Annotated in this window: 115 protein-coding genes and 1 tRNA gene (1 of these 116 running past the window's edge); 62 read left to right on the top strand and 54 right to left on the bottom strand. The window is 58.0% G+C overall.

All coding sequences use genetic code 11. The annotated features are described in order from the left end of the window. From Q669_RS00575 to Q669_RS00555, 5 genes are all read left to right on the top strand, one after another. Nucleotides 1-205: the 3' portion of a cbb3-type cytochrome c oxidase subunit I gene (locus Q669_RS00575; RefSeq protein ID WP_011786557.1), read on the top strand. The gene continues 1,211 nt to the left of window position 1, outside the view; the window shows 205 of its 1,416 coding nt (coding positions 1,212-1,416); its start codon lies off the left edge, out of view; its stop codon occupies nt 203-205. Nucleotides 206-266: 61 nt separating this feature from the next. After that, on the top strand, nt 267-1,217 hold the full coding sequence (locus tag Q669_RS00570; RefSeq protein WP_022990831.1) for a 4Fe-4S binding protein: 951 nt from the start codon (nt 267-269) through the stop codon (nt 1,215-1,217). Nucleotides 1,218-1,233: 16 nt separating this feature from the next. Beyond that, nucleotides 1,234-3,057, top strand: a complete 1,824-nt coding sequence (locus Q669_RS00565; protein ID WP_022990830.1) for a nitric oxide reductase activation protein NorD — start codon at nt 1,234-1,236, stop codon at nt 3,055-3,057. A gap of 11 nt (nt 3,058-3,068) precedes the next feature. Next, on the top strand, nt 3,069-3,644 hold the full coding sequence (locus Q669_RS00560; protein WP_022990829.1) for a cytochrome c oxidase subunit 3: 576 nt from the start codon (nt 3,069-3,071) through the stop codon (nt 3,642-3,644). Between the two features lie 10 nt (nt 3,645-3,654). Then, the gene (locus tag Q669_RS00555) at nt 3,655-3,894 is read left to right on the top strand and encodes a cytochrome C oxidase subunit IV family protein (protein ID WP_022990828.1); all 240 of its coding nucleotides are present in this window, start codon (nt 3,655-3,657) and stop codon (nt 3,892-3,894) included. Between the two features lie 254 nt (nt 3,895-4,148). Here the strand turns inward: Q669_RS00555 and Q669_RS00550 are convergent, their stop codons facing one another. Genes Q669_RS00550 through Q669_RS00530 form a run of 5 tightly spaced genes read right to left on the bottom strand, consistent with a single transcriptional unit; the run spans nt 4,149 to nt 7,606 of the window. Continuing rightward, nucleotides 4,149-4,523: a hypothetical protein gene (locus Q669_RS00550; protein WP_022990827.1), complete on the bottom strand. Its 375-nt coding sequence runs from the start codon at nt 4,521-4,523 to the stop codon at nt 4,149-4,151. Further along, a complete protein-coding gene (locus Q669_RS00545; protein ID WP_022990826.1) occupies nt 4,495-5,277 on the bottom strand; it encodes a CbbQ/NirQ/NorQ/GpvN family protein in 783 nt (260 codons plus the stop codon). Before Q669_RS00545 ends, Q669_RS00550 begins: the two co-directional genes overlap by 29 nt. Before the next feature lie 13 nt (nt 5,278-5,290). Next, nucleotides 5,291-6,022, bottom strand: a complete 732-nt coding sequence (locus Q669_RS00540; RefSeq protein ID WP_022990825.1) for a hypothetical protein — start codon at nt 6,020-6,022, stop codon at nt 5,291-5,293. 1 nt (nt 6,023) lies between these two features. Further along, nucleotides 6,024-7,226, bottom strand: coding sequence for a cytochrome D1 domain-containing protein (locus Q669_RS00535; protein WP_022990824.1), 1,203 nt, complete (start codon nt 7,224-7,226; stop codon nt 6,024-6,026). A gap of 14 nt (nt 7,227-7,240) precedes the next feature. After that, the gene (locus Q669_RS00530) at nt 7,241-7,606 is read right to left on the bottom strand and encodes a c-type cytochrome (protein WP_022990823.1); all 366 of its coding nucleotides are present in this window, start codon (nt 7,604-7,606) and stop codon (nt 7,241-7,243) included. 223 nt (nt 7,607-7,829) lie between these two features. On the opposite strand from Q669_RS00530, the gene Q669_RS00525 reads away from it, so the two are divergent. The 9 genes from Q669_RS00525 to Q669_RS00485 all read left to right on the top strand — a co-directional run bounded on the left by Q669_RS00525 (nt 7,830) and on the right by Q669_RS00485 (nt 16,134). Next, a complete protein-coding gene (locus Q669_RS00525; protein WP_022990822.1) occupies nt 7,830-9,554 on the top strand; it encodes a nitrite reductase in 1,725 nt (574 codons plus the stop codon). A gap of 29 nt (nt 9,555-9,583) precedes the next feature. After that, the gene (locus tag Q669_RS00520; RefSeq protein ID WP_022990821.1) at nt 9,584-10,048 is read left to right on the top strand and encodes an AsnC family transcriptional regulator; all 465 of its coding nucleotides are present in this window, start codon (nt 9,584-9,586) and stop codon (nt 10,046-10,048) included. Next, nucleotides 10,045-10,581 (top strand): Lrp/AsnC family transcriptional regulator, encoded by a 537-nt coding sequence (locus tag Q669_RS00515; protein WP_022990820.1) that lies wholly within the window; start codon nt 10,045-10,047, stop codon nt 10,579-10,581. The genes Q669_RS00520 and Q669_RS00515 overlap by 4 nt, the downstream gene beginning before the upstream one ends. A 22-nt stretch (nt 10,582-10,603) precedes the next feature. After that, on the top strand, nt 10,604-11,065 hold the full coding sequence (locus Q669_RS00510; RefSeq protein WP_036148106.1) for an Lrp/AsnC family transcriptional regulator: 462 nt from the start codon (nt 10,604-10,606) through the stop codon (nt 11,063-11,065). Then, entirely contained in the window at nt 11,040-11,561 is a 522-nt protein-coding gene (locus tag Q669_RS00505) for an Lrp/AsnC family transcriptional regulator (protein ID WP_022990818.1), read from the top strand. The genes Q669_RS00510 and Q669_RS00505 overlap by 26 nt, the downstream gene beginning before the upstream one ends. A gap of 133 nt (nt 11,562-11,694) precedes the next feature. Next, entirely contained in the window at nt 11,695-12,894 is a 1,200-nt protein-coding gene (nirJ, locus tag Q669_RS00500) for a heme d1 biosynthesis radical SAM protein NirJ (RefSeq protein ID WP_022990817.1), read from the top strand. 10 nt (nt 12,895-12,904) lie between these two features. Beyond that, entirely contained in the window at nt 12,905-13,765 is an 861-nt protein-coding gene (gene cobA, locus Q669_RS00495) for a uroporphyrinogen-III C-methyltransferase (protein ID WP_022990816.1), read from the top strand. A 38-nt stretch (nt 13,766-13,803) separates the two neighbouring features. After that, complete coding sequence (locus Q669_RS00490; RefSeq protein ID WP_022990815.1) at nt 13,804-15,318, top strand: cytochrome D1 domain-containing protein; 1,515 nt, start codon at nt 13,804-13,806, stop codon at nt 15,316-15,318. 102 nt (nt 15,319-15,420) lie between these two features. Beyond that, nucleotides 15,421-16,134: a Crp/Fnr family transcriptional regulator gene (locus Q669_RS00485; protein ID WP_022990814.1), complete on the top strand. Its 714-nt coding sequence runs from the start codon at nt 15,421-15,423 to the stop codon at nt 16,132-16,134. A 54-nt stretch (nt 16,135-16,188) separates the two neighbouring features. Here the strand turns inward: Q669_RS00485 and wrbA are convergent, their stop codons facing one another. Further along, complete coding sequence (gene wrbA, locus Q669_RS00480) at nt 16,189-16,788, bottom strand: NAD(P)H:quinone oxidoreductase (RefSeq protein WP_011786576.1); 600 nt, start codon at nt 16,786-16,788, stop codon at nt 16,189-16,191. Nucleotides 16,789-16,996: 208 nt separating this feature from the next. Here wrbA and trhA point away from each other — a divergent pair, with 208 nt between their 5' ends. The 3 genes from trhA to Q669_RS00465 all read left to right on the top strand — a co-directional run bounded on the left by trhA (nt 16,997) and on the right by Q669_RS00465 (nt 20,752). Next, entirely contained in the window at nt 16,997-17,656 is a 660-nt protein-coding gene (trhA, locus tag Q669_RS00475; protein WP_011786577.1) for a PAQR family membrane homeostasis protein TrhA, read from the top strand. A gap of 95 nt (nt 17,657-17,751) precedes the next feature. Next, nucleotides 17,752-18,903: an NnrS family protein gene (locus Q669_RS00470; RefSeq protein WP_227499618.1), complete on the top strand. Its 1,152-nt coding sequence runs from the start codon at nt 17,752-17,754 to the stop codon at nt 18,901-18,903. A 256-nt stretch (nt 18,904-19,159) separates the two neighbouring features. Continuing rightward, nucleotides 19,160-20,752: an antiporter gene (locus tag Q669_RS00465; RefSeq protein ID WP_011786579.1), complete on the top strand. Its 1,593-nt coding sequence runs from the start codon at nt 19,160-19,162 to the stop codon at nt 20,750-20,752. Between the two features lie 82 nt (nt 20,753-20,834). On the opposite strand, the gene Q669_RS00460 is transcribed toward Q669_RS00465, so the two are convergent. The 3 genes from Q669_RS00460 to Q669_RS00450 all read right to left on the bottom strand — a co-directional run bounded on the left by Q669_RS00460 (nt 20,835) and on the right by Q669_RS00450 (nt 23,577). Further along, nucleotides 20,835-21,461 carry an ankyrin repeat domain-containing protein gene (locus Q669_RS00460; protein ID WP_011786580.1) on the bottom strand — a complete coding sequence of 209 codons (627 nt, stop codon included), beginning with the start codon at nt 21,459-21,461 and terminating at the stop codon, nt 20,835-20,837. Between the two features lie 102 nt (nt 21,462-21,563). Further along, the gene (locus Q669_RS00455; protein ID WP_011786581.1) at nt 21,564-23,069 is read right to left on the bottom strand and encodes an MFS transporter; all 1,506 of its coding nucleotides are present in this window, start codon (nt 23,067-23,069) and stop codon (nt 21,564-21,566) included. A gap of 46 nt (nt 23,070-23,115) precedes the next feature. Further along, entirely contained in the window at nt 23,116-23,577 is a 462-nt protein-coding gene (locus Q669_RS00450) for a universal stress protein (protein ID WP_014422501.1), read from the bottom strand. A gap of 272 nt (nt 23,578-23,849) precedes the next feature. Here Q669_RS00450 and Q669_RS00445 point away from each other — a divergent pair, with 272 nt between their 5' ends. The 3 genes from Q669_RS00445 (at nt 23,850) to Q669_RS00435 (ending at nt 26,654) form a co-directional block, all read left to right on the top strand. Beyond that, the gene (locus tag Q669_RS00445; protein WP_022990813.1) at nt 23,850-25,208 is read left to right on the top strand and encodes an MFS transporter; all 1,359 of its coding nucleotides are present in this window, start codon (nt 23,850-23,852) and stop codon (nt 25,206-25,208) included. An 88-nt stretch (nt 25,209-25,296) separates the two neighbouring features. Continuing rightward, nucleotides 25,297-25,755, top strand: coding sequence for an EVE domain-containing protein (locus tag Q669_RS00440; RefSeq protein ID WP_022990812.1), 459 nt, complete (start codon nt 25,297-25,299; stop codon nt 25,753-25,755). A 77-nt stretch (nt 25,756-25,832) separates the two neighbouring features. Continuing rightward, on the top strand, nt 25,833-26,654 hold the full coding sequence (locus tag Q669_RS00435; protein ID WP_022990811.1) for an ion transporter: 822 nt from the start codon (nt 25,833-25,835) through the stop codon (nt 26,652-26,654). 1 nt (nt 26,655) lies between these two features. Here the strand turns inward: Q669_RS00435 and Q669_RS00430 are convergent, their stop codons facing one another. Continuing rightward, nucleotides 26,656-27,027 carry a SirB2 family protein gene (locus Q669_RS00430; RefSeq protein WP_014422505.1) on the bottom strand — a complete coding sequence of 124 codons (372 nt, stop codon included), beginning with the start codon at nt 27,025-27,027 and terminating at the stop codon, nt 26,656-26,658. Between the two features lie 123 nt (nt 27,028-27,150). On the opposite strand from Q669_RS00430, the gene Q669_RS00425 reads away from it, so the two are divergent. Continuing rightward, nucleotides 27,151-28,335 (top strand): NnrS family protein, encoded by a 1,185-nt coding sequence (locus Q669_RS00425; RefSeq protein WP_022990810.1) that lies wholly within the window; start codon nt 27,151-27,153, stop codon nt 28,333-28,335. A gap of 72 nt (nt 28,336-28,407) precedes the next feature. Here the strand turns inward: Q669_RS00425 and Q669_RS00420 are convergent, their stop codons facing one another. Further along, nucleotides 28,408-28,923 (bottom strand): SRPBCC family protein, encoded by a 516-nt coding sequence (locus Q669_RS00420; protein ID WP_011786588.1) that lies wholly within the window; start codon nt 28,921-28,923, stop codon nt 28,408-28,410. A 202-nt stretch (nt 28,924-29,125) separates the two neighbouring features. Between Q669_RS00420 and fabA the strand changes: the two genes are divergently transcribed. Together fabA and fabB are read left to right on the top strand one after the other, a co-directional pair. Continuing rightward, entirely contained in the window at nt 29,126-29,635 is a 510-nt protein-coding gene (gene fabA / locus Q669_RS00415; protein ID WP_011786589.1) for a bifunctional 3-hydroxydecanoyl-ACP dehydratase/trans-2-decenoyl-ACP isomerase, read from the top strand. 11 nt (nt 29,636-29,646) lie between these two features. Beyond that, nucleotides 29,647-30,858 (top strand): beta-ketoacyl-ACP synthase I, encoded by a 1,212-nt coding sequence (gene fabB, locus Q669_RS00410; RefSeq protein ID WP_011786590.1) that lies wholly within the window; start codon nt 29,647-29,649, stop codon nt 30,856-30,858. Here the strand turns inward: fabB and Q669_RS00405 are convergent, their stop codons facing one another. Continuing rightward, nucleotides 30,859-31,215 (bottom strand): helix-turn-helix transcriptional regulator, encoded by a 357-nt coding sequence (locus Q669_RS00405; protein WP_011786591.1) that lies wholly within the window; start codon nt 31,213-31,215, stop codon nt 30,859-30,861. A gap of 188 nt (nt 31,216-31,403) precedes the next feature. Here Q669_RS00405 and yegQ point away from each other — a divergent pair, with 188 nt between their 5' ends. From yegQ to Q669_RS00365, 8 genes are all read left to right on the top strand, one after another. Beyond that, on the top strand, nt 31,404-32,726 hold the full coding sequence (yegQ, locus tag Q669_RS00400) for a tRNA 5-hydroxyuridine modification protein YegQ (protein WP_022990809.1): 1,323 nt from the start codon (nt 31,404-31,406) through the stop codon (nt 32,724-32,726). Between the two features lie 503 nt (nt 32,727-33,229). Next, nucleotides 33,230-34,678, top strand: coding sequence for a Fe-S cluster assembly protein SufB (gene sufB / locus Q669_RS00395; RefSeq protein ID WP_011786593.1), 1,449 nt, complete (start codon nt 33,230-33,232; stop codon nt 34,676-34,678). A gap of 208 nt (nt 34,679-34,886) precedes the next feature. After that, nucleotides 34,887-35,648 (top strand): Fe-S cluster assembly ATPase SufC, encoded by a 762-nt coding sequence (sufC, locus tag Q669_RS00390; protein WP_011786594.1) that lies wholly within the window; start codon nt 34,887-34,889, stop codon nt 35,646-35,648. A gap of 15 nt (nt 35,649-35,663) precedes the next feature. Beyond that, a complete protein-coding gene (gene sufD, locus Q669_RS00385; RefSeq protein WP_011786595.1) occupies nt 35,664-36,950 on the top strand; it encodes a Fe-S cluster assembly protein SufD in 1,287 nt (428 codons plus the stop codon). A gap of 5 nt (nt 36,951-36,955) precedes the next feature. Then, entirely contained in the window at nt 36,956-38,209 is a 1,254-nt protein-coding gene (locus Q669_RS00380) for an aminotransferase class V-fold PLP-dependent enzyme (protein ID WP_011786596.1), read from the top strand. A gap of 12 nt (nt 38,210-38,221) precedes the next feature. Continuing rightward, nucleotides 38,222-38,578: a HesB/IscA family protein gene (locus Q669_RS00375; RefSeq protein WP_011786597.1), complete on the top strand. Its 357-nt coding sequence runs from the start codon at nt 38,222-38,224 to the stop codon at nt 38,576-38,578. A 25-nt stretch (nt 38,579-38,603) separates the two neighbouring features. Further along, complete coding sequence (gene sufT, locus Q669_RS00370) at nt 38,604-39,146, top strand: putative Fe-S cluster assembly protein SufT (protein WP_022990808.1); 543 nt, start codon at nt 38,604-38,606, stop codon at nt 39,144-39,146. Next, nucleotides 39,143-39,601, top strand: a complete 459-nt coding sequence (locus Q669_RS00365) for a SufE family protein (RefSeq protein WP_022990807.1) — start codon at nt 39,143-39,145, stop codon at nt 39,599-39,601. The genes sufT and Q669_RS00365 overlap by 4 nt, the downstream gene beginning before the upstream one ends. A 3-nt stretch (nt 39,602-39,604) precedes the next feature. Here the strand turns inward: Q669_RS00365 and Q669_RS00360 are convergent, their stop codons facing one another. Next, on the bottom strand, nt 39,605-40,816 hold the full coding sequence (locus tag Q669_RS00360) for a flagellar assembly protein T N-terminal domain-containing protein (RefSeq protein WP_036148040.1): 1,212 nt from the start codon (nt 40,814-40,816) through the stop codon (nt 39,605-39,607). A gap of 55 nt (nt 40,817-40,871) precedes the next feature. Then, complete coding sequence (locus tag Q669_RS00355; RefSeq protein WP_022990805.1) at nt 40,872-41,408, bottom strand: LPP20 family lipoprotein; 537 nt, start codon at nt 41,406-41,408, stop codon at nt 40,872-40,874. Nucleotides 41,409-41,680: 272 nt separating this feature from the next. Between Q669_RS00355 and Q669_RS00350 the strand changes: the two genes are divergently transcribed. The 4 genes from Q669_RS00350 to trmL all read left to right on the top strand — a co-directional run bounded on the left by Q669_RS00350 (nt 41,681) and on the right by trmL (nt 45,324). Next, on the top strand, nt 41,681-42,802 hold the full coding sequence (locus Q669_RS00350; protein WP_022990804.1) for a CCA tRNA nucleotidyltransferase: 1,122 nt from the start codon (nt 41,681-41,683) through the stop codon (nt 42,800-42,802). Between the two features lie 13 nt (nt 42,803-42,815). Beyond that, complete coding sequence (locus Q669_RS00345) at nt 42,816-43,556, top strand: pteridine reductase (protein WP_022990803.1); 741 nt, start codon at nt 42,816-42,818, stop codon at nt 43,554-43,556. Between the two features lie 125 nt (nt 43,557-43,681). Next, nucleotides 43,682-44,860, top strand: a complete 1,179-nt coding sequence (locus Q669_RS00340) for an acetyl-CoA C-acetyltransferase (protein ID WP_014422522.1) — start codon at nt 43,682-43,684, stop codon at nt 44,858-44,860. Then, nucleotides 44,860-45,324, top strand: coding sequence for a tRNA (uridine(34)/cytosine(34)/5-carboxymethylaminomethyluridine(34)-2'-O)-methyltransferase TrmL (trmL, locus tag Q669_RS00335; protein ID WP_022990802.1), 465 nt, complete (start codon nt 44,860-44,862; stop codon nt 45,322-45,324). Before Q669_RS00340 ends, trmL begins: the two co-directional genes overlap by 1 nt. A 66-nt stretch (nt 45,325-45,390) precedes the next feature. Here trmL and secB read toward each other — a convergent pair whose 3' ends face one another. Together secB and Q669_RS00325 are read right to left on the bottom strand one after the other, a co-directional pair. Continuing rightward, nucleotides 45,391-45,888, bottom strand: a complete 498-nt coding sequence (gene secB / locus Q669_RS00330) for a protein-export chaperone SecB (protein ID WP_011786606.1) — start codon at nt 45,886-45,888, stop codon at nt 45,391-45,393. Between the two features lie 129 nt (nt 45,889-46,017). Then, a complete protein-coding gene (locus Q669_RS00325; RefSeq protein WP_014422524.1) occupies nt 46,018-46,434 on the bottom strand; it encodes a rhodanese-like domain-containing protein in 417 nt (138 codons plus the stop codon). 200 nt (nt 46,435-46,634) lie between these two features. On the opposite strand from Q669_RS00325, the gene gpmM reads away from it, so the two are divergent. The 4 genes from gpmM to Q669_RS00305 all read left to right on the top strand — a co-directional run bounded on the left by gpmM (nt 46,635) and on the right by Q669_RS00305 (nt 51,645). After that, a complete protein-coding gene (gene gpmM, locus Q669_RS00320) occupies nt 46,635-48,182 on the top strand; it encodes a 2,3-bisphosphoglycerate-independent phosphoglycerate mutase (protein WP_022990801.1) in 1,548 nt (515 codons plus the stop codon). 56 nt (nt 48,183-48,238) lie between these two features. After that, nucleotides 48,239-49,339, top strand: a complete 1,101-nt coding sequence (locus Q669_RS00315) for a peptidoglycan DD-metalloendopeptidase family protein (RefSeq protein WP_081698891.1) — start codon at nt 48,239-48,241, stop codon at nt 49,337-49,339. Between the two features lie 84 nt (nt 49,340-49,423). Next, nucleotides 49,424-50,830: a S41 family peptidase gene (locus tag Q669_RS00310; RefSeq protein WP_022990799.1), complete on the top strand. Its 1,407-nt coding sequence runs from the start codon at nt 49,424-49,426 to the stop codon at nt 50,828-50,830. Continuing rightward, nucleotides 50,827-51,645: a divergent polysaccharide deacetylase family protein gene (locus Q669_RS00305; protein ID WP_022990798.1), complete on the top strand. Its 819-nt coding sequence runs from the start codon at nt 50,827-50,829 to the stop codon at nt 51,643-51,645. The genes Q669_RS00310 and Q669_RS00305 overlap by 4 nt, the downstream gene beginning before the upstream one ends. Here Q669_RS00305 and hisF read toward each other — a convergent pair. The 5 genes from hisF to Q669_RS00280 all read right to left on the bottom strand — a co-directional run bounded on the left by hisF (nt 51,642) and on the right by Q669_RS00280 (nt 54,982). Next, entirely contained in the window at nt 51,642-52,415 is a 774-nt protein-coding gene (gene hisF / locus Q669_RS00300; RefSeq protein WP_011786612.1) for an imidazole glycerol phosphate synthase subunit HisF, read from the bottom strand. The two genes, Q669_RS00305 and hisF, sit on opposite strands and share 4 nt — an antisense overlap. Nucleotides 52,416-52,424: 9 nt before the next feature. Further along, entirely contained in the window at nt 52,425-53,162 is a 738-nt protein-coding gene (hisA, locus tag Q669_RS00295; protein ID WP_011786613.1) for a 1-(5-phosphoribosyl)-5-[(5-phosphoribosylamino)methylideneamino]imidazole-4-carboxamide isomerase, read from the bottom strand. Continuing rightward, on the bottom strand, nt 53,156-53,797 hold the full coding sequence (hisH, locus tag Q669_RS00290; RefSeq protein WP_022990797.1) for an imidazole glycerol phosphate synthase subunit HisH: 642 nt from the start codon (nt 53,795-53,797) through the stop codon (nt 53,156-53,158). Before hisH ends, hisA begins: the two co-directional genes overlap by 7 nt. A gap of 27 nt (nt 53,798-53,824) precedes the next feature. Next, complete coding sequence (hisB, locus tag Q669_RS00285) at nt 53,825-54,418, bottom strand: imidazoleglycerol-phosphate dehydratase HisB (RefSeq protein ID WP_022990796.1); 594 nt, start codon at nt 54,416-54,418, stop codon at nt 53,825-53,827. A 102-nt stretch (nt 54,419-54,520) separates the two neighbouring features. After that, a complete protein-coding gene (locus tag Q669_RS00280) occupies nt 54,521-54,982 on the bottom strand; it encodes an SRPBCC family protein (RefSeq protein WP_022990795.1) in 462 nt (153 codons plus the stop codon). 196 nt (nt 54,983-55,178) lie between these two features. Between Q669_RS00280 and Q669_RS00275 the strand changes: the two genes are divergently transcribed. The 4 genes from Q669_RS00275 (at nt 55,179) to Q669_RS00260 (ending at nt 59,000) form a co-directional block, all read left to right on the top strand. Then, a complete protein-coding gene (locus Q669_RS00275; protein WP_022990794.1) occupies nt 55,179-57,404 on the top strand; it encodes an AsmA family protein in 2,226 nt (741 codons plus the stop codon). Continuing rightward, complete coding sequence (gene mutY, locus Q669_RS00270) at nt 57,404-58,468, top strand: A/G-specific adenine glycosylase (RefSeq protein WP_022990793.1); 1,065 nt, start codon at nt 57,404-57,406, stop codon at nt 58,466-58,468. The genes Q669_RS00275 and mutY overlap by 1 nt, the downstream gene beginning before the upstream one ends. A gap of 64 nt (nt 58,469-58,532) precedes the next feature. Further along, nucleotides 58,533-58,805 (top strand): oxidative damage protection protein, encoded by a 273-nt coding sequence (locus Q669_RS00265; RefSeq protein ID WP_014422534.1) that lies wholly within the window; start codon nt 58,533-58,535, stop codon nt 58,803-58,805. Between the two features lie 119 nt (nt 58,806-58,924). Further along, nucleotides 58,925-59,000, top strand: a tRNA-Phe gene (locus Q669_RS00260). A gap of 71 nt (nt 59,001-59,071) precedes the next feature. Here Q669_RS00260 and Q669_RS19045 read toward each other — a convergent pair. From Q669_RS19045 to Q669_RS00225, 6 genes are all read right to left on the bottom strand, one after another. Continuing rightward, entirely contained in the window at nt 59,072-59,617 is a 546-nt protein-coding gene (locus Q669_RS19045) for a hypothetical protein (protein WP_022990792.1), read from the bottom strand. A 79-nt stretch (nt 59,618-59,696) separates the two neighbouring features. Next, nucleotides 59,697-60,245 (bottom strand): hypothetical protein, encoded by a 549-nt coding sequence (locus Q669_RS00250; protein ID WP_147232525.1) that lies wholly within the window; start codon nt 60,243-60,245, stop codon nt 59,697-59,699. 535 nt (nt 60,246-60,780) lie between these two features. After that, on the bottom strand, nt 60,781-61,563 hold the full coding sequence (locus Q669_RS00240; RefSeq protein WP_022990789.1) for a hypothetical protein: 783 nt from the start codon (nt 61,561-61,563) through the stop codon (nt 60,781-60,783). Next, nucleotides 61,560-61,745, bottom strand: a complete 186-nt coding sequence (locus Q669_RS00235) for a hypothetical protein (protein ID WP_022990788.1) — start codon at nt 61,743-61,745, stop codon at nt 61,560-61,562. The genes Q669_RS00240 and Q669_RS00235 overlap by 4 nt, the downstream gene beginning before the upstream one ends. A 268-nt stretch (nt 61,746-62,013) precedes the next feature. Continuing rightward, nucleotides 62,014-62,556, bottom strand: coding sequence for a hypothetical protein (locus Q669_RS00230; protein ID WP_022990787.1), 543 nt, complete (start codon nt 62,554-62,556; stop codon nt 62,014-62,016). A gap of 2 nt (nt 62,557-62,558) precedes the next feature. Beyond that, nucleotides 62,559-64,811: a hypothetical protein gene (locus tag Q669_RS00225; protein WP_022990786.1), complete on the bottom strand. Its 2,253-nt coding sequence runs from the start codon at nt 64,809-64,811 to the stop codon at nt 62,559-62,561. A gap of 200 nt (nt 64,812-65,011) precedes the next feature. On the opposite strand from Q669_RS00225, the gene hsdR reads away from it, so the two are divergent. From hsdR to Q669_RS00200, 5 genes are read left to right on the top strand one after another with little or no spacing between them, the layout of a single operon-like run. Continuing rightward, nucleotides 65,012-67,435 (top strand): EcoAI/FtnUII family type I restriction enzme subunit R, encoded by a 2,424-nt coding sequence (gene hsdR, locus Q669_RS00220; RefSeq protein ID WP_022990785.1) that lies wholly within the window; start codon nt 65,012-65,014, stop codon nt 67,433-67,435. Between the two features lie 48 nt (nt 67,436-67,483). After that, nucleotides 67,484-68,980, top strand: a complete 1,497-nt coding sequence (locus Q669_RS00215) for a type I restriction-modification system subunit M (protein WP_022990784.1) — start codon at nt 67,484-67,486, stop codon at nt 68,978-68,980. Beyond that, complete coding sequence (locus tag Q669_RS00210; RefSeq protein WP_022990783.1) at nt 68,977-70,746, top strand: restriction endonuclease subunit S; 1,770 nt, start codon at nt 68,977-68,979, stop codon at nt 70,744-70,746. The genes Q669_RS00215 and Q669_RS00210 overlap by 4 nt, the downstream gene beginning before the upstream one ends. Beyond that, nucleotides 70,743-71,444, top strand: a complete 702-nt coding sequence (locus Q669_RS00205) for a DUF3800 domain-containing protein (protein ID WP_022990782.1) — start codon at nt 70,743-70,745, stop codon at nt 71,442-71,444. Before Q669_RS00210 ends, Q669_RS00205 begins: the two co-directional genes overlap by 4 nt. A 2-nt stretch (nt 71,445-71,446) precedes the next feature. Continuing rightward, nucleotides 71,447-71,935, top strand: coding sequence for a hypothetical protein (locus Q669_RS00200; protein ID WP_022990781.1), 489 nt, complete (start codon nt 71,447-71,449; stop codon nt 71,933-71,935). A gap of 312 nt (nt 71,936-72,247) precedes the next feature. On the opposite strand, the gene Q669_RS00195 is transcribed toward Q669_RS00200, so the two are convergent. The 5 genes from Q669_RS00195 to Q669_RS00180 form a co-directional block, all read right to left on the bottom strand. Then, nucleotides 72,248-73,585, bottom strand: coding sequence for a serine hydrolase domain-containing protein (locus tag Q669_RS00195; RefSeq protein WP_022990780.1), 1,338 nt, complete (start codon nt 73,583-73,585; stop codon nt 72,248-72,250). A 14-nt stretch (nt 73,586-73,599) separates the two neighbouring features. Further along, entirely contained in the window at nt 73,600-75,117 is a 1,518-nt protein-coding gene (locus tag Q669_RS00190; protein WP_036148089.1) for a phospholipase D family protein, read from the bottom strand. Between the two features lie 208 nt (nt 75,118-75,325). Then, nucleotides 75,326-75,496 carry a hypothetical protein gene (locus Q669_RS19610; protein ID WP_022990778.1) on the bottom strand — a complete coding sequence of 57 codons (171 nt, stop codon included), beginning with the start codon at nt 75,494-75,496 and terminating at the stop codon, nt 75,326-75,328. A 120-nt stretch (nt 75,497-75,616) separates the two neighbouring features. Beyond that, nucleotides 75,617-76,180 (bottom strand): NADPH-dependent FMN reductase, encoded by a 564-nt coding sequence (locus tag Q669_RS00185; RefSeq protein WP_022990777.1) that lies wholly within the window; start codon nt 76,178-76,180, stop codon nt 75,617-75,619. A 142-nt stretch (nt 76,181-76,322) separates the two neighbouring features. Beyond that, entirely contained in the window at nt 76,323-76,571 is a 249-nt protein-coding gene (locus Q669_RS00180; protein WP_022990776.1) for a hypothetical protein, read from the bottom strand. Between the two features lie 196 nt (nt 76,572-76,767). Here Q669_RS00180 and Q669_RS00175 point away from each other — a divergent pair, with 196 nt between their 5' ends. Further along, complete coding sequence (locus Q669_RS00175) at nt 76,768-77,412, top strand: hypothetical protein (protein ID WP_022990775.1); 645 nt, start codon at nt 76,768-76,770, stop codon at nt 77,410-77,412. A gap of 27 nt (nt 77,413-77,439) precedes the next feature. On the opposite strand, the gene Q669_RS00170 is transcribed toward Q669_RS00175, so the two are convergent. The 3 genes from Q669_RS00170 to Q669_RS19685 all read right to left on the bottom strand — a co-directional run bounded on the left by Q669_RS00170 (nt 77,440) and on the right by Q669_RS19685 (nt 79,218). Beyond that, on the bottom strand, nt 77,440-78,108 hold the full coding sequence (locus Q669_RS00170; protein WP_022990774.1) for an alpha/beta hydrolase: 669 nt from the start codon (nt 78,106-78,108) through the stop codon (nt 77,440-77,442). Between the two features lie 50 nt (nt 78,109-78,158). Beyond that, nucleotides 78,159-78,908 (bottom strand): ParA family protein, encoded by a 750-nt coding sequence (locus Q669_RS00165; RefSeq protein WP_022990773.1) that lies wholly within the window; start codon nt 78,906-78,908, stop codon nt 78,159-78,161. A gap of 154 nt (nt 78,909-79,062) precedes the next feature. Then, complete coding sequence (locus Q669_RS19685; protein WP_022990772.1) at nt 79,063-79,218, bottom strand: hypothetical protein; 156 nt, start codon at nt 79,216-79,218, stop codon at nt 79,063-79,065. A gap of 75 nt (nt 79,219-79,293) precedes the next feature. On the opposite strand from Q669_RS19685, the gene rhtB reads away from it, so the two are divergent. Both rhtB and Q669_RS00155 read left to right on the top strand, forming a co-directional pair. Beyond that, on the top strand, nt 79,294-79,914 hold the full coding sequence (gene rhtB, locus Q669_RS00160) for a homoserine/homoserine lactone efflux protein (RefSeq protein ID WP_011786702.1): 621 nt from the start codon (nt 79,294-79,296) through the stop codon (nt 79,912-79,914). Between the two features lie 90 nt (nt 79,915-80,004). Next, nucleotides 80,005-80,970, top strand: coding sequence for a calcium/sodium antiporter (locus Q669_RS00155; RefSeq protein ID WP_022990771.1), 966 nt, complete (start codon nt 80,005-80,007; stop codon nt 80,968-80,970). Here Q669_RS00155 and Q669_RS00150 read toward each other — a convergent pair. The 4 genes from Q669_RS00150 to Q669_RS00135 all read right to left on the bottom strand — a co-directional run bounded on the left by Q669_RS00150 (nt 80,967) and on the right by Q669_RS00135 (nt 85,865). Further along, nucleotides 80,967-81,821, bottom strand: a complete 855-nt coding sequence (locus tag Q669_RS00150; RefSeq protein WP_022990770.1) for a hypothetical protein — start codon at nt 81,819-81,821, stop codon at nt 80,967-80,969. The genes Q669_RS00155 and Q669_RS00150 overlap by 4 nt on opposite strands. 86 nt (nt 81,822-81,907) lie before the next feature. Further along, nucleotides 81,908-82,774, bottom strand: a complete 867-nt coding sequence (locus Q669_RS00145; protein ID WP_036148011.1) for an ABC transporter substrate-binding protein — start codon at nt 82,772-82,774, stop codon at nt 81,908-81,910. 11 nt (nt 82,775-82,785) lie between these two features. Beyond that, nucleotides 82,786-84,717, bottom strand: coding sequence for a TonB-dependent receptor domain-containing protein (locus Q669_RS00140; RefSeq protein ID WP_022990768.1), 1,932 nt, complete (start codon nt 84,715-84,717; stop codon nt 82,786-82,788). A 194-nt stretch (nt 84,718-84,911) separates the two neighbouring features. After that, entirely contained in the window at nt 84,912-85,865 is a 954-nt protein-coding gene (locus Q669_RS00135; RefSeq protein ID WP_022990767.1) for a LysR family transcriptional regulator, read from the bottom strand. Nucleotides 85,866-85,994: 129 nt separating this feature from the next. On the opposite strand from Q669_RS00135, the gene Q669_RS00130 reads away from it, so the two are divergent. The 4 genes from Q669_RS00130 to Q669_RS00115 are packed head-to-tail and all read left to right on the top strand — an operon-like array spanning nt 85,995 to nt 89,786. Continuing rightward, the gene (locus Q669_RS00130) at nt 85,995-86,954 is read left to right on the top strand and encodes an iron-siderophore ABC transporter substrate-binding protein (RefSeq protein ID WP_022990766.1); all 960 of its coding nucleotides are present in this window, start codon (nt 85,995-85,997) and stop codon (nt 86,952-86,954) included. A gap of 8 nt (nt 86,955-86,962) precedes the next feature. Further along, complete coding sequence (locus Q669_RS00125) at nt 86,963-87,988, top strand: FecCD family ABC transporter permease (RefSeq protein WP_031211049.1); 1,026 nt, start codon at nt 86,963-86,965, stop codon at nt 87,986-87,988. A gap of 14 nt (nt 87,989-88,002) precedes the next feature. Then, complete coding sequence (locus Q669_RS00120) at nt 88,003-88,992, top strand: FecCD family ABC transporter permease (protein WP_031211051.1); 990 nt, start codon at nt 88,003-88,005, stop codon at nt 88,990-88,992. Then, the gene (locus Q669_RS00115; RefSeq protein WP_022990763.1) at nt 88,989-89,786 is read left to right on the top strand and encodes an ABC transporter ATP-binding protein; all 798 of its coding nucleotides are present in this window, start codon (nt 88,989-88,991) and stop codon (nt 89,784-89,786) included. Before Q669_RS00120 ends, Q669_RS00115 begins: the two co-directional genes overlap by 4 nt. 6 nt (nt 89,787-89,792) lie before the next feature. Here the strand turns inward: Q669_RS00115 and Q669_RS00110 are convergent, their stop codons facing one another. The 9 genes from Q669_RS00110 to dctP form a co-directional block, all read right to left on the bottom strand. After that, the gene (locus Q669_RS00110; protein WP_022990762.1) at nt 89,793-90,995 is read right to left on the bottom strand and encodes a multidrug effflux MFS transporter; all 1,203 of its coding nucleotides are present in this window, start codon (nt 90,993-90,995) and stop codon (nt 89,793-89,795) included. A gap of 83 nt (nt 90,996-91,078) precedes the next feature. After that, complete coding sequence (locus Q669_RS00105; protein ID WP_022990761.1) at nt 91,079-91,516, bottom strand: DUF4124 domain-containing protein; 438 nt, start codon at nt 91,514-91,516, stop codon at nt 91,079-91,081. Between the two features lie 106 nt (nt 91,517-91,622). Continuing rightward, nucleotides 91,623-92,831: a glycolate oxidase subunit GlcF gene (gene glcF / locus Q669_RS00100; RefSeq protein ID WP_022990760.1), complete on the bottom strand. Its 1,209-nt coding sequence runs from the start codon at nt 92,829-92,831 to the stop codon at nt 91,623-91,625. A gap of 2 nt (nt 92,832-92,833) precedes the next feature. Further along, nucleotides 92,834-93,901 (bottom strand): glycolate oxidase subunit GlcE, encoded by a 1,068-nt coding sequence (glcE, locus tag Q669_RS00095; RefSeq protein WP_022990759.1) that lies wholly within the window; start codon nt 93,899-93,901, stop codon nt 92,834-92,836. After that, a complete protein-coding gene (locus Q669_RS00090) occupies nt 93,894-95,366 on the bottom strand; it encodes an FAD-linked oxidase C-terminal domain-containing protein (protein WP_022990758.1) in 1,473 nt (490 codons plus the stop codon). Before Q669_RS00090 ends, glcE begins: the two co-directional genes overlap by 8 nt. Before the next feature lie 12 nt (nt 95,367-95,378). Further along, on the bottom strand, nt 95,379-95,804 hold the full coding sequence (locus tag Q669_RS00085; protein ID WP_022990757.1) for a GlcG/HbpS family heme-binding protein: 426 nt from the start codon (nt 95,802-95,804) through the stop codon (nt 95,379-95,381). A gap of 19 nt (nt 95,805-95,823) precedes the next feature. Continuing rightward, nucleotides 95,824-97,362 (bottom strand): TRAP transporter large permease, encoded by a 1,539-nt coding sequence (locus tag Q669_RS00080; protein ID WP_022990756.1) that lies wholly within the window; start codon nt 97,360-97,362, stop codon nt 95,824-95,826. Continuing rightward, entirely contained in the window at nt 97,359-98,069 is a 711-nt protein-coding gene (locus tag Q669_RS00075; protein WP_014422555.1) for a TRAP transporter small permease subunit, read from the bottom strand. The genes Q669_RS00080 and Q669_RS00075 overlap by 4 nt, the downstream gene beginning before the upstream one ends. A gap of 102 nt (nt 98,070-98,171) precedes the next feature. Next, on the bottom strand, nt 98,172-99,230 hold the full coding sequence (gene dctP, locus Q669_RS00070) for a TRAP transporter substrate-binding protein DctP (RefSeq protein WP_200861779.1): 1,059 nt from the start codon (nt 99,228-99,230) through the stop codon (nt 98,172-98,174). Between the two features lie 337 nt (nt 99,231-99,567). On the opposite strand from dctP, the gene Q669_RS00065 reads away from it, so the two are divergent. From Q669_RS00065 to astE, 6 genes are all read left to right on the top strand, one after another. Continuing rightward, a complete protein-coding gene (locus Q669_RS00065; protein ID WP_014422557.1) occupies nt 99,568-100,326 on the top strand; it encodes an FCD domain-containing protein in 759 nt (252 codons plus the stop codon). 59 nt (nt 100,327-100,385) lie between these two features. After that, entirely contained in the window at nt 100,386-101,156 is a 771-nt protein-coding gene (locus tag Q669_RS00060) for an ABC transporter ATP-binding protein (protein ID WP_022990754.1), read from the top strand. 106 nt (nt 101,157-101,262) lie between these two features. Then, nucleotides 101,263-102,015, top strand: a complete 753-nt coding sequence (locus Q669_RS00055; RefSeq protein ID WP_014422559.1) for a transporter substrate-binding domain-containing protein — start codon at nt 101,263-101,265, stop codon at nt 102,013-102,015. 47 nt (nt 102,016-102,062) lie between these two features. After that, the gene (locus tag Q669_RS00050) at nt 102,063-102,767 is read left to right on the top strand and encodes an ABC transporter permease (protein ID WP_014422560.1); all 705 of its coding nucleotides are present in this window, start codon (nt 102,063-102,065) and stop codon (nt 102,765-102,767) included. A 3-nt stretch (nt 102,768-102,770) separates the two neighbouring features. Next, nucleotides 102,771-103,493 (top strand): ABC transporter permease, encoded by a 723-nt coding sequence (locus Q669_RS00045; protein WP_022990753.1) that lies wholly within the window; start codon nt 102,771-102,773, stop codon nt 103,491-103,493. A 160-nt stretch (nt 103,494-103,653) separates the two neighbouring features. After that, entirely contained in the window at nt 103,654-104,724 is a 1,071-nt protein-coding gene (astE, locus tag Q669_RS00040; RefSeq protein ID WP_022990752.1) for a succinylglutamate desuccinylase, read from the top strand. Nucleotides 104,725-104,732: 8 nt separating this feature from the next. On the opposite strand, the gene Q669_RS00035 is transcribed toward astE, so the two are convergent. Next, on the bottom strand, nt 104,733-107,759 hold the full coding sequence (locus Q669_RS00035; protein WP_022990751.1) for an efflux RND transporter permease subunit: 3,027 nt from the start codon (nt 107,757-107,759) through the stop codon (nt 104,733-104,735). Further along, entirely contained in the window at nt 107,759-108,850 is a 1,092-nt protein-coding gene (locus Q669_RS00030) for an efflux RND transporter periplasmic adaptor subunit (RefSeq protein ID WP_022990750.1), read from the bottom strand. Before Q669_RS00030 ends, Q669_RS00035 begins: the two co-directional genes overlap by 1 nt. Before the next feature lie 163 nt (nt 108,851-109,013). Between Q669_RS00030 and Q669_RS00025 the strand changes: the two genes are divergently transcribed. Continuing rightward, nucleotides 109,014-109,658 carry a TetR/AcrR family transcriptional regulator gene (locus Q669_RS00025; RefSeq protein ID WP_022990749.1) on the top strand — a complete coding sequence of 215 codons (645 nt, stop codon included), beginning with the start codon at nt 109,014-109,016 and terminating at the stop codon, nt 109,656-109,658. A gap of 11 nt (nt 109,659-109,669) precedes the next feature. On the opposite strand, the gene astB is transcribed toward Q669_RS00025, so the two are convergent. Genes astB through Q669_RS00005 form a run of 4 tightly spaced genes read right to left on the bottom strand, consistent with a single transcriptional unit; the run spans nt 109,670 to nt 114,629 of the window. Then, nucleotides 109,670-111,010, bottom strand: coding sequence for an N-succinylarginine dihydrolase (astB, locus tag Q669_RS00020; RefSeq protein WP_022990748.1), 1,341 nt, complete (start codon nt 111,008-111,010; stop codon nt 109,670-109,672). A 14-nt stretch (nt 111,011-111,024) separates the two neighbouring features. Then, nucleotides 111,025-112,500: a succinylglutamate-semialdehyde dehydrogenase gene (gene astD / locus Q669_RS00015; RefSeq protein WP_014422567.1), complete on the bottom strand. Its 1,476-nt coding sequence runs from the start codon at nt 112,498-112,500 to the stop codon at nt 111,025-111,027. After that, nucleotides 112,488-113,585, bottom strand: coding sequence for an arginine N-succinyltransferase (gene astA, locus Q669_RS00010; RefSeq protein WP_014422568.1), 1,098 nt, complete (start codon nt 113,583-113,585; stop codon nt 112,488-112,490). Before astA ends, astD begins: the two co-directional genes overlap by 13 nt. A gap of 27 nt (nt 113,586-113,612) precedes the next feature. Then, on the bottom strand, nt 113,613-114,629 hold the full coding sequence (locus Q669_RS00005; protein ID WP_022990747.1) for an arginine N-succinyltransferase: 1,017 nt from the start codon (nt 114,627-114,629) through the stop codon (nt 113,613-113,615). Between the last annotated feature and the right edge of the window lie 141 nt (nt 114,630-114,770).

The following is a 114,770-nucleotide window of genomic DNA, read 5'->3' as shown; positions in this document are numbered from 1 at the left end:
GGTTTGGCTGCAGCGTATTCCGGAAAGCGGTGAAGCGCTGTCCTTCATGGCAGGCCAGGATCAGATCGCCCTGTTCTACTGGATGCGATTTGTCGCCGGTGCCTTCTTCATGGCCGGCCTGGTGGTGTACTTCGGTAGCTTCTTTATCAAGGGCGAAGCGAGCCCGGCTGAGGAAGTCCGGGGGCCTGCCACGGCAGACGCCTGATAAAGCCTGATCGCCGGGGCCTTCGGGCCCCGGCACATTCCCAAAATCCTGGACAACCTCTGTGCATGCGCAAACCGTCAACCCGAAAGACACCCTTCAGCAGAAGCGCCTGATTACCCGCAGCGCTTTCTTCCTGCTGTTTTTGTTTGCGCCCGTACTCAATATTTTTCGTTATGACCTGACCGAAACCCGATTCATTCTGTTGGGTTTTCCCCTGTCGTTTAACCTTAATCTGGACTGGGTCGCCCAGAGCACCCCGGCCGAGGTGGCTGGCCAGATTCTGTTCTGGTTTGTATTGCCCATCCTCGTGCTGGTGCCACTGGTGCTCTGGATTGCCTTCAAGTGGGGCCGGCTGTATTGCGGCTGGCTGTGCCCGCATTTCTCCGTGGTGGAAGCCATCAACGACGTGATGACCCGCATAACCGGCCGCCCAACCCTCTGGGAAGCCCTGAAAAAAGGCAGCACGGGCAAAGCCATTCACTGGGCCGGCCTGACCCTGGCATGCGCGCTCATTGGTTTTTCCTGGGCCCTGGCACTACTTTCATACCTGCTGCCACCCATGCCCCTGTATACCGACCTGGTGACCGGCCAGATTGGCCTGTACCCGGGCATTTTCCTGGCGGTAGCCACCGCGATGTTCACCTTTGATTTCCTGTTTGCCCGGCACCTCTTCTGCAAATACGGCTGCGCAGTGGGACTGGTACAAAGCATTGCCTGGATGACCAACGGCAAGGGCCGGGTAGTGACTTTCGACACCAAGCGCGCTGCCGCCTGCCGGGATTGCACCAAGGCCTGCGACGAGGCCTGCCCCATGCGACTGCCCACCCGCAGCCATAAGCGGGCGAAATTCAGCTGTACCCAGTGCCTGCAGTGCGTGAGCGCCTGCCGGGAAGTACAGAAAGACAACCCCGAAGGCTCCCTGCTGACCTGGGAGCCCGGCGAACCTGGCAAACAGACCGTACTGATTCCTGTGCGCCAGGTGGAATCCACCCCGCGACAATCACGGGCCTGAACGACGAGGACACGAGATGGAAGAGTGGGTCGGACTGAAATGGCACGACTACGTAACCCGCCAGGCCATGGGCGAATTCCCCGAGTATGCCGTGCATCTGAAAGACGAAGCCCGCACACTCGGTGTCATGTTCCGGGCCATGGGCGGAGACCCTGCGCTGAGTCTGGTGACTGCTGAGCCCCGGCATTTCCAGATTCGCCGGCGATTCCTGCAAAAGCTGGCCGGCACCCACCGCAAATTTGAACTGGCCTGGCGCGATGAAGAAAGCCTGCGCCTGCCAGACAGACTGGCCCTGTTCCCGTCCCGCAAAGTGAACCGGGAGCTGTACCTGTGGCTGGCGGCTCTGGCTTCACTCGGCGAAATCCACCATCACAGCTGGCTGCACGGCAATCAGGCCATGGTGCAGGAACTGCTGAGCCGCTGGCCGGGCCTGGAGCCCATGTACCAGCGGCTGGTAAAACACACGCTGCAGTGGCGCCCAGAACCAGACAGCCTGCGTGGCAACGAAGCCAAGCGCGAGGCGGCCATTCGTCAGGCCCTGATTCACCCGGGCAGCGTAGACGACCTGCCAGAAGCCCTGACCGACCCCTGGCCGGTGGTACTCTGGCTCTACCCGGTGCTGGGCCGGGGCAAACTCAAAGGCCAGATCATTGGCGACGACAACACCATGTCCAAATCCGGTGGCCTGGCTAAAAAACGGAAACGCAGACGTGCCGAACGCGTGGACGCGTTCGACAAGGATCAGGGGCTGATGCTGTTTCGACTGGAAAGCCTGTTTTCCTGGTCTGAATTCATTCCCATCGACCGCGCCGGCGATGACAGCGAAGAAGAAGACGCCGACGCCGTGGCCGACGACATGGACATGATTTCCGTCTCCCAGGACCGTCGCGAAGCCTTTTCCGCCATTAAGTTCGACCTGGACCTGCCCTCGGAAGAAAACGACGACCTGCACCTGGGACCGGGCATTCATCTGCCGGAATGGGACTGGCGCCGCCAGGATTACCGGGCAAAATTCTGCTGCCTGCAGCCACTGCTCAGCAAAGAAGCCACGCCCTCGCCGCTGCCAGCGCACCTGAATCGCTCCGCCCGGACCCTGCGCCGCCAGTTCAGCGCGCTGAAACCTCTGCGCCAGTGGGAACGCCGGCAGCTGGAAGGGGAAGAGCTGGACCTGGACGCATGCCTGGAACGCATGGTGCAGCACAAACGCGGCATTGGCGAAGTGGATCAGAAGCTGTTCCGCCAGTGCAAGCAGAACCAGCGGGACCTCGCCTGCCTGGTGCTTACGGATATTTCGCTGTCGACCGATACCTACATCAATAACCACCAGCGGGTGATCGACATTGCCCGGGATGGCCTGCAACTGCTGAGCGAAGCTCTCACCGCCAGCCGTGATCCGTTTGCCCTGTTTGCCTTCTCCTCCAGACGGCGGGACCACATTCGCTTCCACCACATCAAGAGTTTCGACGAGCCTTACAACGACACCACAAGAGGCCGTATCCAGGCCCTGGAACCGGGCTACTACACCCGTATGGGCGCCGCCATCCGTCAGTCCATAAAACTGCTACAGACCCGGCCAGAGCACCAGAAAATCCTGCTGCTGCTCACCGACGGCAAACCCAACGACCTGGACCTGTACGAAGGCCGCTATGGCGTGGAAGACACCCGCATGGCCGTACAGGAGGCCCACAAGGCCGGGCTGACACCGTTCTGCGTAACCATCGACGAAGAAGCCAACGAATACCTGCCCTACGTGTTCGGCAGCAGTAACTTCGTGGTGATCAAAGACCCGACCCAGCTGCCCGGTCAACTACCCAAGCTATACATGAACCTGACCCGTTAACGGAGAACGCAATGGCTGATGCTCACGCCGCCCACAGGCGGCATCTGCCCGGTGATATCGCGGTATGGTTTTTCATCTTCGCGGAACTGGCCGTGTTCGGCATCCTGTTCATCGGCTACGGCGTGGCCCGAAGCATGGACCCGGCCACCTTCTCCGCCGGCAAGGACGCCCTGCACCCCTGGACCGGACTGATCAACACCGTTGGCCTGATCACCGCCAGCTACCTGGTCGCCCTGTCCGTTCATCGCCTGCGCAACCGAAAACCCGGCACAACCGCCCTGCTCTGGGCCGCTATCGCGGCGTCGTCTGTTTACACCTTCGGCAAGCTCTACGAATACGCGGACCTCTACGCCAACGGCTACAACCTGGGCACCGACACTTTTTTCATGTTTTATTTCTTCCTGACGTTCTTCCACTTCATGCACGTGGTGCTGGGCCAGATCATCCTCGTCGTGCTGGCGGTAAAGGTGAAAAAAGGCGACTACAACGGCGACGACATGAACGGCATGGAATCCGGCGCCTCCTACTGGCACATGGTCGACCTGGTGTGGCTGGTGCTGTTCCCGATGCTCTATGTCCTGGCCTGAGGAGGCTGATATGTTAGCGGTTTATGTGGCCTTGATGATCTGCACCATGGCTCCTGTTGTGGCTATGCAGGCTGGCGCGGATATGTCGGTTCTCATTTGGCTGGTTTTTGGACTGGTGATTGTGAAAGCAGTCCTGCTGGTAGATCACTTCATGGAAATGAAGCATGCCCCCTGGGGCTGGAGAATGGCGGCGCAAGGATGGGCTGTTGTCGTTGTCTCGGTACTGGCAGGAATTCACCTGGTCGGCTGACACCTGAGCCGGACGCAACGGTAGCCTTCCAGGCTGGAGCTTGCACCATGGCGGGGGTAGGCCTTCCAAAAACCGCTCCTTACGGCACCCGCAAGCGGGTCCAGCCAGCAGTCATAGATTGCTGTCGTTCGTCTGCGTGCGAAGCTTCGCTTCTAATTCACTTGTCTCACCCATGTGGCGCTTCTGCTCCGCCATCCATGGCTCCGCACATTTTTGGAAGGCCTACCCCCGCCACGGCGCCCTGACTCTGGTGGTTACAGCAACTTCTTCGGAAATGTCGGCGGCTTGTTGCCGATTGCCTGAGCCAGGGAAATCATTCCCCAGAGTACGAACGACGTGTGCAGCACCACTGCCCAGACGATCGCGTAAGTCCAGAACAATCCGGTGTTGCCATAAATGAGCCAGCAAACGGCAACACCGCCGCTGATCAGCACAGCCCCCAATATCGACATATAAACCGCCGCCTTGCTATGAGCCCGCCGCAACGCGTGGGCATCACCGGATTTCATGGCAATCGTCAGCAACACAATGAAGCCGATAATCGGCAACGCCAACAGGTTCAGCAAGTACCAGATAACCGGGGCAATCGCCCCGGGCGGTTCAGTCTTCGGACTGCCCGAATACGGCATACACCACCTCCATCAGTGCATTCACAGTCACCGCATCATCCGACAGCGGCTCAATCATCCCGGCCCGGCAGGCCTCGATGTGGGGCATACCGGATGCGATCAGGTATGCGGTGTGAATCAGCAGGCGAGTAGACGCTGCTTCTTCCAGATCGTGGTCTTTCAGCTTACGCAACGAGGTTGCCAGCCCCACCAGCTGCTTCGCCAGGTCGGCATCGCAACCGGACTCCTCCTGCACGATGGTCTGCTCCACATCCGGCGTCGGGTAATCGAAGCTCATGGAGACGAACCGCTGCCGGGTGCTGGGCTTCATGCCCTTCAGCAGGCTCTGGTAACCCGGATTGTAGGACACCACCAGCATGAATCCAGGGGCGGCTTTCAGCAGCTCTCCGGTGCGCTCGATGGGTAACTCCCGGCGGTCGTCCGCCAGCGGGTGCAGTACCACCGTGGTATCCTTTCGTGCTTCCACCACCTCATCAAGGTAGCAGATTCCGCCTTCCCGCACCGCCCGGGTCAGCGGGCCATCCTGCCAATAGGTGCCGTCCGGACCGATCAGGTGCCGACCAACCAGATCAGAGGCGGTAAGGTCATCGTGGCAGGCAACGGTATAGACCGGTCGACCAAGCTTCTCCGCCATGTAACGGACGAAGCGGGTTTTACCACAACCGGTGGGGCCTTTGATCAGTACCGGCAGACCGTTTTCGGCGGCGGCGGTGAACAGTTCGACTTCATTGCCGGCGGGTTGGTAGAAGGTCATAAACAGCTTCCTTTTATGGCTGGGAATCGGGCGTGGCAAAGCCGTGCACCCATTCCGGAAAAAGATTGAATATCTGGCGATCGTCGCTGCGCTTCAGCTGCAGCAATGCCTTCAGACACGGCTGCAATTCAGGATTCGCGCTGTCTGTTTTAGCGTTGGTATACCAGCCAGCACCACGGACCGGCTCGCCCTGCCAGGTGATGGCCAAGCCCTGGGATTCCAGAAACGGCGTGACCAGCCCAAGTTCAGAGACCGACGCATGGGTGTTGTTGTGCAGCAACAAACCCAGGGCTGAGTTGAAATCCCCCGCTTCGTATCGCTGGCCCGGTTTCGGGGTTACACCCACAGAGGCCAAAGCTCGCAAAGCCAGACGACCGGATACCGGATCGCTTCCAGCGACCACAGACACATCCCGGCCGTCCAGTTCTTCCAGCGACCGCACCCCAGCCGTTTTACGGGTTACCCAGACCGGAACGGGGTAGTTGCCAAAGGCATTGACGGCGTCCAGCACACGCCGGTTATCAGAACCATCGGGACGGTAAACCAGGTCACTGTCGCCGGCCCGATTGAACAGCAACTCGGCCTCACAGTCCCGGGCCTCGAGATATCGCTGCAACCGATAACTGGCGACCGTGGTTGAGCGCGCCTCCGTCATCACCTCAACCCGCACGGAACCGTACTCCTGAGCCGCGCCTGCGTTACTGGCCAGCATCAGAAACAGCCAGGTGCCGATCGCTGGTTTCATCTCAAAGACCCAGCTGATGCGCCCGGTTAGTAAAGAAGATTCCGGATGGCTTCCGCGCCGGCAGGGTAGCCACCTCTTCAAGAGTACGGGTGTTATAGACGGTCACCCGATCACTGTCCCGGGAAGAGACCCATACTTCCTCACCACGCGGGGTGAATTCCATGTGCAGCACGGACTTGCCCGGCTCCAGGGTGCGAATGATTTCCCGGGTGCGGGAATCAATCACCTGCACCACATCGTTCTTCGGGTGGGCAAAGCTGACCCAGATCTGGCGGTTGTCCGGACTGGCCATCACAAACACCGGCTGGCCCTGCACCGGAATGCGTTGCACCATGCGCCAGTCTTCCATCTCCGCCACCAGTACTTCGTGGCGACCGACGGCCGGTACAAAGGCATAACCGTCGGCGATGGCCCAGCCTTCCAGATGCGGCATCTTGTACACAGGCAGGCGCTGCTCACCCTTGCCGTAATCCGGCAGAATGGTCTGTGCGCCCTGTGCCGGCTCCCACAGATCCACCATCGACAAGCCGTCTTCCCCGAACAGGCCGGCAATGTAGAAGCGGCCATCGGGAGTGATAAGGGCGTCGTAGGGTTCTTTGCCGGCCTCATGGCGGGATACGCCGGGCGGATTACTGTGCATATCCACGGTCCAGATTTCACCGGCCTCGAACAGGCTGAACACAAACTGGTTGCCCGGGGCATCCACCAGGCCCACCGTCTTGGACTGATCCTGCTCGCCCTGGGCGTTGGTGTAAAACGCCGGAATTTCCGCCACGGTATCCAGGGTCTCACTGTCGAAAATGTTCACGCCGCCGGGCTCGTAATTGGATACCGCCACGTAACGGCCGTCCTGCGAAATAGCCCCGCCGATGCTGTTACCGGACTGGATCACCCGGTCAGTCACCGTGCGGGTGAGCAGGTCGACTTTGGTGAGCCCGCCATCACGACCAAAGACATAACCGTATCGGGCATCCCGCGAGTACACCACTGAGGCGTGAGACAAATCGCCCAGCCCTTCTACCCGGCCCAGGATTTCGTGTTCGGAGTGGTCAACCACCAATACCGAGCCTGTGGCCCGTTCGATGATCAAACCGAGGTCACCTGTGCCGCGAAGCTCAACAGTCGGAGGTGCCGACAGGGATTGGCAGCCGGTGGTTACGGTGGCGGCGATGATCAGTGCAATCGGTGCAAACAGACGTTTCATCGTGGGTCCTTCGGTTATCGGCTTCGGGAAGAATCGGCTTCGGGGGCAATCAAGGCGCCGGATTTCAGCTGCCGGCTGATCCAGGCAATTTCCCGGTCGGTCAGCAGGGCTTTCCAGGGCGGCATGGCCGTACCGGGAACGCCCTCCCGGATGATGGCCGCAACGGCTGTCTCTGGCAGGGCTTCGATATCCTCAGGCCGTAAGGGCGGGCCAAGGCCGCCTTTCAGTTTCAGACCATGACAGGAGCCACAATCCTGAATGACAAAATTGGCCAACTCATCCTCGGTTTCCGGTGCCCCGGCAACAGCGCCTGCCGACAGCATCAGGGCGGTAGCCAATACACCCACTTGCCAGCAAACGCCCAGTGCGGACCGTTTCATCAGCGCTCTCCTGAAGGATCACAGCCATGCTGCAATCCCAACAATTTCATGGCCTTGATATTGATTAAATTTTTGGCAGGTATCCAGTGATCTTTAGGCATACGCCATCTACCACCTGCGAGGTACTCTCTTGAAAACCAGCATCTTTCTGACATTAATCAAGGTTCATAAGCCATAACAAGAGAAACCTAGGAGTACTCTTGAACCCCAAGGAGAGAACCTGATGAGAGTAACCAAACTGATGATCAAGCCGCTGGCAATGGCCGTGGCCATTACGTCGTTGGGCGTAATGAACGCACAGGCAGCCCCGAAAGACCCTGACAAGTCCACCATGGCCTATGAAGGCACCCCCAGTGCAGTAGATGCGGAATCTGCCAAAATTGTTCGCTCCCCCGGTGCGCCGGATCTGACCGATGCAGAATTCGAGAAAGCGAAGCAGATCTACTTCCAGCGCTGCGCCGGCTGTCACGGCGTACTGCGTAAAGGCGCCACTGGTAAACCGCTGACTCCGGACATCACCCAGGAGCGCGGTATCGACTACCTCAAGGCGTTTATCAGTTACGGCTCCCCGGCCGGTATGCCGAACTGGCTGACCTCCGGTGACTTCGATGAAGAAACCGTGGAACTGATGGCCAAGTACATCATGCACGAGCCTCCCATGCCTCCCGAATTCAGCCTGGCTGATATGAAGGACACCTGGGAAGTGATCGTTCCGCCGGAAGACCGGCCGACCAAGCAAATGAACGACCTGGACCTGGAAAACCTGTTCAGTGTCACCCTGCGTGATGCCGGCCAGATCGCCCTGATCGACGGTGATTCCAAGGAGGTCGTGAAGATCATCGATACCGGCTACGCGGTACACATCTCCCGGATGTCTGCCTCCGGCCGCTACGTGATGGTTATCGGTCGTGACGCCCTGATCAACATGATCGACCTGTGGATGGAAGAGCCTAAAACCGTCGCCAAGATCAAGGTCGGTATGGAAGCACGCTCTGTCGAAACCTCCAAGTACAAGGGCTGGGAAGACAAGCTCGCCATTGCCGGCACCTACTGGCCACCACAGTTCGTGATCATGGACGGCGACACCCTGGAGCCCAAGAAGATTGTGAGCACCCGGGGCATGACCGTAGGCGACCAGGAATACCATCCTGAGCCACGGGTAGCTGCCATTGTCGCGTCCCACGCCCATCCGGAATTCATCGTCAACGTGAAGGAAACCGGCAAAATCATGCTGGTGAACTACGAAGACATGGAGAACATGAACATCACCTCCATTGATGCAGCAAAATTCCTGCACGATGGCGGCTGGGATGCCAGCATGCGTTACTTCCTGACAGCGGCCAACAACTCCAACAAGATTGCGGTTGTGGATGCTCAGGATCGTAACCTGGAGGCGATTGTTGATGTTGGCAAAATTCCGCACCCCGGTCGTGGCGCCAACTTCGTTGACCCCGAGCATGGTCCTGTCTGGGCGACTTCTCACCTGGGTGATCAGACCATCCAGATGATCGGTACCGACCCGGAAGGCCACCCGGACAAAGCCTGGAAGGTGGTTCGCACCGTGGACGGCCAGGGTGGTGGCTCACTGTTCGTGAAGACCCATCCGGAGTCTACCAACCTTTACGTTGACACGGCCCTGAACCCAGCGGAAGCCGTCAGCCAGAGCGTCGCCGTCTTCGACATCAACAATTTTGATGCCGGCTATGAGGTGCTGCCAATTGCCGACTGGGCTGATCTGGGCGAGGGTCCCAAGCGCGTGGTGCAGCCGGAATACAACAAGGCGGGCGATGAAGTGTGGTTCTCTGTCTGGAACACCCAGGACAAGAAATCCGCCATCGTTGTGGTCGACGACAAGACACGCAAGCTGAAGAAGGTGATCAAGGGCGACTACATGGTCACCCCGACCGGTAAGTTCAACACTTACAACACCCAGCACGACGTGTACTGATCCCGGCCCCGGCCCGGAGGAGCAACCTGATGAGACTGGATGCGGCAGACAGACAACTGATCGACAGTTACCAGCGTAACCTGCCGATCTGCGAACGCCCCTACGAGGAAATGGCCCGGACACTGGGCCTGACCGAGGAAGAGGTTATCCAGAGACTGTCTGCCCTGCAGGAACAGCAGGTGCTCAGCCGGGTCGGCCCGGTGTTTGAACACAGTCAGGCGGGCGCCAGCCTGCTGGCTGCCGTGGCCGCGCCAGAAGAACAAATGGATCTGGTGGCGGCCCGAATCAACCGTGCCCCGGGCGTGAATCATAACTACGCCCGGGAGCACACCTACAACCTCTGGTTCGTGATGACCGCTCCGGATGAAGACACTCTGGAGGAACGGCTGGACGAGCTGGAACACCAGTTGAAGCTGCCGATGCTGAGACTGCCAATGGTCGAGGGTTACCATATCGACCTGGGCTTTGACATCGACTGGGAGGCATTACCATGAACCTGCCAGCCACCGGCCCGAACTACAGTTATCTGTTTGATACCGAATCCATGAGTGCCTGGGGCCTGCTGAGGTTGCGCGAGCAGCTTGAAAACGGCCTGCCCCTGACACCTCGCCCCTATCAGACCCTGGCCGAGCGCACCGGGCTGTCCGAACAACAGGTTATGAACGCGGTCAGCCAGTGGCAGCAGCAGGGGCTAATCAAACGCCTGGGGCTGGTGGTCAAGCACCGCACCCTGGGTTATCGCGCCAATGCCATGGTGGTCTGGAACGTGCCGGACGACCGGGTTTCAACACTGGGCGAGGCCATGGCAGCCGCCGCCTGTGTCACCCTCTGTTATCAGCGCCCAAGGCGCCTGCCAGACTGGCCCTACAACCTGTTCTGCATGATCCATGGTGTCAGTCGCGAACGGGTTCTGAATCAGCTCGCCGATCTGATTGAGCAACACGAGTTGAGCAATGTGGATCACGCCATCCTGTTCAGCAACAAAGCCTACCTGCAGCGCGGAGGCCGTTATGTCAGCAATTGCTGAGCGTTCAAAGCCATCAGACCACATGCCTGTACTACCCGAATTCACGCCCCTGGAGCGTGCAATTATCAACCGCCTGCAATACGGCCTGCCACTTACGCGAACCCCCTACAAAGACGTGGCCGATGAATTGGGCGTATCAGAAGTAACTCTGCTGAAGCACCTCCAGGCATTGCTGGACAACGGGACCCTGACTCGTTTTGGCCCCATGTTTCATGCTGGCGAAATGGGCGGCGGCCTGACGCTCGCGGCCATGCGCATTCCGGAACAAGATTTTGCCAATGTGACCGAGCAGGTGAACAGCTTCCCCGAGGTAGCCCACAACTACCGCCGCGAGCATGAGTTGAACATGTGGTTTGTTCTGGCCACGGAAACACCGGAAGGCATTGACGAAACCATCCAGCGGATTGAGTCACTTACGGGCTACCCGGTCTACAACATGCCCAAGGAGCAGGAGTTTCATGTCCACCTTCACTTTGAAGTCTGACCCGGTGCTGAGTAACCGGGATCGTGAACTCATCGTTGCCACCCAATCCGGATTACCGCTGGTTTCCGACCCTTGGGCCGAACTGGGAAAACAGCTCGACATGCCCGCAGACGAGGTGCTGTCGCGTTTTCAACGAATGCAGGAAGCCGGGGTCATCCGGAGAGTCGCGGCGGTACCGGATCACTACAAACTCGGGTACCGGTTCAATGGCATGACCGTGTGGGATGTCCGGGATGATGCAATCGCCCAACTCGGCGAGAAAGTCGGCTGCCTGCCCTTTGTCAGCCACTGCTACCGCCGACCAAGACACCTGCCCTACTGGAGCTTCAACCTCTTTGCCATGGTGCATGGTATCAGCCGCGAGGAAGTCGAGGACAAGGCAGCCCAAATCCGCGAGGTGCTCGGCGACGCCTGCACCGGACACACCATCCTGTACAGTTCCGCCATCCTGAAAAAAACAGGATTACGACTGAAAAAACAAACAGATAAGCAGTAGCACGTACCTCCTGAAGTACTCCATCAAAGGTATGGATACCCAGCGCCCGCAGGGGGATAGTTAGAAGGGCAGAGAGCCGGTAAAGGCCCGCCCGGAGAGGCAAGAAAGCCACTCCCGATGAGAGAGAAAAACTATGTTTCGCATGACCCGCTACATCAAGAGCCTGATGAACCCGGCACCGGTGCGCCCGGTCCCCAAACCCAGCGGCCCGGTGGTGATCTGGAACCTGATTCGCCGTTGCAACCTCACCTGCAAACACTGCTATTCGATTTCAGCGGACATCGACTTCAAAGGCGAACTCACCACCCAGGAAGTCTACAAGGTAATGGACGACCTCAAAGCCTTCGGCGTGCCGGTACTCATCCTCTCCGGCGGCGAGCCACTGATGCGACCCGACATCTTTGATATTTCCCACCGGGCCAAAGCCATGGGTTTCTACGTGGGCCTGTCCACCAATGGCACCCTGATTACCGAAGACAACATCAGCAAAATCGCCGAGGTGGGCTACGACTACGTGGGCATCAGTATCGACGGCCTGGAAACCACCCACGACGAATTCCGCCAGAAAAAAGGCGCCTTCAAAGAGTCCATGCACGCCGTAGCCCTGTGCAAGCAAGCTGGCATCAAGGTGGGCCTGCGCTTCACCCTGACCCAGGATAACTACCCGGAACTGCCGGCCATGCTGGAGATGCTGGACGAGCATCAGATCGACAAGTTCTACCTGTCGCACCTGAACTACTCCGGCCGGGGCGGCCGCAACAAGAAGCGGGATGCCTGGTACGACATGACCCGCGATGCCATGAACCTGCTGTTCAACCACTGCCACGACGAACTCAAGCGCGGTATCGAGCGGGAGTACGTCACCGGCAACAACGATGCTGATGGTCCCTTCCTGATTGAGTGGGCCAAAGAGCATTACCCGGACCAGGTCGACGCCCTCACCCAGCGGCTGACCAACTGGGGCGGCAACTCCTCTGGCGTAAATATCTCCAATATCGACAACCTCGGCGTGGTGCATCCGGACACCTTCTGGTGGGATCACAACCTGGGCAACGTGCGGGAAACCCCGTTTTCGAAGATCTGGTCGGAAACCACCGATCCGCTGATGCAGGGCTTCCGCCAGCATCCGCGCCCGGTAAAAGGGCGCTGCGCGGACTGCAAATACCTGAATATCTGCAACGGCAACACCCGGGTACGGGCTTACAACGTGTCTGGCGACTTCTGGGAGGAAGATCCGGGCTGCTATCTCACCAACGAGGAAATCGGGGTAGTTGATAACACCCCCCGACGGGTCGCCGCTCCGGTGATCGAAATCCCGGTTCACAATCTTTAAGGAACGCGCCATGACCACAAACCCGCGAAAAAAATGCCTGGTGGAGTTCCAGCTTGCGGAACAACCTCTGCGGCCGGGAGAAGTTGCTATTGTCGGTGCCGGGCCGGGTGACCCCGGGTTACTCACGCTGCGCGCGCTGATGCTGATTCAGCAGGCCGATGCCGTTGTTTATGATCGCCTGGTTTCCCCGCAAATCATGGAACTGGTGAACCCCCGTGCTGAACGCATTCATGTGGGCAAGGCCAGCGGGTGCCACTACGTACCCCAGGAAGAAACCAACGAACTGCTGGTGCAACTGGCCATGAAACAGCGGCGGGTAGTGCGCCTGAAAGGCGGCGATCCATATATTTTTGGCCGCGGCGGAGAAGAAGCCGAGTTCCTGGTGGACAATGACATCGATTTCCAGGTGGTGCCTGGCATTACCTCTGCTGCGGGCTGCGCCTCTTACTGCGGCATTCCGCTGACCCACCGGGATTATTCCCAGAGCGTGACCTTCGTCACCGGTCACCGTAAGGCTGACCAGACTCTGGAACTCAACTGGCCGGTACTGGCCGCACCAGGGCAGACCCGGGTGTTCTACATGGGCCTGCACAATGCACCGACCATTGTTCGCGAACTGACGGCCCACGGCCTTTCAGAAAACTGCCCGGTGGCTCTGGTGGAACGCGGCACCACACCACTGCAACACATGACGGTCACCACCCTGAAAGACCTGGTAGACACCATTGATCGGGAAGACTTCCAGCCACCCACCCTGATTATTGTGGGCGAGGTGGTGCAACTGGCGGACAAGCTGGCCCGCCCGGCCCAGGCAGGATGGAACAGCGCCCTGACCGAGCCTGCCGTCACCGCCGGCCAACGGCCCGCCTGAACGCAAAACGTTATCTGACCAACCGGGAGCTGTAGCTGGTGAACCTGAACCAAGCCCGAGCAAACCTGAACACCATCCTGCTGATCGCTGGCGCCCTGATCACAGGCCCGGCCCTGGCCGAACAGGCCAACAACCAGAACACAGAGACCCTCTACCTGCAGCAATGCGCGGCCTGCCACGGCCCAGACAGACTCGGTGGTATGGGCCCTGCGCTGCTGCCGGAGAACCTGGGCCGGCTGAAAAAAGCCGAGGCCGAGCAGGTCATCCGGGAGGGACGACCGGCCACTCAGATGGCTGGCTATAAAACCATCCTCAACGACCAGCAGATCGCGGCGCTGACCGACTTCATCTATCAGCCCCCGAGCCATGAGCTGAAATGGGGCGAGGCGGAAATCCGCAGCAGCCGGGAGGTCAGCCACCCCCAGGGCTCACTGCCGGATGAGCCAGTGTTTGAGGCGGACCTGATGAACCTGTTCCTGGTGGTGGAAATCGGCGACCACCATGTCACACTGCTCGATGGCGACAAAATGGAGCCCATCCACCGCTTCCCAAGCCGCTTCGCCCTGCACGGCGGCCCCAAATACAGCCCTGACGGCCGTTATGTGTACTTTGGCTCCCGGGATGGCTGGATCACCAAGTACGACATCTACAATCTGAAAGTCGTGGCCGAAGTTCGCGCCGGCATCAATATGCGCAACATCGCGGTTTCCGCTGACGGCAACTATGTGCTGGCAGCCAATTACCTGCCCCACTCTATGGTGCTGTTCGATGCCGCCGACCTGGAAATGCTGGATATCATCCCGGTCGAAAACGATGCTGGTGAAAGCTCCCGGGTAAGTGCCGTCTACGCCGCACCGCCCAGAGACAGCTTTATCGCAGCCCTTAAAGACATCCCCGAAGCCTGGGAGGTCACCGTCGAAAACCGTGAAGCGAAGGTGCGCCGGATGACCACCGACACCCTGCTGGACGACTTCTTTTTCGACCCCGGATACCAGCACCTGATCGGTGCTGCCCGGGATGGCAAACACGGCGTGGTGATCGACCTGGATACCGGCAAAACCACGGCTGAACTGCCGCTGCCCGGCATGCCCCACCTCGGTTCCGGCATTACCTGGGAGCATGAGGGCCGCCGGGTAATGGCCACCCCCCACTTCCGGGCCGGCGCCATCTCCATTATCGACATGGACACCTGGGAAGTGATCAAGACTCTGAAAACCGAAGGTCCCGGTTTTTTCATGCGCAGTCACGAAAATTCCCGTTACGCCTGGGCAGATGTGTTCTTCGGCCCCAACGCTGACAAGGTGCACATTATCGACAAGCAGACCCTGGAGATCGTCAAAACTCTTCAGCCGGAGCCGGGAAAAGTGGCCGCGCACGTGGAATTCGACCGCCATGGCGAGAAGCTGCTGCTGAGCATCTGGGATGATGATGGCGCCATCATTGTCTATGACGCAGACACCCTGGAAGAGGAAAAACGCATTCCGATGAACAAGCCGTCCGGCAAGTACAACGTCTGGAACAAGATCAACTACGAGGAAGGCACCAGCCACTGACCCTTATCGACTGAGTAACATAGGCTTAATGGTTTAAGTCATTTCGAATGTAGCTTTCATGGTAGGATAATTGACCTAAGCTAATGCAGCCGGGGTCAAGATATGAACAGCAGTTTCAGGCCGCCCGTGGCCTCCGCACCATGCCTGCTGGGTAGCGACAGTGATGATCTGATGCACTACAGTGTCGCACCCGCCGAAGTGGCACTCCTGAATGGCCTGAGCCACGCCTTCGGAATCTGCCTGAACGAAAACCAGGACAATCCGGAGGCCCGGTTTCTCAGTCATCTCGCCAGCCTGTTTCAGCAACAACGGGTTGATCCGGAAACCCCGCTGGAAAAACACGACCGTCCCTGGGGCAATGTCTATCTGGTTCAGTACGGCATCCTCCGATTGTTCCGGGAATCCCCGGCCGGCAAGGTCGCCGTCCACCATTTCTTTTCCGAAGGTGACCTGATCTGGCCAGTCTTTGGTCGCAGCCGTACCGTTCGAAACACCTTATGCCTGACCAGCGTTCTGCCTGCCACCCTGTGGGTGGCCGATTTTGCGGCTTTTCGCTCGGCCATCCAAAGCTACGGCGATGGCCAATGGCACAAGTTTGCCCTGGTACTGACAGAGGAAATCGCAGAACTGACCAGCATGCGGGAATACCGAAAACACACCATGTCGGCCCGGGAACGCTACCAGCTGCTGCTGGAGGAATATCCGGAGTTGGTCAAGCGGGTACCGGACAACCAGCTCGCTTCCTGGCTGGGTGTGGTGCCAGCCACTTTCTCCCGCCTGAAAACCGCCTTTGCCAATCAGAATAAAACCCCATAAAAAAGCGGCGGAACTTCGTCCGCCGCCAAAACCTGAGTTAGCTCCCTGGTGCAATTATCCGTGCAGCTTGATCGCCAGCTCAGCCACGTGCTTGCCCTGGAAACGGGCAATGGCCAGCTCTTTTTCGCTTGGCTGCCGGCTGCCGTCACCGCCCGCAATGGTCGAGGCGCCATAGGGCGTACCGCCATTCACTTCTGAAATATCGAAAAACTCCGGTATGCCGTAACCCAGCGGCACCAACACCATGCCGTGATGAGCAAGAGTGGTCCAGAACGAGGTAATCGTCTGTTCCTGACCACCGCCGGTGCCGGTAGAAGTGAAGACACTGCCGACCTTGCCATGCAGCTTGCCCTCAGCCCAGAGGCCGCCGGTCTGATCCAGGAATGTACGCATCTGGCCCGCCATGTTGCCGAAGCGGGTCGGGGTACCAAAGATAATAGCGTCGTAGTCCGCCAGTTCTTTCGGGTCTGCCACCGGGGCGCCCTGATCGGCCTTGCCACCGGCATTCAGAAAGGCTTCATCGGCCATGGTCTCCGGAACACGCTTAACAACGACATCGGCCCCGTCAACACCGCGAGCGCCTTCGGCCACGGTATTGGCCATGGTCTCAATGTGACCGTACATGGAGTAATAAAGAACAAGAACTTTCGCCATCGCAACAATCTCCTGTGTGTGCGTTCAATAATTCAAAGCCTAACGGCTCTGACCGCAAGACAAAAACGGAAGATTTCCGGCAGGTCTTTCAGTTTTTCTGAACGAAGTCACAGAATGTTCATGGGCCACGATTTGCGTACACTTGTACGCTGAAATACCCTATACTTTCGTTGAATCGCAATTTCCCCATAAGGCAATTATCCAAACCATGACGCACAGCCAGCCAGATTCCGTTCATCACAGGATAGAAGAGTGGATTAACAGCGCCACCCACGGTATTGGAGCCCTGCTGAGTGTGGTAGGGGCGGTCGCCCTGATCGCAGGCGCCAGCCAACTGGGGGATGTCTGGAAGATTGTCAGTTTCAGCATATTCGGTGCCTCACTGATTCTGTTGTACATGGCGTCCGCGCTCTACCACGGCGCCCGCCATCCGCGCCTGAAAACGGCCTTCAAGACTCTCGATCACTGCGCCATTTTCCTGCTGATTGCCGGTACCTACACACCCTTTCTGCTGGTCAACATGCGCGGCACCACCGGCTGGACCCTGTTTGCCGTCATCTGGTCCCTGGCCCTGACCGGCGTGGTATTCAAGGTGATTTTCAAAAACCGTTTCAAGCTGGCACGGGTAGGCATCTACATCGCGATGGGCTGGCTGATCACCTTCGCGTCATCCGACCTGGTGGCCAACCTCAGTGAGACGGCTCTGCAACTGACCATCGCTGGCGGCATTGTCTATACCGCCGGTGTAGCCTTTTACCTGGCCGATCGCATCCCTTACATGCACGCGGTGTGGCACCTGTTCGTCATTGGCGGTAGTGCCTGCCATTTCAGCGCTATCTATTACGGGGTTCTTCCTCATTCCGTCTGAATGCGTGGCCGTCACGCACCGTTCGCAAAGCATTGACCACAACCCATCCAACGTTGACACTCCGACTCAGTCGACTCATTACTCCGGATGACATTGTGGCACGCTCAACACAACCCAATATGCACAGCTTTTGGCTGTTTTTCCCGGCGGCCTCACTCTGGGCCGCTACGGTGGTTCCATTGTCCATCTACGCAGCGCTATCCGGCTATGGGTGGCCCCCGGGGCTGATTGGTGCTGGCCATGGCCATGAGCTGATTTTTGGTTTCGCACTGGCATTGATCGCCGGTTACACACTCGGGCCGCAACCCCGGCGCGCCCTCGTTCTGCTCTTTGGGCTCTGGTTAGCGGCCCGGCTTGCCTGGCTGCTGGCACCCGAAACACTCTTCGCACAGTCACTCAGCCCGGCTTTTGCACTGCTGCTGGCATGGTATGTGGTGCCACGGTTTCAGGCGGCCAAGAAATGGCGCAACAAAATTGCCGGCCCGCTGATTCTCGTGCTCTGCCTGATGGCTTTGATCTACTTTCTGACAGAAACCGGCCTGCCGTTGCCGGACACCCGCCGACTGCTACAAACCACCATCCTGGGCCTGCTATTACTGATGACTTTTATGGGCGGAAGGATTATTGCGCCGGCCGTGGCCGGCACGCTGGAAAAGCGGGGCATCCCCCTGGAAGCTCGGGTACAACCCCACATAGAAGGAGCGCTGCTGGTCGTCCTGCCAATCGCCATGGCATTGATGCTGTTCAGTGCCACGGAACAACTGGCCGGCGCTCTTCTTCTCGCCGCCAGCGCACTTGTCGTTACCCGGATTGTCCGCTGGAAGCTCTGGCACTGCAGTAACCGGCCCGACCTGCTGGTGCTGGCCCTTGGCTATCTGTGGCTGGCCATCGGCTCGGCGTTCGCAGGCACTCACCTGCTGACCGAACGGCCGGTTCTTCCCGCGCTGCACCTGATTGTTGTCGGAGCGCTGGGGACACTCTCGGGGAGCGTGATGCTTCGACTGGCCTGGCAGCGGGCACGCCGGACATTTCCGCCAGCATGGCAGGTTACCGCCATCGCGATACTGGTGGCAGCCGCCACCATAAGCCGCTACCTGGCGGGGGCCATGCCCTACTCCCAACCTGAACTTCTATGGCTCTCTTCCGGCTGCTGGGCTCTGACCTTTGCAGGCGTCGCCGGTCAGGTCATGGCCCTATATCCGCTTGCGCAAAAACCCGGCACGGCCCGCCATAGCCACCGGAAATGATTGGCTACCTCTACTGCGCCAACTCGAAAAGCAGCTACTACCTACGGCATACCACCAACATAACTTTATGTTTTAAAAGGTTTTTAAAAGCGACCAAGCCTTTCAGAAAAAGAGCCGAATTGCGAGATCACCTTACCGACAACCTTCCTTGATATTTATCAGGATTGAAATACCCGCCTCGTTTGCAAAATGACTCCAACGCCGTGACAGCCACTGATTCCGGTGGCTCCGGGTCAAAGAAACGAGGAGCTTAACCATGGCAAAAACCAACGCCGACATTGAACACTGGGATGTCGAAAGTGAGGAGTTCTGGGAGCGGGAGGGCAAGAAAGTCGCCTCCCGCAACCTGTGGATTTCCATCCCCAGCCTGCTGATGGGATTCGCCATCTGGCTGATGTGGGGAATGATCACCACCCAGATGAAAAACCTGGGGTTTTCTTTCACCGTTGAACAGCTGTTCACACTTACGGCCATTGCCGGCCTGTCCGGTGCAACCCTGCGAATTCCGGCCTCGTTCATGATCAAGATTGCCGGCGGTCGCAATACCGTTTTTCTGACCACCGCATTGCTGATGATCCCGGCGTTCGGCACCGGTGTCGCCCTGATGAATCCAGACACACCGTTCATCGTGTTCCAGGCGCTGGCGCTGCTGTCCGGTATTGGCGGCGGTAACTTTGCCTGCTCCATGAGCAACATAAGCGCGTTTTATCCCAAGAGTAAACAGGGTTACGGGCTGGGCATGAACGCCGGCCTGGGCAACTTCGGCGTGACCACCATGCAGATTCTGATCCCTCTGGTGATGACCGTCGGAGTGTTCGGCGCCCTTGCCGGCGACCCCATGCAGCTGCAAAGCCCAAGTGGCACTCTGATTGGGCGCATTGAGGCCGGCACCGACACCTGGATCCAGAATGCAGGCTTCATCTGGTTGGTGTTTCTGATTCCGCTGGCCTTCGCGGGCTGGTTCGGCATGAACAACCTCAAGGTGGTGACTCCCAACCCTGGCAGCCCGATATCTGCCTTCGGTAAGATTCTTGGTCTCTATGGCGTTGGCCTGCTGACCTCTATTGCCGGCGTCTGGGCCCTGTCAGTCATGAATATGTGGCTGGCCCTGCCCATCACCATCGTGCTGACCGTGGCGCTGCTCAGACTGATCCCAGGTGACATCAAGCCCAACATAAAGAACCAGTTTGCCATCTTCAGCAACAAGCACACCTGGTCCATGACCGTGCTTTACATCCTGACTTTCGGTTCTTTCATCGGCTTTTCTGCCGCCCTGCCGCTGTCCATCAGCGTCATCTTCGGCAACATGATGGAAGTCGGAGCGGATGGCGCCATGACCCGTGTAGTCAACCCGGATGCACCCAGCGCTCTGACCTGGGCCTGGATGGGACCATTCGTCGGCGCTCTGATTCGTCCGGTCGGAGGCTGGATTTCCGACAAGATGGGCGGTTCCATCGTTACCCAGATCATCTCGGTGGTGATGGTTGTCGCTTCGGTCGCCACCGGCTACGTGATGATGCTGGCCTACAACTCAACTGATCCGAACAGCTACTTTGCCCTGTTCCTGATCCTGTTCATTGTGATGTTCGCCGCCAGCGGTATTGGCAATGGCTCCACCTTCCGCAGCATTGGTTTCATCTTCAACCAGCAGCAGAAGGGCCCGGTACTTGGCTGGACCTCAGCAATCGCCGCCTACGGCGCGTTCATCGCTCCTCGGGTGATGGGCCAGGAAATCCAGGCCGGCACCCCGGAAGTGGCCATGTACGGGTTCGCAGTGTTCTATGCGGTGTGTCTGGTGGTTAACTGGTGGTTCTACCTGCGCAAGAACGCCTACATCAAGAATCCGTAACAGCAAGAATCCAAGCGTTAGACCTCTGCTTGCCGGCCCCACAAGGGCCGGCTTTTTTATGGCGGCAGGGAACGACCAATGATCAGCGTTTCTCCGCGGCTTCGGGCTCACAACCCAGAGCAGTGAGCACCTGCTGCATGGGCTCCCCCTCCCCGGCACTTGCCTCCAGCGCCAGATCCCTGGCGCTCTTGCCCGATTTATTAACCAGCTCCGGATCTGCCCCGGCAGAGAGCAGCAACCGAACCAGTTCCGGATTGCGGTTGCGCACAGCCATCATCAGCGCAGTCTGCCCGTTTTCGTATTCCCGGATGTCAGGATCGGCACCTCTGGTCAGTAGCAGGCGTGCAGCCTCCGGACGGCTGGCAATCACCGCCCCCATCAGAGCCGTATAGCCGGTTTTTTCCGTATGGTTTATATCCGCGCCATGATCCAGCAAGAAGGCAAGAATATCCGTATGACCACGGGAGGCAGCCCTCATCATGGCCGTCCACTTGCAGTCGTCCCCTGCGTCAACCCGGGCCCCACGCTCGACCAGCTCGGCAACCCGGTCAGTCTCGCCCTCTTCCGCCGCCACAATCAGGGGAGTTCTACCCCTGCTGTCACGGGCTTCCAGATCCTCGCCTTCGCCCAGGAGCTGCCAGAATCCGAGTAACAGGGCCAGCGCCAACATCGCCCCCATCAGCCCGGACCAGCGTTCCCAGAACCCCATGACCTCTCTCCTGTTGCGACCACTTTCCTCCGAGCATACAAAAAACCCGCCGGGATTGCTCCGCGGCGGGTTGTCACAGCTCCCGTTGTAAAGGGAACGTTTTTACCGTGCTGTCTGGCCCGCCAACCGTTGGCGCTCCTCTTCTTCGATCTGCAGATCGACAGAAGACACGTGGTATTCCTCAGAGAAGCCGCTCTCGGGTTCCTTCAGCCACATAATGCACAGTATCCAGCTAACAAAGGCTCCAGCGGCGATGATGAAGAAGAACTGGGTCGGGGTAACGAAGGTGAAGATGGTCAGGTAGACCACCGCACCGACGTTGCCATAAGCCCCTGCCATACCGGATATCTGACCGGTTAACCGGCGCTTGATAGACGGGATGATGCCAAAGGTGGCGCCTTCTGCCCCCTGTACGAAGAAGGATGTGAACACAGTGATTGCCACAGCCACGATCAGCGGCCAGTTGGAATCCAGCAGGCCCATCAGTCCGAAGCCTACGGCAATACCGAACATGTAGCTGAGCATCACGAAGCGGCGGTTCCCCATGCGGTCAGATACCAGGCCGCCCATCGGACGCGCCATCAAGTTCACGAAGGCGAAAGAGGCCGCAATCAGCCCCGCTGCCGTTGCGCTCAGGCTCCAGGTCTCTTCGAAAAACATCGGCAGCATGGAGACCACGGCGAGTTCCGCGCCAAAGTTAGCGAAGTAGGTGCTGTTCAGGGCAGCCACACTGTTGAACGGGTATTTGTCGTCCTCAGGCACGCCTTTCTTCAGGATGGGTACGTTTACCCGCAGTATCTGAACAATCTGATAGCAGACAATGGCGAAGATCACCGCGTAACAGATAGCAGCCCCGGTGGCAGACAGGTACCCCATGTTCTGGATACGCCACACCAGAATAGCCAATACCCCGACCAAAGGAATGGTCCACAGGATCAGCTTGACCATATCACCCCAGGTGCTGACTTCCAGTGCCACGGCCTTACGGGGTTTACGATGCACGGTACCAGCAGGGCCGTCGGTAATCGCGAACCAGTAGTAGACGCCGTATGCCGCCATCACGATGGCGCTCTGGGCGATGGCCCAACGCCAGCCGTCTTCACCGCCGTACATGGTAATGGCAATGGTTGGCAGTGACATGGCCGCCGCCGCAGAACCAAAGTTGCCCCAGCCCGCATAAAAGCCCTCTGCAAAGCCTATGTCCTTCGGCTTGAACCACATGGCCGTCATATGGATACCAACCACAAAGCTGGCACCGATGGAGCTCAGCACCAGGCGACTGACCAGCAACTGAGACATGGTGTTACCGAAAGCAAACACCAGTGCCGGTATGGCCATCACCACCATCAGCACCGAAAATACCCGCCGCGGTCCGAAGCGGTCCAGCGCCATACCCACGATGATGCGGGCAGGAATCGTCAGCGCCACGTTACAGATGGCAAATAGGCGCAGGTCGTCCTTGGTCAACCAGTCCACGCTTTTGAGCATGCTGGACGCCAGTGGCGCCATGTTGAACCAGACATAGAATGTAATAAAGAAGGCAATCCAGGTCAGGTGTAGTGCCCTGATTTCAGGATTGCGGACGCGGAATACGTCAGCGACTTTCATTTCAGCCTCCCGGGGCTAAGACAATGGAAACAGGTAATCCCGGCCATCAACGGCTGGGCAGAATCAGAAGTGGGCACTGGATCCGGCGAGCCAGGAAGGAGCTGACGCTGCCAAACGTCATGTAATCCAGTTCGTCCACGAAATAGGTCAATGATCGGGCAATGAAGCCGCCGTCAGGCTCATGACTGTGACGAGCGATGACCAGCATGTCTGGCCGTACCTTCTTCTCTGCGGCAAACAGCAGGCTCTTTCGGGCGTCACCCTCCAGCATCAGGGTCTCAGCGCTTACCTGCTCGCTTTCACACAGTTCCAGCGCTTCCTGCAGGTGCTGTTTCAGCTCGCCCACTTCTTCCTGAAACAGGTCTTCATTACCGGAGGTGATGTCGCGTGGGTTTTCTGCCACCGCAACCAGCGTGATTTTTGGCTCCAGCCGCCGAAACATGGTGATGGTCTGGGCCAGCGCCAGTTTCGCGTTTCGGGAACCGTCGTAGGCAATCATGATGTTCATGGGGTTCTCCCGGTATCACACCCCCCAAAACGGAGGCATTCGAGTTGATATCAGTCAGCATTACCCCATAGCACCCAGCTGCCATAATTGATCTTGATCAAGCCTGAACTCGCGTACCCCACCAGAGAAAGCCCCGGAATATCACCTTTCCCGGGATAGTGACCATTGACCTACCCCCTTTGCACCCAGCAGGAGGTACCTCTAATGCCTCGGCCCAGAAATCCGGCTTTTTGGTATGGTTTCAGAGGAGAGTTATCTGGCCAGGAGAGACCATGACGAGCACGCCCGCAAAAGCTCAGCAATATCGGGCATTGGGCCTTTCTACCTTTGCCTTCACCCTTTGTTTCGCCGTCTGGACCATCTTTTCCATCATCGGCATTCGCATCAGTGAAGAGCTGGCGCTGTCCGACACCCAGCTGGGATTGCTGATGGCCACGCCGATTCTTACCGGCTCCATCAGTCGTTTATTCCTGGGCATCTGGACCGACCGTTACGGCGGGCGCTGGGTGTTCGGTATTCTGATGCTGACCACGGCGGCCTGCGTGTATCTGCTGACCTTTGCCACCACCTACGCCATGATGCTGGTCGGGGCCCTCGGGGTGGGCCTGGCCGGCGGCGCTTTCATTGTCGGGGTGGCCTATACTGCGGCCTGGTTTGAACCGGCTAAACAGGGTACAGCACTGGGCATTTTCGGCGCCGGCAACGTCGGTTCTGCCGTGACCAACTTCGGTGCCCCGTTTCTGCTGGTAGCCTTCGGCTGGGAGAAAACCGCGCAGATATACGCAACGGTGCTGGCCATTATGGGCATCGCCTTCCTGCTACTGGCAAAAACCGACCCGCTGGCCGAACAACGCCGAAACGCCGAACAGAAATCGTTTGCCGAACAGATGGCGCCGCTCCGGGACCTTCGGGTGTGGCGCTTTGCCCTGTACTATTTTTTTGTGTTCGGCGCCTTTGTTGCCCTGGCTCTCTGGCTTCCCCATTACCTGATCGGCGTTTATGGTCTGGACATCAAGGCCGCCGGCATGATCGCCGCGCTCTATACCATCCCCGCTTCCCTGTTCCGCATCCTCGGGGGCTGGCTGTCGGACCGCTACGGCGCCAGACGCGTGATGTACTGGACGTTTATTGCCTCGGCAGTCTGTACCTTCCTGCTCAGTTATCCACCAACCCGCTATGTGGTGCATGGCATCGAAGGGGATATCCATTTCACCCTGGCCATGAGCCTGCCCATGTTCGTGGTGCTCACCTTTATACTCGGTTTTTTCATGTCGCTCGGTAAGGCGGCCGTCTACAAACACATTCCGGTGTACTACCCGATGCATGTGGGTGCGGTCGGCGGCGTGGTAGGAATGATCGGGGGCATAGGTGGTTTCGTTCTGCCGCTTACCTTCGGCGTGCTGAACGACATAACCGGCATCTGGCAAAGCTGCTTCATGCTGATGTTCGCCATTGTGGCGGCAGCCCTGGCCTGGATGCACTACGCCATCCGCAAGGCGGAACGGGTGGAATGGGCGGCCCAGACCGAGCAGACCGATCTGCCGGAACTGGCCTCCCCGCAGTTGTTCTATCCCATGAACCGTCGTCCGGCAGCAGATGCCGCCATGCGGAACTCCGACCAACACGGGTAAATGCCCCGGACACCGTTTCGTGCTTTATGCCCCGCCTTCGGGGCTTTTTTGTATACTGGCCCAACAATGATCGAGTGGAGTCCCGCTGGTGGCAAAATGGCTGGTTAAAACCGAACCCTCTGAATGCGGCATTGATGATTTTGCCCGTCAGCCTGAGGGTGTTATTCCCTGGGATGGTGTGCGCAATTACCAGGCCCGCAACTTCCTGGCGCAGATGCGGGAGGGAGATCTCGTCTTTATCTATCACTCCAGCTGCAAGCGCATAGGCATTGCCGGTATTGTTCGCGTAGTGAAATCCGCCTACCCGGACCCAAGCCAGTTCAACCCGGAGTCTCCCTACTACGACCCGAAAAGCACTGCAGAAAAACCTCGCTGGCAAGCGGTCGACCTGCAGTTTGAACGGAAATTGCCGGCGTTGATCCCACTGGACTCACTCAAAGCCATGCCGGAGCTCAGTGAACTGGCTCTGGTACGCAGAGGCAGCCGACTCTCGGTCATGCCGGTCAGCGATGCCGAGTGGCAGCAAATCCTCCACCTGGTCGATTAAACTCAGATCACAGGCCTACCACCACCGGCTCCGTAGCTTTAGAATTGCCGCGTTTCAATTCTCCCGGAGCCGTCGAGATGTCCATGGACATGAATCCCGCCAGCAGCTTTGCCCAGCTCAAGCGCATTGAATCGAGCAAGGTGTTCCAGACTGTTGTTATCGCCATCATCATTCTGTCTGCCCTGACCATCGGCGCCAAAACCTATGATCTGCCACCATTGGTGGAACAGAGCCTGTCGGTGATGGACAACGCCATCACCCTGTTCTTTCTGGTGGAAATCCTGTTCCGGTTCGCCGCCTGCCCACTCAAACGCCGCTTTCTCATGGATGGCTGGAACCTGTTCGACACCATCGTGGTGATCGGCAGCCTGATCCCTCTGGACAATTCCGAGGCGGTATTGCTGGGCCGGTTACTGCGCGTATTCCGGGTGCTTCGACTGGTATCAGTGGTGCCCGAGCTGCGCTTTCTGATCAACTCGTTACTGAAAGCTATTCCGCGCATGGGCTACATTGCCCTGCTGATGTTCATCATCTTCTACATCTACGCTGCCATGGGCTCCATGTTCTTCGCCACCGTTGACGAAACACTCTGGGGCGATGTCGCCATCGCCATGCTCACACTGTTCCGGGTTGCAACCTTTGAGGACTGGACCGACGTGATGTATGCCACCATGGAAGACTATCCCATGAGCTGGTTGTACTACCTGACCTTTATCTTCCTGACGGCCTTTGTGTTCCTGAACATGATGATCGGGGCGATACTGGAGGTAATGAGCGAGGAGCAGAACGCCAAACAGGCCCAGAAGGCCCACGATGAGCGGGATGAGATTGCCCGTCAGCTCCGGGCTGTACAGGAACAGCTGCAGGAACTGACGAAGCAGGTCAGCGAGAAACGCTGATTCAGAATGGCTTGGCCATGGCCAGATGGAAAATAGCCGTCACCTGCACCAGGGCAAGTACCGCCGCCACAATGCGTGCGGGCTTGCCCACAGTGGTTTTCAGCGCAAACACCCCGGCAATGATGTAACCGAACAACAACACGATCTTGGTGATCAGCCAACCGGGCATGGCAGAGGCATAACCGGCCACAAACACCAGCGCAATGGCCGCGACCAGAAGGATGGTGTCATTGATGTGGGGAATGAACCGTAGCGGCGTCTGGCGCCAGCCTGGTCGCCCGACCGCATCAAGCAGTAGCCGCAGGGCAAACAGCGTAATGGTGAGGTAGGCGGTGGTCATGTGCAGGTGCTTCAGGATCATGTACGAGGTCATGGAAGTTCCTTTGTTAACAAACGATTTGCGGCCATTGTACGCAAACTACCCCCAAGCAGGTATGGTTAATACTGGCATGAAGGTTTAACATATACCCAGAATACATGTATATGGGAGACATCTATGCAGGCCATACCGACTTCCCCTGAACGGGCGTCTGCCAGCCTCAGCCAACTCTTTTCCTATCCTTTCCGGATTTTTTTCCTGTCCATGACGGTACTGGCCATTGTTGCCATCCCGCTTTGGGTTCTGGAAGTCACCGGCATGGTTCAGTTGCCACTGGCTCTGCCCGCCCTGTTCTGGCATCAGCACGAAATGCTGTTCGGCTTTCTCTCTGCTGCCATCGCAGGCTTTCTGCTCACCGCTGTCTGCGTCTGGACCCAGACCAACCGAACCCATGGTGCACTGCTCGCAGGACTCTGGGGCGTGTGGCTGGCCGGTCGCCTGTTACTGGCCTTTGGCGGCAACCTGCCGGACTGGCTGGTACAGGGCGTGAATCTGGCTTTTCTGCCCCTGGTGATGATTGATGCCGGCTGGCGCGTGTGGAAGGCCCGCCAGAAACGACAGCTGATGATCCTGGTGGTGCTCGGGTTACTTTGGTTGATGCAGATCGGCTTTGTCACCCGCCTGGACATGGCGTTCAGCTATGGTGCGCTGATCATGGCCATGGCACTGATCAGCATCATCGGAGGCCGGATTACCCCGGCATTTTCGGCTGGATGGCTGCGCCAGCGTGGCGGCAATGCAGAGGCGGTCAAGATGATTCCGGCACTGGATATGGCGGCACTGTTCTCCATGATCCTGCTGATGGCATCCCTGGTGACGGGCTGGCAAACCGTCACCGCCGTCATTGCGGTGGTTGCTGCATCGTTGATGCTGGTGCGCCTGTATAACTGGAAAGGCTGGCTGGTGCGCAAAGATCCCTTGCTCTGGATTCTGCACCTGTCCATTCTCTGGGTGCCGGTTGCACTGATTCTGCTGGCAGGCGCTCTGGTGGCCGGTTGGCCAACCAATGCCTGGAGCCATGCCGCCGGCACTGGCGCCATCGGCTGCCTGATTCTGGGGGTGATTGCTCGAGTGTCACTGGGCCATACCGGCCGGCCGCTGGTGTTGCCGAAGGGCATGGTTCTGGCGTTTGTGGCCATCCAGCTCGCTGCGGTTGTTAGGGTGTTGACCGCATTCAATCTGATTCCCTGGCACCCCGGCATTGGCACCAGCACCCTGCTGTGGATGCTGGCCTATGGCCTGTTCCTGGTGCGTTATACCGTCATTCTGGCCAGCCCCCGGCCAGACGGGCGCGAAGGCTGATCCAGTGCCAGATACGAAAAGGCCGGCTCGGGGCGTAACCGAGCCGGCCTTTCTGTTTTCGGCGGCAGGACTTCAGGCCGCCATTTTCTCTTTCAGCAGCTTTTCAAAATGGGATCGGGCCGCACGGAACCGGGCTGCCGGAAAGTGAATGCTGATGCCCTCCAGTGCTGCCATCAGCATTTCCAGATGGGCATCCCAACCGGCGCAGGCAATAGGCACCACCTCATCGTCCGGCAACGACAGCGTCAGGCAAAGCCGGGTACAGACTCCTTCCCGCAGTATTTCCCAGGTCAGCGGCCGCTCAGGGGCATCTCCGGAACTCCAGGAGTAGGACAACAGCCGGTGAGGCCGGCAGGCGGTAATGGTACAGTCGATGGGCATGCCACTGTTGCCAAAATCCAGCTGAACCCGGCCACCTTCACGAGCCTCCAGAGACCCGGCAGCCAACCAGTTGGCCAAATGCACCGAATCGGTCAGCATATTCCAGACAGCCTCTGGAGGATGATCCAGCAACCGTTCCAGGTGTACCAATACCCGGCCCGTCTCGAACCGGATTTGTCCATCGATGAATTCCTCATCTGCAGACATAGGCCCTCCCAAATATGGCGAACTTCACAGATTCGACGAAAGTATCAAACCGGACAAAAATTAGCCTTGATGACCATCAACCGGCTCTGGATGCGGCTTTCGGGGAACTTATCGGCGGTAATCATCCACTAAAGGTCAATAGCCGTTCACAGAACAGGCGCTAAAGTAGAAGAAATCATTTTGCAACAGAGACACAGGCAACATGTATCCTGATCACTTTGACAAAGAAGACCTGATCCGCTGCGGCCACGGCCAGCTGTTCCCCGGCGCCATGCGCCTGCCCATCGACGAAATGCTGATGGTCGACCGTATTACCCACATCGGAGCCGATGACGGCGAATATGGCAAAGGCAGCCTGGTGGCCGAACTGGACATCAACCCGGATCTCTGGTTTTTCAAAGTGCATTTTGAGGGCGACCCGGTGATGCCTGGATGCCTGGGCCTGGATGCCATGTGGCAGTTGGTCGGCTTCTTCCTGGCCTGGAGCGGCGGTGAAGGTAAGGGTCGTGCCCTGGGGGCCGGAGAGGTGAAGTTTTTCGGACAGGTTTTGCCGGAAAACAAAAAGGTCACCTACTATCTGGATATCAAGCGGTTGATTCGCCGCAAACTGACCATGGCCATTGCGGATGCCCGCATGGAAGTGGACGGGCGGGAAATCTACACCGCCAAAGACCTTCGGGTCGGCCTGTTCACATCGACTGATGACTTTTAGGAGTTAGCACAATGCGTCGCGTTGTAGTTACCGGCATGGGGATTGTCTCCAGCCTTGGAACCAACCAGAAAGAAGTGGCCCAGTCGCTTCGCGAATCCCGCTCCGGCATTGCCTTCAGCGAAGAAGCCCGGGATAACGGCCTGCGCAGCCACGTTGCAGGCAAGATCGACCTGAACCTGTCAGAACTGATCGACCGCAAGATCTGGCGCTTTATGAGCCCGGCCGCCGGCTACTGCTACCTGGCCGCCAAAGAGGCCATTGAGCAGGCTGGCCTGACCGACGAACAGCTGCGTGCAAACACCACCGGCGCCGTATTTGGTACTGGTGGTGCTTCCACCGTCGAACTGCTGGATGCCATCGACACTCACCGCGACAAAGGCCTTCGCCGGGTGGGCCCGTACCGGGTACCCCGCACCATGGGTAGCGCCATCAACGCCTCCATCACCACCGCCTTTGGTATCACCGGTATCAACTACGGCATCACCTCTGCCTGCGCCACCAGCGCCCACTGCATCGGCCACGCGGCTGACCAGATCGCCCTGGGCCGCCAGGACGTGATGCTGGCCGGTGGCGGCGAAGACATCCACTGGACCCTGAGCCTGATGTTCGATGCCATGGGGGCGCTGTCCACCAAGTACAACGACACGCCGGAACAGGCCTCGCGCACCTACGATGCAGACCGTGACGGTTTCGTGATTTCCGGTGGCGGCGGCACGCTGATACTGGAATCCCTGGAACACGCCGAAGCCCGCGGTGCCACCATCCTGGCCGAACTGGTCGGCTTTGGCGCCACCTCCGACGGTGCCGACATGGTGGCTCCCAGCGGTGAAGGTGCCATTCGCTGCATGAAACAGGCCATGGCCAACATCGACGGCGAAATCAGCTACATCAACACCCACGGCACCAGCACGCCGGCAGGTGATGTAACCGAGCTGAAAGCGCTCAAGGAAACCTTCGGCGACAAGATCCCGCCGCTGAGTTCCACCAAACCCCTGTGTGGCCACGCACTGGGTGCGGCGGGCGTACACGAGGCCATCTACAGCCTGATCATGCAGCGGGAGAACTTTATTGCCCCGTCAGCCAACATCCAGACCCTGGACGAAGGCGCCGAAGGCTACCCGATTGTGCGTGAACGCATGGACAACCAGAATCTGAACCTGGTAATGAGCAACAGCTTCGGCTTTGGCGGCACCAACGCCACCCTGATCTTCAAGAAGGTCTGATCAGGACAGCCGAAGCGAGCGATATTCAGCCGGCGGCGTCCCCATCCAGCGCTTGAATGCCCGGCTGAATGCGCTTAATTCCGAAAATCCGAGCTGCTCGGCAATTTCCACCAGCGGCTTGGATTTATCTTTCATATAGGTGATCGCCTGCTCCCGACGAACCTGCTCCAGCAGAGCCGCAAACGTCAGCCCCTCCTGGCGCAACTTCTTGTGCAACGTATACCGGCTCATATTCAACTGCCCGGCCACCGCCTCGACACCGACTTTCCCTCGCTCCAACTGAATCCGGATCAGCTTGCTGACCCGCATACTCAGCGAACGCTTTGAATTTTCAGGCCTTAATGGCTCTGATGCCATGCTGGTTCCTCCTGCCTATCGTCCTGGCCCAAACTGCCAACTCCATCAGCGTACACATGTTAGCCGAAATCAATCAATACGACCTTTGAGCAAGATCAATGGCGCATCGGATTATTTGCGGCACAATGCTCGCTTTCAGAATGCCCTACCTGCATCCATCCGCTTTTCAGTTAATACCCGGAGATACCATGACCACCCCGGAACTGCTTGCTCCCGCCGGCACCCCCGAACATCTAGAAACCGCCTTCGCCTATGGCGCAGATGCCGTCTATGCCGGCCAGCCGAGATATTCGCTGAGAGTAAGGAACAACAGTTTCAAAGACGTTGCAGCCCTGGGCGCCGGCATTGAACGAGCGCACGAACTGGGCAAACAGTTCTACCTGGTCTCCAACATTGCACCCCACAACAACAAGGTGCGCAGCTACCTGAGAGACCTGGCACCAGTCATAGAACAGAAACCCGACGCCCTGATCATGTCTGACCCCGGCCTGATCATGCTGGTAAGGGAGAAGTGGCCGGATCAACCCATCCACCTGTCGGTGCAGGCCAACGCTGTCAACTGGGCCACCGTGGAATTCTGGCGCCGCCAGGGCATCAGCCGCGTGATCCTGTCCCGGGAACTGGGCCTGGAAGAAATCCGCGAAATCCGCGAAAAGGTTCCGGCGATGGAACTGGAAGTGTTTGTACACGGCGCCCTGTGCATGGCCTACTCCGGCCGCTGCCTGCTGTCCGGCTACATGAACCACCGCGACGCCAACCAGGGCGCTTGCACCAACGCCTGCCGCTGGAACTATAAAGAAGTCCAGCACAGCCATGACCAGACTGGCGACCTGATCGCCACCTCTGCAGATGCGGTAGAAACCTGCGAGCCCAAAGAAATCCTGCTGGAAGAACCCAACCGCCCCGGCGGCTTCATCCCGGCCTACGAAGACGAACACGGCACCTACATCATGAATTCTAAAGACCTGCGCGCCGTCCAGCACGTGGAGGAACTGGTCAAAATGGGCGTTCACTCCCTGAAAATCGAAGGCCGCACCAAAAGCACCTACTACGTAGCCCGCACCACTCAGGTGTACCGAAAAGCCATCGACGACGCCCTCGCCGGCAAACCCTTCGACATGCACATGATGGACGAACTCGAAGCCCTCTCGAACCGCGGCTACACCGAAGGCTTCCTGCGCCGGCACGTGCCCCAGGAATACCAGACCTACGAACAGGGCTCCTCATATCTCGGCACCCAGCAAGTGGTAGGCACCATTGCCGATGCGGATGACCGATGTCTCACCATCGACGTAAAAAACAAATTCGCCCCCGGCGACCAGTTGGAACTCATCACCCCGGCCGGCAACCTGCGATTCTCTGCCAACACCATGGAAAATCGCCACGGCGAGGCCATGGAGTGCGCACCAGGCAGTGGCCACATCGTAAAAATTCCTAAACCAGCGAACTTGCCGGATAAACTGGACTTCACCTATCTGACCAAGATTTTTGCCGAAAACACAATAGATTAAATCTTCCCAAGCACCACCCTGAGCCCTCACCGGCCAGCGCAATGCATGCGGAGTCGGTCGGGTGGGTCCTCCCAAAACCTTGCGAAGCCATGGATGGCGGAGCAGAGCGTACAGGGAAGTATTCACAGCGTGTTTTGGGAGGACCCACCCGATCGACGCCCTACACCATAGCTCCCAGGCTAGGAGCGCCATTCTCCAGCCTCAAGGCAAACCAAAGTCATAGTCGCCCCCTTAGTGCCCCAAAGGCCGATTAAGGTATAATCCCTACACAACCGATTTAATACCTGACTATTTTACTCTGGTATTGTATAATCGCTCGCCAGAAGCAACGGGAAACCGGCTAACAGCCCCTCCCGTCATCCAAAAACCGATTGCAGGGCGTACTCACGGAGAGAGCGACCACTGCGACATCAGCAAACCGAATACACCCATCCGCCAGCCCAAGGGCTGCCGATGACACAAAGGGCGCAAGCCCTGGATGAGAGAATTACGGAGCGACGATCATGGCGACCACCGACAACGAGGTGAAAGAGCTGATCAAACGGGAATACGAACACGGTTTCGTGACCGAAATCGAAGCCGACACGTTCGAACCCGGCCTGAACGAAGACGTCATTGCCCGCCTTTCCGCCATAAAGAAAGAGCCGGAATGGATGCTGGAATGGCGCCTCAAAGCCTATCGTCGCTGGCTGGAAATGGAAGAGCCGAACTGGGCTCATGTCGGCTACCCGAAAGTCGACTACAACTCGATTTCCTATTATTCCGCGCCCAAGCGCAAAGAGGATATGCCACAAAGCCTGGATGAAGTGGATCCGGAGCTGCTGAAAACCTACGAAAAGCTGGGCATTCCCCTGCACGAGCGCGAAAAGCTTGCCGGCGTTGCCGTGGACGCAGTATTCGACTCGGTTTCCGTAGCCACCACCTTCAAAGAGCCTCTGGCCAAAGCCGGCGTAATCTTCTGCTCGATTTCCGAAGCCGTCCGTGATTACCCCGAACTGGTCCAGAAATACCTGGGCACCGTGGTTCCCCACGGCGACAACTTCTTTGCGGGCCTGAATTCGGCGGTGTTTTCTGACGGCACCTTTGTGTACGTGCCCAAGGGTGTGCGTTGCCCTATGGAGCTGTCCACCTACTTCCGCATCAACGCCGCCAACACCGGCCAGTTCGAACGCACCCTGATTATCGCCGACGAAGGCAGCTACGTAAGCTACCTGGAAGGCTGTACCGCACCCATGCGCGACGAGAACCAGCTGCACGCGGCCGTGGTTGAGCTTGTGGCTCTGGACGATGCCCAGATCAAATACTCCACCGTACAGAACTGGTACCCGGGCGATGAAAACGGCAAGGGTGGTATCTATAACTTCGTGACCAAGCGTGGCGCCTGCATCGGCAAGAACTCCAAGATTTCCTGGACCCAGGTGGAAACCGGCTCCGCCGTCACCTGGAAGTACCCGAGTTGTGTACTGCGCGGTGAGAATAGCGTTGGCGAGTTCTACTCTGTCGCGCTGACGCATAATTACCAGCAGGCCGATACCGGCACCAAGATGATCCACCTGGGCAAGAATACCCGCAGCACCATCATCTCCAAGGGTATTTCCGCCGGCAAGAGCTCCAACGCCTACCGCGGCCTGGTGAAATTCGGCCCGGGCGCAGAGGGCGCGCGTAACTTTACCCAGTGTGATTCGCTGCTGATCGGCGACCGCTGCGGCGCGCACACTTTCCCGTACATCGAGAGCAAGAACAAGTCGGCCATCGTGGAACACGAGGCGACCACTTCCAAGGTCAGCGACGAGCAGATGTTCCTGTGCCGCCAGCGCGGTATCGACCCGGAACAGGCGGTGTCCATGATTGTGAACGGCTTCTGTAAAGAGGTGTTCAAGGAGCTGCCGATGGAGTTTGCGGTTGAGGCTGGCAAGCTTCTGGAAGTGAGCCTTGAAGGGTCCGTTGGTTAAACGCTATGCCCCGCTGGCCTCGGAGGAGGCCAGCGAGCGGTGGAGCTTTCCGGGATACGCTGTGAATACATCCCTGTACGCTCGACAAAATCATCCCTGATTTTGACGATCCCGGAAAGCTCCCCCGCTCACTGTCCCGAACGTTATTGGGGCATCGAAGGGTACGAATTTATAGATCGAAATTCAGGATATAGAGAGACATCTACAAATGCTGAGTATCAAAAACCTGCACGCCTCCGTTGAGGGCAAAGAAATCCTCAAGGGCATTAACCTGGAGATCAAGGCCGGGGAAGTTCACGCCATCATGGGCCCGAACGGTTCCGGTAAGAGTACCCTGTCACAGGTTCTGGCAGGCAACGACGCATTTGAAGTCACCGAGGGCGAAGTCACCCTGAACGGAGACAACCTCCTGGATCTGGAAACCGAAGAACGCGCCCGCGAAGGCATCTTCCTGGCCTTCCAGTACCCGGTGGAAATCCCGGGCGTGAGCAACCTGCAGTTCCTGCGCACCGCCGTCAACGCCATGCGCAAGCACAAGGGCCAGGATGAGATGAACGCTGCTGAGTTCATGAAGCTGGCCAAGGAAGTTTCCAAACAGGTAGACCTGGACCCGGCCTTCCTGAAACGCGGCGTGAACGAAGGCTTCTCCGGTGGCGAGAAGAAACGTAACGAGATCATGCAGGCCCTGCTGCTGCAGCCGAAACTGGCCATTCTGGATGAAACCGATTCCGGCCTGGACATCGACGCCCTGAAAGTGGTTTCCGATGGCGTGAATGCTCTGCGCTCGGAAGACCGCGCCATTCTGATGGTCACTCACTACCAGCGCCTGCTGAACCACATTGTTCCGGATTATGTGCACGTACTGGCTGGTGGCAAGATCATCAAGTCGGGCGGTCGTGAACTGGCCCTGGAACTGGAAGAGAAAGGTTACGGCTGGCTGGGCATTAAAGACGACGACACCAGCAACTGATCAGGAGGCCGTGGAATGAAATCTGTACCCATGCTTTCCAGCGCCTTCCTGCACCCGGCCGGGGAATCCCTGCCGGAGCCGTTGCTGGCGCTGCGCAAGGAGCGGGCCAGCGCGCTGGTGGATATGCCGCTGCCTACTCGCAAGACCGAGAACTGGAAGTACTCCAGCAAGTACCTGAAGCTGGCCGACGATATGGCCATTTCCCTGCCGGCCGAAGGCAAGACCGGCAACAGTCTCGCTGTGCCAGGCTACAAAGTGGTTTTCATCAACGGCGTGATGATTCCTGAAGCCAGCGAGTATCCGGATCTCGACGGTATCGAGATCCTGAGCTTCAACGATCTGGCTAACGACGAAGCTGAAGCCCTGTCTGCAAAGCTCGGCAGCACCCTGAATCACGATCAGGCTCAGTTTGCCCGCCTGAACGGGGCGCGCTTCGAAGATGGCCTGTTCATTCGCCTGAAACCCGGCGCGGTGCTGGATCAGCCGCTATTCATCATCCATGAGACCAGCGCTGACGCCAGCGGCTCCGCCTATCCACGTATCTACGTGGAAGCCGGCGCCAACAGCCAGCTGACCCTGGTAGAGGAGTACACCTCCAGTGGTGAAGCATCCGCCTTGGTCAGCACAGTAACCGAATTCAATCTGGCCGATGGCGCCAACGTCACCAGCATCCGCCTGAACATGGAAGGCGAGAATGTTCAGCACATTGGCGCTACCGGGGTACTGCAACAACGCAGCTCGCGCTTCGAGAGCCATTGCGTTGGTTTTGGCGGCCCCCTGCGCCGGCACGATCTGCAGGTGCGGCTTGAAGGCGAAGGTGCGGAAACCAAGCTCAATGGCGTGGTGGTTACCCAGGGCAAACAGCACTACGACAACCACACGTCTATTGACCATGTCGCGGCCCACTGCAACAGCGAAGAGACCTATCGCAATATTGCAGCCGACCAGTCCCATGCCGTGTTCAACGGCCGGATTCATATCCACCAGGACGCCCAGAAATCCAATGCGGATATGAACAACAAGAACCTGCTGCTGTCCAACGGAGCAGAGATTGACACCAAACCGGAACTGGAAATCTACGCCGACGATGTGAAGTGTGCGCACGGCGCCACCATCGGTCAGCTGGACGAGACTTCCGTGTTCTACCTGGTATCGCGCGGGATCGGCCGCCGGCAGGCCAATGTTCTGCTCACCATGGCGTTCATTAACGAACTGGTGCAACAGATTCCAGTGGAAGCCGTGCGTGAAACCGCCCAGGCGCGGTTAAGTGATTTCTTTGAGCAAACCTTTCAGGAGGCCTGAGGGGCATGACTGATCTGTCCATGGCAAACAACACCCAGTCAATGGTGTTTGATGTGCAAGCCATTCGCCGTGACTTCCCGATTCTCAATCAGGAGATCAACGGGAAGCCGCTGGTGTATCTGGACAACGGCGCGTCGGCGCAAAAGCCACAGTCCGTGCTGGATGCCATGGATCGCTATTACCGCGAGATGCACTCCAATGTGCACCGTGGCGCCCATACCCTGGGTGATCGTGCGACGGCTGCGTTTGAAGGCGCCCGGGAAACCGTGCGCCAGTTTCTGAACGCGTCCAGCACCCGAGAAATCATCTGGACCCGAGGCACCACGGAAGCCATCAACCTGGTGGCCAATGGCCTGGCCCCGCGCCTGAAAGCCGGCGATGAGATTCTGGTCAGCCACATGGAACACCACGCCAACATTGTGCCCTGGCAGATGGTGGCCGAGCGCACCGGCGCCAGGGTTGTGCCCATCCAGGTGACACCGCAAGGCGAGCTGGACCTGGATTCGTTCAACAGCCTGCTGAACGAGCGCACCCGGGTGCTGGCGATCACCCACGTGTCCAACGCGCTGGGCACCGTCAACCCAATAGCGCCCCTGATCGAACAGGCGAAAAAACAGGGGGTACTGACCCTGGTGGATGGCGCCCAGGCGGTACCCCACTTCCAGCCGGACGTTCAGGCTCTGGGCTGTGATTTCTATGCATTCTCTTCCCACAAGCTGTTCGGACCCACGGGCATTGGCGTACTTTATGGCCGAGCCGAACTGCTGGAAGAAATGCCGCCTTATCAGGGCGGTGGCGAAATGATTGAGCGGGTATCGTTCGAGCGAACCACCTGGAATGTGTTGCCCTACAAATTCGAGGCCGGAACCCCGGCTATTGCCGAAGCAGTGGGCCTGGGCGCCGCCATCGATTATCTGAACTCGCTGAACCGAAAGGCCATGGAAGCAGCAGAGGATGCCTTGCTGCGCCGGGCCAATGAATTGGTCGAAACCGTGCCAGGCATGGAGATCATCGGTACCGCCGCCAAGAAGGTACCGGTGATGTCGTTCAAGATTGCCGGCCTGCACCCAAGCGACATCGGCACCCTGCTGGACCAGCAGGGCATCGCCATCCGCACCGGCCACCATTGCGCCATGCCATTGATGGATTTCTACGGAGTACCCGGTACAGCCCGGGCATCGTTTGCGTTCTACAATACGCTGGAAGAGGTCGAGAAACTGTTTACCGGCCTGCAAAAGATCCAGCGCCTGTTTGCCTGAGGAGGTGGAAACATGACAGCCGAAGTCTTCACCCCAAGCGATGTGAACGTGACCATGACCCCTACGGCGGTCAAACACGTTCGCAAACAACTGGACAAGAAACCGGAAGCCAAGGGCATTCGCCTGGCCATCAAAAAGAGTGGCTGCTCCGGCTTCAAGTATGAAACCCAGTGGGTAGAAACACCGGAATCCGATGATCGTATTTTTACCATCGACGGCGTGGATGTGTTCGTAAAGCAGGAACACTTGCCACTGGTGAACGGCATCGAAATCGACTTTGTCACCGAGGGTGTGAACTCCCTGTTCCGCTTCCGCAATCCCAACGCCACCGCTGAATGCGGCTGTGGTGAAAGCTTCACGGTGGCGTAAAGCACAGAGATAGGACTGATCAAACATGCAAGAACGCGAAGTCGTCCTGACCAAACGCGAAGTGGAAGCCCGCCTGGTACCTGCCGGAACGGAAATCATGATTCCGTCAGACACCTTTGTGACCATTACCCAATCCCTCGGCGGTAGCTTCACCGTGGCGGTCAACGGCAATCTTGCCCGCATTGAAGGCCACGACGCCGATGCCCTGGGCAAGCAGCCGCTGGAAAGCAGCTTCGAGACCCCGGAAGACGGCACCATCAACGAAAACCAGGTATGGGAAGCGCTGCGTAACTGCTACGACCCGGAAATCCCGGTGGACGTAGTCAACCTGGGCCTGATTTACGAATGCCGGATTGAGAACGGCACAGAAGACGGCAATCACGTTTACATCAAAATGACCCTGACCGCGGCTGGCTGCGGCATGGGGCCGGTAATCACCGACGATGTGAAGCGCAAGGTGGAGCATGTACCTAATGTGGACAAGGTTACCGTTGAGCTGACCTTTGATCCGCCCTGGAACAACGATATGCTCACCGACGAAGCCAAACTTGAACTGGGAATGCTATGACCGCCAGCAAGGAACAATTTCTGAACAATCCCCTGGGCAAAGACACCACCCTTGAAGACGTTCTGGATGCGTTTGAGTTTCTGGACGACTGGGAAGAACGCTACGCCTACATCATCGATCTGGGCAAACAGCTGCCCGGTTTTCCGGATGATGAGCGGGTTGAAGAAAACTACGTACACGGCTGTCAGAGCCAGGTATGGCTGATTCATCGTTACGATGAGGAAAGCGGTAAACTGTTCCTGCTGATCGATTCCGATGCCATGATTGTGCGCGGCCTGGCCGCTATCATTCTGGTGGCCCTGAACGGCAAGACGCCGCGAGAGCTGCTGGCCACCGATATCGATGAGTTGTTCGAGCAGCTGGATCTGTTCCGCCATATTTCCCCCACCCGGGGCAACGGCCTGCGAGCTATGGTCGGCAAGATACGGGATATTGCGGCGGCCGAGGCCGCCTGAGACTTACCAGATAATGGCCAGGTCATCGCGTTGAACGTTGATCAGGCCACCTTCCGTAGGGATTCGCCCGTTACTGAAATCCGGATGCACGTTGTCCAGTGTCAGCGTCACCCCGGTATCTGACAGTTCGGGTGTACCGTCCAATGAATCAAAGTAACGCTGACTGCGGTACAGATTGAGCTCATCCCCCGGGCGGAGCCCCGCCGTTGCGCCGGAGGCAAGAGTCACCCGGTTGCCATCCACACGGGTTATGCGGGCCATGAATGGCTGACAGGCCAGAGCATTGTTAACGGCGGCGGTCATCTCGGCAATCACACCGTCAACCGCCTGCCCCCACTCGGAACTTTCAAAGCCCGCCGAGGCAAAACCGCCGGTACCACTGCCATCCGGCTGCCACCGTGCCGAGGTTTCAAACCGCTGCCGGAAGACCGGGGAACCGCTGAAGCCGTCAAAAACCATCACTTCGGCCTCAAACCGGCGGGTGGTGTCAGCCATTCCGATACCGCGCTGCATGCGATCCAGAATCGAACTGCCCCAGGCACCGGGGTCGGCCAGGCCGATATCCCGAATCACACCGGCCACCACAAACTGAGCACCCAGTTCCCGGGCCAGCTGAACCACATTTGTCAGATGATTGCTGGCCAGATTTTTCTGAGACGTGGGCGCATCCGGGAGGTTGCTGAACAGCTGTAACGATGTCGCCCCCAGCACCTGCAATTGCCCCTGTTGTTGCAAGCGAGCCACCAGTTCCCGCGGCAACTGTTCGCCGGCGTCATCCAAGGCCGCACCGCCGCCCTGCTCCGGACGGGTGATCGGGAACGCGGTTACCGCCACCCGTTTACGCAAACCGGATGCCTGCCCGGCCTTGCAGCTGCCAGCGTGGCCTTCGGCATCCGACATCTCTGCCCGGACAATCACCCTCAGCAGATTGCCACTTCGGTACTCATCCACAATCGTGGCATTGCGAACCTGGGCCATGGCCGACAGCTCGGTATGAGAGCCCACAAGCTCACCGTTCTCCATGGTATCCCGGGTGCTGACCCTGGCCTGATATTGCAGCGCCAGGTCGCGCATCGCCGCCTGACGCGCCTCGGTGCGGGCCTGGTCCAGATTATTCTCCCGGATATTGGCGTGCCCCACGCCTTCGAGGACCACGCCATGGGCAAACCCGGTGCACAGGCTCAGCATCCAGAACAGAAGCATTGATCTCATCATGGCAATTTAACCCACCGGAACGATACCGGTTCAATCACGGCGTTCATCAACAGGCCTAATCGAGGTAGTACAGGGAATCTGTGCGACGGGCCTCAACATCCCCTACACGGTCATTCCGCCTGGGCATGGGAATGGCACAGACATCCTGCACCTGATCGTCCGCCACCTTCGCCACACACTCCCGGAACCTCGGCTCCAGGCGCAGCTCCATCACGGTTTCCACCACGCCATCGCTATGCTCATTCACCGCCACCATCCGGGCGCCGCGAATGTAGCTGTCCACATAGGTGCGGAAACTGTCGTTCTGCAACACGAAGTCATTCACCGTGGAACTGCCGTAGATCACGGTACCGTAGACCCGCTCGGCCAGGTTCCGGTAGGCGTCCAGCTGTGAAGCCCGTCGAGCCAGTAAGCGCTTCCTGGGGTCAACCCTATCGTTCTGAGTATGTTGATAGGCACCAAAACCACTAACCCGAACGGTTATAGGCTGAAAGACTTCAGATCCGGACTGGTCGCTCCAGTAACTGCTCAACGGCGCACAGGCGGCAACAGCAATAGCCAGAACAGGAACTAGGATCCAGCGCAACGTCATTATCATGTCTCCACAAAAGACTTTAGCCAGAATCATGAAAAAATCACGCCACGTTCTCCACCTAATTGATATTTATTCACTTTCTACCATTTGGCACCACACTCGAACAGTTTCGACGGCAAAATATTGCCTCTATCGATATAGACAGAACAAGTCATTATCCAGCGTGCTGGATATCACGGAAGACGCCAGTTCACCACAGTTTGCCTCTGGCCGGTCGTGGCCGGATAATCCCCGTTACCCATTCATGGCAATCAGGAACAAACCGCATTATGCAAACCTATCTGGTGGGCGGCGCTGTCCGCGACAAACTGCTCGGCCTGGGCGTTAAAGACAGGGACTGGGTAGTGGTTGGTGCCACCCCCGAAGACATGCTCCAGCGAGGCTTCAAACAGGTAGGCGCGGATTTCCCGGTTTTCCTGCACCCGGACACCGGCGAGGAATACGCCCTGGCCCGGACCGAGCGCAAGCAGGGGCGCGGGTACCACGGATTCAGCGTTTACAGTGCACCGGATGTCTCCCTGGAAGACGACCTTCGCCGCCGTGACCTGACCATCAACGCCATGGCAGAAACCGAGAACGGCGACCTGGTAGACCCGTTCAACGGCCATGCCGACCTGGAACAGAAAAAGCTTCGGCATGTGTCTGAAGCCTTCGCCGAAGATCCCCTGCGCATCCTTCGCACCGCCCGCTTCGCCGCGCGCCTCCAGCCACTGGGGTTCAGCATTTGCCGCGAGACCATGGCACTGATGCGGGGGATGGTCGCCAGTGGCGAACTCAGGGACCTGGTACCGGAGCGGGTGTGGCAGGAAGTTCAAAGGGCACTGCATGAACAGGCTCCGGGCGTGTTCTTTGATGTGCTCCGGGAGCTCGGCGCCCTGACGGTGCTGATCCCTGAATTGACCGATGAACAGCCTTTCCGCCAGGGTCTCAGCGCCCTGCAGTGCATCCACCGCAAACAGGGGTCTACCGCCCAGCATTACGCGGCCCTGCTCAGTGGCGTGCCCGAGCCAGACGCCGTTGCCAGGGCTAAAGCCATGAAAAGCCCCAACGACTGTCGGGAACTGACCCACCTGGTCTGCCTGTTCATGGCTCAGTTGAACGGAGCCTCGCCTGAAACCCGGCTGACACCGGAACTAGCAATGGAGCTTCTGGACACAGCCGATTTCTGGCGCCGGCCCGATCGTTTCGGCGTTTTGCTGGGTACCCTCGCCTGCACCCTTCAGAGCGAACCCGCCCATTTAGTTCAGCAACTGGAACTGGCCGCACATCGAGCCCAGAGCGTAACCCCTCACCCGTTCCTGCAAAAAGGCATTCAGGGCAAAGCTCTGGGCGAAGCAATCCGGAAAGAGCGCGTAGCCCGTATTACTGAGGCACTGCATTTACCGGAATAAGGAAAAATATCCCATGCCCCACCCCGTCGCCCTGATCACCGGTGCAGCCCATCGCCTGGGCGCCCACACAGCAGAAACCCTGCACGCTCGCGGCTGGAATGTTGTGATTCATTACCGTGGCCGTCAACAACAGGCCCGCGCACTGGCCGACAAGCTGAACCAGCAGCGCCCGGAATCCGCCGTGTGTTACCACGCCGATCTCACCGACATGAACCAGCTCCGGCAACTGGCGGAACAGGCCTGCGCGCAGTGGGGGCAGTTGAATGCGCTGGTCAATAACGCTTCCGTGTTTTACCCCAACCCCACCGAAGATGCCTCCGAACAGGACTGGGACACGATACTGGGCGCCAACCTGAAAGCCCCCTTCTTCCTGCTTCAGCAATGTTTACCTGCGCTAAAAGCGGCCTCCGGCAGTGTGGTCAACATGATCGACATCTACAGTGAGAAACCACTGAAGGAGCACCCCCTTTACTGCGCCAGTAAGGCGGGGCTGGCAGCACTAACCCGCTCCTGGGCCAAAGATCTGGCGCCGGATGTTCGGGTAAATGGCGTGTCGCCAGGCGCCATCCTCTGGCCGGAAGGCGAATCAGCCGTGGACGCAGCCCACCAGCAGGCCATTCTCGATAAAACGCCCCTGGCCCGCACCGGCAACCCCGCCGACATTGCCGGTGCCATTGCCTACCTGGTATGCGACGCGCCGTTTATCACCGGCCAGATACTGTCGGTGGATGGCGGCCGCAGCCTGAATATGTGATCACCCGCACCAGAACAACCCCGACCTTCGTTGTTTTGGCCGGCAAGCGCTTTGCCGCTACAATGCCTGCCATTCTTATAAACGGGCGCCACCCAACCAGGTGCCCAGATTAACGGAGAGTTCTCATGCGTGATGTTGTTATTGTTGCCGCCAAACGTACCGCCATCGGCAGCTTCGGTGGTGGTCTGTCCAGCCTGCGTGCAGACCAGCTGGGTACGGCCGTGATCAAGGCCGTGATGGAAGAAACCGGTGTCGCCGGCGACCAGATCAATGAGGTTATCCTCGGCCAGGTACTCACCGCCGGCTGCGGCCAGAACCCGGCCCGACAGTCTGCCATCAATGCTGGCCTGCCAGCTTCCGTGCCCGCCATCACCATCAACAAGGTCTGTGGCTCCGGCCTGAAAGCCGTGCACATGGCGGTCCAGGCCATCCAGTGCGGCGATGCCGAGATGATTCTGGCCGGTGGCCAGGAAAGCATGAGCCAGGCGCCCCACGTACTGCCCAACAGCCGTAACGGTCAGCGGATGGGCAACTGGAGCATGATCGACACCATGATCACCGACGGCCTGTGGGATGCCTTCAACGATTACCACATGGGTATAACGGCTGAGAACATCGTCGAGAAATACGGCATCACCCGGGACGAGCAGGATGCCTTTGCCGCCGCATCCCAGCAAAAAGCCGTCGCTGCGCAAAAGGCCGGCTACTTTGACGGCCAGATTGTTCCTGTCACCATTCCCCAGCGCAAAGGCGACCCACTGGTGGTGGACAAGGATGAGTGCCCCCGCGACGGCGTCACCGGCGACAGCCTGGGCAAACTGCGCCCGGCCTTCAAGAAAGACGGCTCGGTAACCGCCGGCAACGCTTCCTCCCTGAACGACGGCGCTGCCGTGGTGATGGTGTGCAGCGCAGACAAGGCGAAAGAGCTGGGCCTGACCCCGCTGGCAACCATCAAAGCCCACGCCAATGCCGGCGTGGACCCTACCATCATGGGCACCGGCCCGATTCCGGCCAGCCAGCGCTGCCTGGAGCGGGCGGGCTGGACTGTTGATGACCTGGACCTGATCGAAGCCAATGAGGCCTTCGCCGCCCAGGCAATTTCCGTTAATCGGGACCTGGGCTGGGACACCGCCAAGGTAAACGTGAACGGCGGTGCCATTGCCCTGGGGCACCCGATTGGCGCTTCCGGTTGCCGTATTCTGGTCAGCCTGCTGCACGAAATGACCCGCCGCGATGCCAAGAAAGGTCTAGCCACACTGTGTATTGGCGGTGGTATGGGTGTGGCCCTGGCCGTTGAGCGCTGATGCTGCACGTGGTCCTGTACGAGCCGGAGATACCGCCGAACACCGGCAATATCATCCGGCTCTGCGCCAACACTGGCTGCCAGCTGCACCTGATTGAACCCCTGGGATTCTCCCTTGAGGACAAGCAGATGCGGCGTGCCGGGCTGGATTACAGCGAATACGCTACGGTAAAGATCCATCCGGATTACGACAGCTTTCTGGCCACCGAGCAGCCTTCGCGGCTGTTCGGTCTCACCACCAAAGGAAGTCGCCATTACCACGAGGTAGTGTTCCGGGACGGTGACTACCTGATGTTCGGGCCGGAAACCCGGGGCCTGCCGGAAGACGTGCGCAACGGGCTGCCCGCCGAACACCGTCTTCGGGTACCCATGCGTCCGGAAAGTCGCAGCCTAAACCTTTCCAATACCGCCGCCCTGGTGGTTTATGAGGCCTGGCGGCAACTTGGGTTTGAGGGCTCGATCTGACCTATCCCGGGTAATCACCCACAAAAAAACCGGCCGAAGCCGGTTTTTTTCGTTGAGCAGCAGCGCTTAGTGAGTCTGCTCTTCCTTGGCTTCACCCGCCGCCTCTTCCTGCTTGCGCTTGAGCGCCTGGGCATAGATAGCGTCGAAGTTAACCGGAGCCAGCATCAGGGCCGGGAAGCTGCCCTTGTTCACAATGCCGTCAATCGCTTCGCGGGCATAGGGGAACAGAATCGTCGGGCAGTAGGCGCCGAGCATCTGGCCAAGCTGCGGACCTTCAATGCCGGAGATCATGAATACGCCGCCCTGCTGGATTTCGACGATGTACGCCACCTTCTCACCGACCTTGGCCGTTACGGTCAGGGACAGAACCACTTCATACTGGTTGTCGCTGATCTTGTTATGGGAGGTGTTCAGATCCAGGTTTACCTGGGGCTTCCACTGCTCCTGAAAAACCAGCGGAGAGTTGGGCGATTCAAAAGACAGGTCCTTCACATAGATGCGCTGAAGGGCAAACTGTGGTTGGTTCTGGTTCTCGTTGCCTGCGGCTTGCTGATTCTCAGCCATGATCAGTCCTTTCGTTCTCGTATTATGGGGCCAGGCCCGTTGTTATGTCGTCTGCCGGAACAGTCTACTGCCAGGTTCCGAATGGTAATGTGAAACAGTGCGTCAGATCGCCACTCAGATCAAGCCCTGTTACTTTTTCACAAGTGGCAGGTTGCTGGCCTTCCAGTCGGTAATGCCACCATTCAGGCGCACCACATTGCTGAAGCCCTCGGCATTGAGCTGCTTGACCGCCATGGCGGCATGCTGGCCCATCTTGTCGACAACGATGATCTGCTTGTCTTTGTGCTTGCTCAGTTCATTAACGCGGCTTTTAAGACTATTAAGCGGAATATTCACCGAGCCGGTAATGCGGCCTTCGTTGAAGTCTTTGCGATCGCGGATGTCCAACACCACCGCTTCATCCTTGTTGATCAGCGTAACCGCGCCCTGGGCCGAGATCTTGGCACCACCCCGGCGCGATTCCAGCACGATGATGGCCAGCAGGAACGCCACAAACAGCGACACCAGAATGTAGTGATTAACAACAAATTCAAACAAGCGGTCCATGAAACTACCCTGACAATTGGTTTGGCCGGATTATACACACCCACACCGGCTCACAGAAGGCAGTCGCCCCGCCATGATAGCGCCAGCACATCGTGATCATGAGCAATGCTTCAGCGAACGCGCGTGGTCTGAGTAAATGAAAACGGTTACAATCTGCCCCACTCAAATTCTGTTCTTTTTGCAACCAAGCGGACGACACGATGACCGAGACGCGCAAGCCCACTGCACTGATAATTCTCGACGGCTGGGGCCACCGTGACCCGGCGGAAGACAATGCCATTTCCAACGCCAACACCCCGTTCTGGGACAGGATCTGGCATAACCAGCCGAAAACCCTGATCAACACCTCAGGGATGTTTGTTGGCCTGCCCCAGGGCCAGATGGGTAACTCCGAAGTGGGCCATATGAATCTCGGCGCCGGCCGCGTGGTGTATCAGAGCCTGACGCGCATCGACAAAGATCTCGAAGATGGCGATTTCCAGAAGAATGAGGCCCTTTGCAACGCCATCGACAAGGCTGTTGCCAATGACAAGGCCGTACACCTGATGGGCCTGCTGTCTCCGGGCGGCGTCCACAGCCATGAAGATCATATTCTGGCGGCCGCTGAGCTGGCTGCAGCCCGTGGCGCCAAAGAAGTTTACATCCATGCCTTCCTGGATGGCCGTGACATGCCACCACGCAGTGCCCGCCCTTCTCTGGAAAAAGCCGCCGCGAAAATGAAAAGCCTGGGCGTTGGCCGGGTAGCCACCATCGTTGGCCGGTATTTTGCCATGGACCGGGACAACCGCTGGGATCGCGTGGAAGCGGCCTATAACGCCATGACCCTGGGCGAAGCCGAGTTCATCAGCGACGACCCGGTGGCGGCACTGGAACAGGCCTATGAGCGTGGCGAGAACGACGAATTCGTGAAGCCGACCCACATCCGGGCCGATGGCGAGCCCGAGGGCATCATCAATGACGGCGACGCCGTGCTGTTCATGAACTTCCGTGCCGACCGCGCCCGGGAAATGACCCGCACCTTCGTAGAGCAAGACTTCGACGGTTTCGACCGACGCAAGCACCCGGAACTGGCAGATTTCGTGATGCTCACCGAATATGCCGCTGACATCAAAACCTCCTGCGCCTACCCGCCCGAGCAACTGGCCAACGGCCTGGGCGAGTACATGGCGAAGCAAGGTAAAACCCAGCTGCGCATTGCAGAGACCGAGAAATACGCCCACGTGACCTTCTTCTTCAATGGCGGCCTGGAAACTCCCTTTGAAGGTGAAGATCGCATTCTGGTGCCGTCTCCCAAGGTGGCCACCTACGACCTGCAGCCGGAAATGAGCGCACCTGAGGTTACCGACAAACTGGTTGAAGCCATCAAGAGCGGCAAGTACGACCTGATCGTCTGCAACTACGCCAACGGCGATATGGTTGGCCACACCGGCAAGCTGGACGCCGCCATCAAGGCCGCCGAGTGCCTGGACCAGTGTGTGCAGCGTGTGGTGGAGGCCCTGGATGAAGTGGGTGGCGAAGCCTTGATTACCGCCGACCACGGCAACTGTGAGCAGATGACCGACCCCAACTCCGGCCAGGTACACACCTCCCACACCATTGGCCCTGTGCCTCTGGTTTACACCGGCCACCGCAAGGTGAACCTCCGGGACGACGGCAGCCTGTGCGATATCGCACCGACGCTGCTGGCCCTGATGGATACCGAAAAGCCTGCGGAAATGACCGGGCACAGCCTGGTCGAGTTCGACTGATCGCTCCGCCGGTAAAGGTGTTGCGTAAACTGACCGTCCTGGTGCTGGCCCTCACATTGGGGGCTGCACCTTTGGGCGCCCAGCAGGATGTGACCCCCGAACAGGTCGAGGCGCTGAAGGAGCGTATCGCCGACATCGACCGCTGGCTGGCCGATGCCGAAGAAGACCGGTCAACCCTTGAACAGCAACTGGCGGCCACCGAGCGCAAAATCAGCACCCTGACCCGGGAACGCCGTACCCTTCGGCAGCAGGCCCGGGAACAGCAGGAGCGCCTTGCCGAGCTTCGCGCCCAGGAAAGCGAGCTGGCCAATACCCTCGAACAGCAACGGGAAAACCTGAAACTACAGATCCGGGCAGCCTGGATGGAAGGCGACGCGCCGGCTCTGAAAGTATTGTTGAACGAGATTGAGCCCGGCGAAGTTGCCCGCACCCTCACCTACTACGAATACCTGAGCAAGAATACCGTCTCCCGCCTGGAAGCGTTCCAGCGCAGCCTTCAGGAACTGAAAGCCGCCCGCGCCGCCGTTCAGGCCACCCGCACCGAACTGGCCAAGACCGAAGCCGATCTGGAACAGCGCCAGCAGCAACTGACCCAGAGCCGGCAGGATCGGGCCAGAACACTGGCCGCCCTGAATGACGACATCCAGAACCGCCGTAGCGAGCGCCAATCCCTGGAAGCCGATCGCCAGCGCCTGGAGCAATTGCTGAAAGAGGTGCAGCAGGCCATTGCCAGCATTCCGGCCCCGAACGAATCCAGTCCGTTCAAATCCCGCCGCGACAAGCTGCCCTGGCCCGCAAAAGGGCGGATAGTCAGCAATTACGGCGCCATGTACGCAGATGGCAAACTACGCCGTAACGGCATTCTGATGAATACCGCCGAAGAGGCAGAGATCAAGGCCGTGCACTATGGCCGGGTGGTATTTGCCAACTGGCTGCGTGGATTCGGGCTGATCACCATCATTGATCACGGCGATGGCTACATGACCCTCTACGGCCACAGCAGCAGCTTGTTCACAACCCCCGGTGACTGGGTGCGCCCGGGCGAGACCATTGCCCTGGCCGGACGCACCGGCGGCACCGAAGACCCGGCCGTGTATTTCGAGGTACGTAGCAACGGCAAACCCGTGAACCCAAGGAGCTGGCTGGGCAAGCCATAACAGGGCTGACAAACGGCGTTGCGGGCGCCATACTGTCCGGGTCAGGAACCAGTCCAACTATTGGAAACAAAACAGGATATGTGAATGAAACGGGCCAGAAGTACACTCAAGACCTCGCCATTGCGCACCATGATTCTTGCCACCTGTTGTTTCACAGCCTCCGGACTGGCCCTGGCACAGGACCAGGACGCTCAGACCCAGCAGATTCTGGACTCCATTCAGAGTGGCGAGCGGGTTGAACTGAAACTTCCTGACCCGGAAGAACAACTGCCGCTGGAAGACCTGCGCAAGTTCACCGAAGTGTTCAGCCGCATCAAAGACGCCTACGTGGAAGATGTCTCCGACACCCAACTGCTCGAGAGCGCCATCAAGGGCATGCTGTCCGACCTGGACCCTCACTCTACCTATCTGGCCCCCAAAGATTACGAGGAACTGGAAGAAAGTACCTCCGGCGAATTTGGCGGGCTTGGCATTGAAGTGGGCATGGAGAACGGCTTTGTCAAAGTCATCTCCCCCATCGACGACACCCCGGCCCAGAAAGCGGGCGTTCAAGCTGGCGACCTGATCATCAAGCTGGACGAAAAGCCGGTGAAGGGAATGTCGCTGGAAGAAGCCGTCAACCTGATGCGCGGCAAGCCCGGCACGGTGCTTACTCTGACCATCATGCGCGAGGGCGAAAGTGCGCCTATCGAGATTGATGTCACCAGGGATGTGATCAAAGTCACCAGCGTTAAATCCCGGATGATCGATAACGGATACGGCTATGTCCGCATTACGCAATTCCAGGCCGAGACTGGCCGGCAGTTCCTGAAAGCCCTCAGCGATCTGGAAGACGAACACGGCAACGATCTGGACGGCCTGATCATTGACCTTCGCAACAACCCCGGCGGTGTGTTGCAAGCTGCCGTAGAGACCGCGGATGCCCTGTTGGACGAAGGCCTGATTGTTTACACCGAAGGCCGTATCCAGAGTTCACGCCTGCGCTTCAGTGCCAAGCCCGGCGACGTCATGGCTGGCACACCTATTGTCGTGCTAATCAACGGTGGCTCTGCTTCCGCGTCGGAAATCCTTGCCGGCGCGCTCCAGGACCATGAACGCGCCGTGGTGATGGGCACCCAGTCCTTCGGCAAGGGCAGTGTCCAGACGGTCATACCGCTGGACGAGACCCACGCCATCAAAATGACCACAGCCCGTTATTTCACGCCGGATGGTCGCTCCATCCAGGCCACCGGCATCAAGCCGGACATCGAGGTGCGCCCGGCAGAATTGAAAGAGCTCGACAGCAGGCCATTCTTCACCGAAGCCGACCTGAGCGGTCATCTTGAGGGGGAGAATGAGGAGGAAGCCCGTAAGGCCAGAGAACAGGCTGCGGAAGCACAGGCTTCTGCTGCCGACCGGGACTATCAGCTGCGGTCGGCCCTGAACCTGCTGAAAGGCTTGCACATCCTTAACCGGAAGAACGACAGCAAGCCGCAGGAAAACGCCCAGTGACTTTACGCTCTACCCTCACGCTGCTGGCCCTTCTGGCCATCAGCCCTGTCGCTGCGTTTGCGTCAGGGCCGGGTGAACCCCAGCAGCCCACCATTGCCATCATTATTGATGACATGGGCCACAATCGTTACGAGGGCGAGCGACTGGCAAAGCTTGACCAGCCCCTGACACTGGCCTTCCTGCCCTACCGGCGCCACACAGTTCCCCTGGCGAAGCTGGCCCACGCCCAATCCAAGGAAATCATGTTGCACGCCCCGATGGCCAACACCCGCAACTTCGGTCTCGGCCCGGGCGGACTGACACCGGATATGGACGAGCCGACCATCACCACCACCCTGCGCCGGGCACTGCAGTCCATTCCCTTTGTCAGCGGTGTGAACAATCACATGGGCAGCCTGCTTACTCAGCAACTGGAACCCATGGACTGGGTCATGAAAGAGCTGGACCGCTACCCGGTGTATTTCGTCGACAGCCGCACCATTGCCAATTCCATCGCCGGCAGTGTGGCCGATGCCTACAACATCCCGAGCCTGACGCGCGATGTGTTTCTCGATCACGAACAGACGGAAGAGTTTGTCGACAAACAGTTCAAACTGCTGATTCAGACCGCCAGGGAAAAAGGCACGGCCATTGGTATCGGACACCCCCACAAGGTCACCGTGGATTATCTGGAGAAGCACCTGCCGATGCTGGATGAACAGGGCATTGCCATCGCCACGGTCAGTGGTCTCTGGGCCATGCGCAACGGTAATCGGGAGATGTTTGCGGAAGGTGAGAAGCAGGCCATTCGGCCTGCCTATGCACGCAGCAATTAATCGCGGACTTCGATGCCCTGAGCCTTCATAAAGGCTTTGGCTTCAGGGATGGTGTGCTGACCGAAGTGGAAGATGGATGCCGCCAGCACCGCGTCTGCGCCACCCTGGGTAACGCCATCCGCCAGATGCTGTAGCTCACCGACACCACCTGAAGCAATCACCGGTACGACTACCGCATCGCTGATGGCACGGGTCAGGCCAAGATCAAAGCCGATCTTGGTGCCATCACGATCCATGCTGGTCAGCAGCAACTCCCCTGCCCCCAGCTCAACCATTTTCTTCGCCCACTCTACGGCATCCAGCCCGGTTGGCTTGCGACCACCGTGGGTAAAGATCTCCCAGCGCGGCTCCTCGCCTGCTGCGCTCACGCGCTTGGCATCGATGGCGACGACAATGCATTGCCGGCCAAAACGCTCCGCTGCCTCCCGCACAAACTCAGGATTGAAGACTGCGGCCGTATTGATGGAGACCTTGTCGGCTCCGGCATTGAGCAGTTTGCGGATATCATCGACGGTGCGCACGCCACCGCCCACGGTCAGCGGGATGAACACTTCCGCCGCCATGCGCTCTACCGTTTCGTAGGTGGTGTCGCGGCTTTCGCTGCTGGCCGTGATGTCCAGGAAAGTGATCTCGTCCGCGCCCTGCTCATTGTAGCGACGGGCCACTTCCACCGGGTCGCCGGCGTCGCGGATATCGACAAAATTCACGCCTTTAACCACACGGCCTTTGTCGACGTCCAGACAGGGGATGATGCGTTTTGCCAATGCCATTGTCAGTCCTCAGTTTTTCAGGCTGTCGCAATAGGCTTGCGCTTCCGCCACATCCAGAGTGCCTTCGTAGATGGCGCGGCCGGTGATAGCACCGATGACACCTGTGTCGGCAACGGTGGCCAGGCGCTTGAGGTCGTCCATGTTGGTAACGCCGCCAGACGCAATCACCGGGATGCCACCTTCCTCTGCCAGCTTGGCGGTGGCTTCGACGTTCACGCCCTGCATCATGCCGTCACGGGCGATGTCGGTGTAAACGATTGAGGATACGCCGTCGTTGGCGAAGCGCTTGGCAAGATCTACCGCCATGACTTCAGAGACTTCGGCCCAGCCGTCGGTGGCGACGCGACCGTCTTTCGCGTCCAGACCCACAATAATGTGGCCGGGGAATTCCTTGCACATTTCGGTGACAAACTCAGGCTCTTTAACCGCCTTGGTGCCGATGATGACCCACTGAACACCAGCCTTCAGATAGGCCTCAATGGTTTCCGCCGAGCGGATGCCACCACCAATCTGAATAGGCAGATTCGGGTACTTCACTGCAATTGCCTTTACGATTTCACCGTTTACCGGTTCGCCGGCGAAGGCGCCATTAAGGTCAACCAGGTGCAGGCGGCGGGCACCGGCGTCGACCCACTTGGTGGCCATGTCGACGGGGTCGTCACCGAATACGGTAGAGTCTTCCATGCGGCCCTGGCGCAGTCTTACGCATTTGCCGTCTTTCAGATCGATAGCGGGGATAATCAGCATGTTCCGGTCCAGTTCGTAAAGTTTTCCAGCAACTGCAGTCCCGCCCGGGCACTTTTCTCAGGGTGGAACTGCACTGCAAAGATGTTGTCTCTCGCCACCGCTGCCGCCAGGTCGACACCATAATGGGTGCGGCCAGCCATATCGGCGTTGCCTTCGGCTTCGGCGTAGTAGCTGTGCACAAAGTAGAAGCGATCACCGTCCGGAATGTTGTGCCAGAGCGGGTGGTCCAGCGTGTGGTACACCTGGTTCCAGCCCATGTGGGGCACTTTCAGGCGTTCGCCGTTTTCGGTGAGGTTGTCGCCGAAGTAACGAACTTCAGACGGGAACAGGCCGATACCTTCCACACCGCCGTTTTCTTCGCTGCGGGCCATCAGGGCCTGCATCCCAACGCAGATGCCGAGGAATGGGCGGTCCTGGGAGACTTCTTTGACGAGCTCAACCACGCCCAAACGGTGCATTTCGGCCATGCAGTCACGGATGGCGCCTACACCGGGCAGAATCACCCGGTCAGCTTCACGGATTTTGGCGGCATCGTCTGTAACCAGTACGGTGCAGTCCGGGGCCACGTGCTCCACGGCTTTGCGGGCGGAATGCAGGTTGCCCATGCCGTAGTCGATGATGGCGACGGTCTTCATGGTGGTTCTATTCCTATCGGTGACCGGTTACAGGGCGCCTTTGGTGGACGGGGTGATGCCCGCCATGCGCTCGTCCATTTCAATCGCCATGCGCAGTGCGCGACCGAAGGCTTTGAACACGGTTTCGATCTGGTGATGGGTGTTCTTGCCCTTCAGGTTGTCGATGTGCAGGGTCACCATGGAGTGATTCACAAAGCCCTGGAAGAACTCTGCGAACAGATCGACGTCAAACCCGCCCACGCTGGCGCGGGTGTAGGGTACGTCCATGAGCAAACCGGGGCGGCCGGACAGGTCGATGACCACGCGTGACAAAGCTTCATCCAGGGGCACATAAGAGTGGCCATAGCGGCGAATGCCTTTTTTGTCGCCCACAGCCTGCTTGAAGGCCTGGCCCAGAGTGATGCCGATGTCCTCCACGGTGTGGTGGTCATCGATGTGCAGGTCGCCCTTGCAGGTAATATCCAGATCCACCAGGCCGTGGCGGGCAATCTGGTCCATCATGTGTTCAAGGAAAGGCACACCAGTGTCGAAATTGGCTTTGCCGGTGCCATCGAGATTGATCTCGACGGTAATCTGGGTTTCGAGGGTATTGCGTTCTACCCGAGCCTTGCGTTCGGCCATGGAGACTCCGTTGAAAACTGGCTTGCTACCGTAAACTTTGTTTGCGGATTATACCTGTTAACTCAACTGGAGTCCCGCAACCGGATCAATCACCCTGATAGCTCAGAACGCTTTTTTCAGGTTGGCCATGTAGGTGTCCACGAGGCTGTTGAACTCGTGCTTGATCACCGGGCTGATGGCCAGCTTGAGCAGGCTCGGCAGGGGAACGGTCAGCTCTGCGCTGGTCTGGAATCTTACTGCGGTAGCGTTGTCGCCCTTGGCACTCAGGGTCCAGGAACCACTGACAACCCCGTTGCCCTCGCCTTTGATGGGCGACCAGGTGATCTTGCCGGCCTCTTTGTCAGCGTGGTAGGTGCAGGCGTAAACCGATTGAATAGCGTGTTTGTCGACGCCCACTTTTTCCATTTCCCAGCGGTAGGCGTTATCGCCCAGGTCCACCAGTTTATCGACTTTTGGGAAGTGGCTGGCAGATTTGGGAACGTCTGCCAACAGATCGAAGACTTCATCATAGCTCGCCGGAATTTCCAGATCCCGGTTCAGCTCAATCGATACGGTAATGGCCACAGCCGACTCCTTCTTATGTTTATTTGTGCCTCGGGGCTGGCTGCCCCGGCGGATAAGTTGGGGGTGTATTTTGACCCAAGACTACCGCATTGTCATATTCCTGCACTGTTAATTTGCTAACCCTGCGTTATCCTTTGCTTTATTCACGCAATAAAACGCCGGCTACCAGCCTGCCGACAGGAAAAGGAACCCAGCCATGAAAGCTATCCGCTATGCGATCTACGCCGTTATTGCGCTGCTGTTACTGGCAGTGGCCGCCGTCGCCATTGCGGTTGCGGTGATCAACCCCAACGATTACAAACCCCAGATTGAAGCGGCTGTTGAGAAGCAGACCAATCTGGACCTGATGCTGGAGGGCGACATTGGCTGGTCTTTCATCCCCCTGGGCCTGGAGCTGAATCAGGTTGAGGCCAACCTGGACGGCGAACGGTTTGTCGCACTGGAGCAACTGATTGCCCAGATTGATTTCTGGTCTCTGATTGCCATGTCTCCACAGGTAAACACCTTCCTGCTGAGTGGCCTGGATGCACACCTGGAAGTTAACGAGCAGGGCGAAGGCAACTGGACCCGGATAATGCGGGAGCAAACCGCCACCGCTGAGGCTGGCACCGCTGCTGCCGAACAACAACCCGCCCAGGAAACAGCCGAGCCTGAGACACAATCCGCCAGCGGTGAGGCTCTCAACTTTAATGTCGAGAACGTTGAAATCAGTAACGCCAGCGTTCACTACAACGATCTGAGCACCGGGCAGTCTGTTACGCTGGAAGACTTCACGGTGACCGCCAGTGATATCACCCTCGGTTCCGAATTCCCCCTGGATATCCGCTTCCGCGTTGAAACCAGCCAGCCGCAGTTTGCGGTAGACGGCAGCATCAAGGCCCGCATCCAGGCAAACCAGGCGCTCAACGAATTTGCGGTATCTGGCCTGAACGCGGTATTTGATATGTCGGGCGAGCCGTTTGGTGGCGAATCGGTGACCGCAGAACTGGCCGGTTCCCTGGCCGCCAACCTGGAAAACGAAACCGCGTCCCTGAGCGACTTCTCCGCCAGCCTGGCCAATCTTAGCCTCAATACCAACCTGAATGTAAAAGGCTTTGGCGACAAACCGGCTCTGGACGGTCGCATTGAGATTTCCGAGTTTTCCCTGAAGGAGCTTCTCAACAATCTGGGGCAACCCGCCATTGAAACCACGGACCCTGAGGTACTGAAAGCGATCGCGCTATCGACCAACCTGGGTGGCGAGCCCGGCGTTGTCGCGCTGTCTGACCTTGTCATTACCCTGGATGATACCCGCTTCAACGGTGGCGGCAGCTATAACCTCGCCACAGGTGGGCTGGTGTTCGACCTAGAGGGTGACAAGCTGAATGCTGATCGTTACCTGCCGCCCTCGGCCGAAGGCGATTCGCAAGGAGTAGGCAACGGGGACACACAGACCGACAGCAACACTCAAACAGCTGGGGCATCACAGCCTGAAACCGACCTGCTGCCACTGGAGACCCTGCGCACCCTGCTGCTGGACATTGATTTCGGCCTGGGCGAGCTGATTGTCAGCAACCTCACCATCAACGACATCGCCGCCAGCACCACCGCCAAAGATGGACTGCTGCAAGTAGACGAATTCAGCGGCAAGCTCTATTACGGCAGCTTTGGCGCCAACGCCACCATCGACGCCCGTACCGACAACCCGAAATGGCGAATCCGCTCGGACGTGACCAACGTACAGACCCTGCCGTTGTTAACCGATCTGGCCGAGGTAGACATGCTCTCTGGTGGTGCCAATCTGAAAGTGGCTGTCGATACCACTGGCAACCGGATTTCTGCCCTGCGTGAAAACGCCAACGGCGAGATCAGCTTTAACCTGGCCGAAGGCGAGTTCCGGCAGATGAACCTGACCCGTATGGCCTGCCAGGGTATCGCCCTTGCCAACCAGGAATCCCTGACGACTACCGACTGGGGCACGACTACACCATTCAACGACATGCGGGGCACACTGAAAATCGACGGTAACACCCTGAACAACACCGATCTGGTCGCGGCGCTTGCGGGCATGCGCCTTGAGGGAAACGGCACCGTTAATCTTGAGCAAACCGACCTGGACTACGAACTCGGCCTGCGCATAGTTGGTGAAATTCACCGGGACGAAGCCTGTCGCGTGACCGAGTATGTGGAAAACGTGGTCATTCCGGTGGAATGCCGGGGCAACTTCGCCGAAGACCCGGCCGGCTTGTGTTCGTTTGACGGCTCCCGCTTCCGGGATACCCTGAAAGACATTGCGGCCAACGCTGCCAAGGCGAAAGCCCGCGAAGAAGTGGATCGCGCCAAAGAAAAAGCAGAAGAGAAGGTGCAGGAAAAACTGAAAGAGAAGCTGGGCGAGGATGCCGGCGAGAAGGTGAAGGACGCCCTGAAGGGACTGTTCAACTGATGCCGGACCGTTTTGCCGACAAACTGCTTCGCTGGTACGACCAACACGGCAGGCACGACCTGCCGTGGCATCACAACCGCAACGCTTACCGGGTGTGGGTGTCGGAGATCATGCTCCAACAAACCCAGGTAACCACGGTGATTCCCTACTTTGAGGCGTTCATGGCCCGTTTTCCCGATGTGCACGCCCTCGCCTCCGCGCCAGTCGATGATGTGCTCGGCCATTGGTCCGGCCTGGGCTATTACGCTCGGGCACGCAACCTGCACAAGGCCGCAAAACAGGTAGTGGATGAGTTCGACGGCGAATTCCCGGCCGACCAGGAGCAACTCGAAAGCCTCACAGGAATTGGCCGCTCTACCGCCGCCGCCATTGTCGCCCAGGCCTTTGAAAAACGCGCAACCATCCTGGATGGCAACGTAAAACGCGTGCTGGCGCGCTACCACGCCGTGCCCGGATGGCCGGGACAGACTGCCGTGCTGAACCAGCTCTGGGTGCACGCGGAGAGCCACACGCCAGAAGCCCGAATCAAAGACTACACTCAGGCGATCATGGACCTGGGCGCCATGGTGTGTACCCGCAGCAAACCCGGGTGTGAGGCCTGCCCCGTGAAGGATGGCTGCCTGGCCTACGCCCGTGACGAGATTCGCCTGTACCCCGGTTCAAAGCCCAAGAAGGAAAAACCGGAAAAAACCACCTGGATGCTGATCCTGGAAGACGCAGAGGGCCGAATTTTACTGGAACGCCGGCCACCCAGTGGCATCTGGGGCGGCCTGTGGAGCCTGCCCGAACTTGACCCGGCCTATGGCGCAGATGAACTGCAGGACGCCTGTGCCAGGGAGCTCGGGCTGAACTGCCACAGCCCGGAACCCATCAGCGGTTTTCGCCACACCTTCAGTCATTATCATCTGCACATACAACCGGTACGCCTGCCCTTGGCCGGCAACACCCAGGTTGGCGATTCCGACCGCTTGCGCTGGCTGCACCGGGATGAAGCCCTCAGCCTGGGACTGCCTGCCCCGATCCGAACCCTGCTGACGGAACCCGAGCAAGCCACCCTGCTGTAACCAAGCCAAGGTGCCGGATGGTCTGTTATCATGCCGGCATACTGACCTCAGCACAGGAGCCGACATGAGCCGCACTGTATTCTGCCGCAAGTACCAGAAAGAACTGGAAGGCCTGGCCATGCCCCCGATGCCCGGCCCCAAAGGCCAGGATATCTACGAGAACGTGTCCAAACTGGCCTGGGAAGAATGGCAGAACCAGCAGACCATGCTGATCAACGAAAAACACCTGAACCTGATGGACGTGAACAACCGGAAATACCTGCAGGCGCAGATGGACCGGTTCTTCAACAACGAGCCGTTCGACCAGGCCGAAGGCTACGTACCACCTGAAAAATAGGACGATTGATCAAGGCCTGAACAACCGGCAAAAACTTCCGAAAATTTTTGCCGGCCGGCCTTGACTCCCAAACCCTAAACCGGTTTAATAGCGCCCCGTTGCAGCACACAGCTCAACACGCCCGGATAGCTCAGTTGGTAGAGCAGGGGATTGAAAATCCCCGTGTCGGTGGTTCGATTCCGCCTCCGGGCACCACGAATTCAATGACTTAGCCCGCCTTGTGCGGGCTTTGTTGTTTCTGGCGTCCACGAAGTGTCCACCCTTTTCTAGAACTCACCTTTCTCGTGCCGTTCCGCGATATCTTTGAAGACATCCAGCAAGCCTTGCTCAAACAACCACGGATCGCCCATTTTGAACATCTGGCACCAGTTTGTGCTGACTCGAACGGACGTGTGAGAGAAGCGGTTCAGGTTATCCAGCGAGTAACCCGGTATCCCTTTTAGCATGCTACCGTACTGAGCTCCTCGGGTAACGCCCAGCATTTCACCGTCAACCTCCTCCTCGATAGTGATAGCACCACGGGGAACAGCATTCGGGTGATCCGGTTCGAGAAAAAAGCGCTTAAGCGTCTCTACAAACCATCTGGCAGCACCTATCGGGAATTCATACTGCGCGGTTGCGAATTCGCCTGGGTCATCATCACCCAGCTGAACCCAAACTTTCTGACCAAATATTAGATGACGCCCCACAGCAAAAAAATGCCAGGGCGCAGTGTCGTCCTCCGGATTCATTACCTTGGCGACACGATAATACCCTTCGGGAGGGTTTTCAGGGTCAATAATCGGCCACTCTGGCAGTTTCGGGTACGCCATTCTTAAGCCTCATACTGCATCCGTTTAAAGCGTTGAATTCGACCCATGATAAATCGCCACACTGCCGATCAGCTGCTTATCAAAACTCGCCCTGTTCGTGACGCTCGGCGATATCTTTGAATACGTCTAGCAAACCGTGCTCAAACAACCAAGGATCGCCCATTTTGAACATCTGGCACCAGTTTGTACTGGGGCCAAAAGAGGTGTGCTCAAAACGATTCAGGTTATCCAATGAATATCCTGGTATACCCTTCAATACACTGCCATATTGCGCACCTCGGGTAACACCCAGCGTTTCCCCGTCAACGTCTTCCTCTACTGTGATTGCGCCAAGAGGAACAGCATTTGGATGGTCTGGCTCCAAGAAAAAACGGTCCAGAGTTTCGAGAAACCAGCGAGCGGCTCCGATGGGATACTCATATTGGCCTGAGACAAACTCTCCCGGATCATTTTCGTCAAATTGAACCCATTTTTTCCTAACAATAAGCAAATGGTTACCCGACACATAGAAGTGCCACGGGGCCGACGTTAATTCTGGGTCCATTACACATGCTACTTCCAGGTATCCACTTGGAGGATTGTTTGGGTCGATAATTGGCCACTCAGGTAGTTTCGGATGCGCCATCATTAAGCTCCAAAGTTAAGCGGTTCAAGGTCCACAAGCTCCACCCACTGAGTGCCACCGTCCATACCTGCCATCTGCCGGAAAGTTTTAGGACTCTTGTGTAAACTGAATGCCTCAACGGCGCCATACAACGGCTGGTCTGCACTAGAGCTGATCGTTTTGGTCAGTCCGTTACCGGTATAGTGCTCATTGCCCCCCGGAAGCATCAAGCAGTCTTGTGTTATCAGCTACTGGGGTAACCACAAGATCACTTGATGCTGGTCTCTTGGAGAAAGACCAGACTAGGAAATATCTGATGGTGATAAAGAAATAGTGATCATCTTATGGAACAACCATAAGACCCACTGAAAGTGGGACTTCGTCCCATCCGCTCCCACCACATTTAGCTTGTCAGGTGTAGCCAACTTCAACGCAGTGCCCCATCAACTCATCTGCGCCGGTCTCGCCCGGTTCACGTCTGCTCCAACTGCCACCACATCCAACGAGGACGGTGGTGCGTTCATACAGCTAATGCCGGATACTCAAAGGGAATGGGGCTTCATGCCTCTCGGATCTCAAACTGATAGCCAGGCTCAGACTGCCTATTCTGAAAACGAGTGTAGGCCTCATCATCGTAGAGCGTCGATGTGACGATCTTCAAAACCGGGATCACCACTTCAAAGTCACCAGGATACAAATGGCCCAGCGCTCCTCCGTCCTCGTCTTCACTATCCTCACTATCGTCCTCGGAGATCTCGACTAAAACCTCTGAGTAGTTGGTGCTGAAAGTTACCTGCCCGGTTTCCGGTGACCGGAATCCAGAGAATACGGGCAAGAGTCTCAGCTCCTTTTCATCCGCCAAGGGATCGATCGTCCTGATCACATACCCGACATACACTTTCCCGTTTTCAAGGGTCACCAACATCGGCAAAGAACGCTCGATAGCCCGCAGGACCAATCGTTCGAAGTCCGCATTCTTGATCGCCAGCTTGTACGGCCAATGTGTTCCAGTCAGTAGATTCAAGAGATGCCCGCCGACGATTCCATACAAGATGGTCACCAGCAAAAGTGCGGCAACTTGTAGTCCAAAACTCCCAACAGATGGGCTCAAGCCAAGAAGGCCCGATACCTGGGCCAGGTACTCAACAAACCCCACCTCCCATGCGGTGAGCAGCATGAGGGTAAGGCCAGCCATAACGAGAATCGCTACGCCGTAAAGAGCGGCAGAGAAGTAAAGGGTGTACCCGTTTGACCGAGCGATGCGGTAGCGAGAGAGATGCCAGCTATTTGCCCACGAATAACCGGCAATTAGCGGGATGATTATGAGACTGAGCTGGGTCACTGTTTGACAGCGACTTTTTCAGCCCTCTTGAGAAAGGAGTTGACCCGCTCATCGCTCAGATAGTCTGAAGCCTTACGGTAAGCAACTCCATTGCCTGAGACAGAGTAGTGCTTATGGGCATCACTCCGTTCACTTCCAGCTTGCTCGCCATACCCCATGGCAAGTAATTTTTTGATCCACATAGCCAGAGCCCTCCGTCGACTGAATTCTAGCCATAGCCATAAAAATATACAAACAACGGAAGAAAGAAGATCAGCCATTGGGTCAGAGTGTGTACAGAAAACTGGTACAGAGGGCGACTATTTCAAATACGACAAACTCTGAATACCATTGCCTTAAAGGATTGGATAGGGTCTCGGTGGTTCGATTCCACCTCCGGGCACCATTAAGAATTCTGACAAAACCCGCCTTGTGCGGGTTTTGTTGTTTCTGGAGCATTGCAGTCCCTTTCTAGAACTCTCCTTTCTCATGCCGTTCCGCGACGTCTTTGAAAACATCCAGCAGGCCTTGCTCAAACAACCACGGATCACCCATTTTGAACATCTGGCACCAGTTGTCGTCGGGTCCCAAAGACGTATGCTCAAAGCGATTAAGGTTATCTAACGAGTAACCAGGAATCGACTTAGGGATACTACCGTACTGAGCCCCCCGGGTAACGCCCAAGATTTCCCCGCCAACCTTCTCCTCAATGGTAATCTCACCTCGAGGTACCGCATTCGGATGCCCTGGCTCCAGAAAGAAACGAGAAATAGTCGTTACAAACCAGCGAGCGACTTCAATAGGATACTCATATTGTTCGGTAATAAACCTGCCCGGTTTGCCTCCATACTGAATCCATTCCTTGCTGACTAACAACAAATATCCATCCGACACAAAGAAATCCCAGGGAATACTATTCCGATCTTTATCTTCGTGGTGAGCCACTTTTACATAGCCCTCCGGAGGACTGTCAGGGTCTATGATCGGCCACTCAGGCAACTTAGGATATGCCATTTTTAAGCTCCAAAATTAATCGGTTCAAGGTCCACCAGCTCGACCCACTGGGCACCGCTACCTTCCATGCCAGTCATTTGCCGGAATGTTTTGGGATTTTTGTGCAGACTAAATGCTTCAACGGTCCCGTAAATTGGTTTATTTGCAGTTGAACTGGTAGTTTTGGTTAGACCGTTGCCAGTGAAATGCTCATTGGCGCCCGTGTTGTCCTGAATACTAAAGCGAGCATCAAAAAGCGCTTTTTCATTTCCAACAACACCGTTATCAGCGAGGTACTGCTTTCGTAATTTTGCGCTAACCCACGCATCATCAGGCATGCCCCTGATCAGCGCCTCATACTCCCGCGAATATTCCGGCGTCATAACCTCCCTCGTCAAAGCAGGATTTTCAACTTTTCCCGGCAACTTATCCTCAACAAACTTCGTGAGATTTCCGTATGTGGGAACAATCGTCTCAGCATCCGCATACTTAACCGCATCTGCCTGATCAATGATCGCCAGCTTGTACTTGGCATCTGGCTTGTAGTTCACACCCATCGCTTCAGTGATCAATTTGGGATCTGTATCCAAGTGAGCTGTCTGATCAAAACTCGTGGACCAGATCTGCACACCGGCCGGACCTTCCTTACCCAAGGTTCCGTTGAGGGGGCCGTTTCGATGCACATGGGGCTCTTCTACCAAGCGGACAATGAACTTCTCGTCTGCAAACCCCTCTTGAGCGATTTGATGCAGTTGTTCCTGCGTGTACTTGGGCGACGGGGCCTTGCCATTGGCGATGATGGAATTTCGCGCATCAGCTAAAAGCTTCTTTGCCTCGTCAAAGGACCTGGGCAGCACTTTCCCTGGCCTAGTGCTTAGCTGGACGGGATCGGGGTCCACGCCCTTTGGACGAGGTGATGCTTCAGCCTCAAAACGTTTTTTCCTGTTCAGGTCGAAATCGCGCCAGATCTTGCGCAACCCCTGGAGTTTAAGGGCCTCGGCAAATCGCCCGAATGCCGGCCCGAGCCCGGCCAGAATCCGAGCATGGCGAATACGGCTGGATGCCTGCGCTGCATTACCCGCTCCCAATGTGGTTGCCGCCAGCAAACCAGCCAATACCAGTTCAAACGCTATCGCTCCGCCAATGTAGGCATACTCAGTGTGATGTTGAATGGCGGCATAATCGGTCACAAAGTCTTTCAGAGCAGCGCTTAGCTGAGCATCCGTCATAACCAGACTGGCCAACTCATAGGCTTTTGCAATGTCTTCCCGGCTGATGTCGGAGGGCGAGAACCCAATTGCTCGCACCCAACGCTCCCGACGCTTGTCGTCATACAGGCTGTTGAAGCTTTCGTACCAGCTATTGGCTCCGTTACCTTGATTTGCAGACCATGCCGATTTGAGCCCATCCATCAGCGCTTTGGTTGGATGCGCCAAATCACTAACGCCAACCACAAAATCAAACAGACCAATCCCTGCATCATAAGCGCCCTGAAACACAGCTCCGGTGTTCACCAGAGCCTTTTCATAGCGAGGCATCTGCTGGTAGACCGTTTCCCGGGCCTCGGTGTCCTTCCTTTCCTGCTCCAGCAGGCGTTGCAGACCGGCTATGATTGCCTTGCGTTCTTGCCGGACCATATCATCCGTAGCGCTTGAGCCCAGCCTGACAGTTGCAAACCGGCCATTCAGCCCTTCCACCGAAGCAGCACCTCGATGGTCCAGAACTCCAGTCACGCTCTCGAGGTCCGTACCCACCTCAAAAGGTAGGTTCGCTACACCGGTGCCATCGGGCCAACGATACTCAATGGTCAGGCTGTAGGGGCCTTGGCCTGGCAAGGGCTCCGCGACCGGCTCCGGTGTAAGCGGATAGTCTTGAGTGGCTGGCGCATGCAGGGAATCGGATCGGACAGCAGGCCCGCCAATGGCTCCAGAGGGCCAGCGGTCTCGCAAACGGTTTGCCAGGGGTGCCGGCAAATCCGAGCGAAGGTGCTCTGGACTTGCTGTGCGGTCGGTGAAAATGCCAAAGGCTGCGCTATCCAGGCGGCCCAGAACCAGTTGGCCGCTTTGCAAGGCATCCAGTATTGCCTGGCGCTCACTGCTGGATGATTGCTCAAGGGCGCGATAGCCCCCATCCGGAGGTGGCTCTATGTGAGCGCCCTGGTAACCGCGTGAAAAATAGTCCTGTGCGATGGACACCGCGTCGGAAGGGTGTAGTAACGACGGCAAAACCCTTTCGGTAAAGCCGTAACCACCGGTAACGTATAACTGGTAGGACACGATTCCATTTCCTTGTCCGCTTATCTATCCCTGTGCTCTCCTGAGCGCTATGGAAAATACCTCTTGCGACTAAAGAAATGCAAGCGCCATGCGTGATCAACTACACAAACCTTCTGCAACCTAACAATATGGGCTAACCTAAAGCCACAAAACCACGCAAAACCAGATGGTTGCAATCAAGAAGTAACGGCGGCGAGCGCATGGACAAGAAAAAGCTCACAGAGCGGGACATCTGCACCAAGTACATCAACCCTGCCCTGCAGAACGCAGGCTGGGACATGCACAGCCAAGTGCGAGAGGAAGTCTCGTTCACCGCTGGCCGCATCATCGTGCGGGGCCGGCTGCACACCCGAGGTAAGCGCCGCCGGGCGGATTACGTTCTCAGCTACAAAAAGAACATGCCCATTGCCATCATCGAAGCCAAAGACAACAACCACAGCCTGGGCGATGGCATGCAGCAGGCTCTGGCTTATAGCGATGCCCTGGACGCCCCGTTCGTTTTCAGCAGCAACGGCGACGGCTTCCTGTTCCACGACCGCACCGGGCTGTTCGGCAAAACTGAAACTACCCTGAGCCTGGACGAATTCCCTTCGCCGGAAACCCTCTGGGAGCTTTACTGCCAGTATAAAGGCATCCACCAGAACGCCAGGCAAACCGTCGAACAGCCCTACTACGATGACGGCAGCGGCCGAACGCCCCGCTATTATCAAACCGTCGCCATAAACCGCACCGTAGAGGCCGTGGCCCGCGGGCAGAACCGTGTTCTGCTGGTGATGGCCACTGGCACCGGCAAAACATTCACTGCCTTCCAGATTATCTGGCGGCTGTGGAAGTCCAAGCAGAAGAAACGCATCCTTTTCCTGGCCGACCGCAACATTCTGGTAGACCAGACCAAGAATAACGACTTCAAGCCTTTCGGCCAGGCCATGACCAAGGTCACCAACCGGACGGTAGACAAATCCTACGAGATTTACCTGTCGCTGTACCAAGCCGTCACCGGCAGTGAAGACGAACAGAACATCTACAAGCAGTTCTCCCCGGATTTCTTCGACCTCGTGGTTATCGACGAGTGTCACCGGGGCAGCGCCTCTGTGGACTCCGCCTGGCGCCAGATTCTGGAATACTTCTCGGCGGCCACCCACATCGGTCTGACCGCTACTCCCAAGGAAACCAGGGAAGTCTCCAACATCGACTACTTCGGCGAGCCGGTTTACACCTACTCCCTGAAGCAAGGCATCGAAGACGGCTTTCTCGCCCCCTACAAAGTCGTGCGCATCGACCTAGACCGCGACCTGCAAGGCTGGCGCCCCAGCAAGGGCCAAACCGACAAACACGGTGAGCTGATCGAAGACCGCATCTACAACCAGAAAGACTTCGACCGGCAGTTGGTTCTGGAAAAGCGCACCGAAATAGTGGCTCGGACAGTGACCGAATTTCTCGAGCAGACCGACCCTTATCAGAAAACCATCGTCTTCTGCGAAGACATCGACCACGCCGAACGCATGCGCCAGGCCCTGGTGAACCTGAACCCGTTGCGCGTAAAAGAAAACCGCAAATACGTGATGCGCATTACCGGAGACGAACAGGAAGGCAAGGCCGAGCTGGACAACTTCATCAACCCGGAAGAGCGCTACCCCGTCATCGCCACCACCAGCAAACTGATGACAACCGGTGTAGACGCCCAAACCTGCAAACTTATCGTGCTGGACCAGCGCATCCAGTCCATGACCGAGTTCAAGCAAATCATCGGCCGTGGCACCCGCATCAACGACGACTACAACAAGCACTGGTTCACCATTCTGGACTTCAAGAAGGCCACCGAGCTGTTCGCAGACCCGGCGTTCGACGGCGACCCGGTGAAAGTCTATGAGCCCAAGGCCGGCGAATCGGTCGTGCCGGACGACGAACAGGAAACGCTGGAACCCGATGCCACTGAACTGCCGTTAAGTGAGGAAGCCGAAGGTTACGAAATCGAGCCCGGCGAAACCTGGCACCGCGACGACAGCCAACCGGCCTGGCCGTCCGACGACCAGGAAAAGACCAAACGGGTGAAGTACGTGGTAGGCGATGTGGAAGTCAGCGTGATCGCCGAACGAGTCCAATACCTGGGCCCGGACGGCAAGCTCATCACTGAAAGCCTGAAGGACTTCACCCGCAAGAAAGTGAAAGAACAGTACGCCACCCTCACCGACTTCCTCAAAGGCTGGAACCAGGCCGAGCGCAAACAGGCCATCATTGAAGAACTGGCCGAGCAAGGTGTCATCTGGGACGACCTCATCAAGGATGTCCGCAAGAAACTGGGCGCCGAGCCCGATCCCTTCGATGTCATCTGCCACATCGTTTACGACCAGCCGCCCCTTAGTCGAAAGGAAAGGGCCGAACAGGTGCGTAAACAGAACTACTTCAGCAAATACGAGGGTGCCAGCAAACAGGTGCTGGACGCCCTGCTGGACAAGTACACAGACGACGGCATCGAGCCCATCGAGGATGTTAAAATCCTCACCCTAGCGCCATTCAGCCAGATTGGCTCACTGATGGAACTGGTGGATGCCTTTGGCGGCAAGCCAGGCTACACCGAAGCCGTGCGAGATCTGGAAGACGAGCTGTACCGGCAAACACCCTGATCTGATTTTTGTTTATCGCCACTCCGTTTACTCAGGAACTGAACACCTATGTCTATCAGCACCACCATCAAATCCATCCAGGACATCATGCGCAAAGACGTTGGCGTAGACGGCGATGCCCAGCGCATCGGCCAGTTGGTCTGGATGCTGTTCCTGAAAATTTTCGACGACCGGGAACAGGAATGGGAACTGATTTACGACGACTACAATTCCCCGATTCCAGAGAAACTGCGCTGGCGCAACTGGGCGGCCGACCCGGAGGGCATGACCGGCGATGAGCTCAAGGACTTCATCGACAACACCCTGTTCCCCGGCCTGCAGAACCTGGAGCCGGCCGGTAACGACTACCGGGGCGTGGTTATCCGCAACGTATTCGAGGATGCCTACAACTACATGAAGTCCGGCCAGCTCATGCGCCAGGTCATCAACAAGCTGCAGGATGGCATCAACTTCAACAAATCCGCCGAGCGCCACGAACTCGGCGATATGTACGAGCAAATCCTCAAAGACCTTCAAAGCGCCGGAAACGCTGGCGAGTTCTACACCCCGCGGGCGGTAACCGAGTTCATGGTTAACCGGGTAGACCCAAAGCTAAACGAGAAGGTCATGGACCCGGCCTGCGGCACCGGCGGCTTCCTCACCTGCACCATCGAGCACAAGCGCAAAAATTACGTCAGCACCCCGCAGGACGAACAAACCCTGCAGAAAAGCATTCACGGTGTAGAGAAAAAGCCTCTTCCGCACCTGCTGGCCACCACCAACATGATTCTGCACGGCATCGAGGTGCCGGACCAGATTAAGCACGACAACACCCTGGCCCGCCCGCTCATCAGCTGGGGCCCGAAAGAACGGGTAGACGTGATTGTGGCCAACCCGCCCTTCGGCGGCATGGAAGAAGACGGCATTGAAACCAACTTCCCCAGCGCCTTCCGCACCCGGGAAACCGCCGACCTGTTCATGACCCTGTTCATCCACCTGCTGCGCGACGGTGGCCGCGCCGCCGTGGTGCTGCCAGACGGCTTCCTGTTCGGCGAGGGCATGAAAACCCGGCTCAAGGAAAAGCTGCTGGAAGAGTGCAATCTGCACACCATCGTGCGCCTGCCCAACGGCGTGTTTAACCCCTACACTGGCATCAAGACCAACCTGCTGTTCTTCACCAAGGGCAAGCCCACAGAAACCGTGTGGTACTACGACCACCCCTACCCGGAAGGCTACAAGAGCTATAGCAAAACCAAGCCCATGAAGTTCTCCGAATTCCAGACCGAAATCGACTGGTGGGGCACCGAGGCCGACGGCTTTGCCAGCCGGGTGGAAACCGAGCAGGCCTGGAAAGTGTCCATCGACGACATCATGGCCCGCAACTACAACCTGGACATCAAGAACCCCCACCAAGGGGAGCAAGTCAGCCACGACCCGGGCGAACTGCTGGCCAAGTACGAACAACAACAGGCCGAAATTCAGGAAATCCGCCACCAGCTGCGGGATATCCTGGCCGATGCACTTTCGCACAACCGCGATGAGAACACCGACGGAGGTGAGGCGTGAGTGCGCGGGAGCTGATTACCGAACACTTGGATCTGTGGACCGGAGCGGTCACGAAGAAGTCCAGTAGTGGCCGCGGGGCTAATGGCAAAGTTGAGCTGACCGGGATTAAGAAGCTGCGGGAATTGATTCTGGAGCTGGCCGTAAGAGGCCAACTTATTGAACAGGAATCTTGTGATACTCCAGCTTCTATCCTCGTCGATGAAATACATAGTCATCGAGAAAAGCTTGTTGATGAGGGTAATCTGAAAAAGCAGACCAAACTCTATGACATCGCAAACGCTGATGCCCCTTACCGCTTGCCTGAGGGCTGGGAGTGGTGCCGAATGGGCGAGCTTGCCGAAGTTATTCGAGGAGTCACATACAAAAAACATCAAGTATCGGAGCAACCAAGAGACGAGCATGTTGCGCTACTTCGCGCGAATAACATACAAGAGACAATCACTGATGAGTCGGTTGTCTATGTGCCACTCGAGCTTATAAACAAGAGGCAGCTGATTACCGAGGGAGACATCCTCATAGCGATGTCTAGCGGTTCTGCGAACCTCGTTGGTAAAGCGGCCCAGGCCAGTAGTGAAATTCATGCCACTTTCGGGGCTTTCTGCGCTGTTATAAGACCGCTGGGGAAAAAGCTCAGTTTGTATTTAGGCTTCTTTACGACCACACCAACGTATCGACAACAGGCACAAGCGTCAGGAAAAGGAATTGGAATAAACAACCTGAACAAAAAAGCCTTGGACAACTTGCTTGTGCCGGTCCCTCCAATAGAAGAACAACACCGCATCGTCCAAAAAGTCGATGAACTCATGGCCCTCTGCGATCGGCTGGAACAGCAAACCAGCGACCAACTCGAAGCCCACGAAACCCTCGTGGACACCCTGCTCGGCACCCTCACCCAATCCGAAAATGCCACCGAACTTGCCGACAACTGGGCCCGCCTCGCCGCCCACTTCGATACCCTGTTCACCACCGAACAGAGCATCGACAAGCTCAAGCAGACCATCCTGCAACTGGCGGTGATGGGGCGGTTGGTGGAGCAGGATGATGAAGATGAGCCTGCCAGCCATCTTCTCAAGTGCATAGACAAAGAAATAGGCCAACGAGTTAGCGAAGGCACTATCAGGAAACCCAAAGCGTTAGCTATGGTCGAAGGAAGCTTCCCTTATGATTTACCAAAGGGATGGAGATGGGAAAAACTTGGCAGGTTTACCCTGATTGGCACCGGAGCGACCCCCTCAAGAGGTCGTCCAGACTATTATTCGCCACCAGAATACCCATGGGTAACCAGCGGGGAGACAAGTCAGGCGTTTATCTGCGACACAAAAGAGCGCGTTTCCAGTCTCGCAGTAAAGGAAACCAACATCTCAATCTATCCGGCCGGAACATTGATAGTCGCCATGTATGGCCAAGGGAAGACGCGGGGCCAGATAACTGAACTTAAAGTTGCAGCTGGAACGAATCAGGCCTGCGCAGCAATCCAACCGATAATAAAAGATGAAAGCCACAGGCGATATATAAAGCTATGTTTTATAAAGCTTTATGACGAGATTCGTGAAGTCGCAGCTGGAGGCGCCCAGCCAAATCTCAACACTGGGAAAATTGCCAACACTCTAATTCCGTTACCTCCGCTGACCGAACAAAACCGCATCGTCCAAAAAGTCGATGAACTCATGGCCCTCTGCGACCAGCTCAAGGAGCGGATAAACCAAGCCAGCGAAACCCGCTGCCAACTGGCCGAGGCCGTTGTTGAAAAAGGACTTTCAGCATGACCATCGAATACAACGTCTACTGCGACGAATCCTGCCATTTGGAAAATGACCGCCAGAAGGCGATGGTGTTGGGCGCGGTCTGGTGCCCGAAAGACAAACGGCTGGAAATTGCCGAGCGGATTCGCGAAATCAAACAGAAGCACGGCCTCGAACGGGATTTTGAAATCAAATGGACCAAGGTGAGCCCGTCGAAGCTGGCCTTCTATCAGGACATCGTTGATTACTTTTTCGATGACGACGACCTGCATTTCCGCGGCCTGGTCATTCCAGACAAAAGTGTGCTGGACCATGAAAGGCATCAGCAGGACCACGACGAGTGGTACTACAAGATGTATTTCACCATGCTAAAAACCATCTTTGACCCGGATTCGCGCTACTACGTCTACATTGACATCAAAGATACCCTGGGCCATGAGAAGGTCGAGAAACTTCAGGACATTCTATGCACCAACGCTTACGACTTCTCGCGCAGAATGATTGCAGACGTAAAAAGGGTCCACTCCCATGAAGTCGAACACCTGCAGATAGCGGACTTGCTGATAGGGGCCCTTTCCTACCTACACCGCGAATTATCCGGAAACAGTGCCAAAGAAGCTCTCATCGCAAGAATCAGGCAGCGCAGTGGTTATCGCCTGACACTCAACACCATGATGCGAGAGCTCAAGTTCAATCTTTTGATTTGGAACAGCAGGATTTGACCATGGATGGAACACCCGAGTGGCTACCCGAACTGGAGCTATTTTCTGACTATGGCGGTGACTGGGAGCAGTACCTTGATGCGATTTACCAAATCTTCTGCCAGGGTTTCGTGGACTCCAAGCCGCTCTTCCGGGGACAGCGTTTGGCATTAAAACGACACCCAGTAGTAGACGGGAAGGAAGCAACGTTCTGGCACATGACCAGCGAAGGCAGCGTGGAATCAGAAAGAACACCGGATTTCAGGCGGTGTGAACGAATCCGTTGGCCGCGCCCCGTCATCGAAAACGAGCATGACCCGGCCTTGAAAGTATGGCCAGAGAAACGAGGCAACGAAAACCGGATTCATCTGTGGTTTGAGGCGGAAGGCTATCTCGTCGTTTTAGCTGAGCGCGCAACCTACACACTCCCCTGGACGGCCTTCTACATCGAACGCCAACACCAACGGGACAAGTACACAAAACGCTGGAAACGAAACACAGGCAGGAAATAAGGCTGGCCGCGCCCTCGAAGAGGACGGGGCCGTAACTCCTTCCACACTTACGCCCTAGGGCTGGTAGATGAGCTGTGCTGAACTATAGTGCCACCTTAAGCTAATTTCAATGACCTTTAGGATACTTCGTATGTGAGTTCATAGCATTTATGTGGGGCAGGAGAACATAAGAACCCCCGCGTAAGCTCCTTTCAGAGCCAAGAGGCAGGGGCCGTGTTGAGATAGATACTAGGCACGAAGGGTGTATTACTCAAATTTGGCTTACCAGATCACAACCTATCGACTGCCTCATCGCTTACCGCCTTCGCGCCATCAAGGCCCTCCCGCTGGCCCTGCACCGCGCTCCTGACTCCTCAGATAATCCGCCACAGCCCGGTAAGCCGGCAAGGAAGTCGGATCATTCGCCGCATTGCCGGCAACCGGGTTGGAGGCAAAGCGGACGATGACCATATCGGCAGCAGGATCTATCCAGATCGTTTGGCCATGCACACCGCGCGCCGCGAACGCCCCGTGGTCGTCGTGGCTGACCCACCACATGCCACGATAGCTCCAGCCATCGAGAAGTTCATATCCGGCTTTGGCAAACACCGCCCGGTCGCCACCATTGCGAATACTGGCAATCGCCTGGGCCGGGATAATCTGCTCGCCGGCCCACTTACCCTCGTTCAGCACGAGTAAAGCGATTCGCGCCATATCACGCAACGTGGCGTTGAATCCGCCGCCAGCAAATGGAGTACCTATGGAATCGACCGTATAGAAAGCTTCACGCTCTGCCCCGATCTTTGACCAGATACGCTCGGAAAAGTAGTCGGCAACCGAAACCCCGGTCGTTCTTGCGATCAGCCAGCCCACCACATCTGAATTAATGGTTTTGTAGCCGAACGCTTCACCGTGCTCTCCGTCTTTTCTGACCGTTTTCAGGTAATCGAAGTAGCTTCGAGGCCCTTCACGTTGTTCGCTCAACAGATACGGACTCCCGGCCCTGGCATAGGTCCAGACTTCGGCATCAGGATCAGAATAGTCTTCCGAGTAGTCCAGCGCGGTGGTCATATCCAGAACCTGGCGAACCGTTGCGTCACCGAATGCACTGCGCGCCAGTTCGGGAATGATGTCTCCCACCAAAGCGGCTGCATCCAGCTTGCCTTCGGCCACCAGCACCTCGCCGAGAAGCCCCGTCAGGCTTTTGGTAACGGACATTGCGCCGTGCAGAGTGTGCTCATCAAGGCAGCCATCGTAACGCTCATAAACCACCCTGCCCTGGTGCAGAACCAGGATGCCGTCGGTGTAATTCGCGTCAAAGGCATCGCGCCAGGTTATTGAGGCCTTACCTCCCAGGGGCAAGAATTCGACCCCCTCTATGCCGGCATCCATGTCTACAGGAAGCTCACTGACACCTTCGCTGCCATTACGTACCACCGTCGTCGGCATCAGCTCCCGGAAATGACAGACCGTCCAGCGCAGCTTGGGGAAGGCAAAATAGTCCGGATCCGTGAAGCGAATCGTTTTGTCGGGCGCCGGAGGAAAACCCTGCATCAGTCCGAGAGCGTCTGGAGTGGAGGCCGGCGCAGACAGCGGTGTCGCTTCCTGGGCCACAGCAGTCCCGCCAAGCACCAGAGACAGCACAAAGCCGAGATGTACAGCTGAGTTCATTGTCTTTTCCTTATTCAAAGCAGCCACTCAATTGGCAGTATCGACAACAGGAAAATCCCCGTGCGTTGCAAAAACCCTGTATTGGGTTCCTGCTCATGGCGGATGACATCGCCATCAACGTGCTCTATCCAATAAAGCTCACCGTTCTCGGTTAGTCGAACTTCGTAAGCCCGCAACGGGATGCTTTCTTCAAAGGCCTCGTGGATCTTTTCTGAAAGCGCCGGGCTCTCAATCACAAAGCCCAGCTCGGTGTTCAGGTTGATCGAGCGGGGATCGAAATTGAAGGAGCCAACGAACAGTCTCTCGCCGTCAACGGCAAAGGTCTTTGCATGCAGGCTGGAGCCCGAACTACCGAAGGGCCCGGCACTCTGGTTCCGTTCAACATCAGGCGAGAGCCGCCGCATTTCATACAGATGGATACCGGCCTCAAGCAGAGCCTTGCGACGTTTGGCATAACCCGCATGAACAGCGGCTACGTCGGTGGCATCAAGAGAATTGGTCAGTATGCTTACCTCAATACCTTTGTTCGCCAAAGCCGCAAACGCATCAACACCGGCCCGGGTTGGCACGAAGTACGGGGAAATCAATGCGACCCGGGATTCGGGTTCTCCAAGAATCTCGCCAAGCTTATACGCCAGCAGATCTTCCCTTTCAGATTTCCCAAGCCCTTTGGCGGGGCTATCACTGACCATTCGAGTTCTGGCCCAGTCGAACTCCAGTACCCCAGACAACAACTGACGCACAAAATCAGATTCGGAAACTGCCTTCACATAGTCTGTCGCCGCCTGGTCGTTCTCAAGCTTCAGCGCACGACGCTCCAGCTCGCGCAAATCCGCATCGGAAGCGGCGGGCAACAGCTGTTCAACGGGATACGCGGAGGCACTGGCCCAATAGCGATCAAAATCACTCGATACCTCAGGCACCACCGGGCCGATGGCCAGCACGTCCAGATCCGCAAAAAGAACGCCGGCGGTGGCACCAAAATACTCATCGCCGATATTCCGGCCACCGACAATGGTGGCCTGGTTATCCGCCGTGAATGACTTGTTGTGCATGCGCCGGTTAGCCCGCGAGAAGTCCGTCAGGTACCCCAACCATTTGGGATTACGGATCACAAACGGGTTAAAGAGTCGTACTTCAATGGAAGGATGACTTGCCAAGGCAGCGAGTTCGGCGTCTAACCCGGAGGTGCCGTTATCATCCAGCAGCAACCGGACCCGCACTCCCCGCTCAGCCGCCGTATGCAGTTCTTCCAACAGCAGTGTTCCGGTTATATCGCCATGCCAGATGTAATACTGAACGTCCAGCGTTCGATCGGCGGCGCGCGCCAGCAGCACGCGGGCGGCGAAGGCATCCCGAGGGTTTGCCAAGGTATGGATGCCACTATTACCAGGATAGCTCTCCAGCTGCGGCGCAATGGCCTGTCCGAGCCGGGTATCGGCGGCCTCATCCAGGTCCAGGGCGCTGGACTCCGATCGGTCAGCGATTGGCAATGCGCAGGCCGACAACAAGACCGATAAAAAGAAGACCATCAGCAACGTTAACGTCCGTTGCTTTTGTTTCGTGAAACCAGAATCCGGAATAAGTTGTCTCAATGTGCCTGCCCCAATGCCGTCCCAACTTGCATCAGAAAAGATCAGTCCAGATCAATTAATGCAACAGGTAGCGTAGCGTCAAGGGCTCGAATTAGCCCATCTGAAGCGGGCCAGGTTGTTCTGGATGTCGATAACGCTGAACCCCTTATGCACCCGCCAACGGAGCCATTCGCCGCTCCACCGCACCGCGCTCTTCCTGCGCTCTTTTAAGCCGGGAATAGTTGGTCGGCGTTGGGTCCCGGTCGTAGCGTGTCTGCGCCTGATGTGCCAGGTCGCACTTCTCCAGCCACTGCTCAATCAGCTCTACTGTGCTCATGGTTAACCTCCGTTGTCGTTAGGTATGCGTTCACCATAAACGACCAACGGAGGTAGAATCCCGAAAGCTTTATGCTTGAATTGTGGCAAATAATGATCGGGAATCAGAGCGCTCAGTAACTTAACGCATGGGCTTCATTCCCTCGGCCCACTTGGCCAGCTCCGCCAGCATGGTCGAGGCCGACCCGGTATGATGCTCGGTCGCCTGGAACTTGCGATTCTCATCCAGAAGTTCCCAGGGCATCTGCACCATCACGCCCTCCACCATGGGCATCATTTTAACGGTGGTCACCAGTTGTTTTGCCATCTGTGCAGACCGTAGCCCGCCAGAGACACCGCCATAGCTGACAAAGGCACACGGCTTGTAATTCCATTCGTTGTAGACGTAATTGATCGCGTTCATGAATGAAGGCGGCGGGCAGAAATTGTACTCCGGCAGTACGAATACGTAGGCATCCGCGCCGGACACACTCTCCGACCAGTTTTTCGTGTGCTCGTGCTGATACTGCTGCTGACGCGGGTGATTGGGCTCGTCATAAACCGGCAGGTTAAAATCCGCCAGATCCACCAGCTCACTGTTAAAAGCACCCTGTTCGTTGGCAAAACCGTTGAACCACTCAGCGATGGCTGGGCCGACACGGCCGGGGCGAGTACTGCAGATGATTGTCTGTAACTTGAGGGACATGGCACGCTTCCTTTTGCTGAATAGACCGATCTGCCGCGCAAACCGTACGGCAAAACCGGTTCACGCCGTTATATACCATTGCTCAGTCTAGCCTCAGCGCCAGGCGATAGATAACACAAGCTTCTGCAGTAATTGTTCAGTTTTACTGACGATCCCGGAGCACCTTCCAGTCCAGAACATTTCCCTCGGAATCAAACTGAACATAGCCGGAATAGCCGTCGGATTCATGCCAGGTCTTAACGTAACCAACCACCTGGCCATCTTCGGCAACCATTTCAAAGGAGGTGTTCTTCTCGTGGGTAATGTGGTGATCATCACCGTCAGGAGCGACTTCTTGAAGTTTCAGGTTCGGGTTTCCGGGAAGTGCGATATCGAGCAGATGTGAGTTCATGGCAAAACCTCTTCGGGCATTCAGGCAGGGGACCGGTTTCGATCCGTCACGGCCAGTGTAGGCAGGATTTGTGTCGCTGCGTTGACACAACTCAAGACCTTTCCCGTGTTCCGCAGACTGTCACAATCCACTTCTTTGAACCCTGGACAGGCTGGCTGTTAAGTTAGTTCCTCAAAAGGAAGCGGAGGCCACCACAATGGACTACATCAGCCCGATCAGCAGCGCCGTAATGGCCGTTGTCTGGATCGTCTATTTCCAGCTGTTTTTCCTGCAATACAAACGAAATAACCGCCCCTATCTGGTCATCCACCATGCCCAGAACGAGAACCCGGATGCACTGTGTTTGCTGGTGAATATGGGGCAGGAAACGGTTCACGTGCAGTGTGTACAGGTAGTGCTGCATACCCGAGCCGGAGACGAGAAAACCCTGACCGTTACCGAATACGAGCGCGTCGCACCGGATGACTCCAACGTACAGGATGCTCTCAGGCAAGGCCCGGTGCCGTCAGGTGGCTATCTTGTGCTGGGCTCGTTCCGGAATGTCATTCTCGGCAAGAAGAGCGAGGACGATGACAGCGACTATCTTTTCGAGGACATTACCGGGGTGGAAATCCGAGCAGCCGTGATTCATGGCCCCAGCCCCTACCCCGTAGGTGTGCGCCGAAGCTTCACTTTGCGCCACGATGGCAGACCAAAAATATTCCCGCACAACATTCACAGCGAGCAGCTAAACCGGCGCAAAGACCGCAACGAGGTGCGCCGCTGGCTTGAGGAAGAGCTTCAGCCCAAATGCAAAGGTCGTTCGGAATCGGACAGCTCCGACCAATCCACCAGCGAATAGGACGGGGAAGATGAGTCCCCGGCCGAGTTAGCGGTCTCCCGAGGTGAGCCGAGACAGGAAAGCGTCCAGGTCTCTCACCTCTTCAAGGCACAGGCTATGTTCCATTCCATAGCTTTGAAACTCCGGCTCGTACCCGAGATCCTGAAGTTTCCGAAGTGCCGCCTGGCCAAGTGATTCGGCCACGATAGGGTCGAAGCGACCATGGCCGATAAATATCGGCAACTTGCGGTTGGCTTCGCTCAGCTCAATGGTATCAGCCGTAGCGAAGTAAGTAGACAACACAAACAGGCCGCCAAGACGCTCCGGATAGCTGAGGGCCAGCTCATAAGCCACCGCACCGCCCTGGGAGAAACCACCCAGAATGATGTTTTCACTGGCAACACCGCGCTCCCGCTCGGCCCGGATCAGCTCTGCAACCATGGCTGCGGACGCGCGAAGCTGTTCGGCATCAACCTTACGATCGACGTCCATGGCAAGGATGTCGTACCAGGCCGGCATCACCATCCCGCCATTGATGGTAACTGGCAGCTCCGGTGCATGGGGAAAGATGAAACGGACGGGCTGCTCCCGCGAGAACCGGAACTCCGGAACCACCGGCTCGAAGTCATGACCGCTGGCGCCAAGCCCGTGCAGCCAGATGATGCTGGTTTGCGGGTTGTCACCGGTGTCGATTTGCAGTGTTTCAAGGGGTGTCATCAAGGCTCCACTCGTGTCGAATAAGTGCCGAGACTCTACCACTTTTCAGGCTATCGAGACCAAAGATCCGTTTTGATACCCGACCACAGTTTGCGGAATTCTCCTGCCGCCAGTGAGCCTGGGGCCAGCACTTCAAGTGGTTGCCCTTCTTCCCCCATTCGTTCAACCGCACTCGCATAGGGGACGGCGGCAAGCGCAGCCAAGCCACGTTTCTCTGCGTCCCGCGCCAACACATCCCGATGCAGATTCTTGCGCCTATCCACCATTGAAAAGAACGGACGCAACTTCTTAACACCGAGTTTTTTATCCTTCACAAACTCTTTCAACTGATCCCAGCTGTTCAGGGACAACCAGGTGGGTACCACCGGCACATACACCTTGTCAGCCACATCCAGCACCTGCTCGGTAAGTCGGGATAACGTGGGCGGGCAATCCAGAATTACCAGGCTGGTGTCTTCCGACAAAGGTGCCAGCAGGTCTTTCAACGCGTTGCCACCGTGCTCCTGTTCAAGCTTGATGTCGAAATTGCGAAAGCTGGAATGGGCGGGGATAAAATCCAGGTTGGGATAAACGTCTTCGTGAATAAAGCGGGCAATGGGCGATTTCCCCTCCAGCAGTTTGGAGAGTTTCCGGCCCTTCACGGGCTCTGCTCCGGCAAGGTAGAAACTGGAGGCCCCCTGTGGGTCCAGATCCCAGAGCAAGGTCCTCAGATTGTCCCGGCTGGCCAGATAAGCGGTGTTGACCGCAGCGGCGGTCTTTCCAACCCCGCCCTTGGGGCTGTAAAAGGCGATGATTCTCATCCTGTGCGGCTCCTGCCGTGTTCCATGTCAGTAAACACTACAGGATAACAGCGACCCAGCGGCCATTCATGAAGCTTTTATGACAACCGGCCAGCGGCGATTGGCAAGAACTGTCCGGGATAGGAGGGCACGAAAGGCTTTCGTAAAACCACTTTCACGCGGCTTTGCGAAAGCCCTCCGACCGAACCGTCTTGTCCCGGCTGCGCTTGTATTTGGTTTTGTCCTCAACCACACGCATCTGGTATTTTGGTGTTCTCAATTCCCGTTGCACAGCACTATGCTGCGTGGCTTTCGCCCGTTTTCTGGCCATCTCACAGTCTCCTCTTCTGGCCGGTGTTTTGTGGCGGTTAGTATAACATCTTCGGATTCAGCAAGAGCGTAAGCAATGACACTCACTGTCTGGCTGACCTTTCTGGTCGCAGCTGTTTTTATCAGTATTTCGCCTGGTGCCGGCGCGGTGAATTCCATGAGCAGCGGGCTTCGCTACGGGGTGCGTAAATCTCTGCCCACCATTGCCGGTCAGCAATTCGGTTACGGCGCACAGATCGTGCTGGTAGGCGCCGGGCTGGGCGCAATCGTCGCCTCCTCCAATACTGCTTTGGCAGTGATCAAATGGATTGGCGTGGTTTACCTTATCTGGCTCGGCATCCAGAAATGGAGGGAGCCACCTATTGAAGCATCCCGGGCGGACCTCTCCGGATTCAGTCCAAGACAGCAGTTCTGGAACGGAGCTCTGGTAAACCTCACCAACCCGAAGGCCACCATCTTCCTGATTGCCCTGTTCCCCCAGTTTCTGGTGGCGGGCGCGCCCCATGGTCCTCAGTTGGCAACCATGGGGGCTACGCTGATCTTTGTCGATATCCTGGTGATGGTAGGCTATGCCATTCTCGCCAGCCAGCTGTTCCGGTTCATGACCACCCCTGCGCGCCAGCGGCAAATGAACCGGGTTTTTGGTGGCCTGTTCGTGACCGCAGCGGTGGCCCTGGCCAGTTTCAAGAGAGCCTGAATTGCCACTGGCTGATAGGTAGTTCTGTGTAATTGTGCGGCCACTGCGATTGCCGTCAAATACTCCGACATCAACCTGGGAGCCAACAACGTGCTGATTGCATCTCTCGCCATTCTTGCCGGCCTTGCCCTTCTGGTCTGGAGTGCAGACCGGTTTGTTGAAGGATCGGCCGCTACGGCTGGCCATTTTGGAATGCCACCTTTACTGATTGGCATGGTGGTGGTTGGCTTTGGTACCTCGGCACCGGAGATGGTGGTTTCCGCGCTGGCGGCCTCTCAGGGCAACCCCGGCCTGGCGCTCGGTAATGCCTATGGTTCCAACATCACCAACATCGCCCTGATTCTCGGTATCACCGCCGTAATTGCCCCCATCGCCGTACACTCCCAGGTGATGCGCAAGGAATTGCCGATTCTGGCCCTGGTTACCCTGGCGGCGGCCTGGCTGCTGTTTGATGGCGAACTCAGCCGGCTGGATGCGGCCGGCCTGCTGGTGCTGTTTGCCCTGTTACTGGGCTGGAGCATCTGGTCTGGCATGAGAAAAACCGATGATGCCTTCGCCACCGAAATGGATGCCGAGCTTGCCGCTCATCCCATGCCCATTCGCAACGCGATGCTCTGGCTGGTCGTGGGGCTGGTTCTGCTGATTATCAGCTCCCGTATTCTGGTCTGGGGCGCAGTCGATCTTGCCACCCGCTTTGGCGTCAGTGACCTCGTGATCGGCCTGACCATTGTGGCTATTGGCACATCTCTGCCGGAACTGGCCTCTTCTATCATTGCGGCCCGCAAGGGCGAGCATGATCTGGCATTAGGTAATATTCTGGGCTCCAACCTGTTCAACACCCTGGCCGTGGTCGGTATTGCCGGCTCCATTGCCCCCATGGCGGTGGCCAATGAAGTCTTGATCAGGGATATTCCAGTGATGGTGGGCCTTACCCTCGCCCTGTTTGTGCTGGGCTATGGATTTCGCGGGCCCGGGCGTATCAATCGTGTGGAAGGTGCCGGGCTGCTGGCCGTCTTCGTGGGCTATACGGCCTACCTGCTAAGCACCACCTTTTAAGAGAGCAGCCCCGGGGTCAGCAACCATTCACTGACTCCCGGATACTGCTCCAGATCCAGGACAAACTCCTGACCACGTGCTGCGCACTTTAAGCGGCAGTATTCCCCGGAATCCTCCAGGCGCCAGCGTTCCGGATTGTGATGATAACTGAGGGGTGACTTACCAGGTTGGGGCATGAAGGCTGCCGGCAATCGCCACTCCGTGACCTTTGCAGCTCCGGGCGCGGTCAGCCGGTGCTGGTCTGACAAAGCCTGCACGGCTCCAGCAGCTGGCAAATCCTCACGCAAGCCTGGAATCTGAAGCCTGTCGCCGCTGACATAGAGACAGTTCCGTACTGATCGCTCGCCATGCAGATGTGGATGATAGCGCGCCCACTCCGGTACTGACGGCACGTCACCCAGAGGCCAGACGTCTGCCACCTGCAACCAGCCCCAGACAGCGTGAAACGGTCGGCTACCTGGCACAAAGCGCCATCGTTTACGATAACGTTCCACCGGTCGGAACAGCGCAAAAAACAGAAAAAGATCACCAGGACCAATGCAATGATTGGCCAGGTGCGCCTGGGCCGAACTATGCTGGCCAAGCACCGGGCGCCAGCCTGGCAGCCGGGGATAGGCGCTTTCGATGACATCCGGATCCAGATGCGCACCACGTCTGGAAAACGCCCGCTGCCCCGTCAACTGCGACACCAGCGAACCAATGCTTTCGCCATGGTGCCGGACCTGGCTGTAGCGAATGGGCGACTGTTCGTCCGGAATGGGCAGCGCCAGGCAGCTGCCATCCGGGAAGACCGGATTGGGACAGCCACCTGCGGAACTGTCGAAGCCTTTTCTGCTGAGGATCAGTTTCATGGCCGAGCATTATTGACCAAAGCGGCGCAAACAAAAAAGGCCCGTCGGCGTTTGCCGGCAGGCCTTAAGATTCTGCTGCGCGGAAGTTACCGCACCGCGTTCACCACTTCGTCCACTTGCAGCCGTACGCTCTGCAAGCCGCCACCGGACAGGTACCAGAGGCCTGGGTTAAGCACCACAACTTCGGTAGACACACCAGCCTCGGCCAACGAAGCTTTCAACGTCTCCGGCGCCAGCGGTTCATCTCCGATCGCGGCACTGCGATCAACCACCAGCAGGTTATCCGGCGCCATTTGCGCCAGAACATCGGCTGTTACCGGATAGAAGGTACGCTCGCCACGCACCACGGGCTGCACACTGTCTGGCACAGCCGCAGGTGTCAACGCCAGTAGCTCGTAGACCAATGCTTCCTGCCGAAGTGAAAAGTTCCCGTTATTATGGGTCACCACGGTAACGGTACCTGCGTCGGCCAAGGTCGCCTTTTGCGCCTCAACGTGCTGCCAGAGCGCGTCCAGCTCTATGCCAGCCGCCTCTTCAAGGCCGTAGTAGCCAGCCAGGCTGAGCACACGGTCATTCACCGCTGCCTGAAGACCGTCCCCCTCCAGCGTGACATCACGTACTGGAGCCACCTTCGCAAAGGACGCAAGGGCTTCCGCGCCCTGGCGCCCGGTCATCAGTACCAATCCCGGTTTCAGATCCGTGACCAATGCCAGGTCGGGTGTCTTGAGACCGCCTGCGTCCGGCAACCTTTCGCCCAGACCCACCAGATAATCCGGCAGGCTCTGGTGTGGAATGGCCACAACCTTTTCTTCCAGACCCAGCTCCAGCAAGGTGTCCAATGCACCGTGATCGTAGCTGATCACCGTGGGACCGGTTACTTCCGTCGTGGTCGCGCACCCGGTCAGGGTTATGCCGGCCAGAGCAAAAGCCATAATTCGTTTCATTGAAGTCATGGTTACTATCCTCAGAAGTCGACCGCCAGGCCAAGGTTCAGGCGACGGCCATCCAGCACCACGCCATAGTCATCATTGGTGATTTCTTTATCAGCCAGGTTGTACAGACCCGCGGTCACCCGGGCAGAATCGGTCAGTTGGTAAAGCAAACCGGCATCCATCAACGTATAACCCGGCGTGCCATCTGACATGCTACGGCGGCCAAGGTAATCGCTGGTTTCGCCACGGTAGTTGGCCTGGAACCAAAGATTCAGGCGGTTATTCGCTTGCCAGTCCAGGTTGGCGTTAGCCATGTGCTCAGGAATTTTGTTCAGCGGTTCGCCTTTGTACTCCCCGGTCTTCTGTTCAGAGTCGGTGTAGGTGTAGCTGGAATTCAGAGTGACCGAGTCGGTCAGCCGATAATCCAGCGTCAGTTCGACGCCTCGCATTTCGGCTTCGTCGATGTTGGCCCGGGTACTCAGGAACAGGTAGTCGTTGCCCTGAAAGCTGCAGGTCCAGGTGGCCGGGTCATCGCGATCCCCATTGGGAGACTCACAAAGCCGGTCTTCGGCAATCTTGTCTTTGAAATCGGTCTGGAACAGCATCACGCTGGCGTTCAGCCCCATGGCCCGGCTATCAAACACCATTCCCGCCTCGTAGCTGATACTGGATTCCGGATCCAGTTCCGGGTTGCCGATGATCAATGCCCGTGGATGCGGCGCAGGTGAGCCACCGCCGCCAGTGCCACGGCCGAAGCCTTCGGTCACATCGGCCAGACCCGGCTGACGATATCCCGTAGACACCCCACCCTTGAGGGTCAGCTCTGGCGTCAGATCGTAAAGTGCGTAAACCCTTGGTGAAAACTCACCGCCAAACAGCTCGTCGTCGTTGTAACGCAGCCCTGTGGTCACCGACAACTGCTCGGTCAGCCCCCACTCCACTTCCGAGTACACCGCAGCGATCCAGCGATCAACACTGCGGACGGCGCCTGGAATATTGGATGTCAGCAAACCGTTGGTTTCGTCGGTCAGCTTTTCCTTCTTGTACTGGCCACCCACCGTCAGCACATGGTCGCCCCAGAACCGTGTAGCCTGGGTATCCAGCATCGATACTTTCTCTTTCTTGGTCTGATCCTGTACCCGCTCGGACAGGTCATGCTGGATAAAGCTCCGGGTCAACCAATCGCCATAGTTGCCGGCGTGAGACAGCACGTATACATCTTTGTCATAGATGTAGTTTGAGCCGGTTTCATCCTCTGCCACACTCTTGCCGGGTGTGCTGGTCTCTTCCAGACGGGAGCTGTCGTAACTCAGGGCAAATTCGTTGCGACTATCCGGAGTCAGAATCAGCTTGGCACCACCCTGCTTGCGCTTGCTTTCCGGGGTACTGCGTGCGGAGTCATCGGCACCGGCAAAATCGCTCTCATCATCCCCTCCCCAGGCAGCATTCACTTCCGCACTGAGCAGGTCCTCCACCAATGCGCCGCCGGCAAACAGGCTGGTCTGCCGGCTGTCGTTGCTGACATCGTTCAGAGATTTGGTGTACTCGGATGAGATAGTGCCCGCCCACTCACCACGGTTTTTGCGGGTGATGATGTTGATGACGCCGCCCATGGCTTCAGAACCGTACAGCGACGACATCGGGCCACGGATGACTTCAACCCGCTCGATCATGGAGATGGGCGGCAGAGCAATCTGCTTGCCACCGTCCTGGCCGTTGGTGTTTACCGAACGCCCCGCTGAGACCGGCCGGCCGTCGACCAGATAAAGCGTGTAACTGTCGTCCATCCCCCGAATGCTAATGTCCTGCGCACCACCGCCACCGGTTACGTACACTCCCGGGATGTTATTCACCGCATCGACAATACTCTTGTAGGACTTCTTCGCCAGCTCCTCGCCAGAGATCACCGAAATACTGGCCGGCGCATCCGAGATGTTCTGCTCAAAGCCAGCGGCAGTCACCACAATTTCACCCAGCTCAACGGGCTCGGCCTAGGCCAGACCAGCGGTGCTGGCACTGGTCAGGGCAACCGCTGACGCCAGCAAAGGAAAACGACGGCGCATGAATAACTCCTTGTGTTGTGCAACGTTCACGATATATCAGTTTTCGCACTTGCGAATCATTATCAGTGGCGTGAACATTAACACAGCGCAAGGGTTCAGGTGTTGGAATGATGCGTTCCGCTTTTCGGAACAGCCTGTGTGGCAGTACCAACACCCCCAGTCCATTCCTCCGGGATACAGCTTCGTAGATGAGCAATAAAGGCCCGCACCCGACGGGGAAGAACACCATGAGGATAAAGCAAGGTCACTGGCAGGTCGGGTCCATACCACTCCGGTAGACAGGACTGAAAACTGCCGGGATGAGCCGTCAGCCGACGTTCCACCAGCCAGACCGGCATCAAGCCCAGGCCGCGGCCCGCGGCAATGGCGTCACCCTGCACATTGAACTGGTCCACGGTAAACCGACGGTCCGGTAGCGATAGCGGAAAATTGCCCTGGCGGGAGTGGTGCAATATTACCCCGGTGTCTGCCATACCCAGCAGATCCACCCAGGGATGATGGGCAAGCTCTCCCGGTGCAGCCGGCTTGCCGTGCTGCCGGAAATAGGCCGGGCTACCGAAAATACCCTGCTTGAGTACACCGAGCACCTCCTGGCGCAGCGCTGTCTCACCGGTCTCGCCCAGCCAGATACACACACCGTCCTCGACCGCTTCCGGCAGGTTCCTCTGGGTGTGAATCGCAACACGAAGGTCGTCATGGTCAGCCATAAAGGACTCAACCACCCCGGAAAACCAGCCACGCACAAAAGATTCGTGACAACGCAATTCCAGCTTGCCGGTTACCTCGGCTTTGAGTTCGTCCAGTGCCTCCCGCCCCTGCACCACCAACTCGAGAATGTCGTTGCAATAGCGGTAGAACACACGCCCGGCATCGTTCGGCACGATCTTCCGGGATTGTCTCAGCAACAGTGGCTGCCCCACATTCTCCTCCAGTTGTCGAATCCGGCGGCTGAGAGTGGACTTGGGTAGTCCCAGATCCCGGGTACTGGCGGTCAGGCTGCCGGTGCGCACTACCGACACGAAAGCTTCCAGCTCCTGCAAGTCATACATGATTTGGTTCCATTATTTGCAACTGACCGTTCCAATTTATCACTTTAAAACCTTAACGAGAACCATTATCATTATTTTCCATTAAAATTTGCAAGCTATCTAACACCCCGCTGCCGGAGCGCACTGACCATGACATGCCGCACTCTCACCCCCAGACAGACGCTTCTCCGATCCATTGCCGTACTGGCACTCTCCGCCATGGGCGCGGGTACCAGTCTCGCGGATACCCGGTCTGTGGAAACGGCCTATGGCCCGGTAACGGTCAACGGCCAGCCAGAGCGAGTAGTCACACTGTACGAGGGCGCCCTGGACACGACACTGGCCGTCGATGCCAACCCAGTGGGTGCTGTAATTACCCGTGGCGGTAGCGACGTTGCCGATTACATCAAGTCCCGGGCAGGTGATATCGCTATTGTGGGCGCACCGGCCGAAACCAATATTGAAGCGGTTATCTCCGTCCGGCCCGATCTGATTCTGGCTGCACCGCGCACCAATGAGCAGCAATACCAGTTGCTGTCGCGTATTGCGCCGGTGATCGTGTCAGATGTTCCCATGTTCCAGCCGGACAGCTGGGAACGGGAAACCCGCCTGTTCGCCAAAGCCCTGGGGAAAGAAGAGGCCGCTGAGCAGGTGATTGCCAAAGTCGAATCCCGCATTGGCGAAGTGGCCGCCCTTGTGGCGGCTCGCATCCCGGAAGCCCAGCGAGATGCCACCCTGGTTCGCTGGATGCCCCAGGGCCCCCTGGTAATGGCGGAAGGCCTGTTCTCGGCCTCGATTCTTCAGGCAGTAGGCTTCCGGATAGATGACAATGATCTGGTTGAAGAAGGCCGCCCCCACAGCGAACCACTGAGCCTGGAGAACCTGTCCAGCATGGATCAAAGCTGGGTATTCCTGGCGACACTGAATGAAGATGGCGACAAAGCACTGGAGGCAGCCCGCCAATCCCCGGCCTTTGCCCGCCTGGATGCGGTTGAACACGACCGGGTAATCACCGTCAGCGGGCAACTCTGGACCAGCGCTACCGGACCTCTGGCGGTACTGGCCATTCTTGATGACATCGAAGCCGCGGTCACTGCCATTCAGCCCTGAAGCGCCCAATGTCGAACGCTCTATCCCCGACTAGCGTGGTTGCGTCTCGCGCTTTTTTCCCGCCGCTTCTGGCTGCGGGATTTTTATTATTACTGGTGGTACTGGCCAGCCTGCTCTATGGCGCCGGCCCGGTGTCTGCCAGCGATGCCATGGCGGCGCTGATGGCCAATGGCACGGAGGAAGCCTGGTTTGTGGTCACCGAGCTTCGGCTGCCCCGCACCATCATTGCCCTGATCACCGGCCTCGCACTGGGCCTGGCCGGTGCCCTGCTCCAGTCCATGACCCGCAACCCACTGGCCGAGCCGGGCTTGCTGGGCGTCAGTGCTGGCAGTGGCTTTGCAGTAGCCCTGGCCATCCTCTTGGGCGCCACCACAGCCACTCTCACCACCCTGTCCGCCCAGCTTGGAGCGCTCGCCGGCTGTGCCCTGGTGATTGCCGCTACCAGGGTGCAGGGCCTGGGCAATGATCCTGTGCGTCTGGTATTGGCCGGGGCCACCATGACCGGTCTGCTGCTGGCATTGACCTCCATGTTGATGCTGATGGACCAGCGAGCCGCCGATGAGATTCGCTTCTGGATTACCGGCAGCGTGGCCGGCAAACCCTTGTCCATGCTTTGGGCAACGCTTCCCTCCATCACTCTCGCCCTGGTCCTGATTGCTATCGTGGCACGACCACTGGCAGCCATGGCCCTGGGCGAAAAAGCGGCCGTCGGGCTGGGACATCACCCGGGGCGAATCCGCTTCCTGATCACTTTCACGGTTGCTCTGCTGGTGGGCTCGGCAACGGCCCTCGCCGGGCCCCTGATCTTTGTCGGACTGGTGGTGCCGTTTATTGCCAGGGCCTTTTCCGGCCCCGATATCCGCAAGACCCTCTGGCTGTGTGTGCCTGTTGGCCCTGCCGTGGTACTGGGTGCCGACGTGCTTTCCCGGTTGATTGCCGCGCCCGCCGAAATGCCTCTGGGGGTGGTTACCGCGCTGATTGGCGCTCCGGTGCTGCTGGCCATTGTCCGGGCCGGCCGGATGCCTTCGCTATGACCGCAGGATTCGCCATGCCGGATAAACGCAACACGCTGGTTAATACCGCCCTGCTCGGGCTGTTAGTCCTGGCAACCATCATCTCGCTGGCCACCGGTACCGTGCAGGTTTCCCTGTTCGATACCCTCAGGGCATTAGCCGGCCACGCAGACCCGATGACCGATTTCGTGATCAACGAGCTTCGTCTGAGCAGGGTAATCGCGGGACTACTGAGTGGGGCAGCGCTGGCCATGGCCGGGTGCCTGATGCAGACCCTGGCCCGTAACCGTCTGGCGACACCGGGCATTATCGGCATCGATAACGCGGCTACCGCCTTTGCGGTCGCGTCGGTGGTGGGCGTGGGTTTATCGCTGGCACCATCAGCCATGGCATTGGCTGGAGCGGCAGCCGCCACGGCGATTGCCTTTGGTCTGGCGGGCGCCAATGGCACCCGGGGCTATCGCTTTATCGTCGCCGGCATCGGTATTGGCGCCATCGCGGGCGCAGTCACCCAGGTAATGCTCAGTCGGGTGGCGATTGATGCCGCCAATGCGGCCTATCCCTGGACGGTGGGCAGCCTGAATGCCCGTTCCGGCCAGAGTGTGCTGGTGCTCGGAATGGGCCTTGCGGCCGGCTACCTGATTCTGATGAGCCTCAGCCGAGCCCTCAATACCTTGCAGTTCACGGATGCGGTGGCCATTGCCCTGGGCACACGACTGAAAGCCACCCGCATAATCGGCCTGGGTTTGTCGGTGATGCTCACGGGCCTGGCAGTATCGGTCTGCGGGCCGGTTGGCCTGATTGCCCTGCTGGCGCCGGAGCTTGCCCGGGCCCTGTGCCGCCCGGGCAAGGTTCCGCTCACGGCTGCGGCCCTGGCGGGCGCCAGCTTCATGCTGATTGCCGACCTGTTAGGCCGCACGCTGTTTGCGCCGCTGGAAATTCCGGTAGGCATCATTACCGCCATCGTCGGCAGCCCTTACCTGCTCTGGATACTGCTGAGACCTTCGCCACGGAGCCTGACATGAGCCACCCCCAAACCGCGACCCTTGCCGCCGACGACATCACTCTGGCGCACCGTCAGTTTGTGGTAGCGGAGAATCTGAGCCTTCATCTGCCAACGGCCCAGGTCACCGCCATCGTGGGCCCCAACGGCTGCGGAAAATCCACCTTGCTGAATGGCCTGGCCCGGATTCATACGCCCAAGGGCGGCTCCGTGCTTCTGGACGGCAAGGATATCCATCGCCTGCCGTCCAAAGAAGTCGCCCGGAAACTGGCCCTGCTACCCCAGGACAACACCGCCCCGGAAGGTCTCACCGTTGCCGACCTGGTGCGCTTTGGCCGCCAGCCTCATCAGGGCTGGATGGCACAGTGGTCGAAAGAAGACCAACGGGCCTTCGATCAGGCGATACAGGCCGCCGATGTTGCCGGACTGGCTGACCGTGCACTGGACACCCTCTCTGGCGGGCAACGACAGCGGGCCTGGATTGCCATGGCGGTGGCCCAGCAAACGCCGCTGTTACTGCTGGACGAACCTACATCGGCCCTCGATCTGGGCCACCAGATTGAAGTGTTTGAGTTAATCCGGGCACTGAGCGGACAAGGCAAGACCATCGCCATGGTGGTGCACGACCTGGCCAGTGCCTGTCGCTATGCGGACCATATGGTGGCCATGAAAAACGGAACCATTATTGAGGAGGGCACTCCGGCGGAGATTGTCTCACCGGAGCTGGTGCAAGAACTCTACGGCGTCAGCTGCGATCTGATTCACGACCCGGCCACCGGTAGTCCGTTACTGGTCAATGTGCGCCGCAATCCCTGAGCGGTCTCAGGCCAGGGTTTCGGCCCTGGCCTTTTCCCGGGCAATCGCGGCTGGAGCTCCGGCCGCCAACACCACCGCGCCAGCCGAGCAGGCCAGCATGCTCAGCACAATAGGCAGAAGCGCATCACCTCCTAAAGCCGATGACAGCGCACTGATCCCTCCAGCCAGGGTGAATTGAGAGGCGCCCAGCATAGCGGCGGCGGTTCCGCCCAGATGCGGAAAGAACTCCAGCGCATTGGCCATGTTGTTAGGCACGATCCCGCCCTGACAGCCAATGGCGCCAATGATGAACAACGCCACCGCCCAGAACGGCCCGTCCAGAATGACCACGGTAACCAACCCGACCAGCATCAGGAACTGCAGCATAACCTGTACCCGCAACAGGGTGACTGATGGGACGCGCCGCAACAGCGGCCGGTTGACCAGATTCAGCACCGCCATCAATCCGATATTGGCCGCGAACAGCATGGAGAAACTGGCGTTGGACAGGCCGAACCACTCCTGGTAGATAAACGACGAATGGGTAATGAACAGCAGCATGGTGCTGAAGCACATCACCTGAATCCCGATAAAGCGCATGGTTGTGCCGTGGCGAAGCACCAGCATGTAGTTGGTTACCAGAGTTTTCACCGGCGTCGAGGCCTGGGGCCTGGGTTTCAACCTGGGAAACAGGGCGATTTGCAGCACGACCGCCAGCAAGAGCGCGTAGCCGGCCAGAAATACGAAAATCCAGTGCCAATCGCCGAGCGCAAGCATCAACGCACCCAGTGAAGGTGCCGCGGCCGGGGCAATAAACATGATCAGGCCAATCAGGCCGAACAGGCGCGCCGCTTCCTGCCCACCCACCTGGTCGCGGACAATCGCAGGCACCGAGACCGCACAGAAGGCACCGCCGATGCCCTGTACAATTCGCCAGCCCACCAACTCCGCCAGGGTATCGGCTCCGGCAATCATCATCGCGGCAATGGCGAAAATGGTCAGCCCGACAAACAGTATCAGCTTGCGGCCATAGCGATCCGACAAAGGCCCGCCCACCAGTTGTGCGAGACCAAGGGTGGCGACATAGGCACTCAGAGTCAGGCCCACATCCGCATGGGGAATACCAAAACCCTCAGCAATATCGGGGAACGCGGGCAAATACGCATCCAGAGCCAGAGGCCCCAGGGCGACGGTCATACCAAGTAATAACGCGAGCTGAAAATGAGACAAGTGCTACCTCCGCTGACTAGATAGATAGCTAATAATATTCAGGAAAGGACCGCAATGCGCGGTTTCCGAAGCCAGCGCGGAAATCAGTTCTGGTCGAGCATGCACTCCCGGCTATAGAGTTGACTGAGTTTGCGTCGTTTCTGGCGCAGGCCATTGCCTCGATCATTGCTGTAACCGGCTCGCAACTGGCCCTGAATCCGGTCCAACTGCTTCCGATATTTCTCGCACTGTTGCGCCTGCTTTTTTGCCTCTCTGGCCTGGGCATAGCGATCCTTGCTGCCGGGAGCCAGCAAGCGCTCCACTTCAGCCCGGCTTTGCCGCACCCGGTCGGCCTGGCGGATATTTTCGCCCATGGGGACGGTCACCGGTGGTTTCACCGAAACACTGGAATGTCGCACCTGCCTGGGTGGCGTATCGGAAAAGTGTATGGACCCGTTGGCATCGGTCCAGCGGTAGATTTCAGCAGTGGCGGGCGCTGCAGCGGTAACGAAAAGCAGGCTCAGGGCCAGTTTCCTTGGCATGGGTTCACATCCTGTGAATAGTCTGAGGGAGAGCCCCGCCACCATCACAGCAGCGGGACAGGCGCTGGTAACTATACCGAAAGCCAGCGCCACTTTCAGGAACGGATCAGCGGTCCAGCAATTCGATCCAGTGGTTCACCGGTACGTCTGCTTTGCTCTCCAGGTGCAACTGGCAGCCAATGTTGGCCGTGACAATCCGTACCGGGTTATCCACCGTCAGCGCCTTGAGCTTGTTATCCAGCAGCTTCTGGCTCATCTCCGGCTGGGTAATGGAATAGGTACCCGCCGAGCCACAGCACAGGTGCTTGTCTTTGGTGGCCGCCAGGTCGATACCCGCCTTGGTGAGCACCTGCTCCACCACCCCATTCTGTTTCATGGCATGCTGCAGGGTACACGGACAGTGGAACGCCACCTTGCCAGCCTGGGCACTGGCCTTCAGGGGCTCCAGGTCTTCCTTCAGCAGGAACGCCCCAAGATCAGTGCACAGCTCGCTGACCTTCCTTGCCTTATTGGCGTACACCGGGTCATCTTTCAGCAGATGGCCGTAATCCTGGACCATGGCACCACAACCTGACGCGGTCATGATGATGGCCTCGGCTCCGGCTTCAATGGCGGGCCACCAGGCATCGATGTTGCGGCGCATCTGTTCCAGACCGCGCTCATGTTCGGAAAGATGGTAGTTCACCGCGCCACAACATCCGGCCTCGGGGGCTTCCACCATGGTCACACCGAGCTTGTCCAGCACCCGGGCCGCAGCCGCGTTGGTATTCGGCGCAGCTGACGGCTGAACACAGCCGGCCAGAGCCAGAACCACGCGGCTGTGGCTCGACGAGGGCCAGGGGCTTGCGTGTCGGCGAGGAGGCACCTTGGTGCGCAGCCGCTCCGGCAGTACCGGACGGAAGGCCTGACCCAGTCGAAGCATCAACCCGAACAGCCGGCGGTCCGGCAGGAAACGGGTCAGCGCCCAGCGCAACCATTTTTCCTGCGGCTTGCGCGACAGCTCTTTTTCCATCAAACCACGGCTGATATCCACCAGGCGGCCATATTTCACGCCGGAGGGACAGGTGGTTTCACAGCTTCGACACGTCAGGCAGCGGTCGAGATGTTCACGGGTCTTCTCGGTGACTTCGCCGCCTTCCAGGAACATCTTCATCAGATAGATGCGGCCACGGGGGCCATCCCGCTCGTCGTTCAGTTCCTGGTAGGTTGGGCAGGTTGCGGTGCAGAAACCGCAATGCACACAGGCCCTGAGTATCTCCTCCGCTTCCTGACCTTCGGGATCATTGGCAAATTGTTGAACCAGATTCGTTTGCATAATTACAACCAGCTATAGAGACGGCCGGGATTGAAAATGCCGTCGGGATCGAACGAGTGTTTCACGCGGCGCTGGATGGTTTTCAACGCCTCGGGTTGACTTTGCATCACTTCGGCAGTGCGATCACCACCCCGGAACAGGCTGACCTGACCACCGACAGCACGAGCCAGTGGCTCCAGATCGCTGAGTGAGGCCTGGCCGCGATACCATCGCTGGGAGCCAACCCAGTCGATCATCCAGGGGCCGTCCAGCTTCGGCGTTCTGGCGGTGGAATCCAGGGAGAACCGCCAGAGAGGAGTTTCCGGATCGTCAAAGAAGCCATGCTGCATGTCCTGAACCTCTCGCCAGAACTGGTCACCCTCAGCCATAACCTCGCCACCCCACTTCTCGGCGGTCGCCTCAACCGCTGATTTTGCACCGGCCAGGCGCAGGTACACCTTGCCATCGACCCAGCAGGCACCGGTGATGGGTTTGGGCTCACCGGCACGGCGGTTCATGTACTCCACCACCTCGTCCATGGCCATCTCCCGCACCAGGGTAACGGTGGCCGCCGGCTTAGGCATGACTTTCAGACTGATTTCGGTGATCACCCCGAGCGTTCCCATGGCGCCGGCCTGCAAACGGGAAACGTCATATCCCGCCACGTTTTTCATCACCTGGCCACCAAAACGCAGGTGTTCGCCCTTGCCGTTCAGCAGGCGAATACCCAGCACCTGATCCCTCACCGAGCCCGTCCAGGGCCTGGCGGGGCCGGACAGGTTACAGGCCAGGGTGCCACCGATGGTGGATGCGTCGCCAAAATGCGGCGGCTCAAAGTGCAGACACTGGCCCTGCTCCGCCAGCACCGCTTCAATTTCTTTCAGAGTGGTACCGGCACGTACCGTCAGCACCAGCTCTACCGGATGGTATTCCACCACACCAGTGTGCTCGGCCAGGCTCAGAGTGCTGGCATCAGCATCGCTCTGGCGCCCCATAAAGGACTTGCTGCCGCCGCCGACAATGTTGAGTTTCTGCCCGTTATTGCGGGCCTGGAGCACCTGCTCCTGTATCGGTTGGATCTGATCAGCCATGGGCAGTGTCCGCCTCTTCGTGCTTGTGTTGCTTGTGCTCGATGGAGCGGTATTCCTGACAGAATTTCAGGGTGGGCACCCCTTTGCCCGGGTTCAGAATTCCGGTGGGGTCGAAGGCCGCTTTCACATCGTGGAACTGCTGCAGCTCGTCATCATTGAACTGCACCGCCATCTGGCGAATTTTCTCCACGCCCACGCCATGCTCACCGGTGATGCAGCCACCCACCTCAACACAGAGTTCCAGGATCTTGCTGCCGAACGCCTCGGTGCGCTCAAACTCGCCTGGCACGTTGGCATCAAACAGGATCAGCGGGTGCAGGTTGCCATCGCCCGCATGAAACACGTTCGCCACCCGCAGGCCGAACTCTTCTGACATCTTTTCCATTTCCAGCAATACCTTGGCCAGATAGCGACGCGGAATGGTGCCATCCATGCAGTAATAATCCGGCGAGATCCGCCCCACCGCCGGGAAGGCCGACTTGCGCCCTTTCCACAGCAGAGCCCGCTCTTCCTCGCTCTGTGAGGTGCGAATGGAGGTCGCGCCCAGCTTACGGAACAGCGCTTCGGCCTCTGCGATGTGTTCGTGCACTTCCTCTTCGGTGCCGTCCACTTCACACAGCAGCAGGGCCTTGGCATCCCGGGGATACCCGGCACCGCAGAAGTCATCGGCCGCGACAATGGCATGACCATCCATCATTTCCAGGCCACCGGGGATGATGCCGTGGGAAATCACGCCACCCACCGCGTCGCCCGCTTTCTCGATGCTGTCGAAGCCCGCCATGATCACCTGTGCCACTTCCGGCTTGGGCAGCAGTTTCACCTTCACCTCGGTGACCACGCCCAGCAGTCCTTCAGAGCCGGTGAGCAGCGCCAGCAGATCCATACCGCAGCTGTCCAGACCATCACTGCCGACCGTTACCCGGTCACCCTCGGCGGTGATCATTTCCACACTGAGGATGTTGTGCACGGTCAGGCCGTACTTCAGGCAGTGCACGCCACCGGAGTTTTCGGCCACGTTGCCGCCAATGGTGCAGGCGATCTGAGAGGAAGGATCCGGACCGTAATAAAGGCCGTACTGTGCAGCCTCTTCGCTGATCGCCAGGTTACGGACACCCGGCTGCAGGCGTGCGGTGCGACCAATCGGATCAATGTTCAGAATTTGGTTAAACTTGGCCAGCGAGAGCACTACCCCTTCCTTATGCGGCATGGCACCGGCACACAAACCGGTACCGGCACCACGGGCCACCACCGGCACACCGTTTTCGTGGCAAATGCGCATGACCCGCTGCACCTGTTCCACGGTTTCCGGGAGCACCACCAGCATGGGCATTTCCCGGTACATGGCCAGGCCATCGCACTCATAGGGTTTCAGGGTTTCGTCATCGGTGATGACGAAGTCCGGGTCAATAAAGGCCCGGAACTGCTCCGCCAGCCGGGATTTGCTGATACGGGATTGAGTATTCATAAGAGACACCGGTTACTGGCGTTTGCTTTCAAAATGGTCGATGCCAGCCTGGGCACAGTCCATGTCCTGTTGTGGCGTGCCCGAGCTGAGACCGATACCGCCGACCACTTCACCGTTCACCATCACCGGCAGGCCACCGCCTACCGTGCTCAGGCGACCGCCCACTTCAGTATGTATACCGAAGGCGAGGTTGCCCGGCACGTTGGCGGCATTGTAGTCGTGGGTCGCTTTGCGCGCGGCCGCAGCGGTAAATGCCTTGTCCTGTGCGATGGTAACACTGGTCACTTTGCCCCCGTCCATACGCTCAAAGGCGATCAGCGTGCCGGACTCGTCCACCACCGCGATGCACATAGGCACTCCGATTTCACTGGCCTTGGCCGCCGCACCCTCAATCAGGATGCGTGCATCAGACAGGTCGAGACGATGAATGGTCAACATAACGATTTACTCCTCTTGGTTAGCCATAAGCGAGATTGGGCAGCCAGGTGGTAATGGCCGGGAACACAATGCACAGGAATACGCCCAGGGCCTGGATGGCCAGGAACACCAGGGATGACTTGAAGATGGTGCCCATGGAAATTTCCGGCGGGCACACGCCGCGGATATAGAACAGCGCATAGCCGAAGGGCGGGCTCAGGAACGACATCTGCATATTCACCAGATACAACACCCCGAACCACAGCACCACGTCGTCACCAGACACGCCCGGCAGGCCGAACAGACCCGGGAACTCCAGGGCTTCCACAATGGGGATAAAGATAGGCACCGCCAGCAGCAGGATGCCGACCCAGTCCAGGAACATGCCCAGTACCACCAGCAAGACCATCAGCAGGAACAGGATGCCGTAGGCCGGCAGGCCGGTGCCCAGAATGGATTCGGTAATAAAGTCCTGACCACCCTGGAGAATGTAGAAACCTACAAACACCGAGGCACCAAACATGATCCATAGCACCATGGCGGAAGCCTTGGCGGTAGTGACCGAAGCATCCCGCAGAGTCGCGATGGAGAACACCTTGTGTTTCATCGCCACAAGAATGGCGCCAAAGGAGCCGATGCCGGCCGCCTCAACTGGTGTGGCAATGCCGCCAAAGAGCAGGCCAAGCACCAGGAACACCAGAATGAGAGGCGCAATCAGGTCTTTCAGAAGCAGCAGCTTGTCTTTCAGGCCGATGCGTTCCTCCTTGGGAATCGGAGGCCCGAGTTCGGGGTTCAGCTTCGCCCGGATCCAGACATAGAACACATACAGGCTGGATAGCAGAACGCCAGGAATCACCGACCCCAGATACAGTTCACCCACCGATTGCTGGGCAACCACGGCATAGAGGATCGCCAGAATCGAGGGCGGAATGAGAATACCCAGGGTACCGCCCGCCATGATGGAGCCGAGGGCGATCTTGTGGTCGTAACCCCGTTTGAGCATGGCCGGCAGGGCAATGATCCCCATGGTCACGACCGCCGCACCGATAACCCCGACCATCGCTGCAAGAATGGTCGAGGCCACAATGGTGGCAATGGCCAGGCCGCCGCCAACACCACCCATCCACTTGTAGACGACATTGAACATTTCTTCGATGAGGCCGGCCCGTTCCAGCATCGCCGCCATGAAGATGAACAGCGGAATAGCGGCCAGATCGGAGTTGGTCATCATCGGGAAGATGCGGCTGGGGATGATGTTCAGCATCAGCGAGTCGCCCACCAGATAAATGAAGGCAACCCCAAGACCACCGGTAACAAACGCCAGTGGCAGACCCATCATCAAAGCCACCAACAGGGAGCCGAACATCAGGTAGGTGAGCGGTCCGATGTTCACATCGGCCAGGCTTCCGGCCAGCTTGAACAGGAATTTCTCATCGCTGAACGGGTCGTAGAACAGAATGTTGACGAACTCGACAAACATCACAAAGGCCAGCGCAGCGGTGGCCAGAATCATCAGCCAGGTGCCAAGCTTGCCTTTGAGGTTGCCCTGGCCCGGATTGTTCACTGTAGTGGTAGTCATGCGTGTTGCTCCCGGCCAAGCTTGACGAACAGGGCAATGTCCTTGATCAGTTTGGACAGGCCCGCCAAGGTAAGTAGAACAGCCCCCAGCAGCATCATGGCCTTGACCGGCCAGTACTGGATGCCCCAGGTCTCGACGGTACGTTCATCCATCGAGTAGGAGTTCTGGAAAAAGGTCCAGGAGGTAATCACCAGCGCCAACGCAAACATGAAGAAGAACATGGAGGTGAAGATATCCATGCCAATCCGGCCCCGCACAGGCAACAGGTTATAGATCACATCGACCCTCACGTGGGCGCCATGCAGCAGGGCAAACGCGCCCGCCAGCAGGTACTGCATACCGAACAGCAGAAAGCTGGCCTCATGCACCCAGATGGTCGGCATATTGAAGATGTAGCGCATAACCACTTCAAAAAAGTAGAAAACAACGGCGTTTACGGTCCAGAAGGAAATAAACACGCCAGATTTTTCGCTGATCCAGTCGATAATCCGGGTAAACCAGTTCGCGTAATCCGACTCGATGGTTTTCGACATTTCGGCTTCGATCTGCTGAAGCTTCTCGTTTGCCAGGGCATTCTTGTCAATCGCCTGCACGCCACGGCTACTGGACCAACGGTCCCACGCCATCATCAGCAGCGGCATTACCGCCAGCCAACCCCAGTAGAACCAGTGCGGCAGCACAAAGCCAAAGTTGCTCAGATCAGACATACTGTCCTCACGTCAGTGACAACGCGGGGAAGGGAGAGAGCGCCCTGAACCAAGGCTTCCCTGCCCTTCCCCGCTTTTTTGATTGTTGTTGGTAGTGCCGGTTTACTTGCCAGCCGCCTTGAGGTCTTCCTCGGTGACGTAGCCCACGGTGTCGTTCATCATGTACTCGAGCTGCATATCGAAGATGGCCTTGGCATCCTCGTTCTTGTTCGCCCAGTTGTACCAGATGGGAATTGCCGCGCGACGGAACTCCTGCAGATCCTGCTGGCTCAGACGCGTGACGGTGTCTCCATCCGCCTTGAACTTCTCCATGGCTTCGATGTTGCGCTTCTGGATGGTCAGGTAGTGCTTCTGGGAGTAATTGCGCACCTCTTCCTCAACCAGCTGCTGCAGCTTGGGATCCAGGGCGTTCCAGGCACGCAGGTTCACCGTCAGGTCCATCAGATCCACCGGCTGGTAAATAGACATCACCCCTGGAGGCCCGAACAGGATGTAATCGGTCACCTGCGAGAAGCCCAGCTCATAGTTCACCGCCGGGCCCACGTAGTCCGCCGCATCGATGGTGCCCTTTTCCAGAGCCGGGAAGATGTCGGAACCCGGCAGGCTGACAGTGGATACCCCGAACTGCTGGAATACTTCAGCCACCATGCCGCCTGGCACCCGGATCTTCATACCCTTGAGATCCGCCAGGCTGTTCACCGGCTTCTTGGAATGAATGATGTTGGCGTCGTGCTGAATCGGGCCCACGTAGAACAGCCCGTATTTTTTGTAGATCTCCCGGGTTTTCTCCAGCATGCCCAGGGAATAGAACATGGTGTCCCACTGGTGTGGCTGATCCGGACCGGCCGGGTAAGAGGACAGGAACACCGAGGCCGGTATCTTGCCTGACCAGTACAGGGTAAACGGGTTCATCCCCTGCAGTACGCCGTTGCGTACCGCATCAAACAGCGCGTTGTTGTCGGCCGCCACCGCCTTCGCCGGATACGGCCTGAAAATCAGTTCTCCGCCGGATTTTTCCTCGATGCTGTTGCACCATTCCTCGAACAGGTCATAGCCAACCGTGCCCGCATCCCACACCGACTGAATTTTCCAGGTAGTCGCGGCCTGGGCCTGACCGGCGCCCAGTGTCAGCGCGCCTGCCAGGGCTGCACCAACCGCCATTTTTCTGAGAAAACTCCGGCGTGGTGGGTTTGCGTCTGAATCACAATGCTTGTCGTTGTTATCATTGATGTTCATCGAAACATCTCCGTTCACTTTGTTGTTATGCAGAGCTATTCAACACCAGCAAATGCCAGCATTAAAAAGATATTCGTAGGCAGGTGCGGTTTAGTCCAGAGAATTGCCAACTGGTCAGACCAGTTTTTAGTTGCGGCAAAATGGACGAATTCGGTGCTATAGGCCATAGTTAGCGGTCTGGAGGACAACACTCGAGAAGGACTTCCTGATCACTTGAACAACAGCAACTGGTCTGACCAGCAAGACCCGTCAGGTAGAACACATGGGGATATCGCAGGAAATTTCCTTCAGGCTAGAGCGGCTGATTCTCGACGGCGGCCTGGCACCGGGGCAGAAGATACCCTCGGAGCGCCAGCTTTCGACCAGACTGGGGGTTTCCCGGGCCATCATTCGTGAAGCATTGCATGAACTCCAGGGGCGGGGCGTCATCGAAACCCAGCATGGCCGGGGATCTTTTGTTGCCAGCATTGTCCCGAACACAGACGATCTGGAAGACAACAGCCCGTTGATGCACCTGTTTGCTGGCCACCCGCGCACCCTTTATGACCTGCTGGAAGTGCGCGAACAACTGGAAGGCCAGGCGGCCGAACTTGCAGCCCAGCGCGCCACCCGAGGTGATCTACACCGGATTACCAAAGCCTACCGGGCCCTGGAAGACACCGACCCGCTCAGCAACGCCAAACCCGACCACGGTTTTCACCAGGCTATAATTGAAGCATCTCATAACCCGGTACTGGTACATGTGCTCAATGGTCTGAAAAACATGATGCTGCTGACCGTGCATGCCTCCGTTGCCAACCTGAATCCAAGGGCGGAAATGCGCCAGTTAATCATGAAGCAGCACAAGCAGATCTATCAGGCCATTATGGCGGGCAAGGCCAGAACCGCCCGCAAGGTGGCCATGGCCCACGTGCGTTTTGTTCAGGATTCATTGAGAAGCCTGGAAAACCAGGGGGCAGAGGTCATCCGGGTCTCACTTGAGTCCAACAACTTTCACGAAAACCCAACAAAGCGGTATTGATTTCCACGGCAACAGTCCGTAAAACATGCGCCTTTGTATGACAGTCTCAGGAGCCAGCCATGGCGGAACCAGCGCCTCTTATTTGCAGGGACATCCACAAGACCTTTGACAAGCTGGAAGTTCTCAAGGGCATCTCTCTGGAAACCCGTAAGGGTGATGTGGTTTCCCTGATTGGCAGTTCCGGTTCCGGCAAGAGTACCTTTCTGCGCTGCATCAATCTGCTGGAAACCCCCACCTCCGGCGACATTATTGTGCACGGCGACCCAATCCGGTTCACCGAAAACCGAAAAGGTGAACGGGTACCCGCCGATAACCGCCAGGTGGAACTGATCCGGGCTCGCCTCTCCATGGTGTTCCAGGGCTTCAATCTCTGGTCCCATATGACGGTGCTGGAGAACATTATCGAAGCGCCGGTTCACGTTCTGAAGATTCCGAAAAAAGAAGCGATTGAGCGCGCAGAGGCCTACCTGAACAAGGTCGGCATCTACGAACGCAAGGACTACTACCCGGCACAGATGTCCGGCGGACAGCAGCAGCGGGCGGCCATTGCTCGGGCGCTGGCCATGGAACCCGAAGTGATGCTGTTTGATGAGCCAACCTCGGCCCTGGACCCGGAGCTGGTGGGCGAGGTCCTGAAAGTTATGCAGAGTCTGGCCGAGGAAGGCCGAACCATGATCGTGGTCACCCACGAGATGGCATTCGCAAGGGATGTGTCGAGCCAAGTCCTGTTTTTGCATCAGGGCGTGATTGAGGAGCAGGGAACCCCGGACAAGGTTTTCGATAACCCGGATTCCGAGCGCATGAAGCAATTTCTTGCTCCCAAGTTCTGAACACCAGTGCTATCTTGAATCGGTGTTGGACCTGGAGTTAAAGAGAAGCTCCCGAAACTTCCATAAAAAATAAAGCCTTTGTGGCGAATTACTGGAGAAGTGACACATGAAAAAACTGATTGTTGCAGCAAGTTGCGCCCTGGCCCTGGTTGCCGGTACGGCCCAGGCTCAGGAAAGAAACCTGCGCATTGCTTTTGATGTGCCCTACGAGCCATTCGAGTACAAAGACGAAAACGGTGAGCTGACCGGTTTTGAAGTAGAGCTGGCGGACGCCATGTGTGAAGAGATGAACGCCAACTGCGAATTCGTCATTCAGGCATGGGACGGTATGATTCCGGGCCTGCTGGCTCGTAAATTTGATCTGATCATGTCGTCCATGTCGATCACACCGGAGCGTGCCGAGCGCGTGCTCTTCTCCGAACCGTACTACAACACCCCGGGCGGCTGGTTCGGCCCCAACGATTTCAGCACCGACGTCACCGATATGGATGCCATGAAAGGCAAGACTGTCGGCGTGCAGCGCGGTACGACCATGGACACCTACGTGACAGAGAACATGGGTGGCATTGTTGAAATCAAGCGCTACACCACCGCTGACGACATGGTACTGGACCTCGAAGGCCAGCGTCTGGATGTGGTCTTTGTTGACTATCCGGTCGGTGAGCAGACCGTTCTGACCAAAGACGGCTTCAAGGAAGTGGGCGAGCCCGTGAAACTGGGTGAAGGTGTAGGCGTTGCCATGCGCAAGCGTGATGCCGACCTGGCCGACGAAGTAAACGCCGCCCTGCGCACGTTGAAGGAAGATGGCACCTACGACACCATCATGAAGAAGTACTTCAACTACGATATCAAGATGTAATGACCACGGGGGCGGCGCCACGTCGCCCCCGCTGACCGGATACTCCCATGTTTGATCTGAAAGGCTATGGCCCGGCCCTCGCAGAAGGAGCGGTCATCACCATTGAGTTGGCCTTCCTGTCTCTGGCCCTGGCCCTGGCGCTTGGCCTGGTTGGTGCCAGTGCAAAACTCTCCGGCAGTCGTGTTGCCGCCGGCATCGCAACCGCCTATACCACACTGATTCGCGGGGTTCCGGATCTGGTGATGATGCTGCTGTTCTATTACGGCGGCCAGGTAGCGGTGAACATGCTTTCGGATTATCTGTGGGAAACCCGCGGTATCGACTTTTTCTTCCAGTTTGATCCTTTCATTTCCGGCGTGGTGACCATCGGCCTGATTTTCGGTGCCTATATGACCGAAACCTTTCGCGGCGCCTTTCTGGCCGTGGATGTCGGTCAGATTGAGGCGGCCAAGGCCTATGGTTTTTCCCGCTGGCATACCTTCCGGCGGGTGATGATCCCGCAGATGTTACGCCATGCCCTGCCGGGCATCGGCAATAACTGGCAGGTGTTGCTCAAGACCACGGCACTGGTGTCCATCATTGGCCTGACCGATATGGTGCGGGTGGCGGAGGAAGCCGCCAAGGCGGAGCGCATGCCTTTCCACTTCTTCGTACCGGTGGCTGCCGTGTATCTGGCACTGACAGCGGGGTCGGAGCTGTTTATCAAGTGGCTTGATCGTCGAGCCAATGTCGGCGTGGTTCAGGGGAATTAAACGATGCCTGATTTCATTGCCGAGTGGTTGAACAAGAACGAAATTTTCACGGCCATGACGCTGATGGAGTACTGGGACGGTCTGGTGACGACCGTACACCTGGTGTTTCTGTCGCTGGTCATCGGCCTGGTGGTGGCGGTGCCGCTGGCGATTCTGCGTACGGTCCGGAATCCGCTGGTGTCCGGGCCAATCTGGATCTACACCTATCTGTTCCGGGGCACGCCGCTGCTGATCCAGCTGTACATTATCTATTATGGAGTAGCGCAGATTCCGGGGATTCAGGAGACTTTCTGGTGGGAGATCTTCCGGGAACCTCTGTATCCTGCCCTGTTGGCCTTCACGCTGAATACGGCAGCCTACACCACGGAGATTATCCGGGGGGCGATTATGTCTACGCCCCATGGTGAAATCGAGGCGGCGAAAGCCTATGGCATGAACTGGTTTCTGCGGATGCGCCGGATCATTCTGCCAAGCGCGGCGCGGCGCGCGGTTCAGGCTTATTCCAATGAGGTGATTTTCATGCTGCACGCCAGTGCGATTGCCAGTGTGGTCACCATTGTTGATCTGACAGGGGCGGCACGAAATATTTATTCGCGTTTTTATGCGCCGTTCGATGCGTTTATTTTCGTGGCGCTTTGTTATATGGCGCTGACGTTTATTCTGGTGTTTGCTTTCCGCAAGCTGGAAAACCATCTTTTGCGGCATCAGCGGCCGGTGAATGGCTAACTTTTGCTCCCATCGCCGGGAGCATGGCCATCTGGCTGGATAGGCTTTCCGGGAACCGCTACAAGCACATCCCTGTGCGCTTCTCTCCGGCCATCCATGGCCTCCGAAATTCCCGGAAAGCCTATCCAGCCAGATGCCCCCAAACGCTGCAGGGGAGTCTATGAAGGCTACGAATCAACTCTTTGACTTTCACCCGGACTGGCTTAGCCATACCCTCGCCAACACTTCCACTGATCTGCCCGAAACCAAAACCGCCCTGCCCGATGGCGCTCAGGTCTCCCGCAAGGCCAACGGGGTTCTGTGGCTGACGCCACCGGCTGACAGGGCTAACCCGAACCAAGAAGCCCTGATCATTTCTGCCGGTGTGCATGGCAATGAAACGGCGCCAATTGAAGTGCTCAACACGCTGGTGTCGGAGTTGTTTTCCGGGGAGTGGTCGCTGGCGTGCCCGCTGCTGCTGATCCTGGGCAACCCTCCTGCCATGGTAGCGGGTGAGCGGTTTCTGGAAGTGAACATGAACCGGTTGTTCAATGGCGCCCATGGCAAACCGGAATATTCCGGGCTTGCGGAGGGCCGGCGGGCTCGGTTTCTGGAGGAGATGTGTCGGCAGTTTGCGATGGCGCATCAGGGCCTGGCGTTAAGCCATTATGATCTGCATACCGCTATTCGCCCGTCGAAACGGGAGCGCTTTGCGCTGTACCCGTTCGTGGACGGGCGGTCGGTTCCGGCCGGCCAGTGTGCGTTCCTGCTGGAGGCCGAGGTGGAGACCCTGTTGCTCCAGCATAAGGAATCGACAGTGTTTTCATCGTTCACTGCCAGCACGCTGAAGGCGGAGAGTTTTACCATTGAACTGGGCAAGGTGGAGCCGTTTGGCCGGAATGATCTGCGACGGTTCCAAGGCATTGAGCGAGCCTTGCGCCGTCGTTTCCGGGGCGAGGCAGCACCGGCAGTGCGGCCACCATTTGATCATCTGACGGTGTTTGAGGTGGTGCATGAGGTGCTCAATACCGGGCCGTCTTTCCGGTTTCATGTTCCGGACGATGTGGCGAACTTCACGGAGTATCAGCCTGGCACGGTGATCTGGGAGGATGATCAGGATGACTACCGGGTCGGAACCGCGCCGGAGGCGGTGGTGTTTCCAAACCGGGCGGTGCCTGTGGGCCAGCGGGTGGGTTTGATGATCCGAGCCAGGTGTACAGGGCCGGCTCTGTCTGAGCCGCCCTGTACATGACACCAGGGTCAGGCCGGCGCGTTTTCGGGTTCGCCCACCGGCAGTTTGATCAGTTTGGTGCAGACTGACGGTATCACCAGCAGGGTCAGGACCGTCGAAGCCAGCAGACCACTGATGATGGCCCAGGCCATGGGTGGCCACAGGGTGGAACTTGAGAACGCCAGCGGCAGCAGGCCGGCCACGGTGGTTGCGGTGGTCAGCAGGATGGGCCGGGTACGGCGTTCCACAGCGGTGCGCACCGCATCGGCAATGGCTCGGCCCCGTTCCAGCTCCCGATCCATTACGTCCAGCAGGACGATGGCGTTGTTCACCACGATACCAACCAGAGCAATCACCCCCAGCAGCGACTGAAAACCGAAGGGCGAACCGGACAGAACCAGCCCCGGGAAAATGCCAACAGTTGCCAGCGGTACGGTCAGCAGGATAATGCCCACCCGCCGGAAGGAGTTGAACTGCAACAGCAGGAAGAACAGCAACAGCAGCATGCCGATCGGTGCCGCGGTCAGCAGTGCGGAGTTGGCACGGTCAGAACCTTCGGCATCTCCTCCCATGTCCAGTCGCGTGCCCGCCGGCAACGGGTTCTGTTCCAGGCCCGCATACAGGCCGTCCAGCGCCTGGCTGAAGCTGTAGTCTTCCTCCAGATTGGCACTGACCGTATTCACCCGTACCCCGTTGCGCAGGTAAACCGCCGCCGGTTCCCAAGTGGTTTCCACCGTGGCCACGGCCGATAGCGGAATGGCATCGCCCTGGTCGTTGTAGGTATTCACAGACAGCAGGCGCGACAGTGACAGCGACGTGCCTTCGCGGGAGCGCAACACGATGGGTATCGGGTCGTCCTCCTGTCGATAACGCTCAGCCACGGCGCCATAGCTCTGGCCATACAGGCTCTGGGCAACATCGGCTCGGGTGAGGCCATAGCGAGCGGCGGTGGCGTCGTCCACATTGATGGCGATGCTGGGCACACCAATGTCGAGATCATGGCGAACATCCACCGTGCCCTCAACACCCCTGAGAATGGAATAGACCTGCTCGGTGGCTCGGGCGCGGGCGTTGTCGTCCGGATGGAAGATACGGACTTCTACCGGCGCAGGCCGCGGTGGTCCCTGCCCCAGAATCCCGGCGGTGATATCCAGCTCCGGTAGCGACCGGGCGGCCTCGTGGCGGATCCATTTCACCAGGTCGGTGGTATCGGCCAGCGTCGGCGTGCGAACCACCAGCCTTGCCCGGTTAGGCGCCTGTGGCGAGCGCTGCAGATTGTAATAGAACGACGGCCCGGTAAAGCCGACAAAGCGGTGCACTTCCAGTGCCTCGGGCCGGGTCCGAATGGCCTGTTCAAGAACGGCGGCCACTTCAGCGGTTCGGGCCTGATCGGTGCCTTCGGGCATGTACATCTCGACGATGACACGAGGGCGGTCGGCGTTGGGAAAAAATTGCTGGGCCATGAACGGGGTCATGCCAAGGCTGATCACCACCAGCAGGGCGCCGGCGGTAATCAACCGGCCCGGGTGCCGATACACCAGGCCACCGAGGTAGCTGGCCAGGCCGATAAGCCGGTCTTTGTGAATATTTTTCCGGGGCTTCAGAAAACGCGCCGCCAGCAGGGGCACGGCAGAAATTGCCAGCAGATAGCTCACAGAAAGGGTGAGCATGATCATCACCGGCACGCCTCGGGTGAAATCCGCGGCACCGCCCTTGGCCATCAACAACGGCGCAAACGCGGCAAGTGTGGTGCCGGTAGACGCACCCAACGGCCCGGCCAGCTCACCGACCGCCTTGCGCAGGGCATCCAGCCGGCGCATGCCCTCATCCAGATGGCCCTGTATGTTTTCCACAATCACAATGGCGTTGTCGATCAGGATACCCAGGGAAATAACCATCCCGATAACGGCAATCTGATGCAACACCCCACCCCCGAGGTCATAGAGCCCCACGCTGATCAGGGCCACCATGGGCAGGATGGACGCCACCAGCAGGCCCATGCGGATACCCATGCCGGTAAATACCACCGCCACAATGATCAGTACCGACAGCACCAGGCTCCAGGCCAGATCATCCAGCCGGTCAGACACCTTGTCGGGCTGAAAAAACATCTCGCGGAGCTGGTACGGCTCGAAGTCTGGACGCACCTGGTCCAGCCGTTCCCGGATCCGCTCGCCAAAGCGGATGGCGTCGGTGGAACCTTCTTCCATGATAATTGACAGCAACACCACCCGCTCGCCGTCGAACCAGGTCTCTGGCTGCCGGGGCTCGGCCGGCCCACGCCAGACTTCTGCGGCCGCTGCCAGGGGCACCTGGGAGCCATCTGGCAGCTCAATGGGCGTCGCGCGAATCGCGTCTATGTCCGTGAACTCAGTGTTCGGCAATACTGATAGGCGCTTGCCTTCCACCACCACGAAGCCACCGGGGATGGTCTGGTTGCGCCGGGCCAGGGTGTCGAGTATCCGCTTGGGCGGAACTCCCAGCCGATACAGCGCGGCGTCGTCAAGTGCCAGGGTAATCTGTTCGTCGGCATCCCCTTCAAGTTCAATGCGGGAGATGCCAGGGATATCCAGAAGGTTCTGTTTCAGGCGTTCGGCCACCTCCGAAAGCTCAGTCACTGAGGGTGAACCGCCCACGGCCAGCACCACGGCCGGGATGTCGATCAGACGGTCATCCAGCTCCATCAGGCCCACATCATCGGGGAAATCCTGGCGCGCCCGCTCCATGGCCTGACGAACCCGATCCCACGCCGAATCGGTGTCGTAGATGCGGTCCCGGAGTTTCAGCCGGGCCAGTGCCACGCCGGTTCTGGCGGTGCCCTGGCTCCAGTCCAGCTCTTCGACCTGACGCAACTCATCGGTCAGCGGCTGAAGCACCAGGCGCTCAACCGCCTCGGCACTGGCACCGGGATAACTCACCGTGATCATACCGGCCCGGTATGGGAAACTCGGATCTTCCTGACGGGGCATGGTGCTGTAGGCGGCAATACCGAGCAGGCAGAGCATGGTCACCACCATGCCCAGCAAGCGTTGACAGTTAAGCAGTCGGCGGGTCATCAGCGCACCTCCACGGTGTCACCATCCACCAGCCGGGTCATACCGGCATACACCACCTGATCTCCCGGGCTCAATGCACCCGGGTGCACCATGACGCGCTCACCGATGACCCGGTCGACCTGTACCGGAACCCGCTGAGCTACCTGGTCTTGCACCCGGAACACACTGGTGCCGGTACTGTCGCGAACGACCGCCAGCAGGGGCACGGTAATGGCAGATTCCCGCACCGGGGCAATGCCCACTTCCACCGGCTCACCGGAGGACAGGGAATTTGGTGGCAGGCTGACCAGTACCGGATGCAGTTCCCCGCGGATGGAACTGCCCTGGGCAATCTCCACCACAGTGCCGGTGGCAGGTTCACGGTTGCGGTCCTGCACCAGCCAAACCGGTAGCTCCTGACCAATCCGGACATGACCGAGCAAGTGCGCGGGCACCCGCACCTCCACTTCCCGCCCCAGCGGCGAGGACAACCGCATGACCGGCTGCCCGGCTCCCACGAACTCATCCCGCTCCACCAGCAATGCTTCCACCTGCCCGGCAAAGGGCGCCTTCAGAACGCTTTCCTCAAGCAGCCTTGTGGCTTCGGCCAGTGAGGCTTCGGCGGTCGCCATGCTTGCCCTGAGGGAATCCCGGCGGGCGGCAATCTGTTCCAGTGTCTGCTCCGAGACCACGCCTCGCTGATGCAACCGGCTGGAGCGTTCCCACTCCCGCTGAGCCTGTTCAAACTGGGTTCTCAGTTCCTCCAGGCGGGCAGCCGCAGAATCCCGCGCCGGTTCCAGCGCCGGATTGTAGAGACGCGCCAGCACATCACCGGGCTTTACCGTCTGCCCCAGCTCAACCGGGCGTTTCTTCAGCGTCCCGCTGACCTGAAATGTCAGGGTTGCCCGCTGGGCCGCACGGACAATGCCAGAAAACCGCAGAGGGATTTCTTCCATCTGGCCACCGGTGACAGCGGATACCCGCACGGCGACCGGCGTATTTTCAGCGTTTTCGCCGGATTCGGCGCCGCCACCGCGGCAGCCGGAGACAGACAGCACGGCCAGCAGCGCACTGGCCAGAACAAACGGAGAGTGACGTAGTGTGAGAGACATAGTGTTCCAGCCCCTTTCCCTGAACAGGTTGATTGTGACCTCCGGTCCATCGGAGGTTGCCCATTGTTTCCGACATCATGTCACTCTTTGACAAATTGTCAATAATCGGCTTTCATCGGTTTTCAGTTATCATGCAGCCAAAGCCGGAAAGCTCGGGATCACAATGAATGAACCGCTGAAGTCACGACGGGAACGGGAAAAACAGGCCAGGTACGACGCCATTCTGGACGCCGCCGAACTGGTATTCTCAGAAAAGGGCTACGACCGCACCTCCATGGACGACATTGCGCGCACAGCCAGTCTGAGCCGCGCCCTGCTGTATGTCTACTTCAAGGATAAGGCCGCCATCCAGCGAGGCATCATGCTGCGGGCCGGGCAGGATCTGGTGACCCGGTTTGAGCGGGCGATGCAGGCAACCGATACCGGGCTCGGGAAGATCCGGGCCATGGGAGAGGCTTATTACCGTTTCTTTGTGGAAGCTCCGGACTACTTCACCGCTCTGACCAAGGCTTCCACCGCCATCGCCGATGCGGAAGAAGACCAGGCCAGGGAGATGCTGTGTTCAAAGAACGAACTGATGGTGCTGATGGAAGCGGCGATTCATCTTGGCCTGAAAGACGGCACCATCAGCCGCGACCGTATCCAGTCGCCAGCGCAAACCGCGCTTTACCTGCGCGGCGCCCTGCATGGCGTGATCATGCTGTGCCAGGCGGAATCCACCGAGGCCGGGGAGTTTCCTTCCGAAGCACTCATTCGTCACACCATGGATATGCTCACCCGGTCTATCTCCAGCGAGCCGGTACGCTGAGCTGACCAGCCTTACAACTGAAAATCGTAGATGCTGCCGAGGCCAAGAATACCGGTCAGTTCATCCAGCGCCTTGCGCACTTCCTCCAGTAACATCGGGTCGGCTAGGTCCTGCTGGCTGAGCTGGTCGCGGTAGTGGGCTTCAACCCAGGAGGTCAGTCGCTCATAGAGCGCATCGGTCAGGATCACACCCCGGTTGATAGCGTGCAGCTCGTCGTCGTTGAGCACCACCCGCAAGCGCAGACACGCAGGCCCGCCACCATTGCGCATGGACTGTTTGACATCAAACACTTCCACCGCGGTGATCGGCGTGTCGGCTTTCACCAGTTCATCCAGATACCGGCTGACCGAGGCCACTTCGCGGCACTCACCCGGTACAGCCAGCAGCATACCATCGGCAGTGTTCAACAACTGGCTGTTGAACAGATAGGAGGCCACCGCATCTTCGATGGGCACCTGCGCTGATGAAACACGCACGGCTTCCAGCTCGGCACCGGTCAGGCGTTCCTGGATGTCTGCCAGTACCCGGGCCTCATCAAGAAAAGCCTGCTCGTGATAGAACAGGCAATTGCCATTACCGACCGCAATCACATCGTTGTGGAACACGCCGGCATCGATAGCCGCCGGATTCTGCTGGGCAAACACGGCATGGCGATCGGTCAGGCCATGCAGGCGGGCAATGGCGCGTGACGCTTCTAGGGTCTGGCGCGCCGGGTACTTGCTTGGCGCCGGAGCGGATTCATTGAACGCGACCTGACCATACACAAACAGCTCAACGCCCGGCTCCCCGTAGCGACTGCACAGGCGGGTGTGGTTGGCCGCCCCCTCATCGCCAAAATGACTGACTGACGGCAGCGCCGGATGATGGGCAAAGTAACTTTCGTCACCAAAAATCGCTTTCAGCGAACGACCCGTGACCTGGTGTTCAATGGAGCGGTGGAACTTGGCACTGAGATTGGCCGGGGTGAAGTGCACCCGGTGATCGGCTGTGTCGGCACTGGGAGAGACGGTAGCCGCGTTCGCGGTCCACATGCAGGACGCCGACGACACCGCCGCCAGAATGGAGGGATCTGCCTTGGCTACGGCTTCCAGAATCTGGCGCTCGTTGCCTTCAAAGCCCAGCGCACGGAGGGTGGGAATGTGCGGGCGCTCGTGTGGTGGCAGAATACCCTGCACATAGCCCCGGTCCGCCAGCCGCTTCATCTTCGCCAATCCCTGGAGTGCCGCCTCCCTGGGGTTGGCCACCGCATTGACGTTGGATTTTGAGGCCACATTGCCCCAGGACAGCCCGGCGTAGTTATGGGTCGGTCCCACCAGGCCATCGAAGTTTGCTTCTACCGCATGTTTAACCATGGCAGCTGTTCCTGTCAGTCAAAGTTCAGGCCCGGGGCCAGGCTATCCGGCAGCTCACTCTTGCCGGCTTCCAGAGAGGCCATCGGCCAGGCGCAGTAATCGGCCGCGTAATAGGCACTGGCACGATGGTTACCGCTGGCACCGACACCACCGAACGGTGCGGCACTGCTGGCCCCGGTAAGTGGCCGATTCCAGTTCACAATACCGGCGCGCACTTCCTCCACCAGGCGGTTATAGAGTTTGCGGTCATCGCTCAGGATGCCGGCAGACAGGCCGTAGCGAGTGTTGTTGGCAAGCTCCAGGGCCTCATCAAAGCCTTTGTAGCGGTACACCGTCAGCAGCGGACCGAAAAACTCCTGGTCTTCCAGCTCTATCCCGGTCGCATCCACAATCCCCGGCGACAACAGACCTGTATCGGGCTTGAGCTGTTTCATTTCCAGCAGCGAGCTCGCACCCTTTTCCAGCATGCCAGCCTGAGCTTTGAGTAGCTGGTCTGCCGCATCGGCAGAAATCACCGAGCCCATAAACGGCTGCGGGTCAGCATCGAATTCCGCCACGGTGATGCGGGCCGCCACCTCTACCAGCCGTGCCAGAAATTCATCGCCTTTCTTGCCTTTGGGCACCAGTAACCGGCGAGCACAGGTACAGCGCTGGCCGGCCGACAGGAACGCGGACTGCAGTGCGTGGTGCACGGCGCCATCCAGATCTGACACATTTTGAACGATCAGAGGGTTATTACCGCCCATCTCCAGCGCCAGGATTTTTTCCGGCTGGCCGCCGAACTGTTCGTGCAGCAGGTGCCCGACGGTGGAACTGCCGGTAAAGAACAAACCGTCAATCAGCGGGTGGCGGGCCAGGCACTTGCCGGTATCGGAACCGCCCTGAACCAGATTGATCACCCCATCCGGCAGACCGGCTTTTTCCCAGAGCCTGACAGTGAGTTCCGCCACCCCCGGGGTCAGTTCGCTGGGTTTGAACACCACGGTATTGCCGGCCAGCAAGGCCGGCACAATGTGCCCGTTGGGCAGATGGCCCGGGAAGTTATAGGGGCCAAACACGGCGACCACGCCATGGGGGCGGTGGCGCAACACCGCATGTCCGCCGGCCACGTCAGATTCAGTGTGCCCCGTACGCTCGTTGTAGGCTTTCACGGAGATCGGAATTTTACCCATCATGGCCGCCACTTCGGTGCGGGACTCCCAGAGAGGCTTTCCTGTTTCCAGGCCGATCTGATGGGCCATTTCTTCCTTGTTGGCCTCAAGCAGTTCGCCGAAGGCCTCAATCACCGCCTGGCGTTCTGCGAGACTTTTCCGGCGCCAGGCCAGAAACGCCTTTCGAGCTTCCCGAACCGCTGCGTCAACATCTTCGAGACTGGCGGCATTGCCATCCCAGACCGTTTCACCTGTTACCGGCTGCACCGATTCAAAGGGCACTCCGTGGCCTTGCAGCCAGAGCCCGTCGATGTACACATTGCCTGTCAGGTTTGCCATTGTTTACCACCTCCCGGTTCGGAATTGTTTGGACGGATGGGCGACAAAGCACCCTCCTTCAAGGGGGCAATACGCACCGGATCACCCGACTCCACTAAAAGAGCCTCCGCCAGCACTCTAGGAATTTTGACAGTGTCGGGCCCGATGCAGTTCATGGGTATGGTGGTTACCCGAAAGTCCCGGAACGACCGGTTCGAGATCATCACCCGTTGCTCTGCCGGCACATCCAGATCCATGCTGTGATTGACCACCATGGCATGCCGGTTGACCGCTTCCCGCACCGTACGAATGTTATGGACAAAGGCTTCAACCACAGGCCCGCCATCGAAAATATCCACCATGCCGTTGAAGTTGAAACCTTCGGCCTGCAGCATCTTCAGCGCCGGCCGGGTATTGTCGTGCACCATGCCAACGACCGCCCGCGCAGCGTCTGGCAACATCGGCAGGTAGATGGGGTATTTCGGCATCAGTTCAGCAATGAACGATTTATTGCCGAGCCCGGAGAGCATGTCGGCCTGGCTGAACTCCATGTCAAAGAACTTGCTGCCCAGGGCGTCCCACAGGGGGCTTTTGCCATCTTTGTCCGAGACCCCACGCATTTCCGCGAAAACCTTGTCGGAAAAACGTTTGCGAAAATCGTCCAGGAACATAAAACGACAGCGGGATAACAACAGGCCGTTGCCACCCCCCTGATACTCGTCGGAAAGCAGCAGTGAGCAGATTTCGGTGGTGTCGGTCATGTCGTTGGACAGGTTCAGCGTGGGCGTGCGCACATGCACACCCAGCTCTTTCGATGCATTGACCGTGACACTCAGCCGGTAATTGTAGAACACTTCTTCGAGGCCAACCCGGGCCTCGATACCACTGATGCCAACGGTCTTCCTGGCCTGAATATCTTCCAGCGCAAACAAGTACAGGGCCGCTTCCGGCGCACAGCGCTGATTGAAGGATTCACGGGCGCGATCAATCTTGCGCTGAAGCAGTTCCCGGTCGGCGGGCAGTGTGGTCAGGCCTTTGCCGGCCTTCTGGGCCATGGCATAGAGGTCTTCCAGATCGTCAGACTGAAGCGGGCGGATCACCAGCATGTTACGCCCTCCCCTGTATTTGCATGCTCATAACGGTGAAATCCTTACCGGGTCGCCGGCGCTGCTTTCCAGGCCATGCCAGGTGCTCACCGGCACTTTCACATCATCCGCCAACGTTTCTGCCACCGGGGTCAACAGGCAACGGAAGTACTCACCTTCGCCGGCGCTGATCAGGCAGGTTTCACCATCGTTCTGGTGGCTGCCGTGCAGTGTTTTGGGCTGACTGGTCACCAGGGTTCTCAGGCTGTCGGTGCGCACTTCCATCACCGGTCCGCCGTCAAAGATATCGACGTAGCATCCGGGCTGAAAACCTTCGCGCTGGAGTAGCTGATAGTTGGGTTCGGTCAGCGGGTGTGGTTGGCCGAGGGCTTCCTGAGCCTCGGTACTGAGCAGGGTGACGTACACCGGGTTCGGCGGCATGAGTTCGGCAATAAAGGTTTTGCTGAGCTGCCCGGAGTATTGATCGGCGGTTTCAAAGTCCATATTGAAGAAATGTCGCCCCAGGCTGTCCCAGAAGGGCACGCTGCCGTTTTCGTGCTGTATGCCCTGGATTTCAACCACCGTTCGGTTGGTGAACCATTCCCGGTGGCTGGCAATGAACATCATTCGGGCCCGGGATAGCAGCTCGAATACCGGGGTGTTGCGGTGTTGTTCTTTCAGTGTGAAGGAGCACAGCAGGGTCAGGTCGGTCAGGGCGTGGCTCGGGTACAGGACTTCGACACGGCGCGAGACGTTGAGTTCGTGGGAGGCGTGGATGAGGTAGTCGCGCCGGTAGTTGTAAAATGGCTGGCCATTGCCGGCGCGGCTGTCGATGCCTGCGGTGCCAGCGATTTCGCCGGTGTCGGTGTTTTCGAGTACGAACAGGAAGCGGCGCGGGGTGCCTTCGGGGGCGTTGTCGGCCAGGGAGTCCCGGGAGTGTTGAATTTTCCGGGCCAGGGTTTCTTCGGTTTTGGGCAGGGTGGACGATAGCCTGGCGGTTTGGGCGCCGGCTATGTCCAGGATTTGTTGCAGGTCATCCAGTTTGGCTGGTCTGACTCGCCACATGGTGCGCTCCTCTATCGAACCATCAGGATTTTTGGAGCAGGCTCGCCCGCCCCTGGAACTGGGTTCCCCTTCCGGAAACCGCTACAAGCACATCCCTGTGCGCTTCTCTCCGGCCATCCATGGCCTCCGAAATTTCCGGAA

The sequence above is a fragment of the Marinobacter sp. C1S70 genome (assembly GCF_000475355.1).
Taxonomy (GTDB): Bacteria; Pseudomonadota; Gammaproteobacteria; order Pseudomonadales; family Oleiphilaceae; genus Marinobacter; species Marinobacter nauticus.
Note: the sequence above shows the minus strand (reverse complement) of the source record. Positions and strands in the feature narration are given on the sequence as shown.

Coding starts and splice junctions, on each gene's coding strand:
- Q669_RS00465 (WP_011786579.1), top strand. CDS start 19,160: ATGGCAAAAACCAACGCCGACATTGAACACTGGGATGTCGAAAGTGAG.
- rhtB (WP_011786702.1), top strand. CDS start 79,294: ATGACACTCACTGTCTGGCTGACCTTTCTGGTCGCAGCTGTTTTTATC.
- Q669_RS00030 (WP_022990750.1), bottom strand. CDS start 108,850: ATGTCTCTCACACTACGTCACTCTCCGTTTGTTCTGGCCAGTGCGCTG.
- Q669_RS00175 (WP_022990775.1), top strand. CDS start 76,768: ATGGACTACATCAGCCCGATCAGCAGCGCCGTAATGGCCGTTGTCTGG.
- Q669_RS00350 (WP_022990804.1), top strand. CDS start 41,681: ATGCAAACCTATCTGGTGGGCGGCGCTGTCCGCGACAAACTGCTCGGC.
- Q669_RS00460 (WP_011786580.1), bottom strand. CDS start 21,461: ATGGGGTTCTGGGAACGCTGGTCCGGGCTGATGGGGGCGATGTTGGCG.
- Q669_RS00445 (WP_022990813.1), top strand. CDS start 23,850: ATGACGAGCACGCCCGCAAAAGCTCAGCAATATCGGGCATTGGGCCTT.
- Q669_RS00560 (WP_022990829.1), top strand. CDS start 3,069: ATGGCTGATGCTCACGCCGCCCACAGGCGGCATCTGCCCGGTGATATC.
- Q669_RS00185 (WP_022990777.1), bottom strand. CDS start 76,180: ATGTCCCTCAAGTTACAGACAATCATCTGCAGTACTCGCCCCGGCCGT.
- Q669_RS00420 (WP_011786588.1), bottom strand. CDS start 28,923: ATGTCTGCAGATGAGGAATTCATCGATGGACAAATCCGGTTCGAGACG.
- Q669_RS00515 (WP_022990820.1), top strand. CDS start 10,045: ATGAACCTGCCAGCCACCGGCCCGAACTACAGTTATCTGTTTGATACC.
- Q669_RS00310 (WP_022990799.1), top strand. CDS start 49,424: ATGAAACGGGCCAGAAGTACACTCAAGACCTCGCCATTGCGCACCATG.
- Q669_RS00525 (WP_022990822.1), top strand. CDS start 7,830: ATGAGAGTAACCAAACTGATGATCAAGCCGCTGGCAATGGCCGTGGCC.
- Q669_RS00090 (WP_022990758.1), bottom strand. CDS start 95,366: ATGAATACTCAATCCCGTATCAGCAAATCCCGGCTGGCGGAGCAGTTC.
- astE (WP_022990752.1), top strand. CDS start 103,654: ATGAAGGCTACGAATCAACTCTTTGACTTTCACCCGGACTGGCTTAGC.
- Q669_RS00050 (WP_014422560.1), top strand. CDS start 102,063: ATGTTTGATCTGAAAGGCTATGGCCCGGCCCTCGCAGAAGGAGCGGTC.
- Q669_RS00520 (WP_022990821.1), top strand. CDS start 9,584: ATGAGACTGGATGCGGCAGACAGACAACTGATCGACAGTTACCAGCGT.
- glcF (WP_022990760.1), bottom strand. CDS start 92,831: ATGCAAACGAATCTGGTTCAACAATTTGCCAATGATCCCGAAGGTCAG.
- sufD (WP_011786595.1), top strand. CDS start 35,664: ATGAAATCTGTACCCATGCTTTCCAGCGCCTTCCTGCACCCGGCCGGG.
- Q669_RS00455 (WP_011786581.1), bottom strand. CDS start 23,069: ATGAAAGTCGCTGACGTATTCCGCGTCCGCAATCCTGAAATCAGGGCA.
- Q669_RS00190 (WP_036148089.1), bottom strand. CDS start 75,117: ATGGTCTTCTTTTTATCGGTCTTGTTGTCGGCCTGCGCATTGCCAATC.
- Q669_RS00120 (WP_031211051.1), top strand. CDS start 88,003: ATGCCGGATAAACGCAACACGCTGGTTAATACCGCCCTGCTCGGGCTG.
- Q669_RS00025 (WP_022990749.1), top strand. CDS start 109,014: ATGAATGAACCGCTGAAGTCACGACGGGAACGGGAAAAACAGGCCAGG.
- Q669_RS00505 (WP_022990818.1), top strand. CDS start 11,040: ATGTCCACCTTCACTTTGAAGTCTGACCCGGTGCTGAGTAACCGGGAT.
- Q669_RS19610 (WP_022990778.1), bottom strand. CDS start 75,496: ATGAGCACAGTAGAGCTGATTGAGCAGTGGCTGGAGAAGTGCGACCTG.
- dctP (WP_200861779.1), bottom strand. CDS start 99,230: ATGGCGGTTGGTGCAGCCCTGGCAGGCGCGCTGACACTGGGCGCCGGT.
- hsdR (WP_022990785.1), top strand. CDS start 65,012: ATGGACAAGAAAAAGCTCACAGAGCGGGACATCTGCACCAAGTACATC.
- Q669_RS00250 (WP_147232525.1), bottom strand. CDS start 60,245: ATGATGGCGCATCCGAAACTACCTGAGTGGCCAATTATCGACCCAAAC.
- secB (WP_011786606.1), bottom strand. CDS start 45,888: ATGGCTGAGAATCAGCAAGCCGCAGGCAACGAGAACCAGAACCAACCA.
- hisB (WP_022990796.1), bottom strand. CDS start 54,418: ATGGCCGAACGCAAGGCTCGGGTAGAACGCAATACCCTCGAAACCCAG.
- yegQ (WP_022990809.1), top strand. CDS start 31,404: ATGACCACCCCGGAACTGCTTGCTCCCGCCGGCACCCCCGAACATCTA.
- Q669_RS00130 (WP_022990766.1), top strand. CDS start 85,995: ATGACATGCCGCACTCTCACCCCCAGACAGACGCTTCTCCGATCCATT.
- Q669_RS00325 (WP_014422524.1), bottom strand. CDS start 46,434: ATGGACCGCTTGTTTGAATTTGTTGTTAATCACTACATTCTGGTGTCG.
- Q669_RS00150 (WP_022990770.1), bottom strand. CDS start 81,821: ATGAAACTGATCCTCAGCAGAAAAGGCTTCGACAGTTCCGCAGGTGGC.
- Q669_RS00055 (WP_014422559.1), top strand. CDS start 101,263: ATGAAAAAACTGATTGTTGCAGCAAGTTGCGCCCTGGCCCTGGTTGCC.
- Q669_RS19685 (WP_022990772.1), bottom strand. CDS start 79,218: ATGGCCAGAAAACGGGCGAAAGCCACGCAGCATAGTGCTGTGCAACGG.
- Q669_RS00380 (WP_011786596.1), top strand. CDS start 36,956: ATGACTGATCTGTCCATGGCAAACAACACCCAGTCAATGGTGTTTGAT.
- glcE (WP_022990759.1), bottom strand. CDS start 93,901: ATGGCTGATCAGATCCAACCGATACAGGAGCAGGTGCTCCAGGCCCGC.
- Q669_RS00080 (WP_022990756.1), bottom strand. CDS start 97,362: ATGACTACCACTACAGTGAACAATCCGGGCCAGGGCAACCTCAAAGGC.
- Q669_RS00085 (WP_022990757.1), bottom strand. CDS start 95,804: ATGTTGACCATTCATCGTCTCGACCTGTCTGATGCACGCATCCTGATT.
- hisH (WP_022990797.1), bottom strand. CDS start 53,797: ATGAAGACCGTCGCCATCATCGACTACGGCATGGGCAACCTGCATTCC.
- sufT (WP_022990808.1), top strand. CDS start 38,604: ATGCAAGAACGCGAAGTCGTCCTGACCAAACGCGAAGTGGAAGCCCGC.
- sufC (WP_011786594.1), top strand. CDS start 34,887: ATGCTGAGTATCAAAAACCTGCACGCCTCCGTTGAGGGCAAAGAAATC.
- Q669_RS00215 (WP_022990784.1), top strand. CDS start 67,484: ATGTCTATCAGCACCACCATCAAATCCATCCAGGACATCATGCGCAAA.
- Q669_RS00365 (WP_022990807.1), top strand. CDS start 39,143: ATGACCGCCAGCAAGGAACAATTTCTGAACAATCCCCTGGGCAAAGAC.
- Q669_RS00540 (WP_022990825.1), bottom strand. CDS start 6,022: ATGAAACCAGCGATCGGCACCTGGCTGTTTCTGATGCTGGCCAGTAAC.
- cobA (WP_022990816.1), top strand. CDS start 12,905: ATGACCACAAACCCGCGAAAAAAATGCCTGGTGGAGTTCCAGCTTGCG.
- Q669_RS00075 (WP_014422555.1), bottom strand. CDS start 98,069: ATGTCTGATCTGAGCAACTTTGGCTTTGTGCTGCCGCACTGGTTCTAC.
- astB (WP_022990748.1), bottom strand. CDS start 111,010: ATGGTTAAACATGCGGTAGAAGCAAACTTCGATGGCCTGGTGGGACCG.
- Q669_RS00180 (WP_022990776.1), bottom strand. CDS start 76,571: ATGAACTCACATCTGCTCGATATCGCACTTCCCGGAAACCCGAACCTG.
- Q669_RS00545 (WP_022990826.1), bottom strand. CDS start 5,277: ATGACCTTCTACCAACCCGCCGGCAATGAAGTCGAACTGTTCACCGCC.
- Q669_RS00265 (WP_014422534.1), top strand. CDS start 58,533: ATGAGCCGCACTGTATTCTGCCGCAAGTACCAGAAAGAACTGGAAGGC.
- Q669_RS00125 (WP_031211049.1), top strand. CDS start 86,963: ATGTCGAACGCTCTATCCCCGACTAGCGTGGTTGCGTCTCGCGCTTTT.
- Q669_RS00530 (WP_022990823.1), bottom strand. CDS start 7,606: ATGAAACGGTCCGCACTGGGCGTTTGCTGGCAAGTGGGTGTATTGGCT.
- fabB (WP_011786590.1), top strand. CDS start 29,647: ATGCGTCGCGTTGTAGTTACCGGCATGGGGATTGTCTCCAGCCTTGGA.
- Q669_RS00345 (WP_022990803.1), top strand. CDS start 42,816: ATGCCCCACCCCGTCGCCCTGATCACCGGTGCAGCCCATCGCCTGGGC.
- Q669_RS00405 (WP_011786591.1), bottom strand. CDS start 31,215: ATGGCATCAGAGCCATTAAGGCCTGAAAATTCAAAGCGTTCGCTGAGT.
- Q669_RS00485 (WP_022990814.1), top strand. CDS start 15,421: ATGAACAGCAGTTTCAGGCCGCCCGTGGCCTCCGCACCATGCCTGCTG.
- Q669_RS00535 (WP_022990824.1), bottom strand. CDS start 7,226: ATGAAACGTCTGTTTGCACCGATTGCACTGATCATCGCCGCCACCGTA.
- Q669_RS19045 (WP_022990792.1), bottom strand. CDS start 59,617: ATGGCGTACCCGAAACTGCCAGAGTGGCCGATTATTGACCCTGAAAAC.
- Q669_RS00430 (WP_014422505.1), bottom strand. CDS start 27,027: ATGACCTCGTACATGATCCTGAAGCACCTGCACATGACCACCGCCTAC.
- nirJ (WP_022990817.1), top strand. CDS start 11,695: ATGTTTCGCATGACCCGCTACATCAAGAGCCTGATGAACCCGGCACCG.
- hisA (WP_011786613.1), bottom strand. CDS start 53,162: ATGCTGATTATCCCCGCTATCGATCTGAAAGACGGCAAATGCGTAAGA.
- Q669_RS00340 (WP_014422522.1), top strand. CDS start 43,682: ATGCGTGATGTTGTTATTGTTGCCGCCAAACGTACCGCCATCGGCAGC.
- Q669_RS00555 (WP_022990828.1), top strand. CDS start 3,655: ATGTTAGCGGTTTATGTGGCCTTGATGATCTGCACCATGGCTCCTGTT.
- hisF (WP_011786612.1), bottom strand. CDS start 52,415: ATGGCATTGGCAAAACGCATCATCCCCTGTCTGGACGTCGACAAAGGC.
- Q669_RS00005 (WP_022990747.1), bottom strand. CDS start 114,629: ATGTGGCGAGTCAGACCAGCCAAACTGGATGACCTGCAACAAATCCTG.
- Q669_RS00355 (WP_022990805.1), bottom strand. CDS start 41,408: ATGACGTTGCGCTGGATCCTAGTTCCTGTTCTGGCTATTGCTGTTGCC.
- Q669_RS00235 (WP_022990788.1), bottom strand. CDS start 61,745: ATGTGGATCAAAAAATTACTTGCCATGGGGTATGGCGAGCAAGCTGGA.
- Q669_RS00165 (WP_022990773.1), bottom strand. CDS start 78,908: ATGAGAATCATCGCCTTTTACAGCCCCAAGGGCGGGGTTGGAAAGACC.
- Q669_RS00035 (WP_022990751.1), bottom strand. CDS start 107,759: ATGACCCGCCGACTGCTTAACTGTCAACGCTTGCTGGGCATGGTGGTG.
- Q669_RS00145 (WP_036148011.1), bottom strand. CDS start 82,774: ATGACTTCAATGAAACGAATTATGGCTTTTGCTCTGGCCGGCATAACC.
- Q669_RS00435 (WP_022990811.1), top strand. CDS start 25,833: ATGTCCATGGACATGAATCCCGCCAGCAGCTTTGCCCAGCTCAAGCGC.
- Q669_RS00550 (WP_022990827.1), bottom strand. CDS start 4,523: ATGCCGTATTCGGGCAGTCCGAAGACTGAACCGCCCGGGGCGATTGCC.
- Q669_RS00195 (WP_022990780.1), bottom strand. CDS start 73,585: ATGAACTCAGCTGTACATCTCGGCTTTGTGCTGTCTCTGGTGCTTGGC.
- fabA (WP_011786589.1), top strand. CDS start 29,126: ATGTATCCTGATCACTTTGACAAAGAAGACCTGATCCGCTGCGGCCAC.
- Q669_RS00135 (WP_022990767.1), bottom strand. CDS start 85,865: ATGTATGACTTGCAGGAGCTGGAAGCTTTCGTGTCGGTAGTGCGCACC.
- astA (WP_014422568.1), bottom strand. CDS start 113,585: ATGCTGGTGATCCGCCCGCTTCAGTCTGACGATCTGGAAGACCTCTAT.
- Q669_RS00375 (WP_011786597.1), top strand. CDS start 38,222: ATGACAGCCGAAGTCTTCACCCCAAGCGATGTGAACGTGACCATGACC.
- gpmM (WP_022990801.1), top strand. CDS start 46,635: ATGACCGAGACGCGCAAGCCCACTGCACTGATAATTCTCGACGGCTGG.
- Q669_RS00105 (WP_022990761.1), bottom strand. CDS start 91,516: ATGCCAAGGAAACTGGCCCTGAGCCTGCTTTTCGTTACCGCTGCAGCG.
- astD (WP_014422567.1), bottom strand. CDS start 112,500: ATGGCAAACCTGACAGGCAATGTGTACATCGACGGGCTCTGGCTGCAA.
- trmL (WP_022990802.1), top strand. CDS start 44,860: ATGCTGCACGTGGTCCTGTACGAGCCGGAGATACCGCCGAACACCGGC.
- Q669_RS00230 (WP_022990787.1), bottom strand. CDS start 62,556: ATGGCATATCCTAAGTTGCCTGAGTGGCCGATCATAGACCCTGACAGT.
- Q669_RS00170 (WP_022990774.1), bottom strand. CDS start 78,108: ATGACACCCCTTGAAACACTGCAAATCGACACCGGTGACAACCCGCAA.
- Q669_RS00450 (WP_014422501.1), bottom strand. CDS start 23,577: ATGAACATCATGATTGCCTACGACGGTTCCCGAAACGCGAAACTGGCG.
- Q669_RS00115 (WP_022990763.1), top strand. CDS start 88,989: ATGAGCCACCCCCAAACCGCGACCCTTGCCGCCGACGACATCACTCTG.
- Q669_RS00065 (WP_014422557.1), top strand. CDS start 99,568: ATGGGGATATCGCAGGAAATTTCCTTCAGGCTAGAGCGGCTGATTCTC.
- Q669_RS00045 (WP_022990753.1), top strand. CDS start 102,771: ATGCCTGATTTCATTGCCGAGTGGTTGAACAAGAACGAAATTTTCACG.
- Q669_RS00360 (WP_036148040.1), bottom strand. CDS start 40,816: ATGATGAGATCAATGCTTCTGTTCTGGATGCTGAGCCTGTGCACCGGG.
- Q669_RS00060 (WP_022990754.1), top strand. CDS start 100,386: ATGGCGGAACCAGCGCCTCTTATTTGCAGGGACATCCACAAGACCTTT.
- Q669_RS00425 (WP_022990810.1), top strand. CDS start 27,151: ATGCAGGCCATACCGACTTCCCCTGAACGGGCGTCTGCCAGCCTCAGC.
- trhA (WP_011786577.1), top strand. CDS start 16,997: ATGACGCACAGCCAGCCAGATTCCGTTCATCACAGGATAGAAGAGTGG.
- wrbA (WP_011786576.1), bottom strand. CDS start 16,788: ATGGCGAAAGTTCTTGTTCTTTATTACTCCATGTACGGTCACATTGAG.
- sufB (WP_011786593.1), top strand. CDS start 33,230: ATGGCGACCACCGACAACGAGGTGAAAGAGCTGATCAAACGGGAATAC.
- Q669_RS00510 (WP_036148106.1), top strand. CDS start 10,604: ATGCCTGTACTACCCGAATTCACGCCCCTGGAGCGTGCAATTATCAAC.
- Q669_RS00205 (WP_022990782.1), top strand. CDS start 70,743: ATGACCATCGAATACAACGTCTACTGCGACGAATCCTGCCATTTGGAA.
- Q669_RS00275 (WP_022990794.1), top strand. CDS start 55,179: ATGAAAGCTATCCGCTATGCGATCTACGCCGTTATTGCGCTGCTGTTA.
- Q669_RS00200 (WP_022990781.1), top strand. CDS start 71,447: ATGGATGGAACACCCGAGTGGCTACCCGAACTGGAGCTATTTTCTGAC.
- mutY (WP_022990793.1), top strand. CDS start 57,404: ATGCCGGACCGTTTTGCCGACAAACTGCTTCGCTGGTACGACCAACAC.
- Q669_RS00565 (WP_022990830.1), top strand. CDS start 1,234: ATGGAAGAGTGGGTCGGACTGAAATGGCACGACTACGTAACCCGCCAG.